96 protein-coding genes, 4 tRNA genes and 1 pseudogene are annotated in these 86995 nt (G+C 42.1%); 33 read left to right on the forward strand and 68 right to left on the reverse strand.

Annotation, left to right across the window (positions count from 1 at the left end; all coding sequences use genetic code 11):
- Nucleotides 1-476: 476 nt before the first annotated feature.
- From FTT88_RS07860 to FTT88_RS07870, 3 genes are read right to left on the reverse strand one after another with little or no spacing between them, the layout of a single operon-like run.
- On the reverse strand, nt 477-1553 hold the full coding sequence (locus FTT88_RS07860; protein ID WP_180003490.1) for a DUF6670 family protein: 1077 nt from the start codon (nt 1551-1553) through the stop codon (nt 477-479).
- Nucleotides 1554-1589: 36 nt separating this feature from the next.
- Nucleotides 1590-2414, reverse strand: a complete 825-nt coding sequence (gene pssA, locus FTT88_RS07865; protein WP_180003489.1) for a CDP-diacylglycerol--serine O-phosphatidyltransferase — start codon at nt 2412-2414, stop codon at nt 1590-1592.
- 41 nt (nt 2415-2455) lie between these two features.
- A complete protein-coding gene (locus FTT88_RS07870) occupies nt 2456-3313 on the reverse strand; it encodes a 23S rRNA (adenine(2030)-N(6))-methyltransferase RlmJ (protein WP_111885953.1) in 858 nt (285 codons plus the stop codon).
- Nucleotides 3314-3426: 113 nt separating this feature from the next.
- On the opposite strand from FTT88_RS07870, the gene FTT88_RS07875 reads away from it, so the two are divergent.
- Together FTT88_RS07875 and FTT88_RS07880 are read left to right on the forward strand one after the other, a co-directional pair.
- Nucleotides 3427-4029, forward strand: coding sequence for a 2OG-Fe(II) oxygenase (locus tag FTT88_RS07875; protein WP_180003487.1), 603 nt, complete (start codon nt 3427-3429; stop codon nt 4027-4029).
- Between the two features lie 71 nt (nt 4030-4100).
- A complete protein-coding gene (locus FTT88_RS07880; protein ID WP_168379139.1) occupies nt 4101-4628 on the forward strand; it encodes a hypothetical protein in 528 nt (175 codons plus the stop codon).
- A 49-nt stretch (nt 4629-4677) separates the two neighbouring features.
- Here the strand turns inward: FTT88_RS07880 and FTT88_RS07885 are convergent, their stop codons facing one another.
- The 5 genes from FTT88_RS07885 to FTT88_RS07905 all read right to left on the reverse strand — a co-directional run bounded on the left by FTT88_RS07885 (nt 4678) and on the right by FTT88_RS07905 (nt 9330).
- Entirely contained in the window at nt 4678-4935 is a 258-nt protein-coding gene (locus tag FTT88_RS07885; RefSeq protein ID WP_078189234.1) for a DUF2789 family protein, read from the reverse strand.
- Nucleotides 4936-5040: 105 nt separating this feature from the next.
- Nucleotides 5041-5301 carry a DUF2789 family protein gene (locus FTT88_RS07890; RefSeq protein WP_180003486.1) on the reverse strand — a complete coding sequence of 87 codons (261 nt, stop codon included), beginning with the start codon at nt 5299-5301 and terminating at the stop codon, nt 5041-5043.
- A gap of 187 nt (nt 5302-5488) precedes the next feature.
- Nucleotides 5489-6475 (reverse strand): malate dehydrogenase, encoded by a 987-nt coding sequence (locus FTT88_RS07895; RefSeq protein WP_111885948.1) that lies wholly within the window; start codon nt 6473-6475, stop codon nt 5489-5491.
- Nucleotides 6476-6645: 170 nt separating this feature from the next.
- Nucleotides 6646-7302, reverse strand: a complete 657-nt coding sequence (locus tag FTT88_RS07900) for a ribonuclease I (RefSeq protein WP_180003484.1) — start codon at nt 7300-7302, stop codon at nt 6646-6648.
- A 51-nt stretch (nt 7303-7353) separates the two neighbouring features.
- Nucleotides 7354-9330, reverse strand: a complete 1977-nt coding sequence (locus FTT88_RS07905; protein ID WP_180003483.1) for a lytic transglycosylase domain-containing protein — start codon at nt 9328-9330, stop codon at nt 7354-7356.
- A 307-nt stretch (nt 9331-9637) separates the two neighbouring features.
- Here FTT88_RS07905 and miaB point away from each other — a divergent pair, with 307 nt between their 5' ends.
- The 4 genes from miaB to FTT88_RS07925 all read left to right on the forward strand — a co-directional run bounded on the left by miaB (nt 9638) and on the right by FTT88_RS07925 (nt 13070).
- The gene (gene miaB / locus FTT88_RS07910; RefSeq protein WP_168379136.1) at nt 9638-11095 is read left to right on the forward strand and encodes a tRNA (N6-isopentenyl adenosine(37)-C2)-methylthiotransferase MiaB; all 1458 of its coding nucleotides are present in this window, start codon (nt 9638-9640) and stop codon (nt 11093-11095) included.
- Nucleotides 11096-11133: 38 nt separating this feature from the next.
- On the forward strand, nt 11134-12225 hold the full coding sequence (locus FTT88_RS07915) for a PhoH family protein (protein ID WP_180003481.1): 1092 nt from the start codon (nt 11134-11136) through the stop codon (nt 12223-12225).
- Nucleotides 12226-12234: 9 nt separating this feature from the next.
- A complete protein-coding gene (ybeY, locus tag FTT88_RS07920) occupies nt 12235-12717 on the forward strand; it encodes an rRNA maturation RNase YbeY (RefSeq protein ID WP_078192431.1) in 483 nt (160 codons plus the stop codon).
- 62 nt (nt 12718-12779) lie between these two features.
- The gene (locus tag FTT88_RS07925; protein WP_111885943.1) at nt 12780-13070 is read left to right on the forward strand and encodes an antibiotic biosynthesis monooxygenase; all 291 of its coding nucleotides are present in this window, start codon (nt 12780-12782) and stop codon (nt 13068-13070) included.
- Here FTT88_RS07925 and FTT88_RS07930 read toward each other — a convergent pair whose 3' ends face one another.
- Nucleotides 13071-13928, reverse strand: coding sequence for an energy transducer TonB (locus tag FTT88_RS07930; protein ID WP_213032932.1), 858 nt, complete (start codon nt 13926-13928; stop codon nt 13071-13073). It abuts the gene before it with no gap.
- A gap of 258 nt (nt 13929-14186) precedes the next feature.
- On the opposite strand from FTT88_RS07930, the gene FTT88_RS07935 reads away from it, so the two are divergent.
- The 4 genes from FTT88_RS07935 to FTT88_RS07950 all read left to right on the forward strand — a co-directional run bounded on the left by FTT88_RS07935 (nt 14187) and on the right by FTT88_RS07950 (nt 17075).
- Complete coding sequence (locus FTT88_RS07935) at nt 14187-14870, forward strand: hypothetical protein (RefSeq protein ID WP_180003480.1); 684 nt, start codon at nt 14187-14189, stop codon at nt 14868-14870.
- A gap of 157 nt (nt 14871-15027) precedes the next feature.
- Nucleotides 15028-15747, forward strand: a complete 720-nt coding sequence (locus tag FTT88_RS07940) for a DUF3108 domain-containing protein (RefSeq protein ID WP_180173864.1) — start codon at nt 15028-15030, stop codon at nt 15745-15747.
- Nucleotides 15748-15833: 86 nt separating this feature from the next.
- Entirely contained in the window at nt 15834-16409 is a 576-nt protein-coding gene (locus FTT88_RS07945) for a xanthine phosphoribosyltransferase (RefSeq protein ID WP_078189246.1), read from the forward strand.
- A gap of 267 nt (nt 16410-16676) precedes the next feature.
- Nucleotides 16677-17075 (forward strand): hypothetical protein, encoded by a 399-nt coding sequence (locus tag FTT88_RS07950; protein WP_143221668.1) that lies wholly within the window; start codon nt 16677-16679, stop codon nt 17073-17075.
- A gap of 108 nt (nt 17076-17183) precedes the next feature.
- Here the strand turns inward: FTT88_RS07950 and FTT88_RS07955 are convergent, their stop codons facing one another.
- Nucleotides 17184-17372, reverse strand: a complete 189-nt coding sequence (locus FTT88_RS07955) for a hypothetical protein (RefSeq protein ID WP_180003478.1) — start codon at nt 17370-17372, stop codon at nt 17184-17186.
- A 318-nt stretch (nt 17373-17690) separates the two neighbouring features.
- On the reverse strand, nt 17691-18284 hold the full coding sequence (gene wrbA, locus FTT88_RS07960) for an NAD(P)H:quinone oxidoreductase (protein WP_111885937.1): 594 nt from the start codon (nt 18282-18284) through the stop codon (nt 17691-17693).
- Between the two features lie 112 nt (nt 18285-18396).
- Between wrbA and FTT88_RS07965 the strand changes: the two genes are divergently transcribed.
- Nucleotides 18397-19644 carry a YihY family inner membrane protein gene (locus FTT88_RS07965; protein WP_168379130.1) on the forward strand — a complete coding sequence of 416 codons (1248 nt, stop codon included), beginning with the start codon at nt 18397-18399 and terminating at the stop codon, nt 19642-19644.
- A 400-nt stretch (nt 19645-20044) separates the two neighbouring features.
- Here FTT88_RS07965 and FTT88_RS07970 read toward each other — a convergent pair whose 3' ends face one another.
- Complete coding sequence (locus FTT88_RS07970; RefSeq protein WP_373683037.1) at nt 20045-20974, reverse strand: DMT family transporter; 930 nt, start codon at nt 20972-20974, stop codon at nt 20045-20047.
- 103 nt (nt 20975-21077) lie between these two features.
- Here FTT88_RS07970 and FTT88_RS07975 point away from each other — a divergent pair, with 103 nt between their 5' ends.
- A complete protein-coding gene (locus FTT88_RS07975) occupies nt 21078-21893 on the forward strand; it encodes a helix-turn-helix domain-containing protein (protein ID WP_180003477.1) in 816 nt (271 codons plus the stop codon).
- A gap of 96 nt (nt 21894-21989) precedes the next feature.
- The gene (locus FTT88_RS07980; RefSeq protein ID WP_180003475.1) at nt 21990-22763 is read left to right on the forward strand and encodes a tetratricopeptide repeat protein; all 774 of its coding nucleotides are present in this window, start codon (nt 21990-21992) and stop codon (nt 22761-22763) included.
- 51 nt (nt 22764-22814) lie between these two features.
- Here FTT88_RS07980 and FTT88_RS07985 read toward each other — a convergent pair whose 3' ends face one another.
- Nucleotides 22815-23456, reverse strand: a complete 642-nt coding sequence (locus FTT88_RS07985; protein ID WP_180003473.1) for a fumarylacetoacetate hydrolase family protein — start codon at nt 23454-23456, stop codon at nt 22815-22817.
- Between the two features lie 32 nt (nt 23457-23488).
- Nucleotides 23489-23986: a YcxB family protein gene (locus FTT88_RS07990; RefSeq protein WP_180003471.1), complete on the reverse strand. Its 498-nt coding sequence runs from the start codon at nt 23984-23986 to the stop codon at nt 23489-23491.
- Nucleotides 23987-24170: 184 nt separating this feature from the next.
- Between FTT88_RS07990 and FTT88_RS07995 the strand changes: the two genes are divergently transcribed.
- Nucleotides 24171-25454 (forward strand): SRPBCC family protein, encoded by a 1284-nt coding sequence (locus FTT88_RS07995; RefSeq protein ID WP_373683038.1) that lies wholly within the window; start codon nt 24171-24173, stop codon nt 25452-25454.
- A gap of 93 nt (nt 25455-25547) precedes the next feature.
- Here the strand turns inward: FTT88_RS07995 and FTT88_RS08000 are convergent.
- The 4 genes from FTT88_RS08000 to FTT88_RS08015 all read right to left on the reverse strand — a co-directional run bounded on the left by FTT88_RS08000 (nt 25548) and on the right by FTT88_RS08015 (nt 26431).
- Nucleotides 25548-25624, reverse strand: a tRNA-Arg gene (locus FTT88_RS08000).
- A gap of 503 nt (nt 25625-26127) precedes the next feature.
- Nucleotides 26128-26204: transfer RNA gene (locus tag FTT88_RS08005), tRNA-Arg, on the reverse strand.
- 45 nt (nt 26205-26249) lie between these two features.
- Nucleotides 26250-26326: transfer RNA gene (locus FTT88_RS08010), tRNA-Arg, on the reverse strand.
- A 15-nt stretch (nt 26327-26341) separates the two neighbouring features.
- Nucleotides 26342-26431, reverse strand: a tRNA-Ser gene (locus FTT88_RS08015).
- A 268-nt stretch (nt 26432-26699) separates the two neighbouring features.
- Here FTT88_RS08015 and rnr point away from each other — a divergent pair.
- The 6 genes from rnr (at nt 26700) to FTT88_RS08045 (ending at nt 33541) form a co-directional block, all read left to right on the forward strand.
- The gene (gene rnr, locus FTT88_RS08020) at nt 26700-29117 is read left to right on the forward strand and encodes a ribonuclease R (RefSeq protein WP_180003468.1); all 2418 of its coding nucleotides are present in this window, start codon (nt 26700-26702) and stop codon (nt 29115-29117) included.
- A 79-nt stretch (nt 29118-29196) separates the two neighbouring features.
- The gene (locus FTT88_RS08025; protein WP_111885424.1) at nt 29197-29781 is read left to right on the forward strand and encodes a hypothetical protein; all 585 of its coding nucleotides are present in this window, start codon (nt 29197-29199) and stop codon (nt 29779-29781) included.
- A gap of 74 nt (nt 29782-29855) precedes the next feature.
- Nucleotides 29856-31895: a M3 family metallopeptidase gene (locus FTT88_RS08030; RefSeq protein ID WP_180003466.1), complete on the forward strand. Its 2040-nt coding sequence runs from the start codon at nt 29856-29858 to the stop codon at nt 31893-31895.
- A 40-nt stretch (nt 31896-31935) separates the two neighbouring features.
- Nucleotides 31936-32145 carry a YheV family putative zinc ribbon protein gene (locus FTT88_RS08035; RefSeq protein WP_171256675.1) on the forward strand — a complete coding sequence of 70 codons (210 nt, stop codon included), beginning with the start codon at nt 31936-31938 and terminating at the stop codon, nt 32143-32145.
- A 16-nt stretch (nt 32146-32161) separates the two neighbouring features.
- Nucleotides 32162-32599: a hypothetical protein gene (locus FTT88_RS08040; protein WP_111885422.1), complete on the forward strand. Its 438-nt coding sequence runs from the start codon at nt 32162-32164 to the stop codon at nt 32597-32599.
- Nucleotides 32600-32665: 66 nt separating this feature from the next.
- Nucleotides 32666-33541, forward strand: coding sequence for a DMT family transporter (locus tag FTT88_RS08045; protein WP_180003465.1), 876 nt, complete (start codon nt 32666-32668; stop codon nt 33539-33541).
- A gap of 87 nt (nt 33542-33628) precedes the next feature.
- Here the strand turns inward: FTT88_RS08045 and FTT88_RS08050 are convergent, their stop codons facing one another.
- The 5 genes from FTT88_RS08050 to FTT88_RS08070 all read right to left on the reverse strand — a co-directional run bounded on the left by FTT88_RS08050 (nt 33629) and on the right by FTT88_RS08070 (nt 38942).
- Nucleotides 33629-35914 carry a TRAP transporter large permease subunit gene (locus FTT88_RS08050; protein ID WP_180105593.1) on the reverse strand — a complete coding sequence of 762 codons (2286 nt, stop codon included), beginning with the start codon at nt 35912-35914 and terminating at the stop codon, nt 33629-33631.
- Between the two features lie 190 nt (nt 35915-36104).
- Complete coding sequence (gene rrtA / locus FTT88_RS08055) at nt 36105-36677, reverse strand: rhombosortase (RefSeq protein ID WP_168379122.1); 573 nt, start codon at nt 36675-36677, stop codon at nt 36105-36107.
- A 43-nt stretch (nt 36678-36720) separates the two neighbouring features.
- A complete protein-coding gene (locus tag FTT88_RS08060; RefSeq protein ID WP_180105594.1) occupies nt 36721-37785 on the reverse strand; it encodes a hypothetical protein in 1065 nt (354 codons plus the stop codon).
- A gap of 520 nt (nt 37786-38305) precedes the next feature.
- Nucleotides 38306-38692 carry a hypothetical protein gene (locus FTT88_RS08065; RefSeq protein WP_078189263.1) on the reverse strand — a complete coding sequence of 129 codons (387 nt, stop codon included), beginning with the start codon at nt 38690-38692 and terminating at the stop codon, nt 38306-38308.
- Nucleotides 38685-38942 (reverse strand): succinate dehydrogenase assembly factor 2, encoded by a 258-nt coding sequence (locus tag FTT88_RS08070; protein WP_078189264.1) that lies wholly within the window; start codon nt 38940-38942, stop codon nt 38685-38687. Before FTT88_RS08070 ends, FTT88_RS08065 begins: the two co-directional genes overlap by 8 nt.
- Before the next feature lie 182 nt (nt 38943-39124).
- Here FTT88_RS08070 and FTT88_RS08075 point away from each other — a divergent pair, with 182 nt between their 5' ends.
- Complete coding sequence (locus tag FTT88_RS08075) at nt 39125-40297, forward strand: acyl-CoA dehydrogenase family protein (protein ID WP_168379120.1); 1173 nt, start codon at nt 39125-39127, stop codon at nt 40295-40297.
- Nucleotides 40298-40340: 43 nt separating this feature from the next.
- Here FTT88_RS08075 and FTT88_RS08080 read toward each other — a convergent pair whose 3' ends face one another.
- The 31 genes from FTT88_RS08080 to FTT88_RS08230 all read right to left on the reverse strand — a co-directional run bounded on the left by FTT88_RS08080 (nt 40341) and on the right by FTT88_RS08230 (nt 57538).
- Nucleotides 40341-41138: an alpha/beta fold hydrolase gene (locus FTT88_RS08080; protein WP_373685350.1), complete on the reverse strand. Its 798-nt coding sequence runs from the start codon at nt 41136-41138 to the stop codon at nt 40341-40343.
- A gap of 133 nt (nt 41139-41271) precedes the next feature.
- Nucleotides 41272-42762, reverse strand: coding sequence for an NAD(P)/FAD-dependent oxidoreductase (locus FTT88_RS08085; protein ID WP_180105595.1), 1491 nt, complete (start codon nt 42760-42762; stop codon nt 41272-41274).
- Between the two features lie 216 nt (nt 42763-42978).
- Nucleotides 42979-43344 (reverse strand): 50S ribosomal protein L17, encoded by a 366-nt coding sequence (gene rplQ, locus FTT88_RS08090; protein WP_005012953.1) that lies wholly within the window; start codon nt 43342-43344, stop codon nt 42979-42981.
- 18 nt (nt 43345-43362) lie between these two features.
- The gene (locus tag FTT88_RS08095) at nt 43363-44370 is read right to left on the reverse strand and encodes a DNA-directed RNA polymerase subunit alpha (RefSeq protein WP_004650465.1); all 1008 of its coding nucleotides are present in this window, start codon (nt 44368-44370) and stop codon (nt 43363-43365) included.
- A gap of 17 nt (nt 44371-44387) precedes the next feature.
- Complete coding sequence (gene rpsD, locus FTT88_RS08100; RefSeq protein WP_078189268.1) at nt 44388-45014, reverse strand: 30S ribosomal protein S4; 627 nt, start codon at nt 45012-45014, stop codon at nt 44388-44390.
- A gap of 12 nt (nt 45015-45026) precedes the next feature.
- Nucleotides 45027-45413 (reverse strand): 30S ribosomal protein S11, encoded by a 387-nt coding sequence (gene rpsK / locus FTT88_RS08105; protein WP_001040166.1) that lies wholly within the window; start codon nt 45411-45413, stop codon nt 45027-45029.
- A 19-nt stretch (nt 45414-45432) separates the two neighbouring features.
- On the reverse strand, nt 45433-45789 hold the full coding sequence (gene rpsM, locus FTT88_RS08110) for a 30S ribosomal protein S13 (RefSeq protein ID WP_078189269.1): 357 nt from the start codon (nt 45787-45789) through the stop codon (nt 45433-45435).
- Nucleotides 45790-45896: 107 nt separating this feature from the next.
- A complete protein-coding gene (rpmJ, locus tag FTT88_RS08115) occupies nt 45897-46013 on the reverse strand; it encodes a 50S ribosomal protein L36 (protein ID WP_000867907.1) in 117 nt (38 codons plus the stop codon).
- Nucleotides 46014-46033: 20 nt separating this feature from the next.
- Nucleotides 46034-47353 carry a preprotein translocase subunit SecY gene (gene secY / locus FTT88_RS08120; protein WP_171263746.1) on the reverse strand — a complete coding sequence of 440 codons (1320 nt, stop codon included), beginning with the start codon at nt 47351-47353 and terminating at the stop codon, nt 46034-46036.
- Between the two features lie 45 nt (nt 47354-47398).
- Nucleotides 47399-47839 carry a 50S ribosomal protein L15 gene (gene rplO / locus FTT88_RS08125; RefSeq protein ID WP_078189271.1) on the reverse strand — a complete coding sequence of 147 codons (441 nt, stop codon included), beginning with the start codon at nt 47837-47839 and terminating at the stop codon, nt 47399-47401.
- A gap of 3 nt (nt 47840-47842) precedes the next feature.
- On the reverse strand, nt 47843-48019 hold the full coding sequence (gene rpmD / locus FTT88_RS08130; RefSeq protein WP_005012961.1) for a 50S ribosomal protein L30: 177 nt from the start codon (nt 48017-48019) through the stop codon (nt 47843-47845).
- 6 nt (nt 48020-48025) lie between these two features.
- Entirely contained in the window at nt 48026-48523 is a 498-nt protein-coding gene (gene rpsE, locus FTT88_RS08135) for a 30S ribosomal protein S5 (RefSeq protein WP_067762902.1), read from the reverse strand.
- 2 nt (nt 48524-48525) lie between these two features.
- A complete protein-coding gene (gene rplR / locus FTT88_RS08140) occupies nt 48526-48876 on the reverse strand; it encodes a 50S ribosomal protein L18 (RefSeq protein WP_067762903.1) in 351 nt (116 codons plus the stop codon).
- A 14-nt stretch (nt 48877-48890) separates the two neighbouring features.
- Nucleotides 48891-49424, reverse strand: coding sequence for a 50S ribosomal protein L6 (gene rplF / locus FTT88_RS08145; RefSeq protein WP_078189272.1), 534 nt, complete (start codon nt 49422-49424; stop codon nt 48891-48893).
- 13 nt (nt 49425-49437) lie between these two features.
- On the reverse strand, nt 49438-49833 hold the full coding sequence (gene rpsH, locus FTT88_RS08150) for a 30S ribosomal protein S8 (RefSeq protein ID WP_078189273.1): 396 nt from the start codon (nt 49831-49833) through the stop codon (nt 49438-49440).
- Between the two features lie 12 nt (nt 49834-49845).
- Nucleotides 49846-50151, reverse strand: coding sequence for a 30S ribosomal protein S14 (rpsN, locus tag FTT88_RS08155; RefSeq protein ID WP_067762906.1), 306 nt, complete (start codon nt 50149-50151; stop codon nt 49846-49848).
- Nucleotides 50152-50160: 9 nt separating this feature from the next.
- Nucleotides 50161-50697, reverse strand: coding sequence for a 50S ribosomal protein L5 (rplE, locus tag FTT88_RS08160; protein ID WP_067762907.1), 537 nt, complete (start codon nt 50695-50697; stop codon nt 50161-50163).
- 15 nt (nt 50698-50712) lie between these two features.
- A complete protein-coding gene (gene rplX / locus FTT88_RS08165; RefSeq protein ID WP_078189274.1) occupies nt 50713-51030 on the reverse strand; it encodes a 50S ribosomal protein L24 in 318 nt (105 codons plus the stop codon).
- A gap of 9 nt (nt 51031-51039) precedes the next feature.
- Nucleotides 51040-51408, reverse strand: coding sequence for a 50S ribosomal protein L14 (rplN, locus tag FTT88_RS08170; RefSeq protein WP_005012978.1), 369 nt, complete (start codon nt 51406-51408; stop codon nt 51040-51042).
- Nucleotides 51409-51497: 89 nt separating this feature from the next.
- Nucleotides 51498-51755 carry a 30S ribosomal protein S17 gene (rpsQ, locus tag FTT88_RS08175; RefSeq protein ID WP_078189275.1) on the reverse strand — a complete coding sequence of 86 codons (258 nt, stop codon included), beginning with the start codon at nt 51753-51755 and terminating at the stop codon, nt 51498-51500.
- The gene (rpmC, locus tag FTT88_RS08180) at nt 51752-51949 is read right to left on the reverse strand and encodes a 50S ribosomal protein L29 (protein ID WP_005012982.1); all 198 of its coding nucleotides are present in this window, start codon (nt 51947-51949) and stop codon (nt 51752-51754) included. The genes rpsQ and rpmC overlap by 4 nt, the downstream gene beginning before the upstream one ends.
- Nucleotides 51949-52362, reverse strand: coding sequence for a 50S ribosomal protein L16 (gene rplP / locus FTT88_RS08185; protein WP_078189276.1), 414 nt, complete (start codon nt 52360-52362; stop codon nt 51949-51951). Before rplP ends, rpmC begins: the two co-directional genes overlap by 1 nt.
- Nucleotides 52363-52365: 3 nt before the next feature.
- Nucleotides 52366-53118 carry a 30S ribosomal protein S3 gene (rpsC, locus tag FTT88_RS08190; protein ID WP_078189277.1) on the reverse strand — a complete coding sequence of 251 codons (753 nt, stop codon included), beginning with the start codon at nt 53116-53118 and terminating at the stop codon, nt 52366-52368.
- A gap of 1 nt (nt 53119) precedes the next feature.
- Nucleotides 53120-53449, reverse strand: coding sequence for a 50S ribosomal protein L22 (gene rplV / locus FTT88_RS08195; protein WP_035265103.1), 330 nt, complete (start codon nt 53447-53449; stop codon nt 53120-53122).
- An 11-nt stretch (nt 53450-53460) separates the two neighbouring features.
- Nucleotides 53461-53736 carry a 30S ribosomal protein S19 gene (rpsS, locus tag FTT88_RS08200; protein ID WP_004281508.1) on the reverse strand — a complete coding sequence of 92 codons (276 nt, stop codon included), beginning with the start codon at nt 53734-53736 and terminating at the stop codon, nt 53461-53463.
- Between the two features lie 19 nt (nt 53737-53755).
- Nucleotides 53756-54580 (reverse strand): 50S ribosomal protein L2, encoded by an 825-nt coding sequence (gene rplB, locus FTT88_RS08205; protein ID WP_078189278.1) that lies wholly within the window; start codon nt 54578-54580, stop codon nt 53756-53758.
- 11 nt (nt 54581-54591) lie between these two features.
- Entirely contained in the window at nt 54592-54912 is a 321-nt protein-coding gene (gene rplW, locus FTT88_RS08210; RefSeq protein ID WP_005012992.1) for a 50S ribosomal protein L23, read from the reverse strand.
- Nucleotides 54909-55511 (reverse strand): 50S ribosomal protein L4, encoded by a 603-nt coding sequence (rplD, locus tag FTT88_RS08215; protein WP_078189279.1) that lies wholly within the window; start codon nt 55509-55511, stop codon nt 54909-54911. The genes rplW and rplD overlap by 4 nt, the downstream gene beginning before the upstream one ends.
- 11 nt (nt 55512-55522) lie before the next feature.
- On the reverse strand, nt 55523-56161 hold the full coding sequence (gene rplC / locus FTT88_RS08220) for a 50S ribosomal protein L3 (RefSeq protein ID WP_078189280.1): 639 nt from the start codon (nt 56159-56161) through the stop codon (nt 55523-55525).
- A gap of 59 nt (nt 56162-56220) precedes the next feature.
- Nucleotides 56221-56532, reverse strand: a complete 312-nt coding sequence (gene rpsJ / locus FTT88_RS08225; protein ID WP_000070912.1) for a 30S ribosomal protein S10 — start codon at nt 56530-56532, stop codon at nt 56221-56223.
- A gap of 268 nt (nt 56533-56800) precedes the next feature.
- Nucleotides 56801-57538, reverse strand: a complete 738-nt coding sequence (locus FTT88_RS08230; protein WP_078189281.1) for a type 1 glutamine amidotransferase — start codon at nt 57536-57538, stop codon at nt 56801-56803.
- 158 nt (nt 57539-57696) lie between these two features.
- On the opposite strand from FTT88_RS08230, the gene FTT88_RS08235 reads away from it, so the two are divergent.
- From FTT88_RS08235 to FTT88_RS08265, 7 genes and pseudogenes are all read left to right on the forward strand, one after another.
- Nucleotides 57697-58899 (forward strand): PLP-dependent transferase, encoded by a 1203-nt coding sequence (locus FTT88_RS08235; protein ID WP_180105596.1) that lies wholly within the window; start codon nt 57697-57699, stop codon nt 58897-58899.
- A 14-nt stretch (nt 58900-58913) separates the two neighbouring features.
- Nucleotides 58914-60497, forward strand: coding sequence for a helicase HerA-like domain-containing protein (locus FTT88_RS08240; RefSeq protein ID WP_180105597.1), 1584 nt, complete (start codon nt 58914-58916; stop codon nt 60495-60497).
- Between the two features lie 150 nt (nt 60498-60647).
- Nucleotides 60648-61856, forward strand: coding sequence for an NO-inducible flavohemoprotein (gene hmpA, locus FTT88_RS08245; protein ID WP_078192460.1), 1209 nt, complete (start codon nt 60648-60650; stop codon nt 61854-61856).
- 86 nt (nt 61857-61942) lie between these two features.
- Entirely contained in the window at nt 61943-62386 is a 444-nt protein-coding gene (locus FTT88_RS08250) for an Rrf2 family transcriptional regulator (RefSeq protein ID WP_078192461.1), read from the forward strand.
- 85 nt (nt 62387-62471) lie between these two features.
- Entirely contained in the window at nt 62472-63332 is an 861-nt protein-coding gene (yihA, locus tag FTT88_RS08255; protein WP_180105598.1) for a ribosome biogenesis GTP-binding protein YihA/YsxC, read from the forward strand.
- Nucleotides 63333-63489: 157 nt separating this feature from the next.
- A pseudogene (locus FTT88_RS08260) lies at nt 63490-64432 on the forward strand (metal-dependent hydrolase).
- Between the two features lie 219 nt (nt 64433-64651).
- Nucleotides 64652-65077, forward strand: coding sequence for a VOC family protein (locus FTT88_RS08265; protein ID WP_180105599.1), 426 nt, complete (start codon nt 64652-64654; stop codon nt 65075-65077).
- Here FTT88_RS08265 and FTT88_RS08270 read toward each other — a convergent pair.
- Together FTT88_RS08270 and FTT88_RS08275 are read right to left on the reverse strand one after the other, a co-directional pair.
- The gene (locus tag FTT88_RS08270) at nt 65074-66333 is read right to left on the reverse strand and encodes a dicarboxylate/amino acid:cation symporter (protein ID WP_180105600.1); all 1260 of its coding nucleotides are present in this window, start codon (nt 66331-66333) and stop codon (nt 65074-65076) included. The two genes, FTT88_RS08265 and FTT88_RS08270, sit on opposite strands and share 4 nt — an antisense overlap.
- 248 nt (nt 66334-66581) lie before the next feature.
- Entirely contained in the window at nt 66582-67454 is an 873-nt protein-coding gene (locus FTT88_RS08275) for an acyl-CoA thioesterase II (RefSeq protein ID WP_180010518.1), read from the reverse strand.
- A 287-nt stretch (nt 67455-67741) separates the two neighbouring features.
- Between FTT88_RS08275 and plsB the strand changes: the two genes are divergently transcribed.
- A complete protein-coding gene (plsB, locus tag FTT88_RS08280) occupies nt 67742-70315 on the forward strand; it encodes a glycerol-3-phosphate 1-O-acyltransferase PlsB (protein WP_180105601.1) in 2574 nt (857 codons plus the stop codon).
- Between the two features lie 86 nt (nt 70316-70401).
- On the opposite strand, the gene FTT88_RS08285 is transcribed toward plsB, so the two are convergent.
- Entirely contained in the window at nt 70402-70998 is a 597-nt protein-coding gene (locus FTT88_RS08285) for a methyltransferase domain-containing protein (RefSeq protein WP_180105602.1), read from the reverse strand.
- A 151-nt stretch (nt 70999-71149) separates the two neighbouring features.
- The gene (locus FTT88_RS08290; protein ID WP_180105603.1) at nt 71150-71929 is read right to left on the reverse strand and encodes an NAD-dependent epimerase/dehydratase family protein; all 780 of its coding nucleotides are present in this window, start codon (nt 71927-71929) and stop codon (nt 71150-71152) included.
- Between the two features lie 59 nt (nt 71930-71988).
- On the opposite strand from FTT88_RS08290, the gene recG reads away from it, so the two are divergent.
- Together recG and FTT88_RS08300 are read left to right on the forward strand one after the other, a co-directional pair.
- Complete coding sequence (gene recG / locus FTT88_RS08295; RefSeq protein WP_180105604.1) at nt 71989-74034, forward strand: ATP-dependent DNA helicase RecG; 2046 nt, start codon at nt 71989-71991, stop codon at nt 74032-74034.
- Between the two features lie 146 nt (nt 74035-74180).
- Complete coding sequence (locus FTT88_RS08300) at nt 74181-74813, forward strand: ComF family protein (RefSeq protein WP_180064821.1); 633 nt, start codon at nt 74181-74183, stop codon at nt 74811-74813.
- 46 nt (nt 74814-74859) lie between these two features.
- Here FTT88_RS08300 and FTT88_RS08305 read toward each other — a convergent pair whose 3' ends face one another.
- Both FTT88_RS08305 and FTT88_RS08310 read right to left on the reverse strand, forming a co-directional pair.
- Complete coding sequence (locus FTT88_RS08305) at nt 74860-75267, reverse strand: NUDIX domain-containing protein (RefSeq protein WP_180064822.1); 408 nt, start codon at nt 75265-75267, stop codon at nt 74860-74862.
- Complete coding sequence (locus FTT88_RS08310) at nt 75267-75872, reverse strand: TIGR00730 family Rossman fold protein (protein WP_180105605.1); 606 nt, start codon at nt 75870-75872, stop codon at nt 75267-75269. Before FTT88_RS08310 ends, FTT88_RS08305 begins: the two co-directional genes overlap by 1 nt.
- A 155-nt stretch (nt 75873-76027) precedes the next feature.
- On the opposite strand from FTT88_RS08310, the gene FTT88_RS08315 reads away from it, so the two are divergent.
- Nucleotides 76028-77041: a CorA family divalent cation transporter gene (locus FTT88_RS08315; protein ID WP_078189297.1), complete on the forward strand. Its 1014-nt coding sequence runs from the start codon at nt 76028-76030 to the stop codon at nt 77039-77041.
- A 79-nt stretch (nt 77042-77120) separates the two neighbouring features.
- Here FTT88_RS08315 and FTT88_RS08320 read toward each other — a convergent pair whose 3' ends face one another.
- The 8 genes from FTT88_RS08320 to dxs form a co-directional block, all read right to left on the reverse strand.
- Nucleotides 77121-77381 (reverse strand): lipid asymmetry maintenance protein MlaB, encoded by a 261-nt coding sequence (locus FTT88_RS08320; RefSeq protein WP_218945760.1) that lies wholly within the window; start codon nt 77379-77381, stop codon nt 77121-77123.
- Nucleotides 77382-77420: 39 nt separating this feature from the next.
- A complete protein-coding gene (locus tag FTT88_RS08325; RefSeq protein WP_180003433.1) occupies nt 77421-78056 on the reverse strand; it encodes an ABC transporter substrate-binding protein in 636 nt (211 codons plus the stop codon).
- 17 nt (nt 78057-78073) lie between these two features.
- Nucleotides 78074-78754 (reverse strand): outer membrane lipid asymmetry maintenance protein MlaD, encoded by a 681-nt coding sequence (locus FTT88_RS08330; RefSeq protein ID WP_180093012.1) that lies wholly within the window; start codon nt 78752-78754, stop codon nt 78074-78076.
- Complete coding sequence (gene mlaE, locus FTT88_RS08335) at nt 78754-79533, reverse strand: lipid asymmetry maintenance ABC transporter permease subunit MlaE (RefSeq protein WP_078189301.1); 780 nt, start codon at nt 79531-79533, stop codon at nt 78754-78756. Before mlaE ends, FTT88_RS08330 begins: the two co-directional genes overlap by 1 nt.
- Nucleotides 79530-80348 carry an ABC transporter ATP-binding protein gene (locus FTT88_RS08340; RefSeq protein ID WP_218945413.1) on the reverse strand — a complete coding sequence of 273 codons (819 nt, stop codon included), beginning with the start codon at nt 80346-80348 and terminating at the stop codon, nt 79530-79532. Before FTT88_RS08340 ends, mlaE begins: the two co-directional genes overlap by 4 nt.
- A 407-nt stretch (nt 80349-80755) precedes the next feature.
- Entirely contained in the window at nt 80756-82567 is a 1812-nt protein-coding gene (locus FTT88_RS08345) for a DEAD/DEAH box helicase (protein ID WP_180105606.1), read from the reverse strand.
- Between the two features lie 457 nt (nt 82568-83024).
- Nucleotides 83025-83855 carry an inositol monophosphatase family protein gene (locus FTT88_RS08350; RefSeq protein ID WP_078189303.1) on the reverse strand — a complete coding sequence of 277 codons (831 nt, stop codon included), beginning with the start codon at nt 83853-83855 and terminating at the stop codon, nt 83025-83027.
- Nucleotides 83856-83967: 112 nt separating this feature from the next.
- On the reverse strand, nt 83968-85878 hold the full coding sequence (gene dxs / locus FTT88_RS08355) for a 1-deoxy-D-xylulose-5-phosphate synthase (RefSeq protein ID WP_180173865.1): 1911 nt from the start codon (nt 85876-85878) through the stop codon (nt 83968-83970).
- Nucleotides 85879-86189: 311 nt separating this feature from the next.
- Between dxs and ribA the strand changes: the two genes are divergently transcribed.
- A complete protein-coding gene (gene ribA, locus FTT88_RS08360) occupies nt 86190-86792 on the forward strand; it encodes a GTP cyclohydrolase II (RefSeq protein ID WP_168379100.1) in 603 nt (200 codons plus the stop codon).
- Nucleotides 86793-86995 lie beyond the last annotated feature (203 nt).

Below are 86995 nucleotides of genomic sequence, written 5' to 3' on the forward strand. Positions count from 1 at the left end.
CAGCGTTCAATCTGAGCCATGATCAAACTCTTCAGTTTAAAATCAATAGTACATATAGTGTACCAATCTTGGCTCATCAATTACTGACAAAAATTTGCTCAAATAAACTTCGAGTAATTTCTACCATCAATCAATGAAAATAATTTCGATCAATCAATCAGTAAAAATCCACACAAGTTGTTCTTCATAATCTCTTAATGATCTTCTTGTTGGTTCGTCACCAGCAAGCTAGGTCGGCTATATTACTCTTTATTTCTAAAGAGTCAACCGGTAATTCAAATTATTTTTAAACTTTTTTTCTAAAACCCAACTTAATCAATTCAACCAAGTCATTGTTTTATCAGAAGTTTTAATCTTCATCACCGCCGATGGATGTGCATTCTACAGCATTTCACACCCAACGCAACACCCTTTTCCATTTATTTTTAGTTTTTCATTACGTTCGTTTATTTATTCTACTAAATTGAGTTTTTTTACTATTTTTTGAGCATAAAAGGGACAATATTTCCATATTTGTCCGTTAATTTATCTTTTTCATTCTTTTCTTGCCATTTTAAAGCTCGACAATCAACATATTCACAGTAACCACCTTCCCCACACTCGATTTCGTCGTTGATTTTGATTCGATAGTTAAAGCTTCCTGCATAGCCCGCCCCTAGTCCAAATTTAAAATCTCCACGACTCTGCGCTTGTACATGTATTTTCATTTTGTCATTTTGGTAAATCCATTCAAATTCACGTGGCAAATACATTTTTTGCAAATTTGGGGTTTTAACCACAGGATAAACGCGCATGACTTTAAAGAACACGCCTTGATCCGCCATGAACACTTGCTGCTGATTTAAATCTCTTAGATATAAACGCGAACTCAAAATATTGTTATAACGGTCTCGCGTTTGCATAAAGATAATTTGACGTTGTCGACTAAGGTTAATCACCTGATGGGTATAAAACGCTAAAGGTAAATATAGGAACTTGCGTATTTGTGCATAAGACAAAACCGCCAACTGATTTACATCATACATCTGGCCCTGAAATTTGATTTGCCCTTCACATTGGCACATCACCGACCAATATTCAGCAAGACCTAATCTCAACTTAATTAAACACGAAGAAATATCGGTAGTTTGCACGGACAAATCTAAACTGAGTTCAGTATCTTCTCGATGGATTTGAAATACCGCTCCATTCCAACCAATCTGCTCTTTATCTCTAAATTTAAAGACGGTATCACTCAGACTACAGTCGTCTTTGATGGAATATGATTGTAATTGACCAACCATATGACCGCTCACACTGGTCATTACTGTGGCTGTATTGAGTTCGTCTTGTTGAATGGACGCAGGATTTTGAAAAGCAGGAATCTGAGGCTGCCCGAGCCAACTCATAAAGTTAAGATAATGTAATGGCGCAGGAAGATTCGGTAGACAAAGTCCATAATGGACTGAAGGATATGGCGTATTCGGCGCATGTAGATTTATTTTTTTATGTTGTAAATCTGGAGCTTGATTCAATCGCCTTGATTGATCCAAGAAATCTTGAAATATCTGCATATCAAGCTCCTTTTCATTTTTATTTCATGTTTTAACTCATGCTTCAGCCTTTTTTGCCATTAAGGTTGTGACAAATCCAGACAATGCATAAATTACTGAAATAATTAAAATACCCATTGGAATATTATACGTTACAGCAGCTAAAATGAAGACTATGATTGGCAACACCGCAAATGGAACACGGCGACGATCCACAGTTTTAAATGAATAGTATTTTACATTTGAGATCATCAATAGACCCACTGCAATAATCACTACCGCATTAAAAATCTGAATACCTGTTTCGCGTAAGTCGAAGACCGCAGGGATATCCATACCTACCCATACCAATGAAATAATCATAACGGCTGCGAGTGGACTTGCAACACCAATAAAATAACGTTTATCGACAACCCCAATTTGTACGTTAAAACGTGCCAAACGGAAGGCTGCACATGCGGTGTAAACAAAACATGCTGCCAGGCCAATACGGCCTAAGTCATTTAGACTCCAGCTATACATTAAAATGGCAGGTGCAACACCAAATGCTAGCAAGTCCGACAACGAGTCAAACTGTTCACCAAAAGGACTTTGTGCGCCGATAGCACGTGCGACACGCCCATCCAAACCATCAAATAATGCTGCAAGGAAAATGGCATAAATGGCTTGTTGAAACTCACCATTCATACTGGCAACAATAGAATAAAAGCCGGATAACAACGCTGCAGTTGTAATCAAGTTTGGCCACAGATAGATCCCACGACGTTTCACTTTATGCCCTTCATGGGTATGCTCCTCTTCTTCAACTTCAAATGTAATGCCATCAAATGCATTTTCATCCTTTGAAGAAATTTCCCGCTCAGGTTTATTTGTATTTGTCATTGTTCGATCCTAACTGTGACCTTTCTTTTTCAAGTTTAAAATTATTCGCCAACCAACCAACGTACGGCTGCATGACCACCATTTTCATTCATACGAAGATGTGGGAACAACCATTGTAATGCTTCGTCCGCATCTTCAGAGAATTTCCAAGGTGGGTTAATCACCAATAAACCACAACCATTTAGACCGACTGGAGTGTCATCTGGCCATACACAAATTTCGCAAACCAACTGACGACGAATGCCGGTTTTGTACATTTTCTTTTCAAAACGTTCAATCATCGCGCGGTCTTTAATTGGATACCATACCGCAAAAACGCCTGTCGGCCATTTTTTATAAGCAGCCACCAACAATTCTACAAGCTGTGGAAAATCTTTACGTTCTAATTCGTAAGGCGGGTCAATCATGACTAAACCACGTTTTTCTTTTGGTGGAATTACGCCCAATAAACCTTCGTAAGCATCACGTTCATGCAAGCCTGCACGTTTATCAAAAATATTGTGGCGCAATTGCTGAAATACATCGCGCTGCATTTCAAAAATCGTTGCCTTATCAGTTTCACGCATGCCTTCAAGTGCAAACCATGGAGAACCTGGATAAGCGCCTTTACCAAAGTTTTCACGCATTTTTTCAACAACTTTTAAATATTGTTGAATACCTTCAGGCGCATTTCGTTTAATCGAATCATCGAGCTTAACTAAACGATGAATACCATTTAAAAACTCACCTGATTTCTGTGCTTCAGAGGTCGAAAGATCATATTTACCTGCACCACCATGTGTATCTACATAGCGATAAGGTTTATCTTTTGCATTCAGTCGACTTAATAACTGAAGCAGCAAAACGTGCTTCATCACGTCGGCAAAGTTGCCTGCATGGAAATGGTGACGGTAATTCATGTTTCTTTAATTCCTGATATCAACGGACATTTTAGCATGAAAAATAGTTTCATTCCGATGCTATTCTTGCTCTAGAATACGTCACCTTTTTTCCTCTACTTTTTGGATCGCATATGGAAACAGCCTTTCTCCCAAAGTCTTGGCCGGTTGATCAAATCCTCGATGATTTAGATCAACACGGGTTTAGCATTATTGATGACGCTTATCCTGCTGAATATATACATGCACTTGTTGAAGAATGTATGTCAAATTTAAATAAATTTAGGGATGCAGCCGTACAAAATGGGGTCATCAGTAAAATTAGAAGTGATCATATTTTATGGATTAACGACACATTAGATGTCGCTCAAGAACACGTTCAAGCCTTAGAACTTTTATCAGAACAATTTAATCGCGCATTTTTTTCTAACATTCACGAAGTCGAAGCACATTTTGCCTGTTATAACGCAGGTGAATTTTATGCCCTGCATAAAGATAATCCTCAAGACAAAAATGGACGTGTCATTTCAGCGGTTTATTATTTGCATGAACATTGGCAAGCCGACTGGGGCGGTGAATTGCGCTTACAAGATAAGAATGATGTTTGGCATATTTTAGAACCTAAACCGAATCGCATTGCTTTATTCCAAAGTGACCTGTTGCACGAAGTACTCGAAGCCAAACATCAACGTTTATCCATTACGGCTTGGCTACGTAATGACAACACGATGTGGTAATTCGAGATTCATCCTTTAAATCCCTTAAATTATCCTCATATATGAGTCATTCATAGATGAGGATGTACCCGATGCGTCAAAACAGTCAACAAATCATTCAGCGTATTGGCGAAACTGATCAATTATTTCTACAAGGCAACAGCCCTGATCTTGCCCTTGAGCGTGCTGACTTACGCCTACAATTGGTTGCCCTCAGTAAGAACCATCAAGAACAAGTGTATTTTCTACAAGAAGCCATTGTTCTGCTTGAGCAAAGCCGGATTGAATTTGAAGAAATGCCGATTGAGCTATACATCAATTTGTCTGTGCATTTAGCCAAAGCCTATATGGTATTTTTTGAAATCACCAAAGAGCAGCGCTATGCCCTGATTACCCAGCAGATTATGAAACCGATGTCCAAAGCTGAACATGGCGACATCTACTTCTATTTGGCCTATGCCTCTGCAGTAAAACAAGAACCTGCGTTAACCCGCCACTGGTTATATAAATACAGCAAATCTCAAGAATTCAAACTCACCACATTACTTGAGCATCCTGCATTTAATCCTTATCGCCAAGAAACTTGGTTTTTAGAATTACGCCAAAGTAAACTGCACTAAATAAAAAACACCTCCGAAGAGGTGTTTTTTATTTATGGAGAAGTGAAATCTATGCTGGTTGTAGCTTATATGCATCCATATGCAACTGTTGATTCAGCTCATCAATCCAAATGGCCCAATCATCATCTTGTACTAAATGGCTGATTAGAAAGTCGCGCTGTGCTTTATTCCAAAACGGCGCATCATGTAAATTTTCACTTGCGGCAAGCTGATGCGTACGTACGTATAACTCGATCGCAGCTGGACTGCTGGCTAACCCCAATTGAGAAAACAATAAAGCTAAGGATGGTTTATTTTGATTGAGCATCTCGCCCTCCTTATCAACTAATCTGTCATTTATTATTTAATTAACTTATATGATGCAGATAAAAAAACCTAGCGTTAAAACTAGGTTTGTTGTTTCAAATTGTATTTAGATTTTGCATGATCCGGAAAGCTTATGTTCTGTATGCAATTGTTCATTTAAAATATCGACCACTATGGCCCAGTCATCATCTTTTTTCCAATGACTGATAATGAAGTCACGCTGTGACTTCGTCCAAAATGGCGCTTCATGCAGTGGAACATCCATGGTGATTTGATGCGTTTCGATAAATTGATCGATGCCTTCCGGAGTTGCATCCAACCCCAATTGTTCAAAAAATAGTTCCAACGTCGGTTGTTGATCAAACATTGCCGTTCTCCTCAAGCCAAAAACATTTCTTCCATCTTCATAGTTATCTGTTTAATTGATTTTGTCAGTTGCAACTACATCTCAACGTGTTATTTTTTGTTCAAAACTTAAGCTTGGTATTTTTCACAGGCCATAAAAAAGCACCCCAAATGGAGTGCCTTTTTATAATTTAATTTAAAAAATTAAATTATTTAACCATGTCAGCAACTGCTGCACGTTCTTCTTCAAGCTCGTTTAGAGTGAAGTTGATACGCTCACGGCTGAATTCGTCGATTTCAAGACCTTGAACGATTTTGTACTCGCCATTTTCACAAGTTACAGGGAAACCGAACATTACGCCTTCAGGAATACCGTAAGAACCGTCAGAAGGAATACCCATAGTTACCCATTCGCCGTTTGTGCCAAGCGCCCAATCACGCATATGGTCGATTGCAGCGTTTGCAGCAGAAGCAGCAGAAGAAAGACCACGTGCTTCGATGATCGCAGCACCACGTTTACCAACAGTTGGAAGGAACACGTCTTTGTTCCAAGCAGCATCGTTGATTTTGTCTTTTAAGCTTTCGCCGTTTACATTTGCAAAACGGTAGTCCGCATACATTGTTGGAGAGTGGTTACCCCAAACAGTCATGTTTTTGATGTCAGAAACTGCAACACCCGCTTTTTGAGCAAGTTGAGTTAACGCACGGTTGTGGTCAAGACGTAACATTGCTGTGAAGTTTTTCGCTGGAAGATCTGGAGCAGATTTCATTGCGATGTAAGCGTTAGTGTTTGCAGGGTTACCTACAACAAGAACTTTAACGTCACGGCTAGCAACTTCGTTAAGTGCTTGGCCTTGACCGATGAAGATTTCACCGTTTACTTTAAGAAGGTCAGCACGTTCCATACCAGGACCACGTGGACGTGAACCTACAAGAAGAGCGTAGTCAGCATCTTTGAATGCAACTTTAGGATCATCAGTACCGATCATACCTTCTAAAAGAGGGAATGCGCAGTCATCAAGTTCCATCATTACGCCTTTAAGCGCTTGTTGAGCTTTCTCAACTGGAATTTCTAATAATTGAAGGATAACTGGTTGGTCTTTACCCAACATTTCACCGCTTGCGATACGGAATAATAAGCTATAACCGATTTGACCAGCTGCGCCAGTAACGGCAACACGAACTGCTTGCTTCATGTAATTATCTCCAATTGAGGAAGGTCATAATGATTAAATAGCTGTTCTATCTAATCTTAATAATCATAAACGGCAAAGATTGTACTCCAATCTTTTGACGCTTGCATGTAAAAGAGAATGCTTTTCAACAAAAGTATGATAGGAAATATAAATAAAATGCCGAAAAAAGCTTAGAAAGAACCTTTAATTATGAAAGTTGCAGGACAATTTCCGACGATAGTTGTAGGGCAACTTTTGTACTGACCATTGTTTTTATAGCAAATTTTAATCTCAGTCAGCAGGCTGCCACCACGGGTTTGCATACAGTTAAATTCAATACTTTGTGATACCAATCCGCTGTTCATACGCAACATTTTATTACGCAAGACATTGGCTTGAATGGATTGGGTTTCTTGGCTAGTCAATTCATCTGGAATTTTTAGCTTATCTGCATGATTAATAATGGTTCTGAAATACTGGCTGGCATTCATTGGGACACAGCCGCCGGTATTGTGCCAAAGCGCCACGCGCGCATTTTCATCAGGCATAATCCGTGCAACCACTTTGGCTTGCAGCGGAGAAAGTTTAGCGGAACTATTGGTGGTGCAATCACGGGTAGAAGTTTCTGGATATAGTCCCGTGATATTGAGTGAATACCCTTCTAGACATTTACGTTTTTTACTTTTTAATGGGTCATAAGCGCAAACAGCAGGCACCATTTGCACATCCATCACGTACCCTTTTACAACTGGTGCTGCCGAAAGCATAGACATACCAAAGCCTACACCACTGCCGATGAGCAGTGATGTCAGTATTCGATAAGCAAGTCTAATGTCCATGTTCGGCATTCATCATTTACCCATATTGCGCCTAAAAACAGGCGCATCTTGCTTTAAAATTTATTGCGCATTCCGTAATGGAATCATTTGCATTCTTTTTTCAATCGATTGTGGCCCCTGACCTAATAAAAGGCCGTAATGGGTTGCATTGGTCATCACATGTTTTACATAGTCTCGAGTTTCCGTTAATGGAATCGATTCCGTATATTGATCCGCTGCAATCGATTGATATTCAGGCTGCCAGCGTCGAGCACGATTTGGACCGGCATTGTAACCTGCAGTCGCTAAGACTGGACTATTACTCAATTGACGTTGAATCGTCGATAAATAGAAAGTGCCATAACGAATATTGGTATTCATATCCGTTAATGCAGCGGGGTTATAACTCTCCCCCATCTGACGAGCCACCAATTTTGCGGTGTCTGGCATGATTTGCATTAAACCACCGGCACCGACATGTGAACGTGCGCTAGTGACAAACCGACTTTCTTGACGCATCAAACCATAAGCCCATGCAGGGTCAATGCCGGCATTACGACTATGACTCACCACATAGTTTTGATGCGGCATGGCATAACGTAAAGCATAATTATGCTGTTTGGTGGTTCGATCTGCTGCATAAATCGCCCGATCATACCAGCCCATATCGGTTGCACGTTTAGCTGCGGCAAGAATCATGCCATCATCATGCTTTAAGTAGGCTTGACGCACTGCCCAGTTCCATTCACGGTTAATATAGCTGTCAGATGCATTAATATTGCGCAATGCAAAGGCACGACGGAAGTGAATATCCTGACTGAGACGCTGCGCATCTTGTGACGAAGGCTGCACATTTGACGGAATATTGTTATAAGACTGACCAATTTTGTCACGTGCTAACAAATTATGGTAATCATCGCCAATGGCAAGCTTACGATAAATTTCTTTTGCCGCACGTTTAGATGAGGCATCGCCACGTTGTTCAGAGGCACGCGCTAACCAATATTGCCAACGATCTTCTTGCTTTTGCGAAACGCTCATCGCATCAATTGCACGAATGACACTTTCCCATGCGCCAAAACGAATGGCTTGTCGCGCATAAATCTCGGCTTCTTCTGCACTAAAAGGCAGTCCATAACTCAAATCAAGATAATTTAGAACTTCACGGTTGAAATTATTTTTCATTACCGTTGTACCACCGATATACCCGACACTACGGTATAGGGCTTTTTGTACATCGGCTGGTGTGCCTTCTGCTGCACGTTTCACCGAAGAAATCGCGCCATTTAAGTCGCTATCGGCCAAGCGACCCATCGCATAAATCAGGTATGCATGATCTTCAGCTGTGGCTTTGGGTGCAGACCATAAATAATTCAGTGGATTGGCTTGAATGGTGTTGAGTTGTGACAAATTAATATTTACGCCAATGGTTTGCGCAGTCGCAATCGCTTGTCCTGACTGACCCGCTCTTAACTGTCCCCACATCCGTTGATGGCGGTCATCTTGAGTCATTAAAGGACTCGACAGCATCATACGGCCCAAACCCGTACACGAGTCAGGTTGTGAGTTTGTGGTCAACCATACATCTTTAAATTCTGCGTAAACCAGAGGGTCGCCCGACTTTGCGCGGACTTGAGCCATGGCACATGTTTCAGCACGGTCAGCATTAGTCACATATTGTAAGACAGGCTGTGCTGTAGCGAAATCAGCTTGTTTGACTTTTTCTTCAACATAATCTGCGGCTAATTTTTCTGCCATTGCCGAGTTTGGATAACGCTGTGCAAAATTAATAATGGCACTTGCTGGCTGTGAAGCCAAATTGTTATTCAGTAACCAATATTCTGGATAATAGCCCAAAACATCATTTTGCATGGATGATTGGTATTGTTGTAATAAACTAATATTGCCTGCATTCGCAGCACGTAAAGCATCGTTAAACTGCTCATCTGCGGCTTGGGCAAACGCAGAAATTCCGGAGAGCCCGACACTCAAAGCAAGTAATTTAGCGTAATTTTTCTGTTTAAAATTATGTTTTAACATCCACTTGCCTTCTTTCATGTCATTCTGCTCAGTTACAGCACATCGAACTTTGTTTAGGAATTAGTTTAATAATTCTAAACTCTGCATTGTGTTCTGTTATGTAACCTTATGATTAGCCAATATTAATTTTCAAACATTTTTACTTCATAAATCAATATGGCAGAGTTGTCATTTTAGGCTGTAAGTTTCTAATGAATTACTGCTAAAATATTGCCCATTCTTAAAATCCCCTTTTTGACCTCCGCAGCTGCACAATTCAATTGATTGAATTGTCTGTCAGCCACGTATGGTTATTGATTTTCATAAAATTCCTTTAGGAGCCTACATGACGGTTCAAACCTTCATCCCCAATAGTGCCCAAGCTGCCCCAGATAACACTGTTACCCAGCCACAGCACACCCCAGCTCAAGATGGAGCAGTGAAAAAACTGTACATCGAAACGCAAGGGTGTCAGATGAATGAGTATGACAGTCAACGTATGGGCGACCTTTTAGGTGATTCTCACGGCTATGTGCTGACAAGCGATCCAAAAGAAGCGGATATTCTCCTGATGAATACCTGCTCTATCCGTGAAAAAGCACAAGAAAAAGTATTTTCTGAGTTAGGCCGCTGGCGCAAACTGAAAGAAAAGAATCCTGATCTTGTGATTGGTGTCGGTGGTTGTGTGGCATCTCAAGAAGGCGACAACATTCAAAAACGTGCGCCTTATGTCGATATGGTCTTTGGCCCACAAACTTTGCATCGTTTACCGCAAATGCTGGATCAACACACTGAACAAGTGGTTAAGCCGAAAAAAGAAAAAATTCAGTTGGTGGATATTTCATTCCCTGACATTGAAAAATTCGACTTTTTGCCGGAACCGCGTGTAGAAGGTTTTAAAGCCTTTGTCTCGATTATGGAAGGCTGCTCAAAATACTGTTCTTTCTGTGTGGTTCCTTACACACGTGGAGAAGAAGTATCACGTCCACTGGATGATGTATTGGCTGAAATTGCCACTTTAGCTGAAAAAGGCGTACGTGAAATTTCATTACTCGGCCAAAACGTGAATGGCTACCGTGGTGAAACTTTTGAAGGGGAAATCTGTACCTTTGCAGACTTATTACGTTTAGTTGCTGAGATTCCAGGGATTGGTCGTATTCGTTACACCACATCGCACCCGCTTGAATTTAACGATGACTTGATTCAATGCTACCGTGACTTACCGCAAATGGTTTCTCACTTGCATCTACCGGTTCAAAGTGGTTCGAATGACGTTCTACAAGCCATGAAACGTAACCACACGATTGATGTATATATCGATAAAATTGCTAAATTACGTCAAGTTCGCCCTGATATGCATTTATCTAGCGACTTTATTATTGGCTTTCCGGGTGAGACTGACGAAAACTTCGAAGAAACTTATCAATTTATCCAAGATATGGATTTCGATCATTCATACAGTTTCATCTACTCAAAACGTCCGGGTACTCCTGCTTCAGAACTTGAAGACACGACCCCTGAAGATGTGAAAAAAGAACGTCTTGCAAAAGTTCAACAATGGATTAAACAATCTAGTATTGATAAAACTGATGCAATGCTAGGAACCATTCAACGTGTCTTGATTGAGTCTGTTTCAGACAAAGATCCGAACTTGCTGATTGGTACTGCAGACAATACACGTTTGGTTAGCTTTATCGGTGATCCTGCATGGGTTGGGCGTTTTGCAGAGATTGAAGTGACCGATATTAAAACTTTGAAGTTTGTTTACGGTGAACTCTTGAATCTTGAGCCTGACGTGGCGTAATGTAAGCTTAATCGTCAGACCAATTTAAAGGAATTCTCTTGACTGCAGCGATTCGACGTACTGTAACTTTTGCTGGTATTCCACTTGACCGTTTACAAAGCATGCTTGGTGCCTATAACGGTCATCTCAAACAAATTGAACAACGTTTAGATGTCAAAATTTCTCATCGTGCAGATGCTTTTTTTATCGATGGGGAAATCGATGCGGTAGAGAGAGCCGAAAGTCTCCTTCACCGTCTTTATGAAGAGTCCGAAACCAATCCACAGATTAGTGCGGACATTTTACACATGATGATTCAAGGCAGTCAGACTGACCGCGAAATTCAGGAAGATTTTTCTGAAAATGAGCATACCGGTTTAGACAATGTTTATCTACAAACCCGTAAAGGTCGAATCAATCCACGTGGTGCCAATCAAAAACGCTATGTACAGCGTATTTTACAAAGCGATATTTCATTTGGTATCGGCCCAGCGGGTACAGGTAAAACTTATCTCGCGGTCGCCGCTGCTGTAGATATGCTAGAACGTAACGAAATTCAACGCATTTTATTGGTTCGCCCTGCGGTTGAAGCCGGTGAAAAATTGGGTTTTTTACCCGGTGATTTGAGCCAAAAAATTGACCCTTACTTACGTCCGCTATATGACGCTTTGTATGAAATGCTCGGTTTTGAAAAAGTCGCAAAACTAATTGAACGTCAAGTGATTGAAGTTGCACCACTGGCCTACATGCGTGGTCGTACCTTAAATCATTCTTTTGTGATTTTAGATGAAGCACAGAACACTACCCCTGAACAGATGAAAATGTTCCTCACCCGTTTAGGCTTTGGTTCTCGAGCGGTGATCACGGGCGACATTACACAGGTCGATTTACCTCGTGGTCAACAATCTGGTTTGGCACATGCCTTACGTGTGATTGAAAAAATCAAAGAAATTCATATTACTCGCTTCCACTCTCGTGACGTGGTACGTCATCAATTGGTTCAAAAAATTGTTGAAGCCTATGAGGGATGGGACAGCGAACAACATCGCCTCACGGCTGAACAACGTGCAGAACGTAAAGCACGTCAGGAAGCCTTGGTGGCGGACAATGATGCTAAAGCTGATGGGCAGCATCAAGACGAAAACATTTAAGGATTCATTTTGAAACTTAATCTCTCCTTGCAGCAAAATTTTCAGTCACCTGAATTGGTGGTGAAACGTGCGCATATCAAAAAAGTCGTGGAAACGGCTTTACGTCATATCGATACACAAAGTGATTGTGAGATCGGTATTGCATGTGTGGACAATGACGAAAGCCACAAATTGAACTTGGAATATCGTGGTAAAGACAAACCGACTAATGTGTTGTCTTTTCCGAGCGATCTCCCCGATGAAATGGCTGCAGTTTTAGACTCATTTCCGATTGGCGACTTGGTGATTTGTATTCCTGTGGTTCTTCGTGAAGCACAAGAACAAAGCAAAGCACCCCTGACCCACTTTACGCATATGCTGGTACACGGTACGTTACACCTCATGGGTTACGACCATGAAACCTCTGATGAAGATGCTGAAGAAATGGAAGCTTTGGAGATCGAGATTTTAGCCAAATTGGGGTTTGATAACCCTTATCTGGAAAGAGATTAAGAACCCAAAAAGCGAGCTACGGCTCGCTTTTTTAACATTATAAAAACCAAGGAAGGAAAGATATGCAATATGTCGTGATTTTTAAAGCACGCATTCGTACGCTTGATGAGCTGTATTTTTCGACTGCACAGCAGCTTAGAGACAAAGCCTTGACACACTTTAACTGTCAACATTTTGAAGCGCTGACAGAGGGTGAGCATGAAATCGCCCTTTCCTACTGGAATACATTAGAAGACATTCGAGCTTGGCAACAAGATGCACAACATCTGGTCGCGCAGCAATTGGGGAAAAACCAATGGTATGCGAGTTTTAGCGTCGAAATCTGCGAAGTTTTGCGACGCAATCACAACTGATTAACGCACCTCAAACTCTGCTTCTGCAGGATCAAAGCGCCAAGTACGCACAATACGAAGTTCTGAGATGTCTTTCATTTTGGCATCAAACAAACCAAAAGGTGCCGCCTTACGCACAGAGGTTTTTGCAGCTTCATCCAATAAACTTGAACCTGAACTTTCGATCAAACGAATGGCACGAATCCCGCCATTACTGTTCAAAATAACCATTAAACGTACTTCACCGCGTAGCTGTTGCTGTTTTGCCGCTTCAGGATAATAACGGTTGCCATAAAACTCGACTTTTTCGCGGAATTTTTCCATATAGGCCGCAGAAACATCTTGCTTGGCTTGAATACCATCAATGGTTTTAATTTTTTGCTGACGGCTAAAGTTTTGCTGACGTTGTAAATATTGGGCTTCGATACTCGCCACCATCGCAGCCTTGGCCTGAAACTGACTATTCAACTCCTCAACGGCTTTTTTGCGACTGTTTTCTTCAGCTTGTTTTTGCCAACTCAAAGTTGTCATCAACACTTTATCTTCAAAGCTGAGTTCTTTCTTTTGTTGCAGTTGTTCTAAAGCTTCACTTTTTTGCTCACCGGCTTTTTGTTCGATCATCGGTGCAGGCATGTCACTCGACATACGATGTGACTCACGGAATGTCCCAGAGCCCTGCTGATCGGCTTGTGCTAAAAAGTCTGCATGTTCAATTTTTTCCGTCGTAGAACGTAAAGAAACTGCAATTTCTTTGGTGTTATAATCCGCCTCTTGGGGCATGGAAAATTGCATGGTTAAAAAAGCCAAATGCAACACAGCAGCAAACGCCAATGCAGTTGCAAATATGGGATCTTTCCACCACTCTTTCATCAAGGGCATGAACGTTATTTTTTTCAGCATCACATTAAACCGACAATTTGCCGCATTCCCCAAACTACTTAAAACAGTATAAAATAAAACTCGTATTCATTTTTTGATGAAAACGAGAAATCCATCAACACATCGATAATGCACAATTAAAATCATGAAAATGGTGCAATTTATTTTGCTAAACTGCAAGATCAAAACCTTGTGTTTTTATAGAAATCGACAAGATAAACATCGTTAAAAAACATAATTTGTCAGGATGCACTTCTTATGCAAACGCTAGTTTCCAATATCGCTAAACGTATACGCCAAGTGTACCAAAAAGCTGAAGGATTTATTGAAGATGAGCGTGAATTCCCAATGTCTCAAGTGTTTTTAAATGCGACATTTCAGCGCTTTGTGACCGATAATGTGAAAATGCTCAAAGACTTGCATGCTGACCTTCATGACGACTGGCTCAGACTGTATGCCACATTGGATTATAACGGGCTGATCATAACACTCTCTGTTGATTTAAAACTGGTACAGATGGAACTCAACAAACAAACCCAATTGATCGTATTTGAACAAATTAGTGATACACAAGTGATTGAAGCGAAGTATCCAAATGTTCTGTATAAGATGGGCGTGCGCATGGCGTTATGGTTCTATCAAAAAGTACTCAACCAAGATCCATTGGGTATGATTTTGGAAAAGCTCAATGTGATCAAAGTTAAAGATGATTTACTGTATTTAGACCTGAATCGCTGGCTCGGTAAAAGTCGATCGATTATCGACACATTGGGCAAAGTCCATGTCAACCATGCTGTTTTACGTGAGGCCGAATTGGTGGTGATTGGTAATGTTAATTTAACCGCATTGTTCACCAAGATGTCGCAAGAACGGATAGAAGACTGGGATGACTCAAATTTAAAAGACAATGAAGTCACGCCAATTAAGCAAAAGGAAAGCTAGACTTATCCTGTACTTAGATATCTTGAGCCTATAAAACGCTACACAACATATACATTAGGCACGGATTTGCGACGAGATTCTCCACAATCCAGCCGCATAATAAACATATCAGGTGGTTTAGCCCACCGCACTTCTATTGAATAGGAAAACCATACTTATGGCACATTCAGTTTTGAAAAATTTAGGTCTTGTTGCTGGGGTATCGACTACACTGCTTTTGACTGGTTTCTCAAGTCAGTCATTTGCCATGAGTCCATTCCAAGCCAACTACCAATTTAACTACAACGGCAAAAACTTGGGTTCTGCAACACGTACCCTAAAACAATCTGGGAATAACTGGACGTATGTTTTCGCAGCAAAAGCTGGTGCGATGGCCTCTGCAACTGAAACCAGTCGTTTTAGTTTAAATGGCAGCCAAATTCACTCGAACAGCTTTAGCCGCAGCAGCAAAATTTTGGTGCACAACAACACCATGAATATTAATTTTAATGCTGGCGCAAAAACCATTAACACCAAAAAAGATGACAAAGCACGTTCATTTGCGTGGAAATCAGGTGTGTTAGATGAACTGAATGCCGAATTGCAAATTCGTGAAGATTTAAAAAATGGTGGTTTGAAATCGAATTACTATATTGCCGATGCCAAAGAGGTTGAAGCTCGTAAGTTCGTGAAGCAAGGCACTGAAAAAGTGAAAACCACTTATGGAACTTTTGACACCGTGAAAGTCGTGATGCGTCATGACAAACCAGGCCGCCAAACGACTTTCTGGTTAGCACCAAAACTAGATTATCTACCTGTGAAAGTATCGCATCAAGACAACAAAACCTCATATGGTCTGCTTTTGACAGGCTATAAAAAGGTGCAACAAATTAATTGATTTGATCAATTTCGCTTGCATTTTTCTCGGTGCTTTTTAAAATACGCTTTTGCTTTAAAAAGCACCTGCCCCTCGAGGATTCTCCCGTGCACGCTCTGGAACAGAAAATCTTAGCTGAAGGTATCGTTCTCTCTGAAGAAGTTCTGAAAGTCGATTCTTTCTTGAACCACCAAATTGACCCTGTAATGATGCAGCAAATTGGTCAAGAATTTGCCCGTCTATTTAAAGATGCTGGCATTACCAAAATCATCACCATTGAAGCTTCAGGTATTGCACCTGCAGTTATGGCGGGTCTTGAACTTGGTGTTCCTGTGATTTTTGCACGTAAATATCAATCTTTAACCTTAAAAGATGATTTGTATCGCTCAAAAGTGTTTTCTTTCACCAAACAAACTGAAAGCACGATCGCAATTTCTAAAAAGCATATCAATGCTGAAGATAAAGTTTTAGTGATTGACGATTTTTTGGCCAATGGTCAAGCGGCTTTAGGTCTTGCAGATCTTATTCATCAAGCAAGTGCTGAAGTATTGGGTATCGGTATCGTGATTGAAAAATCATTCCAACCTGGTCGTGATATTTTGCTTGAGAAAGGCTATCGCGTTGAATCATTGGCACGTGTGAAATCACTGGCGAATGGTACAGTTGAATTTGTTCGTGACTAGTTTGCGTTCAAAAGAAAAAAGAACACATCAGGTGTTCTTTTTTTTGCTAAAAATTTGCCATTAAGGTGACATAGAGCGCACTTTTTAACGCCTTAGTTACAAGCAGACAAAACATCGGTGTGCAAAACTCGATAAAATTCAGGAAAATCGTCACATTTGATCGAATGGGTCAACTACTCATCTGTCAAATTACATTATGCTGCACCATAAATTCGGCCACTTTATTTTTTAAGGCTATGGAAAGTTATGAATACAGAAGAGCAAAACATGGAATCGACAGTTAAATGTCCAAAATGTGGATCAACCCATATTGAAAAGCGTAACCATGAACAAAACTTACAAAAAATTGGTGGTGTCTTACTCAGTGGTGCAGGAACTGCTGCAGGGACTGTCGGTGGTGCGGCATCTGGCGCATCTATTGGTGCTGCGATTGGTGGCGTGACTGCTGGCCCACTTGGCGTGATTATGGGCGGAACCATCGGTACTTTTGTTGGTGCAATTAGCGTCGGCATTACAGGCGGTTTTCTAGGACACCGTTTTGGTAAAAAAGCCGGCGTGATCGTCGATCAAAATATTTTTCTCGACTACCAATGTTTAGACTGCAAACAGCGCTTTGAAGTTGAGCAACAGCCTGAAGACGCTGCAAAGACTTCGGATCAAGACTAAATTGGATATAAAAAAAGAGCGCATCAGCGCTCTTTTTTTATAGGTTATTGTTTTTCTAGCATGTATTTCTAGCCTATTGAAATGCTATTCGAAACCATAGTGAATCAATTATTTTGAAGCATCGGTTAAAGATTTTGAGTCCGCTTTGACTTGATCTTGTTTCGCCAAAAATTCTTTTTCTTCGGCTTTTTTCTCTTGCGGGAAATCCATACTGTATAAAACTGGCATTGCCGTACACAAGGAAGAAGCAGCCAATGCGGAACACAGGAAAATCATTCGAAAATTAATAATAGACATCACACACCCCAAAGAAGAAATTTAAATACAAATCATGTAATCAAAAAATAAAAATAGCGCGCCCAAAGAGACAGCAATAATCGACTCAAGGCCATCACTGAGCAGGCTGTATTTAAAAACTTTCAATATGTTATTGATATCACTTATTTTGGGTATTTTAAGAATAGTTCGACAGATTTATTTTTATATTTTTGGCGGCAATACAACGTCATAAATAAAGAGAAGTCACACGTAAAAAAAGCAAGAAAAGTGCAATATTTAAGCCTTTTCTTGCCCGTTCGCTACAAAGTTTACTTTATTGCCTTTATCAAGCACGTTTCAAATCAACTTTTTGACCACTTCGCCTAGACGTTTACCCTGCTCTTCACATAAGTTTCGCTCATCTTGACTCAATGACTGATCATGACGTGGACCACTGACATGGCTTGCACCATAGGGCGTGCCACCCGTTTTGGTATTCGATAATGCAGGAAGGGCATTACTTAAACCCATAACCATCATTCCATGATGAAACAAAGGTGGCAGCATGGTCAGCAAAGTACTTTCCTGTCCGCCATGCATTGAACCTGAACTGGTAAACACACAGGCAGGTTTACCATGCAATGCGCCATTGAGCCAAAGCGCTGTGGTTTGATCCCAGAAATATTTCATTTCCGACGCCATATTACCAAAACGTGTTGGCGAACCAAGGGCTAAACCTGAGCAATGCGCTAAGTCATCTAAGCTACAGTAAATATCGCCTTCGGCAGGAATACTGGGCTGCACGTCAGTCACCACAGTAGATAAATTTGGAACGGTTCGTATTTTTACTGCCATTCCAGACGCTTCAATTCCATTGGCAATTAAATGTGCCATCTCACGTGTTGAACCATATTTGCTGTAATACAACACCAGTACATAAGCTTGCGTCATTTTTATAAATTCAATGAAAAAAGAAAACTATACGGTATTTTTCCTATTTTTTGGTTAAGCTAAGTGATGAAAATTGCATAAACATGACTAAAATAACTCGAGACTTGAACGAATGATCGAAGCATTTTTAAAAAAACTTCCCTTTTACGACAAGAAATGGTTTCAGTTTGTTTTATTTGTCATTCGACGTTTTGAAGCCGATCGCTGCCGTGAACAAGCAGGATCATTAACCTATACCACCTTGTTTGCAGTGGTACCCATGTTGACCGTATTCTTGGTCATCATCTCCTCAATTAAAGCTTTAGAACCTGCTCGTCAACAGCTTCAACAATTGATTTATAGTAATTTCCTACCGAAAACGACAATTGCTTTTGATAAAGCACTGAATGCATTCACCGATAAATCCAGTAACCTGACTGTTATTGGTGTACTGTTTTTATTCATTACCACAGTTATGATGCTGACAAGCATTGAGACAGTATTTAACCGAATTTGGCGGGTGCGTGAGACACGTGGTGGCATTATTGGCTTTATGCGCTATTGGACTATTATCTCATTAGGCCCAATCTTACTGGGTAGCGCATTTGTTGTGTCATCTACCTTGGCCTCTATGAATGTCCTCAGCAATAATTTTGCCGGCTATGAACTGGATGGGGCTTTTCTGCTGTGGATCTTGTCTTTTTCATTGACCATTTTAGGTTTTTTCATTCTGTATTGGACGATTCCCAACCGTAGTGTGCCGATCAAGGCGGCGCTGATCGCGGGTGTCTTTAGTGCCGTGGTATTTGAATTACTCAAAAACCTTTTTGGTTTTGTCATGTCAAATTTCACCAGTTATCAAATCGTTTACGGTGCTTTTGCTGCGGTGCCAATTTTCCTACTTTGGATATTCCTTTCATGGAATATCGTGCTGATTGGGGTAGAAATTAGTTATGCACTGACCGCTTTCAATTCTGGCAAAGATCAAAAACGTCATCCTGTGATTATGTTGATGGATTTGCTGGAATTATTTTATAAAAAGCAAAAACTTGGTCAGAGCGTGACAGAAAAAGAAGCGCTTGAGGTTTTAGGGCGTGATGAAATTGGTCGCCTGCCGAGCTATATTTTATTATTTGAAAAGCAGCACCTAATTAAACGTACTGACGATGATCATTATGTATTGGTCCGTAATTTGACCCAAGTGGATTTCTGGAGTTTTTACAGTAAACTTCCCTATCCCCTCCCTAAACGCCAAGATTTAGGTCGCGTCGATCCAGATGATGTCTGGATGGAAAAAATTGGACCGCAACTGGTCGAATCGGATGATTATCTTGCGGCCAAACTCTCGATTCCGCTTGCGACTATTTTTGAAGAAAAATAACTGTGCATAAGAAAATGGAGAGCTGTAGCCCTCCTTTTTTATTTACTGATGTTACTCACGTAAAAGTAATTTCGCATTTTTAAAATGCTTTTTAAGTCTATTCGACGGAGTCTTACATCTAGGAATTGAATAAAGGGATTAGCCTTCGGCTGGAGGTACTTTTGTTTTGGCAAAATGAGAAGCGAAGCTTCGCAAGGAAACCATCTTGCGGTGCAATGCACCTCACCGACAAAACTCGTTCACTAGCGTCTACGCATTCAAAGTATCGCAAAAAACATTTTTGAATAGATGTAATCCTGTCTCAAATACTTGCGGATGACGTTGCCGCGTATCGTTCTTTTATTTGAAGCAAATTGCGCTTCTAATGTTACTGCGTAACATCAGTTATTTATACACGGCGTTAGATAGCAGTACGCTGACGCCCCATCAGTTTAGCCAACCACTGATGCAAAGTTACCGTCATCACCCCGACCATTACTAAGGCCGTCCCCAAGATAAAGTTCAATTCAATCGTTTCGTTTAAGATCAATACGCCAAAGACTAGACCAAAGATTGGAGTAAGGAATGAAAAAACGCCCAGACCATTGGCCAGATATTTACTTAACAGCCAAAACCACAACATCAGGCTGAAAAATGAAATAATGAGCACATGAAAAATCATGCTGCTGATGGACAGCACCGTCCAATGTACAGTCATTTGTCCTGTCAGCCATGCTACGGGTAATAAAAACACGCAACCACCGACTAACTGATAAAACAGCGTCTGAGTTGGAGGTGCATCAGAGAGTTTGGTGAGTCTTAATGAAATGGTGGTCAAGGCCCACATCACCCCTGCAAGTAATGCCATCGCATCACCCAACAGGGCTTGAGTGTTGACTGTAGTGCTACTTTCACGTCCCATAAACGACAGGACAATACCTGAAAAGGCAATAAAAATACCGACCCATTGGATCGCTGTAAGCTTTTCTTCAGGCAACTTCCAATGTAAACCTAGTGCCACGAATATCGGTGCGGTATAGAGCAAGACAACGGTATGTGATGCAGAGGTATAGTGCAGGGATTCTGCCACTAAAATAAATTCGGCTGAAAATAAAAACGCCAACCAGATACCCGGCAGCAAGTATTCTCGAGTATATAAATGTGTCCCCGGCTTAAGACGAATCAGTGGAAAAACCAACAGCGCAGCCAAACCCGATCGAATGGCAATTTGCATGATCGGCGCAATATCAACCGCGGCCAATTTCAAAATGACCTGCTGAATCCCTAAAATCATGCACAAAATAATCATCAGACCAGAAGCTTTTGCATCTAGCGCCTTACGCTGTTCCACACTTTTTACTCGACAATACGACAAGCAACACTATAGAACTGTCAGAAATAAAATATATACTTCAAAATAGACAAGTGATCTTCTTATTCAGGCAAAATTTCTCATGCGTCATAAAGCTCGTGCAGATCATACGCAGTTGCAACAACTTCCCACTAACGATGAAATTCAAGCAGCGCTGTGGATCAGTTTTCGTGACGATCCTGCACTGTCTGTTTATCCCGTCCATGGGCATGCTTGGGGCGAGTTTGTCTATGCCTTTAATGGCGTAATGGAAGTGAACATCAACCAGATAGACTATATTACCCCACCACCTTATGGCATCTGGCTTCCCCCACACTTAGAACACAGTGGTTTAAATCGTACTGCAGTTTCACATGGCACCTTATATGTACATGAATCTCTATGCACCCACTTGCCGAAACAACCGGGGATTTTACTCAGCTCACCTTTAGTTACAGCGATATTCAGCCATTTGCGTCTGTTGCATCAACAAGCCGATCTCCTGGAAAATACGGCCGAATATCAACGCTTACTCCATGTGATCTTAGATCAACTGCATCAAGCCAAACTGGTCAGTAGTTATTTACCGCATTCGGATCACCCTGCCCTCAAACAATTGCTTGATTATTTACATCAACATCCTGCAGATCAGAGCACGCTTGAGCAATTGGCAAAGCGGATAAATATGACGGAACGTACTCTGGCGCGTTATTGTCAAAAAGAACTTGGGATGTCCCTGCATGAATGGCGACAACGTCTCAAAGTCATGAAAGCCATGTCCATGCTCAACGCAGGTCAAACCGTCGAAAATATTGCTTTAGAACTTGGTTATGCCAATGCCTCGGCGTTTATAAATATGTTTAAAAAATGGATGCTTTGCACCCCAGATCAGTTTAGGAAATCTACCTTAAAGCCCTAAATTTGTTTAAATTTAGCCCACAGTATCTCTATAAAGTGATTCAACAATCCGCTAAGATCAAAAAATCCACAAAGAATGATAAAGACTCCATTTCGAATGAATAAAAAAACCATTTTAGCGCTGTGTTTATCTGCCGTATTTTTAACGGCTTGTAGTTCCAAAGAACAGCGTGAATTTAATTCTGCACTCAAAACCGCTCAAACGGGCGATGCGACTGCACAAATGAAAGTGGGTGATTTATACCTCAGTGGAACGGGCACAGAACAAAATATCGAACAAAGTGTACATTGGTACAAAGCTGCTGCGGATCAAGGCACTACGGACGCATTCGCATGGTTGATGACTCAAGCCTACCAAGGAAACCCGCATGCAGATCAAGTGATTCGAAAGATGCAGCAAGATGGCAATATTTTCCTTGCACACTGGGTGCTAGACCTTGCAAAAAAGACTCATGATCCTGCTGCTGAATATACCGTTGGGTGGATGTACGACACTGGAAAAGGCTTAATTCAAGATAAACACCAAGTGCAAATTTGGTATGAAAAAGCCGCCAAACAAAAGAATGTCGAGGCGATCAAAATCTTGGGGAATCAACACTATTTTTCTGAACATCCTTCGTCTACACCCGACAAAGCTGCCGAATATTTAAGCTATGCTGCAGAACAAGGGCAAGATGCCGACTCCGCAATGAAAATGGCACATTATTATCATTATGACATTCGTGATGGTGAAAAAGCACGACAATGGTATGCCAAAGCAGGTGCATTGGGAGACACCGACTCACAGCATATGGCCGACACCTATGAAACATGGAAAGACACTGGTCCTTTACAACCCAATGAGCCACCACCATCAAGCAGTACTGAATAGATCAATCAAAAAAGGCTGCATTAAGCAGCCTTTTTGTATGTCGTTCACAGATTATTTGACAAAAGTCGTCCAAACATAGTCCTGATTTTTACCTTTCAGGGTCATTTTCAACTGCTCACCTGACTGTAGTGCCGCGACACCCGCAGGCGTACCCGTCATGACCACATCACCCGCTTCAAGACTAAATATTTGGCTAATATCGGCCAGTAATGTACCCACATCAAAAATCAGCAATGCGGTATCACCGTTCTGACGCAGTTCATCATTGATATGCAAGGTGTAATGCACATCTTTCCAATCTTGAACCACTTCTTGGACATCGACCCAATCCGCAAGGATGCAAGAACCATCATAAGCTTTGGCGCGTTCCCACGGCTGACCTTTTTTCTTTAAGTCATCTTGTAGATCACGCAAGGTCAGATCTAGGCCCAAAGTCACAGCTCCAACTGCTTCTAAGGCTTTGAGAGGATCAGTTTCAGCCGATAAAGGACGATCAATACGTAAACTTAATTCGCATTCATAGTGGCAACTGCCCCATGCAGGATTCCATGAGATGCCTTGCTCTAATGCGGTTAATGCACTTGGCGGCTTCATAAAAAGCACAGGACGGTCAGGAATTGCATTGCCTAATTCTTTGGCATGATCTGCATAACTACGACCGACGCAAACAATTTTAGATGGACGTGACTGCATACTACTCCCTCTTTTGTTATGAATAGATTGTCTTAGTGCTGAAAAGTATTGCTAAAAATCGCTTGGTCCGCAGTATCTTTAAATGCACTTTTCGGCACAATAATCACGGTTTTATTTTTCAGCTCAAGCATATAAGTCAATTTGCCTTCAGCAAAATTTGTCACTTCAGCATAATGAAAGACATTCTTACGACCATTGGCATGAATTTCTGCATAGTCTTGAAATAAATCAATACCTTGTTCACTTTTGCCTAATTGGTATTTTACAAACTGGCGTTTAAACATCATCGGTAAAAACCAATAACGCATGATGCCTTGAAGGAGTAAAAAGAAAGCACCCAGACCAACATAGTATGCACCGACGCCATCTACACCCAAGTAAAAACCCCAGATGATAATCCCAAGGCTAATGGCTGGCGTTAAAAAACGCGTAAATTGCTTTTTGCCAAAAGTAGCTAGTGCAAAACCATCCTGTGATTCTTCTAGATTTAAAAAATAGCGCAGCGATAATGCAGGTAGATTTTCAGACATAAGCGTATGAATATTTAAAAATGAATTGCGCTAAATACTACACCACAATTCAAACTTGCTTCATGCTTTTTAATGGTCGGTTGTAACACTTGACTACTTCCCTTACACCTAGAAATACGTTAAAAACAGCAACAAATAAAAGATTGCATACGCAGGATGTGACATGCAGATAACAAAAATAATCATGATGCTGGTGTTTCTGACTGGACTGAGCATATCGACCAGTTGGGCCAAATTCGTTCAATGGCAACCCCAGATCCCTAGTAGTTTGGACTTGTTTAATGGCAATGCCAAAGCCTTGGCAAATCTTGCCGGTGATCACATCGTGATTTTCGCACATCCTTCACAGCAAATTAGTCTACCCTCGATGAAAGCAGGCCAAAAAGTCGTTGGTAAATTTCAGAGTGCCGCCGTGGTTGTCCCAACCAACAGCAAAAATGTGGCGAGATTACTCAGTAATTATCCAAACTATGCAGGCTTATTTCCCACGCTAAAATCTGCTGAGGTTTTGCAACAACAAGGTTCAACCAGCCAAGTTGAATATCGCATCCATATCCCGACACCAATTCCGGTTTTAAACTTTAAAGAAACCGTGGTGATACAGCACCAAATTGATCACAACAGTATTAATAGTTTGGTTCTACAAGCACCGGTGCCCTTTGGTGCAGGGAAAATTGAATGGTTTGAGATAGATGCACAACACACCTTGATTAGTGTGACCCAATGGGGCGATTTAAATCAGCCCAAAGGTTTTTTGTTTAGCAAAATATTAAATGCCTTACCCGATGCCAAATTAGGGATTCCTGCGGGAACCAATGGTTTTTTACTCGAATCATTACAGCGCCGATTTAAAGCCTTTAGCAGCGAAACTCTCGCTGCAAATCAATTACCTGAACTCAAATTAAATGCCTCTCAACTCGACAAAGTCACCCAATTAAGTCAAAGCTCAAAAGAACCTGTGTCCTTTATTTTGACAGCGCAGCGCGTTCCCTTTGGGCAAAATTATGAATTGATGCGCTTTAGCACCAGTTTTCAATATTATGCACAAGAGCCTTCGAGCTTACAGCGCTGGATTAATGTGTCTTCGTTCAAGCACTTATTTCCAAGACAAGTTAAACATATGCAAGTGCAGAAAATTAATCCGCACCTGATGGATGCCGACTATAAAATTTCGGTGGGTTTAGGTGTGATCAATATTCCCTTTGATTTTAAGATGCGTTTTAACTATCCCGACTTACTGCAAAATCAATATACCGCAACAGGTGGGGACTTAAAGTTTGTCCGAGGTGCAATGCATATTCGCCCCTTACAACAAGGGTCGTTATTACAATTGACCAGTGCGGTGAAGATTGATGACAAAGCACCGTTTTTACTTCGTGCTATGCGCAGTATGCCGTATCACGACATGTTACCGGCTTTAGGCGGAAATACGGTCTTTGCACTCAAAGTTAAACAAAAGCTAAGTTAGAACCTTGATTGATGAACTGAATTTATTGTTTTTAGCTATATTTCAGACACAAAAAAAACCGCAACATGTGCGGTTTTTCAATCTTGATCAAGTTGGTGCGCTCAGAGAGATTCGAACTCCCGACCCCTTAGTTCGTAGCCAAGTGCTCTATCCAGCTGAGCTATGAGCGCGACGTCTTGATGAGGCTCATTATACGTGATTTTTATTTTTTGTTAAGAGCTTTTTCATATAAATTTAACCAAACGCACATCAAATAAACAATTACCCTTTAAACACGCTAAAAATCATCCAAATTTACTTTTTAAAGGGCTTTTGCATCACAAGTTTGGAATCTAAAGTTAGCTGTACTCACTTATAAATGCTCAAGATAGATAACAAGTATATCGCCATCATTGAATCACGGCTTTAAATGAGTCAACTTTTCCTTGCCTTAGATTTAAAAAATTGCATCACCATGAACATCTGAAAAAAAAGGTTATCTATGGAAGAAAGCAAAATCAAATTTACTGATGGGTCGTCTTATGAAAAAGAACGCTTTATACAATCCAAGCAAAAGACAAAAGACAAAAGACAAAAGACAAAAGACAAAAGACAAAAGACAAAAGACAGCTATATCAAAGCGATAAATCACAAGCACAAAAAAACCGCAACATGTGCGGTAATTTGTTCAAGTTGGTGCGCTCAGAGAGATTCGAACTCCCGACCCCTTAGTTCGTAGCCAAGTGCTCTATCCAGCTGAGCTATGAGCGCGTAACTTGTGTCGTCTTAAAAGACTACGTTTTCAGATTTACTTATTGGTGCGCTCAGAGAGATTCGAACTCCCGACCCCTTAGTTCGTAGCCAAGTGCTCTATCCAGCTGAGCTATGAGCGCGACATAAGTAAATCGTGGCGGTGAGAGAGGGATTCGAACCCTCGATACAGTTGCCCGTATGCATCCTTAGCAGGGATGTGGTTTCAGCCACTCACCCATCTCACCGTAACGTGCCGCCATAATACAAAGATCATGATACGACTGCAAGCACAGTCGTTATATTTTTTTCATTTTTTTACTCAATTAGATATTTTTTAAACGATTTTCAAAAAATTAGTGCAAAATTAGTTCAGCACGCGCTGCTATCCCCTACTTTTCAGCTTTAAACATTATAAAATATCGGCATAAAACACTTTATTGCAATCAATTGCGTGCAGTATCTGCTTGCATGACTTATGCTAATCCTAATCTTCTGATTTGAAGCCAAATACATATGAAAAACTGGGTCGACCCTGAAGCAAAAGCTGAAGCCGAACGTTATGACAATCCAATTCCAAGCCGTACTCTGATTCAAGAGACGATTGAACAACTGAAAACTGCAATGTCGCATGCCGATCTTGTAGAACATTTTGAAATTGCCGATCAAAAAAGTATTGATGCACTGAGTCATCGTCTGATTGCGATGGTTCGAGATGGTCAGTTGATGAAAGATGGATTTAAGTTCCAGCTTGCAGCTGAGCAACCGACTCATGAAGCAACGGTTTATATCAACTCAAAAGGTTTAGGCACAGCCAATATTAGCGGTGAAGATGACCTTTTACTTCCTGAGCGTGAGTTACGTCAGGTGTTTAATGGTGACCGTGTTAAAGTCCGCCAAACTTCGGTAGACCGTAAAGGCAAAGCATGGGGCTTTATTACTGAAGTTCTACAGCATCGTGTCAAAGAAATTATTGGTAAAGTGTCTGAGTATGAAGGCGAATATTTTATTCAGCCGGCAAATCCCAATGCACACCAACCGATTACTTTAGAAAAAGAATTAATCGAGCATGCCAAAGTCAAACTCGGCGACTCTGTGCGTATTGCGATTGACAGCTACCCAACCAAAGAAGAATTTGCGACAGGTCATATTGTTCAGTCGATGGCAGATAAAGCAGACACTGAAATTATTATTCCGCAAACCATTTTAGAGTTTGGTTTACCTTACGAATTCCCTGAAGCGGTACAACAAGAAGCCGACAGCTTTAAAGAGCCATCAGAACAAGACCGTGAAGGTCGTGTCGACTTACGTGATTTAGCGCTTGTCACCATTGATGGTGAAGATGCCCGCGACTTCGATGATGCCGTGTATGCGGAAAAACGTCCGGGTGGTGGTTATCGTGTTGTGGTGGCAATTGCCGATGTCAGCCATTATGTACGTCCGGGTAAACCACTCGATGACGAAGCTCAAGAGCGCGGTACATCGGTGTACTTCCCTCATTTTGTATTGCCGATGTTGCCTGAGGCGCTGTCGAATGGTTTATGTTCTTTGAACCCACACCTAGACCGTTTATGTATGGTCTGTGATTTAAACTTATCTCGCGCGGGTCGTGTCACTAAGTTTGAATTCTATCCGGGTGTGATGCATTCAAAAGCTCGTTTGACCTATACCCAAGTTGCCGAATATTTTGAGGGTAATAGTCAAGCCATTCCTGAAAACCGTGATGTGCGTAAATCGGTCAATACCCTATTCCAATTGTATCAAGTGTTGAAAGGCTTACGTGCTGAACGCCACGCGATGGAATTTGAAACCGTTGAAACTTATATGACTTTTGATGAGCTTGGCGGTATTAATGAAATCTTACCGCGTAGCCGTAATGATGCACATAAGTTAATTGAAGAATGCATGTTGTTGGCAAACGTCGCAGCGGCAGAATATGCATTAAAAAACGAAATTCCGATGCTGTACCGTGTGCATGAACCACCTGAGTTCTCACGTATTCAAAAGGTTCGTGATTTTGTGAAGTTATTGGGTCTTCCATTCCCTGAACAGCCGACTCAAGCTGACTATCAAGCCGTGATTGATGCCACGAAAGACCGTATTGATGCTCCAAGCATTCATGCCGTTTTACTCCGCTCAATGATGCAAGCCTATTATGGCGCGAACAATGCAGGTCACTTTGGCTTGGCTTACGAAGCATATACGCATTTCACATCTCCAATCCGTCGTTATCCAGACTTGTTACTTCACCGTGCCATCAAAGCACAATTGAAGAAAAAACCTTATCCAATTTCTGGTGCTTCGCTGGATGATGCAGGTGAACACTTCTCTGCGACCGAGCGCCGTGCTGATGAAGCTTCACGTTCTGTCACTACATGGTTGAAGTGCCATTACATGCAGCAGCATTTGGGTGAAGAGTTTGTCGGTACCATCAGTGCAACTGCTGAATTTGGCCTGTTTGTAACGCTCAAAGACTTATATGTTGATGGCATGATCCACGTCAGCCAATTGGGTGATGACTTCTTTGTCTATGACCAACCAAGTCAGAGCTTAATTGGTCAATCTCGCGGTCAAGTTTTCAGTCTCGGCGATGAAGTGAAAATTAAAGTTGCTGGTGTAAATCTAGAAGAGCGCAAAATCGACTTTGAATTGATTCAACAATTGAGCCATGCAGGCCGTGCTATTCGCGCGCGTGCCCCTCGTGTTGCAAAACCCACAGCCAAAGAAGAAGTCTTTTCAGAGCGTAAAACCAACGTTGCTGAAGATGGAGAACAGCCCATACGACGCAAAAAAGACAAAGGAAAACCCAGCTCCTACAGCCAAAAACCTGCTAAAAAATCTGCAACAAAGTCTGAAGCGAAGGCTAAAGATAAAGTGAAGAAAAAGTTAAAAGTAAAAAAGAAAAAATCCAATGCCAAAGCAAAGGGTGAGTAAATTTTACTAAATAAAAAAGAGTGCTACGGCGCTCTTTTTCATTTAATATATCTCTATAAAAATAAACCACTTAAAAATCATGACATCACAGAAAATTACTAAATACTATTACCATGAATATGTAATATGCTTAGTCTTTGTACTTAGTATTTCAGCACTGATTGCTCTCTTTTTTATAGACTTCACCCCAACAAATCAAGTCAAAATCACAGCCTTCATTGTTGCAACGTTGATTTATTTGGCTGTTTTGATCTACTTTTATGTTCTGCATAGATACGGACAATGGATCATTCCACGTACATGGACAAATGTACAAAAAAAGCCAAAATTCTATTTTTTACTCCTCTTCCCTATTTTTGTAATTCTGTTTCTTTACTTAAATCTAGTTGTCTATCCTCCTCTGCTTCATACCCTAGTTTTGGGTACACCTACTGTGGTGACATTGGAAGCAAGCGCTGTTAAAAAACATGGTAAAAAAGGAAGTGTCTACTATTCTATTGAAACACCGTATGACTCTACTGGTATGTTTCGAATCAATGTAGATGAATATGAACACTACAAAAATCAAAATCTATTCATAAAATTATCGGTCATTGAGGGGCGCTTTGGCACCTACATCCAAGATATTCAATCTATCCACGGTGAAACAAGAGCGAATAAATAGCACCCAAGGCTTGATTTATCCTTCTAGAAGCCTTACTTCTACAAATAACACAGGAAATAAATCGGCAGACCGACATGACATTAGAAAAGGCAACATTGCCCGTTCCTCAATTTGATCAAATTACCTTAGATCAACTCAAAGAAAAAATTCAAAATGCGATTCAACACGGTCAACAATTTCTAAATGAACTGACAGTTGTTCCAGATTCGGTACAAAAACAACTGAATACTTTAGAACAAGTCGATACCCTTGAAAATAACATGAGTGAAGCATGGGGCGTGCTTTCGCACCTCAATGCTGTCATGAATAATGCCGAAACACGTGAAGTTCATCAGGCTTTATTACCAAGTTTAAGTGAATACTACACACAACTTGGTCAACATACACCGTTATATCAAACCTATCAGCATCTACACGATGCTCCTATTTTTAGTGACCTACCTACAGCACAGCAAAGTGCGATTAAACTTGCGTTACGAGATTTTAAACTTTCAGGCGTAGCCTTAGAAGGTGAACCGAAAAAACGCTATGCAGAAATCTCTGCACGCCTTTCACAATTATCATCAGACTTTTCCAACCACGTATTGGATGCCACCCAAGCCTACTTCAAACCTTTAACTGAAGCGCAGCTCAAAGGACTACCTCAAGGCAGTATTGAACTTCTGAAACAATATGGTCAGCAACGCGAACTCGAACAGGCTGTAGCCACACTCGACTTCCCGTCTTATATTGCCATTATGACCTATGCAGAAGACCGTGAAGTGCGTGAAGCGCTCTATAAAGCCTATACCACACGTGCTTCTGATCAGGCAGACGCTGCTGAATTTGACAATACAGCGGTCATGGAAGAAATCTTGAAACTACGTCAGGAAATGGCAAGTCTACTTGGTTTTAACAACTATGCCGAATTGTCTTTAGCAAGCAAAATGGCACCCGATGTGGCCACTGTAGATCATTTCCTGATTGAACTGGCAGAACATGCGCGTGCTCCAGCAGAGAAAGAAATCGCTGAACTGAAAGCCATTGCAGCGCAAGACGGTATCACTGAGTTACAACCGTGGGATGCCACTTTCTATTCAGAAAAACTCAAAGTTCAACAGTTTAATTTGTCACAAGAAGACCTGAAGCCCTACTTCCCTGCACCTAAAATTATTCAAGGCTTGTTCAGCATTGTAAATCGTCTCTATGGCATCAATGTAATCGAGCGTGTAGCGCCTGTTTGGCATCCCGATGCACGTTACTTTGAACTTGAAGATCAAGGCAGCGTGATTGGCGGATTCTACTTTGACCTGTATGCACGAAGTGGGAAACGTGGCGGCGCATGGATGAGCGGCTTCCGTTCACGCATGCAAACTGAAAATGGTCTGCAAAAACCAATTTGCTACATGGTCTGCAACTTTACCCCACCTGTCGGTGAGCAAGCTGCTTTACTTACCCATGATGAAGTAACAACGCTGTTCCACGAATTTGGTCATGGCTTACATCACATGCTCACTGAAGTCGATAATATTGCTGTGGCTGGTACACATGGCGTGGCGTGGGATGCAGTAGAGCTACCAAGTCAATTCATGGAATTTTGGACTTGGGATCAAGAAAGTTTAGATTTACTCAGTGAACATATCGAATCAAAACAAACTTTACCAGCCGATCTGCTAAAAGCACTGCAAGATGCACGTTTCTTCCAGTCTGGGATGCAAACTTTACGTCAAATTGAATTTGCCATGTTTGACTTAAATATCCATAAGGCCAACCCTGCTTTGGACGCTGCAGGCATCCAACAAACCTTAGATGATATTCGTCAAAAATATGCAGTTGCACCCACCACTTCGTACAACCGTTTCCAACATGGTTTCAGTCATATCTTTGCAGGTGGTTACGCTGCTGGTTATTATTCATACAAATGGGCAGAGGTTTTGGCAAGTGATGCCTTCGACCGATTCGAAAATGAAGGAATTTTTAATACTTCGACTGGCAAGTCGTTTAGACAATTTATTCTAGCAGTTGGCGGAAAAGATACGGCACTTGACGCATTTATCAATTTCCGTGGACGCGAGCCAAAAATAGATGCTTTGCTGCGTCATCAAGGTTGGACGAACGCATCTAAAAACGCTTAAACTAGTGACCTTAGTTAGATTCAAGGTAAGTATGATGACCATTAAACGACGCTTCATTGCAGGTGCAAAATGTCCAAAATGCCAAGCGATGGACCGGGTTGTCATGCTGACCTCTGGCGAAGACGAATGGATCGAATGCATTGATTGTGGTTACAGTGAAAATCGACCGACTCATGTCGATCAACCTGAACAACCTGCCGTGCCAGACGATATCGGTGTGATCCAATTTAAGCCGCGCCAGCCTAAATAAAAATTAAGGTCACATAATGCTAGTAGATCAAAGAAATAATCCAAAACTGTTAGTTGGAATCATTGGGGGCTTAACGTTATTGATTGCTATCTTTTTTGCATATCAATGGTTAAGCAGCAGTACAGCTGATAAATCTGTACTTCAAGAAGAAATGGTCGCTGCACCGGCTAAACCGCCTGTTGCAGTCCCTGTCCAATCTGAAACTGAAGCATCAGTCCCTACCGCAGAGACTGACACCATTAAATTGGTCGAAGAAGACATTTTAGATGCAGCTGTGCCTGAAAATGCCTCTTTAGCCAAAGAAGAAATTGCCAAATTAGATGACATTCAACAGCAATTGAATGATCAGGAACAAAGCTTAAAACAGCAGCATTCAGATGCAGATGAGCTGATTAAACTGAAAGAAGAACAAATTAAATTACTCGAAGCACAGTTAGCACAACAAGCAAAATAACCGACTTTTGCCACACCTGACAAACTTATAGGCTAGAATATCATCAGATTTTCTAGCCTTTTTGTTATGTCCACTACTACACCACAGAACATCCCCAAAGCAATTGGCTTTCTCATGCTGTCAGCGCTGCTTTTTTCCATCATGGGGGTTTGTATACGCTACGCATCTCACACGGTAGATAATGCCACCATCGTATTTTTTCGAAATGCGGTTGGCTCATTGATCTTTCTCCCTTTGATCCTGCAAAAAGGGAGCACATTTTTTAGAACTGAAAAACTGTGGATGCATACATGGCGTTCAATCGTAGGCTTGGTGGCAATGTATGGCTTTTTTTATGCCATTGCACACTTAAAACTCTCCAATGCCATGGTCTTCACCTATTCCTCACCGATCTTTATCCCCTTAATTGCATGGTTATTTTTAAAAGAAAAAATGACCCTGAGTATGCTCATTGCCGCAGTCATTGGTTTAATCGGCGTGCTCTTCGTCGCAAAGCCCGATGCAGGAATGTTCAATCAGTTATCACTCATCGGACTGAGCGCAAGCTTCTTGGCAGCCATGGCATTTGTCACTGTCCGTGCGCTTACAGCAACAGAACCGCCTGAACGCATTGTGTTTTATTTCTGCTTTTTTGGCACACTTATTTCCATGATCCCAATGTTTTGGCTCTGGCGTCCCTATAGTTTAAAAGAGTTAGCTTTTCTGATTACAGCGGGACTTTTGGCCAATATCAGTCAAATTTTTATGTCCAATGCCTATAAGCTCGCACCCGCAGGTCAAATTGGCCCCGTGAACTATATCACGATTATTTTTGCAGGTATTTGGGGCTTTGTTCTTTGGCAGGAACTGCCAGACATTTACAGCCTATTCGGCTTTGCTTTTATATTTTTAGCGATTTTGCTCTGTAGTCCAATCCTACAAAATAAGTTTAAAAAGTCATAAAGATTCAAACCATTTACCATCAAATGCACAGCCCCTTATTCAATAAAAAAGCACCCGAAGGTGCTTTTTTAATGCTTCAAAATTAATTTATTGATACCAACCAAACAGCTTAAAGAAATACGGCAGATACGCAATAATCAACATTGCAGGGAACAGCACAATCAGCGGCAAAATCCAACGTTCATAACGGTAATAAAACGACAAGTGACGAACTTCAGCATCCGCTTCATTGACTTCAGCATCCCCTATTGACTGTCGGGCCAAGAGGTGGTTCAATGCAACTGGAGGCGTAACATAACCTAGCTCAAAACCAATGAGTGTAATCATCCAAAAATGCACAGGATGAATACCGTATTGATAGGCTACAGGAGCAATAGTTGCAGAAATTAAAATGACTGCGCCAAACGGATCCATAATCATACCCACAAAGACCATCAATCCGACAATCAATGTGATAACCAAAAAAGTACTGCTGATATCAGTTGGGAATAAACTCATGACTTCAGTACGCTCTAGCAATCCACCAACGCTTACCGAAAGCGCCATCAAAATAACCAAAGCACCGATATGTCCAACGGTTTCACTGGTCGAAATATGCATCGACTTCCAAAAACCAACTTGACGTAGAATCTGCATAGAGCTGGATTGAGCCACTGTATGATTCGCAGCCTGCCCATCATCTGCGCTATTGCCATGTAATCCTTCACGGTATTCTGCATGTGCAACCTGTGCGCCGGCTAAAGCAGGTTCAGCATTCGCACTATAATTTGCTGTTAGTGTTTCATCCCAATGCCCAACTGCTGACAATGGTGCTGGCTGATGACGTAATTTATCCACTAAAACGATCATCAGCAGAATAACAGGCATCATGACTGGTGCAGTAAATTCATTTAAATCTGTATTCAATAAATATTTATAGAACATCCAGATCAGCACGAAAATCACAATATAAGGAATAACGGCTAAGAAGGCACGTCCTGACTGCGGCGCTGCCACATTGGCTTGAGCAATACGGAACTTATGTTCTGCAAAAAATAACGACACAATTAAAAACATCGTAGATGTCAGCAAGAACGTATAAATACCATATTGATAAAGCAGATCCGTGGTCACTTCTTTATTTAGCGATGCAACAACCACAATCAATAAGCATGGACGTAAAACCACCCCAAGCGAACCGGACATTGCTGTTGCAGCCAAGGCAAATTGACGGCGTCCGCCAGCGTTCCACACTTCCTTATAAATAATCGCGCCTGCCGCAATGACAAAGATCCCCGATGCGCCAGTATAGGCTGTAGGCAATGCTGCTGCGATTAAAATCAGCCATGTTAAAGTCTCAGGAGCTAAGTTCCATGGGCGTAAAATATTCAAGAATAAATCTACGACACGGGTTTGCTTCAACAACATACCCGCCCAAATGAATAACGCTAGATTCAGGAAAATACTTGAAAACTCGACCAATTGCCCTAAATAGATACCTTGACCCATCGGGTAGTCCATAAAGAAGATAAAGGCGATACCTGTAATCAACGCCATATACGCATATAAAGGCACGCTTAGGAACGCGAAACTAAGACTACCGCCCTCTTTGGCATCTTTTGGCGGACTAAACAATTGCAAAACACTGATCAATGTCAGGATTGAGAACAGCGTCATCCACATCCAATAAATCAGTTCAGTTTCGGTGGTCATTGGAACTCCCGAACTTTTCACTGAATTGAATTGGCTGATACTTGAGTAGGTTAACAGTCCATTACCGAAGCTCATCATCAGGCTATAAACACGATAATCCTTCTTGGTTGCAGGACCGCGTAGACCAATATGATGAATTTTCAACGTCGCACTAATCGCAGCTATAACCACCATAAAAATCAACAAAATGGCGCGATTTTCAGTACCAAATTTAAAGATACCGAAGAAGCTTGTTTCAAAATTACGATAGGCGCGAATACTCGGATGCTTCTCCATATGTTGCATGGCTTTATCATAAAATTGATACTTTTCTTCACACTGCTGCACACCCGCTAAAATAGACGAACGAACGTCATTTTCAGATGCCGTACCAAAAAAATCAGCAAACTCATCTGCTGCATTGGCTTGCATTTGAGTTTTCACCAACGCATCGACATTCGGGTTACGGTCACATTCAGGCTTGGCAGGCTCAGCCCTTAAAAAAGAGTACTGCATACCTGTTGCAGGGTCACCATACAGTCGCTCTCCCATACGGAGCAACTGCCCATGGATCATCTCCCCTGTACCGATAATTAATGTAAGCAGAAGCAAGATCAACACGACTAGAGTCGAAATCCATTCTGTCCAGACATAACGTAACAGACCAACGATGCTGGATCTGTTTTGTGCATCATTTTGCATGAGTCTTCCTATTTTTATTTTGGAGCCTAGCTAGACTAAGCATCCTCTTCCTTAGCGGCTCGAGAAGTTCCTTTCCCTGACCTAACTGTTTTATTATTACGTTTAAATTTGCATCAATACTCAAAACATTAAAATGACAATATGTATTTTCTTTTCGGTTTTTTTTGTCAACCCAATCACCTAAAGTGAGCTAACGATCCCAGAAATAATTGCCAACAAGATAGAACAAGGCGATGATAATGCCCCAAATCACCCCCAATAAATGTGCTTCGACTAAAATGGGGCTTCCAATTAATTCAGCCGTTCCCGTATTGCCCACGGTATTTTCCCACACCAATTTTGCCAAAATCAGCAACAATACAAAGGCTGCAAAATTTCGCTCCCGTCGATACATCAAATGCACACAAGCGACCGCGACATAGGCACCATGCAAGACACCAGATAATCCGGCATAGGCTTCAATATCGGGTAAGAAAAAATAGAAACTTAGACTGATTAAAGGAGATAAAATCAATAAAATGGCAACAAAATGCCATGTCGAAACTCGTGGGAAAATAAACGGTAAGCAAATAAAGGCCAATATATTTAAAACAAAATGAATCCAACCGACGTGAACCCAATGTGCGGTCCATAAGCGCCAAAAATCATGAAATAAGTCATCTTGCCAATAGATAAAATAATCTTTAAATACCTGTAGCGAGGCACAGATCGAAACGAATACGGCAAGAAAGACAATTTTCGGTATTAAAAATTGTAGTTTCATTTTCGCTCCTCCTGTACCTCACTTTTAAACGCTATTGCAAAGATTAATTTGCAGCTGTGCCACTGGTTTCAATATCACCACTAAACAAATCATCGAGTTCAGAACTATTGGCACTTTCATCCCAGAAATGTTCCATACCATCATCAGCCGTACGAACGCCTGTATGTTCAGTCCAATAACGATCTGAAATCCCTTTCACCATGCTTTCAGCCATACTATCGATGAGCTTAAATTGTGGGTTAACAGGTTTCTCATCGCTACGCGCTTGTGCAAAGGTACGTAAGGCATCACGGATTTTCGCATCATCGCCACTGGCCTGTGCAGCAACCGCATATAAAGCATGTGACAGTCTCACACCCTTTTGCTCACCAATTTGCGTAGATTGTTTCAATGTTTGGTATGGATCAGGTTTTCCATCACCTGCACCCGGCAATAACGTCCAGATCACAGCGCGGGTTGCATTTGGTGCGCCCCAGAATTTTTCATTATTTAGACATACCATACCGCGTTCAACAATCGCAGCAATGTCTTTAGGAACGTTTACCGCCCCACCTGAGTTAATATCATTGGTCATGGCCTGTAAGCCACTTAACATTCCCAACATATACACTGTTTGGTCAATGTCGCTGTTCATTTTTGGACAGCCTTCACCTAGACTTTTCTTATACTTCTTTTCAAAACGATCTTGAAATAATTGATAGCCGGTATATTGACGCTGTGCCGCAAGTGCCGCCCAACGCTTTTGCTCAACACGGGCATCCTGTGCTTCGGTTACTTGGTTAGCTTTAGATGCACGTAAATAACGTAACTCTGCATCCAAGGCTTTTTGTTCTGCACAAATCCCTGCTGCTGAATACATCAACACAGCCACACGTGTTGGGTCTGCGCCCATATCTTTGGTGGCCATAATGGCTGGGGTTAATGAATTACCTGAATTACACACCATTTCAGCATCTTCCATGGCTAAAATTGGTGGCACAATATGTTTTTCGGTAAATCCGAGTGCAACATTAGCACCGGTTTTTACAACCTGTGAACAACCCGCGAATAATGTACTTGTTATTGCTACAACTGCCACACCCTGGCATATTTTTTGGACGCTCGACATTTTCCTGTCCTCTATAATTGTGTTTATGTCCATCACGACAAACATATCAGAAGCAAAAAATGAATAAAAGAGTATTTGCTCTAATTTGAACGACACACTGTGCCATGAATCACGCTGAATGCAATTGACTGATTTTTTAGAAAGACTAAATTTTAGGCAAAAAAAAAGTAGCATAGCGACGGTTCGGCACATGCTACTTATTAACTGTGAAAGCGTTTGACTGCTTATTTTTGAGTTAACTGTTCCTTCAGCACTGTTCCTAGTCGTCCTATAACAATTGCTAACACAATCGCTATTACCAGAAACATCCAAGTTGGCATCATCATGATGATTTCCTTTAACGGCTGTTGGTAAGGCTAATATATAGGCAGAGAATCACCGCACAGCTTAAAATTGTCAGACAATTTAAATATTTTGCCAATAAATTTCAATCCTGTCAGACAAGATTATTTTACCCACAACATAAGATAATGAAATATTTTCATTTTATTGAATTTTAAAAATAAAGGCTGTCTAACAATTAGATCATTTTGGCCAATACTTTGAGTGATTTCCACTGTTTCAATGACAATTGATCGCGCCAAATAATCACTGGTTTTGCACGCGCATGCATAAAATACACCACGATATACATTTGATGATCCAAAATATGGCTAATTTGAACGCGTTGCACCGGACGGTTGAGTCGTTGCAAAGACCAATCAGTTCCATCCAAATAATCTAGACTGGTGACGTGTAAATGCTTACGGAAAAACAATACATAAACCACTAGCCCGATGAGGAAAAATATCCCCCAAAGCATGGGTGTTAGTAACTGATAAAGCAGCGTCATCAATACCGCAAAAATAAAAAACTGAAACGCATGCGATAAAAAACTGCGTTTCAGTTTGAATTGCCGATTATCCATGAACGTAATGTTTTAATTTTTGAATAAACGTTTTTAATTCAGGACGTGGCGGTTCACTAACTTCCATAAACCAATCCAACAAATCTGGATCTTCTGCAGCAACGAGTTCTGCAAACATGTCTTTTTCAGCTGCATCGGCTTGTAAATAGTAATTTTTGACGTAGGGATCAAAATAAACATCAATCTCTTTTAAACCACGACGTGCGCGGTAGATCACTTTACGCTCTTCTAAGCTGATTTCATCAGTCATTGTCTTCCCCAATCGTTGAACCCGTCTAGTGTAACTCATCCACCCCATTGAAGTGGAGTGTTTTCAAAGATTGACCGAATGCTTCAACGCAATTCTTGCTTTTGAATGTTCTGCACATTGCAGTCACACGCTGCATCTTATAACTTGAAGACAAAGCCATAAAAATGAATAGGATATTCAAAATGCAATCTGGAGCGATTCGCCCACTCAATAACATGCTGCCACGTCAATTATTTAATGCAGAGCATGATGCATTTCGTGAAACAGTACGAAAATTTTATGAAAAAGAAGTTGTGCCCAATATCGAAAAGTATGAAAAACAACAACATGTAGACCGTGACTTATGGAATAAAGCCGGTGCCATGGGCTTGCTTTGCCCGACCATGCCCGAAGCTTATGGCGGCTATGGTGTAGACCGACTCTATAGCATGATTCTGATTGAAGAGCAGGCCTATGCTATGGACTCCTCTACCGGCTTTTCACTGCACTCCGACATCGTGGCCAATTATATTCATAACTTTGGCAATGAAGAACAAAAGTTGCATTGGCTGCCGAAAATGGCATCTGGCGAAACCGTGACTGCCATTGCAATGACCGAACCGGGCACAGGTTCAGACCTACAAGCGGTACGCACAACCGCTACAGAAGATGGCGATGACTATATTATTAATGGGTCAAAAATCTTTATCACCAATGGCTATTTATGTGACATGGCAATTGTGGTCTGCAAGACAGGTAATAGTGAAAAAGGTTCAGCTAATTTATCGTTAATTATCGTCGAGGCAGATCGCGTCGGTTTTAGCAAAGGCAAACCTTTAAATAAAATTGGCATGAAAGGTCAGGATACCTGTGAACTGTTCTTTGACAATGTCCGCGTCCCTAAAAGCAACTTACTTGGCATGCAAGGTATGGGCTTTATGATGCTGATGAAGGAATTGGCTTGGGAACGTATGTTGGTCGCGATTATTTGCCAAGCAGGTGCAGAAGCAGCCTTTGCGCACACTGTTCAATACACCAAAGAACGTAAGGCATTTGGCAAGACCGTATCAAGTTTCCAAAACACACGTTTTAAATTGGCAGAACTACGTACTGAAATCGATTTTTGTCGAGCTTATCTAGATCGCTGTATGGAACTACAACTTGAGGAACAGCTCGGTATTGACGCTGCAGCCGCTGCTAAATACAAAATTTCAGAAATGTTTTCCAAAGTCGTGGATGAATGTCTGCAGTTGCATGGTGGCTATGGCTATATGCTTGAATATCCAATTGCACGGGCTTATATTGACAATCGAGCCAATCGTATCTACGCCGGTACCAATGAAATTATGAAAGAGCTGATTTCCCGCTCTTTATAACAACAAAGCCCATCATCGGATGGGCTTTTATATTCTTTCGATATCAACTTAAATCATTCACAAAATCACAGATGAGTGCAGCGACCAATGCGGGTTGCTCTTTGTGCGGCATGTGATGAAGCCCTTCCAAAATCTCTAGCTCAGCATCACCTTGTATACCCGAAAAAAGTTTCTGAGCTTGTGCTGTCGTCCCGTATTCATCCAGTTCTCCATGGATGATCAAGCTTGGACACTGTACTTTTCCAACATATTGCTCGAGGTTCCATTGACGAAAACTCGGTGAGAGCCAAGTTTCAGTCCAAGCATCCAAAACCCATTGGGCTTTATCCCCATGGTATTTAGCCAAGCGTTCAAGCTGTCCCGGCTGCGCAAAACCTGTTTTGGCTTCACGTATACCCGATAATGTCAGTTCTTCCACTTCATACTGCGCAGCTATGGTAATCAGACCATGACATTGTTCTTGATATTCAGTTGCAATGACGACTGACATTCCCCCGCCAACACTATGCCCCATCACGATAAACTGTTGAATGGAATAATGTTGAAGAAGTGCCTTAAAGCCCTGCCGCGCTTCAGCATAGACAAAATCTGTACTTAATAGATGAGGATTCGCTGACGATCGGCCAAAACCCAATCGATCATAGGCAATCACCGTTCTGCAAGACTCAGCAGCCAATTGCGCAGGAAAATCACGCCACAAATCAACACTGCCTAGTGAATCATGCATCAATATAATCGGAGCCAAAGTTGCATCTTTATCCGTAGTTTCAGGCTGCCAAGCTTTGGTATATAGCTCATAAGCATTTAATTTTATAAATTCTGAATGTTCTTGAATATTCACATTAACCCTGTGTGCTTTTCCTTATTTCAACATGATATATTTTTCAACAAATAAAGCGCATCAAATAAAACCCTAAAGTCACATATCTAAAGCAAAAAAAAGGAGCATGATGCTCCTTTTTTATGTAACTGACTTAAGAAACTAATCTGGGTTTAGCCGCTAGTTGATCAGACTTTTTTTCAAATTTCAGCACCCCATCTTCAAATGAAGCATGCTTTAATTCTTTACGATCTGCCAAATAGTTATTACTGACTTTCCACGGTGCATGTTTACCCTGTTTTGGCATCACATCTGCCGCACGTGCAATATAGCCTGAAGTCAAGCTTCCCATTACTGTATCTTCTAACAACTCGGTCGCATCGCCTTGTGGAATCACTTGGTTATAACCATTTTGATCCATATAGTTAATCAATTTACAGATGTATTCAGAAGCAATATCGACTTTTAATGTCCATGAAGCATTAATATAGCCAATAATCATCGCCATATTGGGTACATCACTGACCATCACGCCACGGTACAACATATGTTTAGAGGTATTTAATGGCTGTCCATCGATTGTGGCACTGATCCCGCCTAGAATTTGAATGTTGAGTCCTGTAGCTGAAATCACCACGTCCGCTTCTAAATGTTTACCTGATTTTAATTGAATGCCATTTTCAGTAAAACTTTCAATTTGATCGGTTTCAACAGATGCACGGCCTTCACGTAAAATTTTAAACAAATCACCATCTGGCACCACACAAAGGCGCTGATCCCAAGGATTGTAATCTGGGGTAAAGTGCTTCATATCCACTTTACCTTTCAACTGCAACTCAATTGATTTTAATAAAAATTTACGGAGTAATTTAGGTTGCTTTTGTGCAATAGCATAAACAGCCCGTTGGACACCGATATTTCGTGCACGGGTAAGTTTATAAGCAACATCTTCAGGTAATACTTTACGCATTTTGTCGTAAATGATGTCAATAGAAGGTACTGAGGCAATATAGGTCGGAGAGCGCTGTAGCATAGTCACATGCCCTGCACCGCCTTTTGCCATTGCTGGCACAAGGGTAATTGCTGTTGCGCCACTACCAATAATCACAACTTTTTTGCCTGCATAATTAAAATTTTCAGGCCAATGTTGTGGATGAATGAAGGTACCTTTAAAGTTTTCCTGCCCTTTAAACTCAGGTTGGAAACCTTGGTCATAATTATAATAACCCGTACAGCCAAAGACGAAATTTGCAACCCAGGTTTGTTGTTTCTTCTTCGCATCTTCAATAACAACAGACCATTTACGAGTTTGTGAATCGTAGTTCGCACTCACAACACGGTGCTGAAAATGAATTTTTTCTTTAATCTTATATTCATCAATCACTTCAGAAAGATAGCCTTTAATCGAAGACCCATCAGCAAGCACACTAGATTTTTTCCACGGCTTAAAATTGAAGCCAAAAGTTGACATATCCGAATCAGAACGAATACCCGGATATTTAAAAAGATCCCATGTACCACCGAAACTTTCACGTCGTTCAATAATTTCAAATGAACGATTTGGACAATTTTTTGAAAGATGAGCAGCCAAACCTACACCAGAGATCCCTGCACCTACAATGAGAATATCAACTTGTTTTTCCATGTTGTTCTTTTAACCTATCTTAGATTTATATTTATTAAATCACATTTTTGACAATGCACAATGTCAAGTTTAAGCAAAAGGCGATTTATTTTTATCTTTTAAGGACAAATTGAATTATTGTCTAACAATATACAGCCAATACAAAACTGCAGGCATTAAAAAAGGTCGGTTAAAAACCGACCTTTTTTAGAACAACGTACGCTGCTCTTCACGAAATTAGTTAACTTCGCGATCTACTAGCTCAACGTAAGCCATCGGTGCAGCATCACCTGCACGGAAGCCCGCTTTAAGAACACGTAGATAACCGCCGTTACGTTCTTTGTAACGAGGGCCAAGAACGGTAAATAATTTACCAACAGTTGCAGCTGAACGAGTACGAGCAAACGCTAAACGACGGTTTGCTACAGAATCGACTTTAGCTAAAGTGATTAAAGGCTCAGCAACACGACGTAATTCTTTTGCTTTAGGAACAGTAGTTTTAATTAACTCGTGTTCGAACAAAGAATTAGCCATGTTTTGGAACATCGCTTTACGATGACTGCTTGTACGGCCTAATTTCACACCACTATTACGATGACGCATGGTGATAGTCCTACTTAATTAACGGCTACGATAAGCAAAGCGATCGTCCATGCGGAGGCTAGCCGGTGGCCAGTTCTCTAAACGCATGCCCAATTGCAAGCCTTTCGATGCCAGAACATCTTTAATCTCAGTCAACGATTTTTTACCTAAGTTAGGAGTTTTAAGCAACTCAACTTCAGTACGTTGAACAAGATCGCCAATGTAGTAAATATTTTCTGCTTTCAAACAGTTAGCAGAACGAACAGTAAGCTCTAGATCATCTACTGGACGAAGCAAAATCGGATCAACTTCTTCACGAGGTTCTTGAGCAACTGGTGCTTGATCTTTCTGAAGATCAACAAAAATTGCAATTTGTTGTTGCAAGATTGTTGCCGCTTTGCGGATTGCTTCTTCAGGATCAACAGTACCGTTGGTTTCAAGATCAATGATCAATTTATCAAGGTCAGTACGTTGTTCTACACGAGCGTTTTCCACTGTGTAAGACACACGTTTGATTGGGCTGTAAGAAGCATCTAATTGTAAACGACCCACTGGGCGAGTTTCGCCTTCAGGGAAGCGTGAATCAGAAGTCTCATAACCACGACCTTGAGAAACTTTCAGGCGCATTTTTAATGAGCCAGAAGCACTTAAAGTACCGATCAAGTGTTCAGGGTTAACCACTTCAACATTGTGTGGTAAACGAAGGTCAGCGGCTGTAACGTCGCCAGGACCTTGTTTTTCCAATGTCAGATAAGCTTCATTTTGATCGAACAGCTTAATAGACAATCCTTTTAGGTTCAGCAAGAGCTCGACGATGTCCTGCTGCAAGCCTTCCAAAGTACTGTACTCGTGCTCGACACCTTCAATCTCTACTTCAACCACGGCTGCGCCAGGTAAAGAAGACAAAAGGATACGACGTAAAGCATTACCAAGAGTATGACCAAAGCCACGCTCTAATGGTTCTAGAATAACTTTTGCCGAGGTCCCGCTTGCCGCTTCGACCTTGATCGCTTGCGGAGTTAGAAACTCATTTGCAGTACGCGTCATTATTGCTACCTCAAGGATTATTTAGAATACAATTCTACAATCAAGCTTTCGTTGATTTCAGCAGGTAAATCAGAACGATCTGGTGCAGCTTTGAACGTACCTTCCAATTTAGAATGATCAATTTCAATCCAAGCTGGAATGCCACGTTGAGTCGCTAACTCAACTGCGTTTTTGATACGCAATTGTTGTTTAGCACCTTCGTGAACTGCAACAACGTCACCAGCTTTAACTTGGATAGACGCGATGTTAACACGACGACCATTTAAAGTGATTGAACGGTGAGATACAAGCTGACGAGCTTCTGCACGTGTAGAACCAAAACCCATGCGATAAACAACGTTATCTAGACGGCTTTCAAGAAGTTTCAACAAGTTTTCACCTGTTGCGCCTTTAACACGAGCAGCTTCTTTGTAGTAGTTACTAAATTGACGCTCTAAAACACCGTACATACGACGTACTTTTTGTTTTTCACGTAATTGTAGTGAGTACTCAGATTGTTTGCCGCCACGAGCGCCACCATGTTGGCCAGGTGCTTTAGCAGCTTTTTTTGTTTTGACGTCAAATGGTTTAACGCCAGATTTTAATTGCAGGTCTGTCCCTTCGCGGCGAGAGAGTTTGCATTTTGGACCAATATAACGAGCCATGAATGTTTCTCCTTACACGCGACGTTTTTTAGGTGGACGGCAACCGTTGTGCGGGATTGGCGTCACATCGGTAATGCTGTTAATTTTATAACCCACTGCACCTAAAGCACGAACCGCAGATTCACGACCTGGACCAGGACCTTTTACAAGGACGTCCAAGTTTTTCAAACCGTAATCTAAAGCAGCTTTACCAGCAACCTCAGCAGCTACCTGAGCAGCAAACGGAGTTGATTTACGTGATCCACGGAAGCCTTGTCCACCAGAGGTAGCCCAAGCCAGTGCATTACCTTGACGATCGGTAATAGTCACAATGGTGTTATTAAAAGAAGCGTGAATGTGTGCAACACCTTCAGAGACGGTACGAGTGACCTTCTTGCGTGTGCGAGTATCTTTAGCCATCTTTTAGCTTCCAGAAATCTTATTTCTTAATAGGTTTGCGCGGACCTTTACGGGTACGTGCGTTAGTTTTGGTGCGTTGACCACGGACAGGCAAGCTGCGACGATGACGAAGACCGCGGTAGCAGCCTAAATCCATTAAACGTTTAATGTTCATGGAAATTTCGCGACGTAAATCACCTTCGGTAGGAACCTTAGTAACTTCTGCACGAATCGCATCAAGCTGAGCGTCATCTAATTCACGAATTTTAGTTGTTGGTGCAATACCAGCAGCAGCTAAGATAGCTTTTGCAGTGTGGCGACCAATACCAAAAATGTACGTTAGAGAGATAACAGCATGCTTGTTATCCGGAATGTTTACACCGGCAATACGAGCCATTCAATTTTCTCCAAAAAGGCAGTTAAGATAATCAACCGCCCGACAAAATCTTTGAGGGGCGGATAATAACCTAATTAGCCTACTGAAATCAACAGGTCTTGATCAGATTAACCTTGACGCTGCTTATGACGAGGTTCTGCGCTGCAAATTACGCGAATAACCCCATTACGACGGATAACTTTACAGCTACCACAAATTTTCTTTACAGAAGCTTGAACTTTCATAATGAAACCTCTAAGTGCGCTTATCCTTTCGGATGAGCAGTCGTTTTACGCATTAACGATTGATTGTCATATTGATGCGATGTGAGATGAGCTTGGAGCTGAGCCATAAAGTCCATCACCACCACCACTACGATCAGTAAAGACGTACCACCTAAGCTAAATGGAATACCAAATGAGCTTTGTAGAATCATCGGCATTAAACAGATGATTGTGATATAAACCGCGCCAATAAAAGTCAAACGATTCAAAATATGATCTAAATAGCGTGCAGTTTGCTCACCAGGACGAATACCCGGTACATAAGCACCACTACGTTTTAAATTCTCTGACACTTCTTTCGGACTAAATACTAGCGCAGTATAGAAGTAACAGAAGAAGATAATTAATGCACCAAATAGCACCAAATACATCGGTTGACCCGGCGACAATACGAGTGCCAAATCTTGTAGGCCACGTTTAATCACGCCAGCATTTGGGTCTGCACTGCCAACCCATTGCCCTAAGCTCGCTGGGAACAATAGCAATGAACTCGCAAAAATTGCAGGAATCACACCCGCCATATTAATTTTTAATGGCAAATGTGTTTGCTGAGCAGTAAATACACGACGACCTTGCTGTTTTTGAGCATAGTTTACTGGAATGCGACGCTGCGCCTTCTCAATAAACACAATTGCTGCTAACACTGCAACAGATAGCAATGCAAAGATTGCAAGACCAATTAAACTTGATTGGCCATTATCTACTGAGGTTAAAGATTGCAGAACCAAGTTCGGCAAACCAGCAACGATACCAGCGAAGATGATCATGGAAATACCATTCCCTACTCCACGCTCAGTAATTTGCTCACCTAACCACATCAGGAACATTGTACCTGCAACCAAAGAAGTTACAGCAGGAACGTAAAAAGCAAGTCCACTAGTCAAAGTAATATTTTGACTAATCAGACCTGCACACATCCCAACGGCTTGCACAAGTGCAAGAAACAATGTGCCTTGTCGCGTATATTGATTGATCTTACGCTTACCTTGTTCGCCTTCTTTCTTTAAAGCTTCCAGCGAAGGAACAACCGTAGACATTAACTGCACGATAATCGATGCAGAGATATACGGCATAATCCCAAGAGCAAGAATTGACATACGCTCTAATGCACCACCTGAGAACATGTTAAACAAACCAAGGATCGTACCTTGGTTTGCATTAAACAGATTCTCTAGTGCGGCATTGTTAATGCCCGGTACTGGAATATGTGCTCCCAGTCGAAAAACCAACAACGCCCCGATGAGGAACATCATACGGCGAATAATTTCACGATATTTCACATGAAAAGGTTGGCCTTTCATCATGTTAACATGACCTGTCGAACTAGGAGTCATAGACACTGGGGATTACTCCTCGACTTTACCGCCAGCAGCTTCAACAGCAGCTTTAGCGCCTTTAGTCAATGCAACACCTTGAACAGTGAATGCACGAGTAATTTCACCAGAAAGTACGATGCGTGCACGCAACATATCTTTACGTACAACGTTAGCAGCTTTTAAAGTTTCAAGAGACACGATGTCGCCTTCAACTTTAGCAAGTTCTGATAAACGTACTTCAGCAGTTTTCAAAGCCATTTGGCTAGTGAAACCGAATTTAGGTAAACGACGGTATAACGCAGTTTGACCACCTTCGAAACCAGGACGTGTACCACCGCTCTTACGTGAGTTTTGACCTTTGACACCACGGCCACCAGTCTTACCAACGCCAGAACCGATACCACGGCCTAAACGAAGGTTGTCACGCTTAGCACCTTCTGCAGGTGCAATTGTATTTAAACGCAGAGTCATGGCTTATTCCTCTACACTAACCATATAGTAAACTTGGTTGATCATACCACGGTTAGAAGGCGTATCTTGCACTTCAACTGTATGACCAATACGACGCAGACCTAAACCTTTAAGGCTAAGCTTGTGATTTTTCAAGCGGTGCGATGAAGATTTAGTCTGGGTAACTTTAATCGTTTTCATGATTGATTACCCTTGAATTTGTGCTACTGATAAACCACGTTTCGCAGCAACTTTCTCAGGAGAAGTCATATCACGCAAACCGTTAAAAGTTGCGTTTACTACGTTAGCAGCGTTAGTAGAACCATAACACTTAGTTAATACGTTACGTACACCTACAGCTTCTAAAACTGCACGCATAGCGCCACCAGCAATTACACCAGTACCTTCAGAAGCAGGTTGCATGTAAACGCGGCTTGCACCGTGACGAGCATTGATAGGGTGCTGAACAGTACCGTCAACAAGGTCAACAGTAATCATGTTGCGACGAGCAGCTTCAAGTGCTTTAGAAATAGCAGCTGGAACTTCACGTGCTTTACCACGACCAAAACCTACGCGACCATTACCATCACCCACAACAGTTAATGCTGTGAAAGAGAAGATACGACCACCCTTAACAACTTTGGCTACACGATCAACGGCAACCAGCTTTTCAACAAGACCTTCGTTTTGTTCAACTTTAGCCATGATTAGAACTCCAAGCCGTTTTCACGAGCAGCATCAGCCAAGGCTTTGATACGACCATGATATTTGAAACCAGAACGGTCAAATGCAACTTTAGTTACACCAGCCGCTTTAGCACGTTCTGCAATTAAAGCACCAACTTTCTGAGCCGATTCAACGTTACCAGTAGTACCAGCACGTAGAGTAGCGTCTAAAGTAGAAGCTTGCGCTAATACTTTGCCACCATCTGCAGAGATAACTTGAGCATAGATGTGACGCGGAGTGCGGTTTACACACAAACGAGTCGCACCCAATGCACGGATGTGCAAGCGTGTGCTTTTCGCACGACGCAAACGGGATTGTTTCTTTTCGTTCATAAGAACCTCGCGCCTTATTTCTTCTTAGCTTCTTTACGAAGTACAACTTCGTCAGAATAACGAACACCTTTACCTTTATAAGGCTCTGGCGGACGGTAACCACGGATTTCTGCAGCAACTTGACCTAATTTAGCTTTATCAGCAGATTTAAGTACAATTTCAGTTGCAGTAGGAGTTTCTGCAGTTACACCTTCAGGAAGGTTGTAGTCGATCGGGTGAGAGAAACCAAGGTTAAGGTTAACAATGTTACCTTTAACCGCAGCTTTATAACCAACACCGATAAGCTGTAACTTACGTTCGAAACCTTCGTTAACACCTTTTACAAGGTTGTTAAGCACAGCGCGAGCAGTACCAGCTTGCATCCAAGCATCTTTAGATTCAGCTTTAGGAGCAATAACTAGAGTACCGTCTTCCTGTTTTAGCTCGACCAGCGCATGCAGGTTGAAAGACAATGTACCTTTGCTGCCTTTCACTTCGACCTGCCGGCCGTTCTGAGTAACTGTAACACCGTTAGGTACAGTTACTGGGGCTTTAGCCACACGAGACATGAGGAATCACCTATTAAGAAACAAAAGCAATAACTTCACCACCGATACCTGCAGCACGTGCAGCGCGATCAGTCATGATGCCTTTGCTTGTAGAAACAATTGCAATACCTAAACCTTGCTTAACGCTAGGAAGTGCATCTTTACCGCGATATTGACGCAGACCAGGACGGCTTACGCGTTTCACAGTATCGATAACTGGTTTGCCTTCGAAATATTTTAAAGTAATCGTTAAAGTCGCTTTGCCTTCATTGTCAGCAACAGCTACATCAGCGATATAACCTTCTTGTTGAAGTACGTTAGCAATCGCAACTTTCAACTTTGAGTTTGGCATAGAAACAGTTTGTTTCTTTGCCATTTGTGCGTTACGAACACGTGTTAGCATGTCGGCAACGGTATCTTGCATACTCATTTATAGTGCTCCTTACCAGCTTGCCTTAACAACGCCCGGTACATCACCTTGCATTACTGTTTCACGTAATTTGTTACGGCTTAAGCCGAACTTACGGAAGTAACCATGAGGACGACCAGTTAAACCACAACGGTTACGTAGACGTACTGGAGACGCATTACGTGGTAATGCTTGAAATTTCATCATCGCTTCGAAACGTTCTTCGTCTGATGCATTAACGTTTGCGATAATTGCTTTTAATTCAGCACGTTTCGCAGCGTATTTAGCAACAGTAGCTTCGCGTTTCAATTCGCGATTAATCATACCTTTCTTAGCCATATCGACCTCTTATTTGAACGGGAAGCCGAATGCACGCATAAGCGCACGGCCTTCGTCATCGGTGCGAGCAGTCGTAGTGATGGTAATGTCCATACCACGAATACGATCAATCTTATCAAAATCGATTTCAGGGAACATGATTTGTTCCTTAAGACCCATTGAGTAGTTACCACGACCATCGAATGATTTCGCAGAGAAACCACGGAAGTCACGGATACGAGGGATCGCGATAGAGATCAAACGGTCTAAGAATTCGTACATACGTTCGCCGCGTAAAGTAACTTTACAGCCGATCGGCCAACCATCACGGATTTTGAAACCAGCGATAGATTTACGAGCTAAAGTAAGTACTGGTTTTTGACCAGCAATTGCTTGCATATCAGAAAGAGCGCCATCTAACAATTTCTTGTCAGCTGATGCAGCACCAACACCCATGTTGATGGTGATTTTTGTAATGCGAGGAATATCCATCACATTCTTAACGCCCAATGTTTCTTTTAATTGAGCCTTAAGTTCGTCGTTGTAACGCGTTTTAAGTCTGGCCATTGCCTAGTCAACCTATTACTTCGCTACCGCCACTGATTCACCATTAGATTTGAATACGCGAGTTTTCACGCCTTCAATCACTTGGTAACCAACACGGTCAGCCTTTTGGGTTGTAGCATTAAAAATTGCCACGTTAGAGATATGAAGCTCAGCTTCTTGAGTTACGATGCCGCCTTCAGCGCCAGTAGCTCGGTTAGGCTTTTGATGCTTCGTTACCAAGTTAAGGCCTTCAACCTTAACACGGTCATTTGAAACAGACAAAACAGTACCTTGTTTGCCTTTTTCTTTACCTGCGATCACAATTACTTGATCGCCCTTTTTAATCTTAGCCATGAGTGCCTCTTATAGAACTTCAGGAGCCAATGAAATAATTTTCATGAACTGTTCAGTACGAAGTTCACGAGTCACTGGTCCGAAAATACGAGTTGCAATCGGCGCTTTGTTGTTGTTCAAAATAACAGCTGCGTTATCGTCGAAACGAATAACTGAACCATCTGCACGACGGATGCCGAATTTTGTACGTACAACTACAGCATTCATCACGTCACCTTTTTTAACACGTGCGCGTGGAATAGCTTCTTTTACAGTAACTTTAATAATGTCGCCAACAGAAGCATAACGACGATGTGAACCACCAAGTACTTTAATACATTGTACGCGGCGAGCACCACTGTTGTCTGCTACGTCGAGCATACTTTCGGTTTGAATCATTGCCCTACTCCAAAACCGAGCATCACCGGTCGCAATTTCGAAAGGCTCAAAGAGTACTCGAAATTGACCGATGATGCAAGAACGTTTAATTACTCAGCAGCAGCTTCAACAACTTCAACTAAAGTCCAAGACTTAGTTTTAGAAATTGGGCGGCTTTCTTTGATGCTTACTACGTCGCCAACTTTAGCAACATTGTTTTCATCATGAGCGTGTAATTTAGTTGAACGGCGGATTGATTTGCCATACAACGGGTGTTGAACGCGGCGTTCGATAAGAACAACGATAGACTTGTCCATCTTGTCGCTAACTACTTTACCGGTTAACGTGCGAACTGTTTGTTCACTCATTGTCCGTTCCCCTGTTTTTCGGTAAGGAGGGTCTTAATACGAGCAATTGTCTTACGAGTAAGCGCAACTTCGTGCGATTTACCCAATTGACCAGTTGCTTTCGCCATACGAAGACGGAATTGGTTAAGCTGTTGCTCATCAAGCAAAGCTGTCAACTCTTCTACCGACTTTTCACGTAGATCATTAGTTTTCATTACATTACCGTCCGAGTCACGATAGTGGTTTTAAACGGAAGTTTTGCTGCAGCAAGCGTAAACGCTTCGCGAGCAAGTTCTTCGTTAACACCATCAATTTCGTACAAGACTTTACCTGGTTTGATTTGGCAAACCCAGTATTCCACAGAACCTTTACCTTTACCCATACGAACTTCTAATGGTTTTTCAGTAATTGGTTTGTCTGGGAAAACACGGATAAAGATCTTACCACCACGTTTAATACGACGGCTGATTGTACGACGCGCTGCTTCAATTTGACGTGCAGTCATTTGACCACGTTCAATTGATTTAAGTGCAATAGTACCAAAAGATACTGAGCTACCGCGATGTGCTAGACCAGTGTTACGGCCTTTTTGCACTTTACGGAATTTAGTACGTTTAGGTTGTAACATGGATTATTCTCCTTTTTCAGCAGAACGATCATTGCGACGACCACGACGCTCTTGACCTTCACCACGACCACGACCACGTTTAGCTGGACGTTCTTCAGCTGGAGCTGGGTTCATGACTTGTTTCATGCCACCCAAGATCTCACCACGGAAGATCCATACTTTAACGCCGATCGTACCGTAAGTAGTCTCAGCACGCATAGTAGCATAGTCGATGTCAGCACGAAGAGTATGAAGAGGTACACGACCTTCACGATACCATTCAGTACGAGCAATCTCAGCACCACCTAGACGGCCTGAAACTTCTACTTTGATACCTTTAGCACCAGCACGCATAGAGTTTTGAACCGCACGCTTCATAGCACGACGGAACATTACACGTTTTTCTAATTGAGAAGCGATTGCTTCAGCAACTAAACGAGCGTCTAAATCTGGGCGATCGATTTCGTTGATACTTACTTGCGCAGGAACACCCATAATGGCTGTTAATTCGCGTTGTAATTTCTCAATGTCTTCGCCTTTTTTACCGATCACGATACCAGGACGTGCAGTGCTAATAGTTACTTTAGCTGCGCCTGTAGGGCGTTCGATAAGAATATTGCTTACCATCGCATTCTTAAGTTTTTTAGTTAAAAACTCACGAACTTGAAGATCTTTTAGCAAATATTCAGCATATTGTTTCGGATTCGCATACCAGTTAGCGTTATGACGTTTCACAACACCTAGGCGGATACCGATTGGATGAACCTTCTGACCCATATCAAACCCCTACCTTAACGGTAATGTGACAAGTACGCTTAGTAATACGATCTGCACGGCCTTTAGCACGTGGCAAAATACGTTTCAGGCTCATGCCTTCATCAACGTAGATCGTAGAAACTTTAAGGTCGTCTACATCTAAACTGTTATTGTGTTCAGCGTTTGCAATCGCAGATTCCAATGCTTTTTTAACTAAAACTGCAGCTTTTTTGTTGCTGAAGTTTAAGATATTTAAAGCATGCGCAACAGATTTGCCGCGAATTAGGTCTGCAACCAAACGTGCTTTTTGTGCCGAGATAGCGGCACCGCGTAATTTAGCAGTTACTTCCATCATAGCACCTATTAACGTTTAGACTTCTTGTCAACACCGTGACCACGATAGGTACGAGTTGGCGCGAATTCACCTAATTTATGACCAACCATATGCTCAGATACAATCACTGGAACATGGTTACGGCCATTGTGTACAGAAATTGTTAGACCAACAAAATCCGGTAAGATCATCGAACGACGCGACCAAGTTTTGATCGGCTTACGGTTATTAGCCGCGATAGCCGCTTCAACCTTAGCGAACAAGTGCGCATCGACGAATGGGCCTTTTTTCAGAGAACGAGGCATTGTCAGATTCCTTTACTTGTTACTTAACGCGACGGTCGCGAATGATCATCTTAGTCGTACGCTTGTTGGTACGTGTTTTGTACCCTTTAGCTTTTTGACCCCATGGACTTACAGGTTGAATACCTTTGTTACGTCCTTCACCACCACCATGTGGATGGTCTACTGGGTTCATCGCCATACCACGTACGGTAGGACGAACGCCACGCCAGCGTGATGCACCTGCTTTACCAAGTGAACGAAGGTTGCTTTCTGAGTTAGAAACTTCACCTAACACAGCACGGCATTCAACGTGTACTTTACGCATTTCGCCTGAACGAAGACGAATGATAGCGTAAGAACCGTCACGACCCAACAATTGAGCAGATGTACCAGCAGAACGTACTAATTGTGCGCCTTTACCGATTTTAAGCTCGATGTTGTGAAGAGTAGAACCGATAGGCATGTTGCGAAGTGGCAAGCAGTTACCTGGACGGATTGGAGCATCGTTACCAGATTGAACTTGATCACCAGCGCGAAGGCCTTTAGGTGCAATAATATAGCGACGTTCACCGTCAGCATATTTCAATAAAGCAATATGAGCTGTACGGTTTGGATCGTATTCAATACGCTCAACTACAGCAGGGATGCTGTCTTTGTTACGTTTGAAGTCTACGATACGGTAGTGCTGTTTATGACCACCACCAACGTGACGAGTTGTAATGTGACCGTTGTTATTACGACCGCCAGTACGTTTTTTAGCTTCAACCAACGGAGCATATGGCGCGCCTTTGTGAAGGTGGTTATGAACCACTTTCTCTACAAAGCGACGTCCTGGAGACGTTGGCTTACATTTTTGAATCGGCATAATTTTCGTCCTTATTCCGCTGCGTTTTCAGCGGTATCGCCCAAGTCAGCCATTTCAACATCTTGGCCAGCTTTCAGGGTGACGTATGCTTTTTTAACATCAGAACGACGTCCTAATGTTTTACCAAAGCGTTTAGTCTTACCTTTAGTGATCGTTGTGTTAACTTTAACAACTTGAACACCAAATAGTTGCTCAACAGCTTTTTTGATCTCAAGTTTGTTTGCATCTAGTGCAACTTTGAACACTTGAACACCAGCAGTTTCGCCTAAAACTTGTGCTTTTTCTGAGAATACAGGTCCTTGTAGGACTTGATAGATACGTTCGTTGTTCATCCGAGTTCTACCTCAATTTTCTTAGCAGCAGCAACAGACATAACAACTTTATCGAACGCGATCAAGCTAACAGGATCGATTGCAGCAGCATCAACCACATCAACGTGTGGAATGTTGCGAGCAGCAAGATACAAGTTCTCATCAACAGCATCTGTAACGATTAATGCACGAGGTGCATTCAAGTCGTTAAGTTTTGCAAGCAATTCTTTAGTTTTTGGAGCTGCAACAGCAATCTCTTCAACTAAAACAAGGCGATCTTGACGAACAAGCTCAGCCAGGATGCATTGCATAGCACCGCGATACATTTTACGGTTTACTTTTTGAGACCAGTCTTGTGGACGAGCAGCAAAAGTTTTACCACCGCCAACCCAGATTGGGCTACGAATAGAACCAGCACGAGCGCGGCCAGTACCTTTTTGACGGAAAGGTTTTTTACCACCGCCAGAAACGTCAGCACGTGATTTTTGCGCTTTAGAACCTTGACGACCACCAGCTAAGTAAGCTGTAACAACTTGGTGTACAAGAGCTTCGTTAAAATCACGACCAAACGCAACTTCAGATAACTCAACAGCAGAGCCGGAAACAGTATTTAAATTCACGTTATTTCCCCTCAGGCCTTGATAGTAGGACGAACAGTAACGTCGCCACCAGTAGCACCAGGAACCGCGCCTTTAACAACTAGAACTGAACGTTCTGCGTCGATAGCAACGATTTCAAGACCCTGTGTAGTTACACGTTCAGCACCTAAGTGACCAGGCATTTTTTTGCCTTTGAACACGCGACCAGGAGTCTGGTTTTGACCTGTAGAACCGATAACACGGTGAGATACAGAGTTACCATGTGTAGCGTCTTGAGTACGGAAGTTCCAACGCTTAACACCACCCTGGAAACCTTTACCTTTAGATGTACCAGTAACGTCAACAATTTGACCCACTGTGAACACATCCACACCGATAGTTCCGCCAACTTCACGACCTTCAAGATCAGCTTCTGTAGCGCGGAATTCTTGAACTAGACGACCAGCAGCTACACCAGCTTTCGCAAAGTGACCTTTCTGAGCGTTAGTTACGCGAGATTCGCGACGTTCACCAGTAGTGATTTGAATCGCTTGATAACCATCAGTTTCAAGCGTTTTGATTTGTGTGATGCGGTTAGGATCAACCTCAATCACTGTTACAGGTACAGAAACACCAGCATCTGTAAAGATACGTGTCATACCGCACTTGCGACCGACTAAACCAATAGCCATGTGCATAAACCTCTAAAAAAGCGGCCTAATTAACTTAGAGCGTTAATTAACCGAAAGCCTTAACCCAAAGCGATCTGAACATCAACACCAGCTGCAAGATCTAACTTCATCAATGCATCAACAGTTTTATCTGTAGGTTGAACGATGTCGATCAAACGTTTGTAAGTGCGGATCTCGTATTGGTCACGCGCATCTTTGTTAACGTGTGGTGATGTTAAAACGTTAAAACGTTCGATACGTGTAGGCATCGGGATTGGACCACAAACTTGTGCGCCAGTACGTTTTGCTGTTTCTACGATTTCTTGAGCTGATTGATCAATTAGACGGTGATCAAAAGACTTAAGACGGATACGAATTCTCTGGTTAGACATACCAGTTAACTCCAAGCCAAATATATAAAGAATCACCCTTGACGCATCTCACCCCACTTTAAAAGAGGCAAGTGTCAAGAGCAGTGAAATATCACTAAGGTCACGATCGATGCCGCGACTGTCACGATGTTAACTACTTTATTCGTAGCTAACCCCCTTCATCAAAGGGTCGCCCATTATAGCTATTGTTTAATGCATAAGCAAATGTCTTTTGCTGTTTTTCTTATATTTTTCATTTTTTATGCAAGATCAATTGCTTAACTTTTAATCAATAGGCATTTTTTCTTAATACATACTCTATTGCTTGGTTTAGTATTTGATTTCCCTCAATAAATTTGTTTTTTGCGCTTTTCCGTAGATCATGTACTGGCTGTACATGTGTTCCTGAAAAAAATGCCACTTCTTCATCATTTTCCAAAAATAAATCGAGTACTTCCGGGGTAATTTCAGGATGAAATTGGAAGCCCAAAACATTTTGCCCGATTTGATACATTTGATTACGACATGCATCATTTTCTGCCAGTAATACCGCTCCTTTCGGAATTTCAAATGTTTCACTGTGCCACTGCATGACTTTAAACTCTTCAGGTAGTTTGAAACAGTCATGCGGTACGTTAGCGACCTTACGGATGGTCGTCCAACCCAATTCTTGTTGTGCATTTCGACTCACCGCACCACCCAAGGCATTGGCAATCAATTGCCCACCTAAACAAAGCCCAATTGCGGGTTTACCGAGTGCTAAATAGCGTCGCAGCCACCGTTTTTCTATTTTTAACCATGGGAAATTTGCCTCATCATTTACACTCATGGTCCCACCCATAATGATAAGTAAATCGACATCTTCAACATGCGGCAAAGCCTCGAGATCCAAGGCTTGATCGACCGGTAATGCAAAGAATTCTGTGGCCGTAATTTTGGCCTGATGCTGTTTTAAAAATTCATAACAACTGCCGAACCCTTCGCCAGCAATATGCTGAAAATAATGTACTTTTAAATGCGACTTCATGCGCTAAACCTATTGTTGTTGCTCTGATATCGGTTTTGCAAGAATGAAGCCAACTTTGCTTTTCACTTAATTTTCTATACAAAAGCATCGTAAATCCATGCGTTTTAGTCGTATTCTTTTGAACATTCATTATTATTTTGATCATTTCAGAGCGCCACGTGAAAAAGAATCCTCAAACCGAACTCATTCATGCACCAAGAAAGGCACCGCAATACATCAATAGTGTTCAACCTCCCCTGTTTCGTGCATCCACTATAATTTTCGAAAATACAGATGCGCTATTTAATCGCCATTGGACCGATGATTATGACTATAGCTATGGCACGCATGGTACCCCCACGACATTTACCCTAGGCGATCAGATTGCTCAGATTGAAGGTGGCTTGTATCACTTACTCACACCAAGCGGTTTATCTGCAATTAATTTGGTCAATTCATGTTTTTTAAGTCAAGGGGATGAAGTGTGGGTCGCAGATAATATCTATGGCCCAAATATGGAACATCTACGCAACCTAGAAACCCGCTACAGTATCGTGGTCAAGGTTTATAACCCGATTGATGTCAACTCATTCACACCTTCAGCGCAAGCCAAGCTTATTTGGTTAGAAGCTGCTGGATCTGTCACTTTAGAGTTTCCAGATTTAGTCGGCTTGGTCAAAAAAGCCCAAGCGCAGAACATGCTCACTGCACTGGACAATACTTGGGGAGCAGGACTTGCCTTTAATGCTTTTGATTTCAGTGCTGAGCATCTGAGTGTCGATATCAGTGTACATGCCTTGACCAAATACCCAAGTGGCGGCGGGGATATTTTGATGGGTTCGGTAATTACACGAGATAAAAAGCTTCATCACAAACTGTTTCGTGCGCACGCCATTCAAGGCATTAGTATCTCTGGTGATGACGCCGCGCAAGTACAACGCAGTCTGGCTTCTATGCGCCTTCGCTATGAACACCAGTCACAAAGTGCTTTAACTTTATTAAATTGGCTAAAACAGCAACCAGCCTTTGTACAGGTTTTACATCCTGCTGATGAAGCTTCCGCAGGACATCAGTATTGGAAAGAAATTTGTACAGAACAACACAGTGCCGGCTTGGTCAGCGTGGTATTTAATGAAAAATATAGCTTGCAAGATGTACGCCGCTTTTGCGATGCGCTGAAACTCTTTAAGCTTGGTTTTAGCTGGGGTGGCCCAGTCAGTTTAGTCATGCTATATAACTTAAAAGATATGCGTGTACTCGAACATTCACATATTCAAGCCGGCTTACTGGTTCGCTTTTGTATAGGACTAGAACATCCTGCAGATTTAATACAAGATATAGAAAACGCACTACAACATTTAAATAAACAGCAACTCGAATAAATACAGGAACATCTATGGGTACACCAATTATTATTGGCAAAAAAACACAAGACACCACACAAGATGTGGTGCTTCATTCACAATTTGCAAACCGCCATGGTTTGATTGCTGGGGCCACAGGTACTGGTAAGACGGTGACGTTGAAGGTGTTGGCAGAAAGTTTTTCTCGGCTGGGTGTACCTGTATTTTTAGCCGATGCCAAAGGGGATGTTTCTAGCCTTGCCAAAGCAGGTGAAAGCAATCCTAAGTTTGACGAACGAATTAAAAGTTTAAATATCGGGAGCATTCCTTTTGCTGCCTCCCCTGTGGTGTTTTGGGATTTGTTTGGTGAACAAGGACATCCCATTCGCACCACCATTTCTGAAATTGGTCCACTTCTCCTTGCCCGAATTCTGAATTTAAACGACACGCAAGAAGGCGTGTTATCTGCGGTCTTTCGTATTGCCGATGATCAGGGCTTATTGCTCATCGACTTTAAAGACTTAAAAGCCATGATCAGCTACGTCAGTGAACATGCAGCAGAATTTAAAAATGAATATGGCAATTTATCACCTGCAAGCTTAGGTGCAATTCAACGTAATTTGCTCGCATTGGCCGATCAAGGTGGTGACAAGTTTTTTGGTGAGCCTGCGCTCAATATCATGGATTTCATTCAAACGGATGCACAAGGTCGCGGCAACATCAACCTGCTCGCCGCCGACAAGTTAATGAATACCCCTAAGCTCTATGCGACTTTTTTACTTTGGATGCTGTCAGAACTGTTTGAACAATTGCCCGAAGTTGGAGATATGGATAAACCCAAACTGGTGTTCTTCTTTGATGAAGCGCATTTATTGTTTGATAATGCCAGCCCTGCTTTACAAGAAAAGATTGAACAAGTGGTTCGTCTGATTCGCTCTAAAGGGGTCGGCATTTACTTTGTAACGCAAAATCCACTTGACCTACCTGAGAGTGTTTTAGGACAACTGGGTAACCGTGTTCAACATGCGCTACGTGCATTTACCCCCAAAGATCAGAAAGCTGTTAAGACGGCAGCAGATACTTTCCGAGCCAATCCTGCGTTTAAAGTCGATCAAGTGATTACGGAACTGGCTGTAGGTGAAGCACTGATCAGCTGTCTAGATGAACAAGGCACACCTCAAATTGTTGAACGTGCTTGGGTGATGCCACCCTACTCTTCATTTAGCCCAATTGCTGTAGAAGAACGCAAAGCTCTGATGGCAAATAGCGTTGTCGCAGGTGTGTATGACACCGAAGCAGATCGTGAAAGTGCCTATGAACTTTTACAAAATAAAGTGGCGGAGCGCCAACAACAAGCCGTCCAAGCGGAACAAGATAAAATAGAAGCCAAAGAGCAAGAAGCCTTGGCCAAACAAAAAGCCAAGGAAGCGGATGCACTCGCTAAACAGCAAGCGCGTGAACAAGAACGCCTTGCACGCGAACAACAAAAAGACGCTGAGCGCTCAGCCAAACAACGTGAAAAACTGATTCAAGACACTGTAGGAACTTTTGCAAAAAGTGCAGCACGCAGCTTGGGTGGGTCGACAGGTCAGAAAATTATCCGTGGCCTCTTAGGTTCTCTCTTCGGCAAGAAATAATCTAAAAGCCCAATTAAAAAGTACAAATTTATGGAATCTTTTTATATTCCATAATTTTTTTATGGTTTTTACTAAAACATGTATTGCGCGGATGTATTTAAAAATGTATTTTAAATACATCTTATAAATAACAGCCATGAGAGATCAGCTATGACTCCGCAGCAAATTGACCTAGTAAAAGCTACTGTTCCTGTTCTACGTGAAAATGGTGTCGCGCTGACTGGTTACTTCTATAATCGTATGTTGGGCAATAACCCTGACCTCAAAGAAACCTTTAACATGGGACATCAGCGCAGCGGTGCTCAGGCACAAGCCTTGGCGGGTGCTGTATTGGCTTATGCTGAAAATATTGAGGACCCATCTGTACTTTTACCAGTTGTAGAATTAATTGCGCATAAACATGTGAGTCTTAACATTCAAGCGCCAGACTATAATATTGTCGGCGAAAATTTGCTGCACTCGATCAGTGAAGTATTAAGCATTTCAATGGAAGATCCACTGATTGCCGCTTGGGCAGCAGCATATGGACAATTGGCAGACTTGTTTATCAGCACTGAAAAAGCGATTTATGAGCAACATCAGCAAACTAAAGGCAGTTGGTTAGGTTGGCGTAATTTCAAAATCGCGAAAAAAGTGGCTGAAAGTGATGAAATCACCTCATTCTACCTTGAGCCTTCTGATGGTGGTGATTTACCAAAATATGAAGCAGGTCAGTACATCTCTGTACGTGTATTGGTCGATGAGCTGGGTCTAAAACAGCCACGTCAATATACACTGTCGACCAGCCCGCAAGACAACTACTTACGTATCTCTGTAAAACGTGAAGATCAGAAAGGTGACTTGGTTCCAGGTTGGGTATCGAATACACTGCATGGCTTGGAGATCGGTTCAGAAATCGAAGTGTCTGCACCAACAGGTAATTTCTTCCTGATTGATTCACAAAAACGCAATGTCTTTATCAGTGGTGGTGTAGGTCTAACACCAATGATTGCGATGCTGAATCAGTTGGTGACTTTAGACATGCCACAACCTGTAACCTTTATCCATGCCTGCCGTAGCAAACAAGTGCATGCAATGCATAAACACATTCAGGATTTGGAAGCAAAATACCCACGTCTTAGCACCTTTACAGCCTATGAGTTCCCTCATGCTAATGATAAATTAGGTGAAGATTATGATGCTGCTGGTCGTCTAGACTTAGGCAGCATGGATACTGCACTGTTACCGATCAATGCGGATTATTACCTTTGCGGTCCAATGCCATTTATGGCTGAACAACAGAAAGCTTTAATTGCTCGTGGTATTCCTGCTAGCAATATTCACAGCGAAGCTTTCGGCACTGGTGGTGTAAAACACTAACTAAGCTATTCACCTGAAATACAAAGGGTTAGTTTAGTTATGCTAGACTAGCCCTTATTTATTTCTCTCAGACTCACAGTATTATCATGCAACTCAATAAATTCACCGATTATGCATTACGCATTTTGCTCTATATCGCACGTCCTCGTGATGTGCCTTATAACATTGCTGAAATTGCAGAAGACCTGCACGTTTCGCGTAATCACTTGGTGAAAATTGTGCATTTTATGGCAAAGCAAAACTGGTTAATCACCAGCCGCGGCAAAGGTGGCGGCATCCGCCTTAACCCTGAAGCACTTGAGGCTCAGCTCGGTCAAATCGTACGGATTTTGCAAGGTAATCACCAGATTGTTGAATGCAATGACCCACCCTGCGTACTGCGCAGTCAGTGTGGTTTAAAAAGCATTTTAGACCAAGCTTTAGAACAGTTTTATCAAAGTCTCGATCAGTACAAACTTGCCGATGTCTTGCAACCAAGCAGCGCATCTAAATTTACAACACAATCTCCGATTCAAATGATCAATCTCTAATTTCACTTTGCCTGCGACAAAATTCGCTTGCCTGCCCGACTTCCTTTATAATACGTGTTGTTAAATCAGTTATTGAAGTTGGGTTATGCATCAGCACAGAGGAAAATCACGAAACAGTAAAGCGGCCAATGCGCCGAAGCAAAAGATTACTTATGAGAAAAAAGTAGACTCTGCGATTACTGAATATGCTGTGCGCTCGCTCAACTGGCTACGCAAAGCTGAGTTCTTAATGAGTGCGCCTAAACTCAACCTCTGCGTTGAAGATACCGGCTATGAAATTGCCTTTGCTGGCCGCTCCAATGCGGGTAAGTCGAGTGCCATTAATGCGCTCACTAACCAAAAACAATTGGCTCGTGCATCGAAAAAACCGGGTCGTACCCAAATGATCAACTTTTTCAGTCTAGGAAATCCTGATCAACGTTTGGTCGACTTACCGGGTTATGGCTATGCCGCTGTACCTGAAGCGATGAAAATCGTGTGGCAAAAAGAGTTAGAAAACTACCTGATACACCGTGAAAGTTTACAAGGCCTTGTGCTGCTGATGGATATCCGTCATCCACTACAACACTTTGACGTCATGATGTTGGAATGGGCACATTCACGTAAATTGTTCGTACATGTACTGCTCACCAAATCAGATAAATTAAACCGTGGCCCAGCCTCTAAATCACTACAAGAAGTGAAAGCAGCATTGAAAAAAATGAAGCTGAACTTCTCTATTCAACTGTTCTCATCATTGAATAAACAAGGTTTAGAAGAGTTAGCGAGTGTCATGGCGGGTCGTCTCAACTTCACCTTAGAACAATCCACAGAGTTTGATCTTAATAGCATTCCTGAAGCATCGGAAGATGATATTGAAATCAATGCAGACGCGGAAGCATTCGATGACTTCGATACAACATCTGAAGATTTACCCCAAGCTGAAGACAAAAATTCAGACCACTAATCGAGTAATGTTAAAGTCAGTATAAAGATGATTGTCTGACAAAAAGTATCATCTGAAGATAATGAAATGTCCTGTATTGCTAATCACAATGCAGGATTTTTTTTGGATACTGAATACATCAGATGTGTACTCGATCACATAAAAACAAGGATAGGTCATGAAATTACTCTCCCGCTTGAGAAACACAAAACTTGGATCGTCAATCGAATATAAAATTAAGCCACGCAAAGTGAAATTTGAGTGGCAAGATACTCAAGTTGACTGGGTGCCTAACCAACCTTTTGTCAGCTATTTTATTAATGAAATTAATATGATCTTACCGGCTGGTGAGTTTTGGTTTTGCCGTCTGTATAACAAAGTATTGCCACAAATTAGAGATGAAAAACTAGCCAAGGACGTTAAAGCATTTATCCGCCAAGAAGCCATGCATGCTCAGGCGCATAACTCTGCCAATAAAGAATATCTATCTCAGCGCAATATCAGTATTCAACGCAACCTTGAAATCATGGACTTCCTCTTTGGCAAACTGCTTGCGGACCAACCTTTAGGGCTCAACGTTCCCAAAGCTTTAGATCATCAATGGGATCTCTTTCGTTTAGGGGTGATTGCAACGGTTGAGCACATGACCTGTGTACTAGGCAAATATGCTTTATATAATAAAGAGTGGGAACGCCTCGGTGCCGATCCGAATATGCTCGATCTAGTAAAATGGCATGGTGCAGAAGAAATAGAGCATCGTACCGTGGCTTTTGATTTGTATCGTCATCTCGGTGGGGGCTATATTTCTCGCTATTATCAAAGTGTGATCGTGATTGCTGCCGTACTTGGTCTATGGGTCGATGGTGCTGCACATATCATGCAGCAAGACTCGCGCTATGCATCGATTAAACCTGCCGTATATAAACCGTGGATTTGGCGTGAATGGGCGCGTATCGCGCAAAAAGACAATCGCTTATTGCCACATACTTTGGTTAGTGTCGCAGCAATTGGGGTATTTAATGCCTTGGTACGATCCTGTGCATGAAGCAAAAACGGAAGATGCGATTGCATACCTCGACAACTCTCCTGCTGCAAAACGTGCCGCACTGAAAGTTGCATAAACACCATTTAAAATCTGTATTAAGCAGGGTTCGCCCTGCTTTTTTTGTGCTCACATCCATTACGCTCCGTTTTTTATTGCGCAATCAACACACTCAAGATGGAAAAGGTCATAAGTTCAAGGTTTAAAGTACATTTATTCCAAGTTCCCTATTCTCTTTAAAATGTATTTATACTCAGTCTCATCCTAAAATAAAAATACATCGTTCAGGAGCATCTCCATGCACGCTCACATCTCCGTCATTACACTGGCCGTGAAAGATTTACACGCTGCATTCGCGTTTTATCAGGAGGGTTTAGGTCTAAATAGCGCAGGGATTATTGGGACTGAATTTGAACATGGTGCTGTGGCATTTTTTGATTTACAACACGGTTTAAAGCTCGCACTCTGGCCGCAAGATAGCCTGAGTCATGACACCGGAATCAGTACATCAGCGTTTTGTCCAACTCAAATGTCTCTTGGACATAACGTCAACAGTACCGCAGCCGTCGATCAAATCATGCAACAAGCCCAACGCGCAGGTGCAAAAACAATTAAGCCCGCACAGCCCACGTTTTACGGTGGTTATGCAGGCTATTTTCAAGACTTAGATGGGCATCTGTGGGAGATCGTCTACAACCCACATTTTAGCTGTCTATCTGCTTAATTCGACAACGCTGGTTCATCTACATCTCGCGTATGACGATCCACCACCACACTAATCATCATATCACCCTGTACGTTCACCACAGTCCGTACCGTATCCAATAGACGATCGATCGGCAGCAATATCGCAATGGCTTCTGCAGGAAGCCCAACCGATTGTAAAACCATAATCATTGTCACCATTCCAGCACTTGGAATGCCCGGTGCGCCGAGTGACGCAATCATGGCGGTTGCACAGACAATTAACTGCTGACCCAAGGTTAAATCTAAGCCCATCAAGTTAGCAATAAATAACGCAGCAGCAGCTTCATACAACGCTGTACCATCCATATTTAACTGTGTGCCCAATGGAATCACAAAACCTGCTGTTTGAGGACGTACGCCTAAATTTTCCTGCGCACATTTCATCGACAGTGGCATCGTTGCTGAACTTGAACTGGTTGCAAAAGCAGTGATTAAGGCAGCTCGTGTTCCTCTAAAAAATGCCAGTGGACTCATTTTCCCAAAAATCCAAAGCAACAGAGGTAACACCACTGCCCCATGGAAAATCGTGGTCCCTGTGACTACGGCAGCAAACTCCGCGAGGCGACTCAACACCGAAATATCTTCGGTAGCAATCAATTTAGCCAATAATGCAAAAATACCAATCGGTGCAAGCTTCATCACCCAACCGATGATCATCATCATGATGTCAAAAAATTGCTGACTGAGCTTTCTCACACTTCGAAATTTTTCACCGCCTTTGACCAAGGCCACACCTAAAAATAGGGAAAACACCACAACTGCGAGTACGTTGCCATCACTAAAGGCTTTAAACGGATTGATCAGTGTATTTTGAATAAAATTGGTAAAGAATGAACCTGCTGTGAGGGTGTCAGGACTCTGATGTTGTTGTATTGCATCTTGGAACATGACGATGTCCACGCCCTGCCCAACTTTAAAAATATGCGCACATGCTAGACCCAAGATCAGTGCCAAAGCCGTGGTGGTGACACAGCAAGCTAAGGTAATTTTCCACGTACGACTCAGCTGACCACCCGCTTGTAAATTCGATACCCCCACCACAATCGAACTAAAGATCAGCGGAACCAAGATCATTTTCAGCAAGCCAATAAAAATACTACTGGCAATCCCCAGGCCATACAGGCTGGCGGATAAAAACTGCGTCTCTGGAAACTGAATTAATAAAAAGCCAAATGCCACACCCAATATTGCGGCAATTAAAATCTGCGTATTTAAGCTCATTGTGCCTTGCATTTATCATCCTTTATTCAGGCACTATGCCATGCGCCCCACTGGGAATCGAGGAATTTTTTGTCACATGTACTGCTGCATTTCTGCAAAGCCCGAATTCAGCTCCATTCAACGTGTACCGTACCCCTAACTAGATAGCCCGAATCCGCGAGTAGCTTCATACCAAATATTGACGGACATAAAAAACCGAATCAGAAGATTCGGTTTTTTGAGTATTCACCATGTACGACTTAACACATAGTGCTCAAAGCTTACTGGGTTTCAATTTCGCGTAAACGGATCAAGCCTTCTTGTGTCGTACTACAGACCAACTCACCGTTTTGCCACATGCGACCGAAATTTAGACCACGTGAACTAGCACTGACCGTGGCATCCATGTCATAAAGCATCCATTCATCCACACGGAATGGCTTATGGAAATACATGGCATGGTCAATACTTGCACACTGTAAACTTGGTGATAAATAACTTAAACCATGTGGACGTAGTGCAGTCGTCATCAATGTAAAATCTGAATAGAATGCTGCAATGGCCTGATGTAAAGAGATGTCATCAACATCGGCTGCAATCGTGTCATGGGTACGAATATAGTGTGCATACGATGGCGCAGCAGGCTGCGGTTGGTACGGGTTTTGTGGATCAATCGGGCGAATTTCTACGTGACGGTCGCGCATAAAAGACGCACGGACGTTTTCAGGGACAAACTCCACCATCATTCGTTTTAGCTCAGCTTCAGATTTTAAATCTTCGACGGCTGGATATTCTGGCTCTGCAACTTGGTAGTTCAACCCGTCTTCTTGCTCTGCAAATGACACCATACACATAAAAATGGTTTTACCATGTTGAATCGCACGAACCTGACGACTCACAAAACTGCGTCCATCGCGAATACGATCCACTTCATAAATGATTGGTGCATTGATATCACCGCCAAATAAGAAATAGGCATGTAAAGAATGAGCAGGTCGATCTGTCGTATAAGATGCCGCACGTAGCGCCTGACCTAAAACCTGTCCGCCAAAGACACGTTTCCCGACCAAATTTCGGCTTTGCCCACGAAAAATATTTTCTTCTAATTTTTCAAGGCTGAGTAAATCAACCAACTCTTGTGTTAAGGCATTCATAACAAACCTATCTATCATTCGGGATTAAGCTAACGCAGGCAACATCAACAGATGTTTAAATATATTTTCCATTTTGCCATAAATCCAGACTAAAACCCTAAAGATTCGCTGACTGATCTGTCACCTTGCTGATGCAATATAACTGCTAAAAATACGTTTTTTAACGATAAAATCTTACAATATCTATGCAATTTGTCAGAAAATGACATACAGTTTTTAAGTACAATTATGCAGAATAGATTCCCCTCAGAATCTCTGTGGTTTGGTCATGAAAAGTAGGAGTTTGTATGTCCAAGAGCGGCTTTGGTCAGATGTATCGAAAGCTTTCGAGTAAACTGCTTGACCTTGTGGTAACACCGCATGTTTTAGGTGAAGTCCCTGTAGAACCTGTAGTGACTGAAACCGATACAGATACCGGCGTACAGACAACGAAAATTACCTGCTACGTTCTGCAAAATCATTCACGGAGTAATGCTTTAATTGTCGATGGTGAAACCCGTCGTTTAAAGCTACACCCTGCACTCGACCCAATGACTGTGGGTACGCAAACAGAAAAAGCCTCTGTGATGTTTTTACAACATCATGATGAAGACAACTTACTCAATCCACCGCCACATGCCTTTCCACCTCGTTTATTGCGTTTAATTGAGGTTTTGGAAAAAAATCCTGATGCGGATGTTGAGCTCGTTCCTGTAACCGTGCTGTGGGGTCGTGAACCCGATAAAGAAGATTCTTGGTTTAAATTATTATTTACCGATACATGGTCTACACCAAGCAAAGTGAAGCAGTTGGTCAATATTGGTTTGCACGGTCGTCAATCGTACCTTGAATTCCATGAACCACAGTCTTTGCGTCGTTTGGTTGAATATGCCAAAACTACACATCCAAACTTGTCACCTGCGACTTATATTGTCAGCACACTGAATGATTATTTAGATGCACAGCGTGAAGTAGTTTTGGGGCCGGATTTATCTGACCGTCGTAATGTGATGCACGGCCTGATCAAATCTACGGATGTGCAAGATGCGATTCGTCGTGAAAGCATTCGCAGTAAAATCAGTATGGTTGAAGCTGAACGTCGTGCGATTGGTTATTTAAATGAAATCGTTTCTGACTATTCAGCCTCAACGGTTCGTTTTGCTGACTTAGCCCTGACTCGTCTATGGACACAGCTTTATGATGGCGTCGAAGTGCATAACTTCAGTACCGTTCGTGAACTGGCCAAAGACTACGAGATCATTTACACCCCATGTCATCGTAGCCATATCGACTATTTATTATTGTCATATGTGATCTATAAGCGTGGTTTGATGGTGCCGTACATTGCTGCGGGTGATAACTTGAACATGCCATTTGTCGGGCAAATTTTACGTGGCGGCGGCGCGTTCTTTATTCGTCGTTCATTCCGTGGCAATGGTCTCTACACCACCGTATTTAAAGAATACCTCTACAGTATTTTGGCGCGTAATACACCGCTTGAATACTTCATCGAAGGTGGGCGTTCACGTACTGGTCGTTTATTACCACCGAAGACCGGCATGCTCGCCATGACTGTCCATGGTCATTTACGTAATCCAGCCAAACCGATCGTGTTCTTACCGACCTATATTGGTTATGAGCGTTTAATGGAAGGTGCGACCTACGTTGGTGAAATGAATGGTAAGCCAAAAGAAGGCGAATCAATCATCGGGATTATGAAAACACTGCGTAAGATCGAACGTATTTTCGGTAAAGTTCATTTGAACTTTGGTGAGCCGGTTTTCCTTGATGATATGTTGAAACAGCATAATGCAAGCAACATCAAAATCGAGAAAAATGACGACCCAATTCCGCCAGAAGTTTCGGATGCCATTAACAGTTCTGCACACGTGATTTTAGAAAATATTAACCGTGCAGCAGTGGTGAACCCAGTTTCATTGCTTTCACTGATTTTATTGGCAACATCTAAACACACTTTAGATGAAGAGATTTGCATTAAGCAGTTAGATACCTATCGCGATCTTTTAAATGCCTTACCTTACGATGAGCGCATGCAAGTAACACCGCTGTCAGGTAAAGAAATCATTGCTTATGGTTTAAAACTCAAGCTGATCAAACGTGTTAATCATGTCCTTGGCGATATTATTGCCATTGCTGATAATCAAGCGGTGCTGTTAACCTACTTCCGTAACAACATCCTGCACGCATTTATTTTGCCATCACTCATTGCCGCTTTGGTTGAACATAATGGTTCTATTCGCCGTGGTGATTTAATTAATGTCATTCGTACACTGTATCCGTTCTTAAAAGCTGAGTTATTCCTTAAATGGAATGATGAAGAACTTAAAGATCAAATCTGTGCGTATGCTGAAGTACTGATCAAAGCCAAGCTAATTTCTGAAGATGCAGAAGGCAACCTGATCTCCCCTGCGCCTAACTCAGAGCAGCACAATCAGTTAGTGGTCTTGGCTGCACCTGTGATGCAAAGTCTAGAGCGTTACTACATGACTTTGGCTTTAATCACACAACGTGGTTCAGGCAACATCTCAACCCGTCAGGTTGAAGAACTCAGCCACTTGGTTGGTCAACGTCTGTCTGTGTTGTATGAATTTAACTCGCCAGAGTTCTTTGATAAGGCATTGTTCCAAAGCTTTATTAAAGTCTTAACCCAACAAGGTTATATCAGTACCAATGAAAACAACGCCATTGTGTTTGATGAAAATTTCCAAAATGTTGCGCAATATGCCAACCTCGTTTTGGATGATGTGACACTGCAAATGTTGCAACACATTACGACCTTTAGTGATGAAGAGTTAAAAGAAGCACTTGATAAAGTGGCTGCTGAACAAGCCAAAAAACGCTTGAAACGTAAGAAGAAATAAACCGTTCTGATTTTTTCGCCATAAAAGCGGAAGAAGATGAGCAAAATCAGGGACAAGTTGTAAAAAGCTTGTCTCTATTTTTTGGACTATACAAAAGTATTTAATATTTTCTTTTTTAAAATTAAAGTATGTATATTCCAAAATTTTGGAGTTCCATTGGCTAGTGGTTTATTGCCTTTAAATTCATCGATATAAATAATATCAAAGTCCGCATCAAACAATTGTTTAAGTTCTTCCTGTTCAAAACCTATAAATTTTTCAGAAAAATTATTTACCCAATCATCATCTTTTCCTAACAGTTGTATGAGTAAGATGCCTTGCTCACCTAAGGATTCCTGCATTTTCTTTAAAACACTTTCAAGCGAATCCGTAGAACAAAAAAATAAACTGAATAAAGCAATAATTAAACTAGCTTTAGGAAAGCTATAGTCTTCAAAGGCCTGATTAGAAAATAAAAAATTCTTATTGTCTTTAAATTTACTTAGACAGATATTTTTAGCTTCAACAGTTGGATCAAATGCATATACTTTAAAATGATGACGGAGTAGAAATGATGATTCATTTCCTGCACCACAACCACAATCAATCGCGATCTTTGGTAAATTCTCAAAATAACTCAAAGCTTTTTCCAAAATCGGTCTATGGGGTAGATTCTGAGTAAGTTCAGCAAATGATTTTGTCATTATTTAATTTTTAGCCTTTGAGATCCATTCGAAAATTTGAACAACCCATGTTGTAAAATACCTATCTTATTCATTTATAGAATTTTTTTTAATACTCACAAAGCTGCACTGAAATTTATACGTCACACCAATTTTACACTACACATCACAATCAATCGTGCGCCAACTTAAAACCACTCTCCATCATCCGCGTTGCATAAAGCTTTTTCCCTGTTTCTGCTTCGCTCTCTAAAACCAATTCGGGTAAATGCATAGCTCTTTGCAATTCCAAGATTCGCTCATGCAAGGGTTGAGGTTGATTATTAGTACAAATATATGATTTTTCATGATGTTCCACGTGAAGTAGATGACACAGAAATTTTGCCAAATCATCGATATGTATTCGATTTGACCAATGGATATTGGGATAGCGATGAGTCGTTTCTGCCAGTTTCTGCATTCGTGTTGTCGATGTGCCATAAATCCCAGATGGACGTACAATCACGCATTCGGTAGGAAATGCTTGTGAGTAGCGATGCTCCATTTCGCGTAACAACATCCCCTGCTCATCGATCGGTTGTGGCACAGTGTCATCATCAATGCGCTCCCCCGCATGCTCACCATAGACACGAGTGGACGACACCACGATTAAACGTTGTATTGGATGATGTGCTAATGCTTGAACAATTGGCTGTACAGAATCGACATAAGTGTGTCGGTAAACATCCACAGCATTGCATTGAGCATGACGTGCAGGAGCCAAAAGAACATAGACAGCATCAATCGGTTGAACCTGCGACAAATCCAGTTGGTGAATATCTTGGATTAAATGTTCTGCAAAATCATCCTCTTTCGCACTACGACTCACTGTGGTAATTTGGTGACCTTGCTGAAATAATTGTTTAGCAACACGTTGCGATGTTTTACCATAACCGATAAATAGAATATGCATCAAACGACCTATTCTCAGAACTGATCCATTTAGATCATATAAACCGAAGTTGAGGGGACATGGCTGCCGTCCATCAATTGCAAGGGGTTGGCAATGCCGCCGCTGCTTTACTTGAAAAACTAAATATTTTCACGACAGATGATCTTTTGTTTCATCTGCCACGCGACTATGAAGATCGTAGCACGATCATCCCCATGAACCAATTAACCGTGGGCCGCAGTTATTTACTAGAAGGCACGGTCAAAAATATCGACTTCCCACCCGGTAAGCGTAAATCGATGGCCGCCCTACTAGATGACGACTGTGGCAAAGTTACTTTACGTTTTTACCATATCTATAAAGGCATTACTGATCGGGTAAAACCGGGCAATCGTTTACGGATTTTTGGTGAAGTCCGTGTTGGTGCTCGTGGCTTAGAAATGTATCATCCTGAACTACAGGTGATTACTGAACACACGCCTTTACCACAAACCCAACTCACTGCGATTTACCCCGCAACCGAAGGCTTAACGCAGTCCAAACTGCGTGAATATGTCAAACAAGCACTACAGTTATATAGTGATGACTTACCTGAATTATTGCCGGAAAAATTCACCAATGGCTATGCCCTAAAACAAGCACTGGACTATATTCATCACCCCCCTGTCGATGCCAATATGTTGCAACTCAGCCAAGGTTCTCATCCTGCACAGCAACGTTTAATTTTCGAAGAATTGGTTGCCCATCAGGTCAGTTTGCTCAGCCGCCGTGCTTATATTCAACAAATCGAAGCACCGTCATTCTCTGCAAGTAAGAACTTCACCAAACAACTTTTAAGTACGCTGCCATTTGAAATGACTGGCGCGCAAAAGCGGGTTTCAAAAGAAATCGCCAAAGATTTAAAACAAAACAAGCCCATGCTACGTTTAGTTCAAGGTGATGTAGGTGCAGGTAAAACCCTAGTCGCAGGCGTGGCTGCCTGTCATGCGCTCGAGGAAGGTTGGCAAGTGGCCATGATGGCGCCAACAGAAATTTTGGCCGAACAGCATTATCTAAATTTCAAAAAATGGTTTGAGCCTATGGGTCTAACCGTGTCTTGGCTTTCCGGCAAGCAAAAAGGTAAAGCTCGAGCTGCTGCAGAACAAAGTATTCAAGATGGTTCAGCCAATTTAGTGGTCGGCACACATGCTTTATTTCAAGACAATGTACAATTTGCCAAATTGGGTTTAGTGATTATTGATGAACAACACCGTTTTGGCGTCGATCAGCGTTTGGCGCTACGGAACAAAGGTCTCAATGGCATGACACCGCATCAACTGGTGATGACGGCAACCCCTATTCCTCGTACCTTGGCCATGTCGGCTTATGGCGATTTAGACACCTCCGTCATTGATGAACTGCCACCCGGTCGTACACCGATTCAAACAGTCACTATTCCACTTGACCGTCGTGAAGAAGTGCTACAGCGGATTGCCAGCAATTGTGCTGAAGGTAAACAAGCCTATTGGGTCTGTACCTTAGTGGAACAATCAGAAACTTTAGATGCTCAGGCCGCTGAAGCGACTTTTAATGAAATTAAAGAACGCTTTCCAGACCTCAATATTGGTCTGGTTCACGGCAAAATGAAGGCCGATGAAAAACAAGCAGTGATGCAGCAATTTAAAAATAATGAATTGCAATTACTGATTGCAACCACAGTGATTGAAGTCGGTGTTGACGTCCCGAATGCCTCAATCATGGTGATTGAAAATGCAGAGCGTTTAGGGCTTTCACAATTGCATCAGCTACGTGGTCGTGTAGGACGTGGTGCAAAAGCCAGTTTCTGTGCCTTGCTGTATAAAAATCCCTTATCGCAAAATGGGCAAGAGCGTTTACGCATCATGCGAGAGACCAATGACGGCTTTATTATTGCTGAAAAAGATTTGGAAATTCGCGGCCCCGGTGAGCTCCTCGGCACTAAACAAACAGGCGATATGGGCTTTCGTGTAGCAAAATTAGAGCGCGATGACCATTTACTCAATCAGGCTCACTATGTGGCTCAACAAGTCCTGAATGACTATCCTGCACAGGCTCAAGCGCTTTTAAAACGATGGCTGCCGGAAGCTCCTCGATACGCCTATGTATAATAATTATTAGGATGACAGATCGATCATCCTAATTATACAGATTGGCTTGAACCAATAAGCTTGTCGAACAGGTTGCTGTGGTGTTGTGATTGCACTTCACCACGAACTGTGCAAAATACTCAAAAAAGAACGATTAGAATAAAAACATGCTCCAATCTATCCAACACCTCATCCAAAAAGGAATACAGAGCGTTTCCCCTTGCCTGCTCTGCGGTATCGATCGACAACAACATCATTCGCTTTGTACCGACTGCTGGGCACAACTGCCTTGGTTTAAACAAGCGGTTGATCGCCATGAACACAGCATCTCTTGTGCCTTTTACTATGATTTCCCTATAGATCGCATCATTCAAAGCTATAAGTATGAGCAACAATTGCACTATCAAAATTTACTGGCACAGAGCCTTTTAAGCTTGCGCTTAGCTAGGGTTCAAGCCATCGTCCCCATGCCTATTTCAGTAGAACGCCTTAAAGACCGTGGGTATAACCAAATGCTGCTCGTTGCACACATGATGGCAAAGCAATTGCGCATCCCTGTTTGGCAACCAGTGATTCGTCAAGCACAGCACGCTCAAAAAGGTTTAAGTCGGCTAGAACGCCTAGAAAATATCGAACAGCAATTTATTATCAACCCAACCGAAAAACGCCGTTTCCGTAAAGTCCTCATCATTGATGATGTGGTGACCACGGGGAGTTCAATCCATGCATTAAGTGAGCTGTTACATCAGCTACATTGCACGCAGGTATATGCCGCATGCATTGCTGCGGCACAGCCTTAGTTTCAAACATCAACCACTAATAAAGAAACTGAGCAAGCGAAGCGGTTTAGCTTTCAGCAAGAGATCGCGCCTGCTGCTTCACCCAAGGAATCACCACCTCACGTGTTAAAGGTGCAAGTTTTGTTTGTGTATCATCCAAGCTGACCCATTGCATCGCTGCAATTTCCGCATCAATTTTCGGTTCACCTTGCAACTGGACCAGATAGACATAACTCACCAGTAGATGATCGACTTCGTTCGCAGCAGCCGTTTCAAAACGACCAATGAATTGCTCAATCTGCGCAGCGCAGCCAATTTCTTCCTGAATTTCACGCAGCATGGTGATTTCAGGAGCTTCATTGGGTTCTAATTTTCCACCCACTTGCATAAAGAATGCCGTGTGTTTTTTACGAACCACTAAAAGTTCATACTGTTCATTTAAAATAATGGCTGCGGCAACGGTTATGATTTTCATCAATTTTGTTCCAAATCCGCAATAAAAGCTGTACGTTCAACCATGCCCCACTTCGGCTCTGGCGCAGTGAAATATTGAAACTTTTCAACAATCGTTTCAATATTATCTTCTGCAATTAAGCATTCGATAAAACGTGGATGGGTAAAGCCTTTTTCTGCAGTTGTTTTCAGAAAATTCAATAAATCGTCATAAAAACCATCTACATTGAGAAAGGCACATGGCTTTAAATGAATGCCCAATTGAGCCCACGTCCACTGCTCAAAAATTTCCTCTAAAGTCCCTGCTCCACCTGGAATCGCCACAAAACCATCCGAGAGTTCAGACATTTTGGTTTTCCGTTGTTGCATATTTTCTACCACATGCAATTCGGTTAAATCTGGATGTGCCAATTCTTTATCGACCAAGACTTTTGGAATCACCCCAATGACTTGCCCACCTGCACGCAAAGCACTATCTGCCACAACACCCATCAAACCTGAACGACCACCACCATAGACCAGTATGATGCCTTGTGCCGCTAAATGACGACCGACTTTTTCAGCCACCTGTAAATAGGCAGGATTGTTACCAAGGGCGGAACCACAGAAAATTGCGATAGATTTCATTTATAATCACCATCAGATCAGGAACGCTATGCTGGAAAAATCAACTTTAAACAGATTTTTTCATAAAATAAGCATTAGAACAGTGTTTTTCAGCAAATCCTTGTCTAAAATACACCCATTCATTTTTAACTTACTGCGCAAGGGGAAAAGACAACATGCTTGAAGCCTTTTACGCCACAGAGCGCGGTAGCCTGGAAGATGTCACCATCAATGGTGACTTCGATTTACATCAGGATTTAGTCTGGCTCGATCTCATTGCCCCGTCTCAGGAAGAGCAGCAATGGATTATGGATGCCTATGATCAAAATTTACCTACATTAAAATCATTAGAAGATATTTCGTCGAGTGCACGATTCTACCGTGATGACGACGGTATTTTGCACATCAGCACCTATTTTTTAACGAAAAATAAAAATTTTCAGGTCGATGGCGAACCCGAAGAAAATGCTAGCACCTTAGCTACCGTACAAACGGTTGCCTTTATTTTGCATAAAGAGCGCTTATTCACTTTACGGGGTGAAAAGCTGGTGGCTTTCCGTGCCTTTCGTGCCCGCGCGCGTCGTAACGATTATGAAATTGACTATAAAGATCCAACTTGGATTTTATTGGGTCTTTTAGAAGCCAAACTCGATGAACTTGCGGATATCTTGGAAGATATCCACAAGGACTTAGAAAAATATTCCACAGAAGTGCTGAATAACCGTCATCGTGAGATGATTTTAGACTTAGATGACATGATTACCCGACTTGCACATTTAGAAGATATGCTCGGGAAAGCTCAGCTGTGTCTGATCGACTTACGTCGTGTTCTCACCTTCCTGTCACGTCCTCGCGCCTTGGGCAGTCATATTTATGATGCCGACATCCGAGAACTCAGTGAAGACGTGCGCTCTCTTGTTGAGCATGATGCCTTCTTGTTCCAAAAGGTTCGATTCTTACTGGATACCACTTCTGGGTTCATTAACACCGAACAGAACGATACGATTCGTCGATTCTCGATTTTACCAAGTATGCTTGCGCCACCGATGTTAGTAGCTAGCGTCTATGGAATGAACACCGATGTACTGCCCTTCGCGCATGGTACAACCAGTTTTATCGTGGTCAGCTTAATCATCGTGGCATTCTTTATTGGCCCATTGATGTACTTCCGCTGGAAGAAATGGATTTAATCCGTTCCTATTGCGTAGACTTGCGAGAGTTTCTTGTCCCGCTAAAATAAAAAAAAGCACCTTACGGTGCTTTTTTTATTTAGATCAATTGCAAGTCATGCTCAAGATGACAAGCTTGAATAATCTTCATCATTTTTTCAGGGACTGCTTTAAACTGCAAACCTTGCGCTTTTGGCGTTTGACGTAACCAACGGACCAAAACAGCTAAAGCCAAAGTACTGCCATGCTCAAGCTCAGCAAGATTGACCACCAAGGGAAAAGCTTGCTGTTGTTGAATCAATTTCAAGCCGTCTTGATAATACAATTCGGCATTGTTGTAATCGATTTTGCCTGAAACCATCAATTCTTGTTGATGAAGTTTAATCACACATCACCTATCTTATTTTTTCTTGTCTAATGCAGCATCAGCATCAGGTTTGAAGTTCGCAATTGCTTTATCAATGTTACCGCCATTACGTTTTACAGTCGCCGCAAACTGATTACGGAATTGTAAGCCTAGATCGATACCCGAAACGTTGATATTACGGATTTTCCATTGTGAACCTTTATCCGCCAACTGGAAAGAGACTGGAATTTTTTCACCGTTGTTATGGAAATCAATCGTTACAACAGGGTTCTTACTGTTCGACGCTTTATATGGACGCATGCTATACGTTTGGTTACTAAACTTGGCAAAAGCTGAACCATAGTTTTCGATCAGCGTTGCACGGAAGTTACGTTCAAACTGCGCACGTTGAGCCGCTGAGCTGTATTGATTCGTTGCATACGTACCCATCACGATACGTGTGAACGCTTGTGAATCGATGTACGGGTCTAAGTTTTGACGAACAATCGCTTTCACAGCCGCAGGGTTATTTTGTAGTTTTGCGTGGTCTGCTTTTAAACGTGTAATGAGGCCATCAGCCACTTTTTTTACAAATGCAGGTGGTGCTTCGCTTGGAGCAGCAAAAGCTGTACCTGCCATCATAGTTGATAAGATACTTGCTGTAAGCGTATGTTTTAACAATGTGTTCACTTAATTTCTCCTAAAAATTATTCAACAAATGCAGGTTCGTCTGCCGTTGTTGTGTCAGCAGCTTCTGTTTTTTGTTCAGCATCTGCTGTGTTGTCAGATTTGTTCCCTGCACCACCGGTCACAAATTTAGACACCAAATCTTCGATTTCCATCGTACCTTGGGTATTACCAATTTGGTCACCACGTTTTAAGAAGTTGACACCACCACCCGGTACAATTTTCAAATATTTCTCGCCCAATAAACCATTGGTTGCCACCATAATGTAAGCATCTTCATCGATATTGGTGATGGATTTCATGTTAGCAATCAGTTGCTGTTCCATTTCTTTTTGTTTCGCAGGTGTTGCTGCTTCATAGTCTGATGTGTAACGCAGTTCTTCGAGTGCATTCTTTTGCACTTCTTTTAACTGTTCTGCGTTATAAGAGGTTAATGAGCCATCCATAATCAGATGTGCTGTCACTAAGCGCGTCACAGGATCGAGTTTCAATGATTCCACTTGACCAACTTTGACACCACTTAAGGTCACTTTGGCACGGGGTTTAATCCCGTTTACATTTTCAAATGTCGCGGTCAATTCATAACTGTCTTCAATGTTATTGCCGACCAAACCACTCACACGCATCGCCAAGAAGAAAATAGCGATAGCAAACAGAATGACAAAAAAACCGACGGCCAGTTCACTCGTACGTGATTTCATTAAATACCTCCGAACATGACCGCAGTCAACACGAAATCTGAACCTAAAACACACAACGAAGAATACACGACAGTACGCGTGGTCGACGTTGCAATACCTTCTGAAGTTGGGACACAGGCATAACCCTGATAGACCGCAATCCAAGTACAAATTAATGCAAAAACAAAACTTTTGATGATGGTGCCATTAAAGACATCTTTAAAGAATTGCACACTGTTCTCAATGCCACTCCAATAAGAGCCTTCATCCGCACCCAGAAAATCAACACCCACCAATTTACCGCCCATGATGCCGACCGCAGCGAAAATCACCGACAACATTGGTAAGCTAAAAATACCGGCCCAAAGTCGAGGCGAGATCACTCGTTTTAATGGATCGACCCCGATCATTTCCATACTCGACAACTGCTCAGTGGCTTTCATCAAACCAATTTCAGCCGTCAAAGCAGAGCCTGCACGACCTGCAAAGAGTAAAGCCGCCACCACAGGTGCAAGTTCACGCAGTAACGTCAGTGCAACGGCGGTGCCGAGCATCGCTTCACTACCAAAGGTCGACAGAATGCTATACATCTGCAAACCCAGTACCGAGCCAATAAATAAGCCAGATACCACAATAATTAGTAATGAAAGCACACCAACACGGTACATCTGATAAATAAATAATTTCACGCCAAGTAAAGTCGGCATGGAAAAAAGAATCTGCAGCAACATAATGGTTGCTACGCCGATTCCTCGAACACGTTCAATGACGCGTCTACCTAATGCGGCAATAGCATTCATGAACGAACCTCATGATTTAAATAGGGCTGATGACTGAATTGATAATCGACCGGACCTTCTACCGAACCCGTCAAGAACTGCTTCACAAAAGGCGAAGCATGTGCTTTTAACTGCTCAGGTGTTCCCTCGCCCTGCACTTTCCCTTCAGCCACAACATAGATGTAATCTGCAATTGATAATGTTTCAGCCACATCATGCGAAACAATAATCGTGGTTAGATCTAAAGCTTCACGTAGCGAACGAATCAAGCGAGTTAAAACCCCCATCACAATCGGGTCTTGCCCTGCAAAGGGTTCGTCATACATGATCAGCTCAGGATCGAGTGCAATTGCACGGGCCAAAGCCACACGACGATTCATACCACCTGAAAGTTCAGAGGGCATCATTTTTTCTGCACCACGTAAACCAACAGACTCTAATTTCAACGCAACAATTTCAGCGATCAAATGCTTTGGCAACTTGGTATGCGCACGAATTGGAAAGGCTACGTTTTCATATACCGACATATCGGTAAATAATGCGCCGCTCTGAAACAGCATCCCCATACGCGCACGCGCAGCGAAGAGCTCCTGACGTGACATCTGTGCAATGTCCTGCCCATCAAGCAACACTTCTCCATTATCGGGAGTCAATTGACCACCAATTAAACGGAGTAAAGTCGTTTTACCTGTACCAGATGGACCCATAATTGCAGTGATCTGACCACGACGAATTTTTAAACTGACATTGTCATAAATGACGCGCTCTCCTCGCTTAAAACTCAGGTTTTTCACTTCGATCAGTGCCTGAGTCTGAGAAGACGTTTGATTATTCATAGCTGAGGATTTTCCTGCATTTTTTTCAGCATGCATACTATAAAGGATTGAAGTTTAAAATGTTACCATTGCATGAGCGCATATCCCTGCATTCCATCAGGTAAATTGTTTTTTATTATTAATGCGATTTTATAGAGGGTGTTTTCAACCCAATAGAAGAATTTAGTTAAAATAATTGTATATATAGTAAACGATATTACACAATAAGAGTGTCAAACCGATATAAGGCATAAGTACCTCGATCATCACTGTACGCATATTTGCCAACGCGTTTCCGTTCATATTAATTATCATTAAACACATAAAGTTTGATCAAGTATACATTTTTCTGATTAAAAAGCTAATTTAAATCCATAAAAAAAACCGGTGTTTCCACCGGTTTTTTCGATATTTCTTTCGAAATTCAATTAGTCATTGAATTTACGACGTGGACGGTCTTCACCGAAAGTGCGTTCGCCACGTGGTTTATCATCACCGAAACGTTTTGGACGGTCATCGCCGAAACGTTTTGGACGATCTTCACCAAATGAACGTTGAGGACGGTCACCGTTGAATTCACGACGTGGACGATCTTCACCAAATGAACGTTTTGGACGATCGCCATAACCTTCACGAGCTGGTTTATAATCTACACGGTTACCACGGTTGTCATCGTTAGAACGACGGTCAAAACCACCTTCACGACGTGGACGATCGCTGTTAAATTCGCGACGTGGACGATCTTCAAAACCGCCTTCACGACGTGGACGATCGTTGTTAAATTCACGACGTGGACGATCTTCGAAACCGCCTTCACGACGTGGACGATCGTTGTTAAATTCGCGACGTGGACGATCTTCGAAACCACCTTCACGACGTGGACGATCGTTGTTAAATTCGCGACGTGGACGATCTTCGCCACCGAATGAACGACGTTCGCCATCACGGTTGCCTTCACGACGTTTGAAGTTTGATTCACCTTCAAAACGACGACCGCCACCGAAACCACCACGACCACCGCGACCGCCATCACGACGACCACGACCGCCATCACGGCTACCACGTGCAGGAGGTGGAGATGGCTCAAGACCTTCAATTTCAGATACATTTAAACGTGCATCTAAGAAGTCTTCTAAAGCACGAATTTTACCGCGTTCACGGTAAGTCGCTAAAGTAATCGCGTTACCAGTACGGCCCGCACGACCTGTACGACCAATACGGTGTACATAGTCTTCGTTCTTCATTGGAAGACCGAAGTTAATTACGTGAGAAATAGTTGGTACGTCTAGACCACGTGCAGCAACGTCAGTCGCAACTAAGATTTTTGCACGACCTTCACGAATGCTACGTAAACGACGGTTACGTACAGTTTGTGGCATTGCACCGTGAAGAGCGACAACTGAGTGACCTGCTTCTGCAAGTTCTTCAGCCAACATATCTGTATCTTCTTGGGTAGATGCGAATACAACTGCTTGATCTACAGACTCATCAGATAACCAGTGAGTCAAAAGTTTTTTCTTGTGTTCGAAACCGTCAGTCCAGTGAAGAGTCTGAGTAATGTCAGTATTTGTAGAGTGACCAGTTTCAATCGCAATACGCTGTGGATCATTCATCATGCGTTCTGCAAGTGTAATGATACGCGGCGCAAATGTTGCAGAGAACATTAATGTTTGTTTACGGTTAGCAGCCAAGTCGCTGATCGCTTCTAGGTCTTCAGAGAAACCTAAGTCAAGCATACGGTCAGCTTCGTCAACGATTAACGCATCAACGTTGTCTAGTTTAATTTGACGACGGTTAACCAAGTCAAGTAAACGACCTGGAGTCGCTACGACAACTTGTGCACCTTTAAGCTGTTGAATTTGTTTACCGAAAGGCATACCACCCATAATTGCAGCAATACGAACACCTTTCATATGACGTACTAAAGCAATTGCGTCTTGGCTAACCTGTTGAGCCAATTCACGTGTAGGGCAAAGTACAAGAATAGACGGTGCAGTTACCGCTTTCATACGCTCTTTGAAAGACATCAAAGTGTCTTGACCAGCCAAAGCATTCACAGTTGGGAGTAAGAATGCAGCAGTTTTACCAGAACCAGTTTGGCTTGATACAAGAAGGTCTTTACCTTCTAATGCAGCTGGAATTGATTGTTCTTGCACTGGAGTCGGAGTAGTAAAACCTAGACCTTGTAATGCTAGTTGTAACGACTCATGTAAAGGAAAATCAGCAAAAGTTTTGCTCATAGAGTATTTCACCCCAAAAATGGGTGCTCCATTAAAAATATAAATTCAGATGGACATCGGCAAAAAGCGGCACAGCAAAAAACGCTGAAAATATAGAATCAGCGGCGATCCGAGAACGACGATGTGTATAACGCACACATGATTACAGCCGCAACCTGAAGGAATCGCTTAGCGATTGGGTGGGGCGCGAAATATCGTCCTCTCTTTGGACCGGAACGCGCATACACAATGATAGAAGAGAATGTTCAGGTAATGAACGAAATTTAGTGCGTGCGGGGATTATAGCAGAAAGTTTTTAAATGTCACCTGTTTTAGTCAACTTCAGAATATTTTTTGTAAGAAGCTTTAAATCATAGGTGTTTAAGCCATTATTTTTGACCGATTAGACAAAAATAAAGCCCTCATAAAGAGGGCTTTATTTCATTATTCTGTCAATAAACTCGAACTAAGCGTTCTATTATTTAGCAGCTTCACCCCAAGCTGGAACTACAGCTTGCATAAGTGGTTTAAGCATTTTCATAGAACATGCAAGTACTTGACCATTGTCCATTGAGTCGTTACCACCACGAGCATCAACCACAGTACCACCCGCTTCTTTCACAATAAGTTCACCCGCAGCGATGTCCCATGGTTTCAAACCAAGTTCGAAATAACCATCGAAACGACCAGCAGCAACATATGCTAGATCAAGAGCAGCAGAACCTGAACGACGGTATTGAGCACCGGCTTCAGTCACATTTAACAATGAGTTGAAATGGTTTTTCGCATAAGAAACCACTTCGCCATTACGAATTTTACGATACGCATGACCCACTGAAAGGAAAGTGTTTTCTAAGCTGTCTTTTACATTTACACGAATACGGCGTTGGTTCATCATCGCACCGCGACCACGGCTTGCAGAGAACAACTCATCTTTCACAGGGTCATAAATAACACCGTGCTGAGTTACACCTTTATGTTGAACTGCGATAGAGATGCAGAAATGTGGAACACCATTAACGAAGTTTAATGTGCCATCAAGTGGGTCGATGATCCAACACCAATCAGCGTCGTGACCTTTGCCTTCTTGAAGACCAAACTCTTCGCCTAGGAAACTGTGATTTTTATAGCTTTTACGTAGGGTATCGATAGTCAATTGTTCCAAATAACGGTCTACACGCGTTACTGGACCATCAATTCCTTTTTCTTCGACTTGTAGATCGAGTTTATGACGATTTTGATGCGCTTTTAAAAGCTCTTGACCAACTAATTGAGCCGCACGCGCAGCCATAACCACCATAGGTTCCATTGAACACCCACTACAAATTTGAAGATACTGATAAAGAATAATGCATAAAAGCCCTTATATCTTATCAAATATAAGGGCTTTTAGGGAAAAAATGTTTCTAAAAATTAGAAATTCAACAAACCACTGTTTGCTTATGTTTTAGCCAGCTCTGTGTCACTGAAGCGCCAATGCCTTCAGCATCCAGTCCAGCCTGATGCAACATTTGAGCATGTGTTGCTTGATGCATGAACTCGTCAGCCAAACCTAAATTCAGCACAGGCTTAACCACGCCTGCTTGGGCTAAATATTCATTTACTGCACTGCCCGCACCCGCCATGACGGCATGCTCTTCAACTGTCACAAATAGTTGCGTACTTGCTGCGATTTGATCGATCAACTGTGTATCTAATGGCTTCACGAAGCGCATATTAATCACACGTACAGCCACATCTAGCTTTGTCGCTAAAGCCTGCCCTGCCTCTAGTGCCGCTTGAACACGACTACCAAAAGCCAGTATAGAAATGGTGTCATCTTGCTGATCATTGAAGTTTGCAACAATTTCACCACGGCCAATTTCAAGCTCAGTCATCTCTTGCTGAATCTCAACACCCAGTCCATTACCACGTGGGTAACGTACCGCCGCTGGGCCTTTATACAAATAAGCCGTATGCAACATTTGACGACATTCATTTTCGTCTTTCGGCGCCATGATCACCATGTTTGGCAAGGTACGCATAAAGGCATAATCATATGCACCGGCATGCGTTGGGCCATCTTCACCAACCAAACCTGCACGGTCGATACCAAATGTCACGTCGAGATTTTGCAAAGCAACGTCATGAATCAGTTGGTCATAACCACGTTGTAAGAAGGTTGAATAGATTGCAACAACCGGTTTTACCCCTTCACAGGCCATACCCGCAGCCAAAGTCACCGCATGTTGTTCTGCAATGGCAACATCAAAGAAACGCTCAGGGAACTGCTTGGCAAATTGCACCATGCCTGAGCCTTCACACATCGCAGGAGTAATCGCCAATAAACGATCATCCTGTGCAGCTTCATCACATAACCACTGACCAAAAACATCTGAATATTTCGGTGCAGTTGCCACTGCAGCAGGTGCATTCACTTTACTGATGGCATGGTATTTGATTTGATCTGCTTCGGCAGGTGCAAAGCCTTTACCTTTTTTGGTATAGACATGCACTAAACGTGGGCCTCTGCGTTTTTTTAAGGCTTCAAACACATGTGTCAATTGTTCAACATCGTGCCCATCAAAAGGACCAAAGTAGTCAAAGCCAATGGCTTTAAATAGGTTGTCTGCAGCATCGGTCGCAGCACAATGTAGGCGTGAGTTATACGCCCATTCAGGATGAGGTTGAATATAGGCTTCGCCATTTTCAGAAATATTCACCGATTGACCACTTTCCCAAATCGCAGCCAAATGCTTAGCAAAACCACCAGTACTGCATGAGATCGACATATCGTTGTCGTTCAATACCACCATGAGGTCAGCATTGTGTGCCACCGCATCGTTCATGGCTTCAAAAGCCATGCCCGCTGTCATCGCGCCATCACCCACGATTGCAACCACATGACAGGGATCTTGCTTGAAGCGACGTGCCAATGACATCCCAAGACCAGCAGAAATCGCGGTTGATGAATGGCCTACACCGAAGGTGTCAAATTCAGATTCTTCACGGGCAGGAAACGCAGCCAAACCATCTTTGGCACGAATCGTCACTAATTGTTCACGACGACCGGTCAAGGCTTTATGCGGATAGGCTTGATGACCCACATCCCAAATCAGACGATCACGTGGCGTATCAAAACAGTAATGCAATGCCACGGTTAATTCGATCACCCCAAGATTGGCACCAAAATGCCCACCACTTTGTCCGGCCGCATACAAAATAAATTGACGTAACTCATCCGCCACTTGCTCTAATTGGCTGCGCTCGAGTAAACGAAGTTGTTGAGGATGGTTAATCGTATCCAGCAACGGTGTTACAGGGCGTTGAAATGGTATTTCTTTATACAGCATAATGTGGCAAAGCCTTCTAAAGCCTGGCAAATTCCTAAGCTCGGTCTAAATGGGTAACTCGATCATATCGTCGAATTGTATCACCTTACAATCAGCCAAACTTGTAGCGATGTAATTTTTAGCAATGATCTCGCTGGGGAGATTTTGAATGAGTCAGATTATCCTGAATAATCTTCCTATTTATCAACTATTATCGTTCGCTTTATACAAAAAAGAAAATGTTCTGCATAAATTCGTCGTTGCAATTCTACCAATGTCCAAGCATTACGCTATACTTTAGCCAATTTATAATCGAATAAACGGGTTAAGCAGTGCCTATAGAATTTGTCGCAACGTCAAGATTACCGACCGCTTTTGGTGAATTCAATATTACGGTTTTTCAGGATCCTGAAACCGGTGAAGAACACGTCGCACTCTCTAAAGGACTAGAACAAGCTCCCACTGAACCTGTTTTAGTTCGTATCCACTCCGAATGCCTCACCGGTGATGCCTTCGCTTCACTCAAATGTGACTGCGGCCCACAGCTTCAAGCGACCCAAAAATTAATTAATGAAGCAGGTCAAGGGGTGATTTTATATTTACGCCAAGAAGGTCGCGGTATTGGCTTGACCAATAAAATTCGTGCTTACGCCCTACAAGACCAAGGCCATGACACAGTGGATGCCAATTTATTATTGGATCTTCCTGCCGATGCACGTCGTTATGATATGTGCCCTATCATGTTGAATCATCTCAACATTACGGCTGTGCGTCTCATTACCAATAACCCGTTAAAAATTGAAGCGCTACAAGAGCAAGGCGTGAATGTCGTTGATCGCGTTCCGCTGACTGTGGGTTTAAATCCCTTTAACGAACAATATTTAAAAACCAAACATGATCGTATGTCGCATATGTATCAAAAGGACGATTTTTAAAAATCCTTTAAATTCTCCATAAATTAATCCCTCCAAACCTCCCTTTACAAAAGGGAGGCTTCCCCCTCTTTATTAACATAGGTATCTACACATTTTTTATAAATTGAATGCGATCTGAGCAATCGCATTCAGCTCATCAGACGAATACTCTGACAACAACTGAAGAGTGTTCAATAGTATTGAAAGCCCTGCCAGTATGGCAG

Origin of the sequence: Acinetobacter sp. YH01024, assembly GCF_013420195.1 — a bacterium.
GTDB classification, from domain to species: domain Bacteria; phylum Pseudomonadota; class Gammaproteobacteria; order Pseudomonadales; family Moraxellaceae; genus Acinetobacter; species Acinetobacter amyesii.

Coding starts and splice junctions, on each gene's coding strand:
- FTT88_RS07860 (WP_180003490.1), bottom strand. CDS start 1,553: ATGCAGATATTTCAAGATTTCTTGGATCAATCAAGGCGATTGAATCAA.
- pssA (WP_180003489.1), bottom strand. CDS start 2,414: ATGACAAATACAAATAAACCTGAGCGGGAAATTTCTTCAAAGGATGAA.
- FTT88_RS07870 (WP_111885953.1), bottom strand. CDS start 3,313: ATGAATTACCGTCACCATTTCCATGCAGGCAACTTTGCCGACGTGATG.
- FTT88_RS07875 (WP_180003487.1), top strand. CDS start 3,427: ATGGAAACAGCCTTTCTCCCAAAGTCTTGGCCGGTTGATCAAATCCTC.
- FTT88_RS07880 (WP_168379139.1), top strand. CDS start 4,101: ATGCGTCAAAACAGTCAACAAATCATTCAGCGTATTGGCGAAACTGAT.
- FTT88_RS07885 (WP_078189234.1), bottom strand. CDS start 4,935: ATGCTCAATCAAAATAAACCATCCTTAGCTTTATTGTTTTCTCAATTG.
- FTT88_RS07890 (WP_180003486.1), bottom strand. CDS start 5,301: ATGTTTGATCAACAACCGACGTTGGAACTATTTTTTGAACAATTGGGG.
- FTT88_RS07895 (WP_111885948.1), bottom strand. CDS start 6,475: ATGAAGCAAGCAGTTCGTGTTGCCGTTACTGGCGCAGCTGGTCAAATC.
- FTT88_RS07900 (WP_180003484.1), bottom strand. CDS start 7,302: ATGCCGAACATGGACATTAGACTTGCTTATCGAATACTGACATCACTG.
- FTT88_RS07905 (WP_180003483.1), bottom strand. CDS start 9,330: ATGAAAGAAGGCAAGTGGATGTTAAAACATAATTTTAAACAGAAAAAT.
- miaB (WP_168379136.1), top strand. CDS start 9,638: ATGACGGTTCAAACCTTCATCCCCAATAGTGCCCAAGCTGCCCCAGAT.
- FTT88_RS07925 (WP_111885943.1), top strand. CDS start 12,780: ATGCAATATGTCGTGATTTTTAAAGCACGCATTCGTACGCTTGATGAG.
- FTT88_RS07930 (WP_213032932.1), bottom strand. CDS start 13,928: ATGCCCTTGATGAAAGAGTGGTGGAAAGATCCCATATTTGCAACTGCA.
- FTT88_RS07935 (WP_180003480.1), top strand. CDS start 14,187: ATGCAAACGCTAGTTTCCAATATCGCTAAACGTATACGCCAAGTGTAC.
- FTT88_RS07940 (WP_180173864.1), top strand. CDS start 15,028: ATGGCACATTCAGTTTTGAAAAATTTAGGTCTTGTTGCTGGGGTATCG.
- FTT88_RS07950 (WP_143221668.1), top strand. CDS start 16,677: ATGGAATCGACAGTTAAATGTCCAAAATGTGGATCAACCCATATTGAA.
- FTT88_RS07955 (WP_180003478.1), bottom strand. CDS start 17,372: ATGTCTATTATTAATTTTCGAATGATTTTCCTGTGTTCCGCATTGGCT.
- wrbA (WP_111885937.1), bottom strand. CDS start 18,284: ATGACGCAAGCTTATGTACTGGTGTTGTATTACAGCAAATATGGTTCA.
- FTT88_RS07965 (WP_168379130.1), top strand. CDS start 18,397: ATGATCGAAGCATTTTTAAAAAAACTTCCCTTTTACGACAAGAAATGG.
- FTT88_RS07975 (WP_180003477.1), top strand. CDS start 21,078: ATGCGTCATAAAGCTCGTGCAGATCATACGCAGTTGCAACAACTTCCC.
- FTT88_RS07980 (WP_180003475.1), top strand. CDS start 21,990: ATGAATAAAAAAACCATTTTAGCGCTGTGTTTATCTGCCGTATTTTTA.
- FTT88_RS07985 (WP_180003473.1), bottom strand. CDS start 23,456: ATGCAGTCACGTCCATCTAAAATTGTTTGCGTCGGTCGTAGTTATGCA.
- FTT88_RS07990 (WP_180003471.1), bottom strand. CDS start 23,986: ATGTCTGAAAATCTACCTGCATTATCGCTGCGCTATTTTTTAAATCTA.
- FTT88_RS07995 (WP_373683038.1), top strand. CDS start 24,171: ATGATGCTGGTGTTTCTGACTGGACTGAGCATATCGACCAGTTGGGCC.
- rnr (WP_180003468.1), top strand. CDS start 26,700: ATGAAAAACTGGGTCGACCCTGAAGCAAAAGCTGAAGCCGAACGTTAT.
- FTT88_RS08025 (WP_111885424.1), top strand. CDS start 29,197: ATGACATCACAGAAAATTACTAAATACTATTACCATGAATATGTAATA.
- FTT88_RS08030 (WP_180003466.1), top strand. CDS start 29,856: ATGACATTAGAAAAGGCAACATTGCCCGTTCCTCAATTTGATCAAATT.
- FTT88_RS08040 (WP_111885422.1), top strand. CDS start 32,162: ATGCTAGTAGATCAAAGAAATAATCCAAAACTGTTAGTTGGAATCATT.
- FTT88_RS08045 (WP_180003465.1), top strand. CDS start 32,666: ATGTCCACTACTACACCACAGAACATCCCCAAAGCAATTGGCTTTCTC.
- FTT88_RS08050 (WP_180105593.1), bottom strand. CDS start 35,914: ATGCAAAATGATGCACAAAACAGATCCAGCATCGTTGGTCTGTTACGT.
- rrtA (WP_168379122.1), bottom strand. CDS start 36,677: ATGAAACTACAATTTTTAATACCGAAAATTGTCTTTCTTGCCGTATTC.
- FTT88_RS08060 (WP_180105594.1), bottom strand. CDS start 37,785: ATGTCGAGCGTCCAAAAAATATGCCAGGGTGTGGCAGTTGTAGCAATA.
- FTT88_RS08065 (WP_078189263.1), bottom strand. CDS start 38,692: ATGGATAATCGGCAATTCAAACTGAAACGCAGTTTTTTATCGCATGCG.
- FTT88_RS08070 (WP_078189264.1), bottom strand. CDS start 38,942: ATGACTGATGAAATCAGCTTAGAAGAGCGTAAAGTGATCTACCGCGCA.
- FTT88_RS08075 (WP_168379120.1), top strand. CDS start 39,125: ATGCAATCTGGAGCGATTCGCCCACTCAATAACATGCTGCCACGTCAA.
- FTT88_RS08085 (WP_180105595.1), bottom strand. CDS start 42,762: ATGGAAAAACAAGTTGATATTCTCATTGTAGGTGCAGGGATCTCTGGT.
- rplQ (WP_005012953.1), bottom strand. CDS start 43,344: ATGCGTCATCGTAATAGTGGTGTGAAATTAGGCCGTACAAGCAGTCAT.
- FTT88_RS08095 (WP_004650465.1), bottom strand. CDS start 44,370: ATGACGCGTACTGCAAATGAGTTTCTAACTCCGCAAGCGATCAAGGTC.
- rpsD (WP_078189268.1), bottom strand. CDS start 45,014: ATGGCTCGTTATATTGGTCCAAAATGCAAACTCTCTCGCCGCGAAGGG.
- rpsK (WP_001040166.1), bottom strand. CDS start 45,413: ATGGCTAAAGATACTCGCACACGCAAGAAGGTCACTCGTACCGTCTCT.
- rpsM (WP_078189269.1), bottom strand. CDS start 45,789: ATGGCTCGTATTGCCGGTGTAAACATTCCGGATAACAAGCATGCTGTT.
- rpmJ (WP_000867907.1), bottom strand. CDS start 46,013: ATGAAAGTTCAAGCTTCTGTAAAGAAAATTTGTGGTAGCTGTAAAGTT.
- secY (WP_171263746.1), bottom strand. CDS start 47,353: ATGAAAGGCCAACCTTTTCATGTGAAATATCGTGAAATTATTCGCCGT.
- rplO (WP_078189271.1), bottom strand. CDS start 47,839: ATGACTCTGCGTTTAAATACAATTGCACCTGCAGAAGGTGCTAAGCGT.
- rpmD (WP_005012961.1), bottom strand. CDS start 48,019: ATGAAAACGATTAAAGTTACCCAGACTAAATCTTCATCGCACCGCTTG.
- rpsE (WP_067762902.1), bottom strand. CDS start 48,523: ATGGCTAAAGTTGAACAAAACGAAGGTCTTGTTGAAAAGCTGGTTGCC.
- rplR (WP_067762903.1), bottom strand. CDS start 48,876: ATGAACGAAAAGAAACAATCCCGTTTGCGTCGTGCGAAAAGCACACGC.
- rplF (WP_078189272.1), bottom strand. CDS start 49,424: ATGTCTCGTGTGGCTAAAGCCCCAGTAACTGTACCTAACGGTGTTACA.
- rpsH (WP_078189273.1), bottom strand. CDS start 49,833: ATGAGTATGCAAGATACCGTTGCCGACATGCTAACACGTGTTCGTAAC.
- rpsN (WP_067762906.1), bottom strand. CDS start 50,151: ATGGCTAAGAAAGGTATGATTAATCGCGAATTGAAACGCGAAGCTACT.
- rplE (WP_067762907.1), bottom strand. CDS start 50,697: ATGGCCAGACTTAAAACGCGTTACAACGACGAACTTAAGGCTCAATTA.
- rplX (WP_078189274.1), bottom strand. CDS start 51,030: ATGGCTAAGATTAAAAAGGGCGATCAAGTAATTGTGATCGCAGGTAAA.
- rplN (WP_005012978.1), bottom strand. CDS start 51,408: ATGATTCAAACCGAAAGTATGCTCGACGTAGCAGACAACAGTGGTGCT.
- rpsQ (WP_078189275.1), bottom strand. CDS start 51,755: ATGAGTGAACAAACAGTTCGCACGTTAACCGGTAAAGTAGTTAGCGAC.
- rpmC (WP_005012982.1), bottom strand. CDS start 51,949: ATGAAAACTAATGATCTACGTGAAAAGTCGGTAGAAGAGTTGACAGCT.
- rplP (WP_078189276.1), bottom strand. CDS start 52,362: ATGTTACAACCTAAACGTACTAAATTCCGTAAAGTGCAAAAAGGCCGT.
- rpsC (WP_078189277.1), bottom strand. CDS start 53,118: ATGGGTCAGAAGGTTCATCCAATCGGTATCCGCCTAGGTGTTGTGAAA.
- rplV (WP_035265103.1), bottom strand. CDS start 53,449: ATGGAAGTAACTGCTAAATTACGCGGTGCCGCTATCTCGGCACAAAAA.
- rpsS (WP_004281508.1), bottom strand. CDS start 53,736: ATGCCTCGTTCTCTGAAAAAAGGCCCATTCGTCGATGCGCACTTGTTC.
- rplB (WP_078189278.1), bottom strand. CDS start 54,580: ATGCCGATTCAAAAATGTAAGCCAACGTCTCCAGGACGTCGCTTTGTA.
- rplW (WP_005012992.1), bottom strand. CDS start 54,912: ATGAACAACGAACGTATCTATCAAGTCCTACAAGGACCTGTATTCTCA.
- rplC (WP_078189280.1), bottom strand. CDS start 56,161: ATGGCTATTGGTTTAGTCGGTCGCAAGTGCGGTATGACACGTATCTTT.
- rpsJ (WP_000070912.1), bottom strand. CDS start 56,532: ATGTCTAACCAGAGAATTCGTATCCGTCTTAAGTCTTTTGATCACCGT.
- FTT88_RS08230 (WP_078189281.1), bottom strand. CDS start 57,538: ATGAAGTCGCATTTAAAAGTACATTATTTTCAGCATATTGCTGGCGAA.
- FTT88_RS08240 (WP_180105597.1), top strand. CDS start 58,914: ATGGGTACACCAATTATTATTGGCAAAAAAACACAAGACACCACACAA.
- hmpA (WP_078192460.1), top strand. CDS start 60,648: ATGACTCCGCAGCAAATTGACCTAGTAAAAGCTACTGTTCCTGTTCTA.
- FTT88_RS08250 (WP_078192461.1), top strand. CDS start 61,943: ATGCAACTCAATAAATTCACCGATTATGCATTACGCATTTTGCTCTAT.
- yihA (WP_180105598.1), top strand. CDS start 62,472: ATGCATCAGCACAGAGGAAAATCACGAAACAGTAAAGCGGCCAATGCG.
- FTT88_RS08265 (WP_180105599.1), top strand. CDS start 64,652: ATGCACGCTCACATCTCCGTCATTACACTGGCCGTGAAAGATTTACAC.
- FTT88_RS08270 (WP_180105600.1), bottom strand. CDS start 66,333: ATGCAAGGCACAATGAGCTTAAATACGCAGATTTTAATTGCCGCAATA.
- FTT88_RS08275 (WP_180010518.1), bottom strand. CDS start 67,454: ATGAATGCCTTAACACAAGAGTTGGTTGATTTACTCAGCCTTGAAAAA.
- plsB (WP_180105601.1), top strand. CDS start 67,742: ATGTCCAAGAGCGGCTTTGGTCAGATGTATCGAAAGCTTTCGAGTAAA.
- FTT88_RS08285 (WP_180105602.1), bottom strand. CDS start 70,998: ATGACAAAATCATTTGCTGAACTTACTCAGAATCTACCCCATAGACCG.
- FTT88_RS08290 (WP_180105603.1), bottom strand. CDS start 71,929: ATGCATATTCTATTTATCGGTTATGGTAAAACATCGCAACGTGTTGCT.
- recG (WP_180105604.1), top strand. CDS start 71,989: ATGGCTGCCGTCCATCAATTGCAAGGGGTTGGCAATGCCGCCGCTGCT.
- FTT88_RS08300 (WP_180064821.1), top strand. CDS start 74,181: ATGCTCCAATCTATCCAACACCTCATCCAAAAAGGAATACAGAGCGTT.
- FTT88_RS08305 (WP_180064822.1), bottom strand. CDS start 75,267: ATGAAAATCATAACCGTTGCCGCAGCCATTATTTTAAATGAACAGTAT.
- FTT88_RS08310 (WP_180105605.1), bottom strand. CDS start 75,872: ATGAAATCTATCGCAATTTTCTGTGGTTCCGCCCTTGGTAACAATCCT.
- FTT88_RS08315 (WP_078189297.1), top strand. CDS start 76,028: ATGCTTGAAGCCTTTTACGCCACAGAGCGCGGTAGCCTGGAAGATGTC.
- FTT88_RS08320 (WP_218945760.1), bottom strand. CDS start 77,381: ATGGTTTCAGGCAAAATCGATTACAACAATGCCGAATTGTATTATCAA.
- FTT88_RS08330 (WP_180093012.1), bottom strand. CDS start 78,754: ATGAAATCACGTACGAGTGAACTGGCCGTCGGTTTTTTTGTCATTCTG.
- mlaE (WP_078189301.1), bottom strand. CDS start 79,533: ATGAATGCTATTGCCGCATTAGGTAGACGCGTCATTGAACGTGTTCGA.
- FTT88_RS08340 (WP_218945413.1), bottom strand. CDS start 80,348: ATGAATAATCAAACGTCTTCTCAGACTCAGGCACTGATCGAAGTGAAA.
- FTT88_RS08345 (WP_180105606.1), bottom strand. CDS start 82,567: ATGAGCAAAACTTTTGCTGATTTTCCTTTACATGAGTCGTTACAACTA.
- FTT88_RS08350 (WP_078189303.1), bottom strand. CDS start 83,855: ATGGAACCTATGGTGGTTATGGCTGCGCGTGCGGCTCAATTAGTTGGT.
- dxs (WP_180173865.1), bottom strand. CDS start 85,878: ATGCTGTATAAAGAAATACCATTTCAACGCCCTGTAACACCGTTGCTG.